This window comes from uncultured Arcticibacterium sp. (genome assembly GCF_964021845.1).
Classification (GTDB): Bacteria; Bacteroidota; Bacteroidia; order Cytophagales; family Spirosomataceae; genus Arcticibacterium.
In genome coordinates, this window is sequence record NZ_CAXHZC010000001.1 from 1,038,087 (window position 1) to 1,153,429 (window position 115,343).

Annotated in this window: 105 protein-coding genes and 2 tRNA genes (2 of these 107 cut by a window edge); 60 read left to right on the top strand and 47 right to left on the bottom strand. The window is 36.7% G+C overall.

Features of this window, described 5'->3' with window-relative positions:
• From AADJ06_RS04345 to ybeY, 5 genes are all read left to right on the top strand, one after another.
• On the top strand, positions 1–126 hold the end of the coding sequence (locus AADJ06_RS04345; protein WP_341225177.1) for a YeeE/YedE thiosulfate transporter family protein. 441 nt of this gene lie to the left of the window's left edge; only the last 126 of its 567 coding nucleotides appear in the window; its start codon lies off the left edge, out of view; the stop codon is at positions 124–126.
• Positions 127–128: 2 nt separating this feature from the next.
• Positions 129–563, top strand: a complete 435-nt coding sequence (locus AADJ06_RS04350; RefSeq protein ID WP_341225178.1) for a DUF6691 family protein — start codon at positions 129–131, stop codon at positions 561–563.
• Positions 563–1,177 carry a phosphatase PAP2 family protein gene (locus tag AADJ06_RS04355; protein WP_341225179.1) on the top strand — a complete coding sequence of 205 codons (615 nt, stop codon included), beginning with the start codon at positions 563–565 and terminating at the stop codon, positions 1,175–1,177. Before AADJ06_RS04350 ends, AADJ06_RS04355 begins: the two co-directional genes overlap by 1 nt.
• A 336-nt stretch (positions 1,178–1,513) precedes the next feature.
• A complete protein-coding gene (locus AADJ06_RS04360) occupies positions 1,514–1,813 on the top strand; it encodes a LytTR family DNA-binding domain-containing protein (protein ID WP_341225180.1) in 300 nt (99 codons plus the stop codon).
• 78 nt (positions 1,814–1,891) lie between these two features.
• Entirely contained in the window at positions 1,892–2,323 is a 432-nt protein-coding gene (ybeY, locus tag AADJ06_RS04365) for an rRNA maturation RNase YbeY (protein WP_341225181.1), read from the top strand.
• 19 nt (positions 2,324–2,342) lie between these two features.
• On the opposite strand, the gene AADJ06_RS04370 is transcribed toward ybeY, so the two are convergent.
• Positions 2,343–2,807, bottom strand: coding sequence for an Lrp/AsnC family transcriptional regulator (locus AADJ06_RS04370; protein WP_341225182.1), 465 nt, complete (start codon positions 2,805–2,807; stop codon positions 2,343–2,345).
• A 230-nt stretch (positions 2,808–3,037) separates the two neighbouring features.
• On the opposite strand from AADJ06_RS04370, the gene metH reads away from it, so the two are divergent.
• The gene (gene metH / locus AADJ06_RS04375; RefSeq protein ID WP_341225183.1) at positions 3,038–6,793 is read left to right on the top strand and encodes a methionine synthase; all 3,756 of its coding nucleotides are present in this window, start codon (positions 3,038–3,040) and stop codon (positions 6,791–6,793) included.
• Here the strand turns inward: metH and AADJ06_RS04380 are convergent.
• The 3 genes from AADJ06_RS04380 to AADJ06_RS04390 form a co-directional block, all read right to left on the bottom strand.
• Entirely contained in the window at positions 6,787–8,598 is a 1,812-nt protein-coding gene (locus AADJ06_RS04380) for a PKD domain-containing protein (protein ID WP_341225184.1), read from the bottom strand. The two genes, metH and AADJ06_RS04380, sit on opposite strands and share 7 nt — an antisense overlap.
• Positions 8,599–9,071: 473 nt before the next feature.
• Entirely contained in the window at positions 9,072–9,515 is a 444-nt protein-coding gene (gene tnpA, locus AADJ06_RS04385; RefSeq protein ID WP_341225185.1) for an IS200/IS605 family transposase, read from the bottom strand.
• Between the two features lies 1 nt (position 9,516).
• Entirely contained in the window at positions 9,517–10,449 is a 933-nt protein-coding gene (locus tag AADJ06_RS04390) for an NAD(P)-dependent oxidoreductase (protein ID WP_341225186.1), read from the bottom strand.
• Positions 10,450–10,564: 115 nt separating this feature from the next.
• Here AADJ06_RS04390 and pdxA point away from each other — a divergent pair, with 115 nt between their 5' ends.
• Positions 10,565–11,647, top strand: a complete 1,083-nt coding sequence (pdxA, locus tag AADJ06_RS04395; RefSeq protein ID WP_341225187.1) for a 4-hydroxythreonine-4-phosphate dehydrogenase PdxA — start codon at positions 10,565–10,567, stop codon at positions 11,645–11,647.
• On the opposite strand, the gene AADJ06_RS04400 is transcribed toward pdxA, so the two are convergent.
• From AADJ06_RS04400 to AADJ06_RS04410, 3 genes are all read right to left on the bottom strand, one after another.
• Complete coding sequence (locus AADJ06_RS04400; protein WP_341225188.1) at positions 11,628–12,485, bottom strand: tyrosine-type recombinase/integrase; 858 nt, start codon at positions 12,483–12,485, stop codon at positions 11,628–11,630. The two genes, pdxA and AADJ06_RS04400, sit on opposite strands and share 20 nt — an antisense overlap.
• A gap of 108 nt (positions 12,486–12,593) precedes the next feature.
• Positions 12,594–13,796 (bottom strand): NAD(P)/FAD-dependent oxidoreductase, encoded by a 1,203-nt coding sequence (locus AADJ06_RS04405; RefSeq protein WP_341225189.1) that lies wholly within the window; start codon positions 13,794–13,796, stop codon positions 12,594–12,596.
• Between the two features lie 11 nt (positions 13,797–13,807).
• Positions 13,808–14,293, bottom strand: a complete 486-nt coding sequence (locus AADJ06_RS04410; RefSeq protein WP_341225190.1) for a hypothetical protein — start codon at positions 14,291–14,293, stop codon at positions 13,808–13,810.
• An 83-nt stretch (positions 14,294–14,376) separates the two neighbouring features.
• Here AADJ06_RS04410 and AADJ06_RS04415 point away from each other — a divergent pair, with 83 nt between their 5' ends.
• Positions 14,377–16,491: a Tex family protein gene (locus AADJ06_RS04415; RefSeq protein ID WP_341225191.1), complete on the top strand. Its 2,115-nt coding sequence runs from the start codon at positions 14,377–14,379 to the stop codon at positions 16,489–16,491.
• A gap of 98 nt (positions 16,492–16,589) precedes the next feature.
• A complete protein-coding gene (locus AADJ06_RS04420) occupies positions 16,590–17,312 on the top strand; it encodes a DUF1080 domain-containing protein (RefSeq protein ID WP_341225192.1) in 723 nt (240 codons plus the stop codon).
• A 58-nt stretch (positions 17,313–17,370) separates the two neighbouring features.
• On the opposite strand, the gene AADJ06_RS04425 is transcribed toward AADJ06_RS04420, so the two are convergent.
• Positions 17,371–19,572 (bottom strand): bifunctional alpha,alpha-trehalose-phosphate synthase (UDP-forming)/trehalose-phosphatase, encoded by a 2,202-nt coding sequence (locus AADJ06_RS04425; protein ID WP_341225193.1) that lies wholly within the window; start codon positions 19,570–19,572, stop codon positions 17,371–17,373.
• Between the two features lie 33 nt (positions 19,573–19,605).
• On the opposite strand from AADJ06_RS04425, the gene AADJ06_RS04430 reads away from it, so the two are divergent.
• Entirely contained in the window at positions 19,606–21,441 is a 1,836-nt protein-coding gene (locus AADJ06_RS04430) for a glycoside hydrolase family 15 protein (protein ID WP_341225194.1), read from the top strand.
• Between the two features lie 74 nt (positions 21,442–21,515).
• Here the strand turns inward: AADJ06_RS04430 and AADJ06_RS04435 are convergent, their stop codons facing one another.
• The 4 genes from AADJ06_RS04435 to AADJ06_RS04450 all read right to left on the bottom strand — a co-directional run bounded on the left by AADJ06_RS04435 (position 21,516) and on the right by AADJ06_RS04450 (position 24,293).
• Entirely contained in the window at positions 21,516–22,256 is a 741-nt protein-coding gene (locus AADJ06_RS04435) for an acyl-CoA desaturase (RefSeq protein WP_341225195.1), read from the bottom strand.
• 142 nt (positions 22,257–22,398) lie between these two features.
• The gene (locus tag AADJ06_RS04440) at positions 22,399–23,058 is read right to left on the bottom strand and encodes a DUF4159 domain-containing protein (RefSeq protein ID WP_341225196.1); all 660 of its coding nucleotides are present in this window, start codon (positions 23,056–23,058) and stop codon (positions 22,399–22,401) included.
• A 5-nt stretch (positions 23,059–23,063) separates the two neighbouring features.
• Positions 23,064–23,753 carry a 16S rRNA (uracil(1498)-N(3))-methyltransferase gene (locus AADJ06_RS04445; protein WP_341225197.1) on the bottom strand — a complete coding sequence of 230 codons (690 nt, stop codon included), beginning with the start codon at positions 23,751–23,753 and terminating at the stop codon, positions 23,064–23,066.
• A complete protein-coding gene (locus AADJ06_RS04450; RefSeq protein ID WP_341225198.1) occupies positions 23,754–24,293 on the bottom strand; it encodes a hypothetical protein in 540 nt (179 codons plus the stop codon).
• Positions 24,294–24,345: 52 nt separating this feature from the next.
• Between AADJ06_RS04450 and AADJ06_RS04455 the strand changes: the two genes are divergently transcribed.
• The 3 genes from AADJ06_RS04455 (at position 24,346) to mtaB (ending at position 28,819) form a co-directional block, all read left to right on the top strand.
• On the top strand, positions 24,346–26,190 hold the full coding sequence (locus tag AADJ06_RS04455) for a sulfatase-like hydrolase/transferase (RefSeq protein WP_341225199.1): 1,845 nt from the start codon (positions 24,346–24,348) through the stop codon (positions 26,188–26,190).
• Positions 26,191–26,347: 157 nt separating this feature from the next.
• The gene (locus AADJ06_RS04460; RefSeq protein ID WP_341225200.1) at positions 26,348–27,370 is read left to right on the top strand and encodes a glutamine synthetase beta-grasp domain-containing protein; all 1,023 of its coding nucleotides are present in this window, start codon (positions 26,348–26,350) and stop codon (positions 27,368–27,370) included.
• 105 nt (positions 27,371–27,475) lie between these two features.
• Positions 27,476–28,819, top strand: a complete 1,344-nt coding sequence (gene mtaB, locus AADJ06_RS04465) for a tRNA (N(6)-L-threonylcarbamoyladenosine(37)-C(2))-methylthiotransferase MtaB (RefSeq protein WP_341225201.1) — start codon at positions 27,476–27,478, stop codon at positions 28,817–28,819.
• A 28-nt stretch (positions 28,820–28,847) separates the two neighbouring features.
• Here the strand turns inward: mtaB and AADJ06_RS04470 are convergent, their stop codons facing one another.
• The gene (locus AADJ06_RS04470) at positions 28,848–30,098 is read right to left on the bottom strand and encodes a hypothetical protein (protein WP_341225202.1); all 1,251 of its coding nucleotides are present in this window, start codon (positions 30,096–30,098) and stop codon (positions 28,848–28,850) included.
• Between the two features lie 614 nt (positions 30,099–30,712).
• Entirely contained in the window at positions 30,713–31,063 is a 351-nt protein-coding gene (locus AADJ06_RS04475) for a 4Fe-4S dicluster domain-containing protein (protein WP_341225203.1), read from the bottom strand.
• Between the two features lie 108 nt (positions 31,064–31,171).
• Between AADJ06_RS04475 and AADJ06_RS04480 the strand changes: the two genes are divergently transcribed.
• Positions 31,172–32,173 carry an acyl-CoA reductase gene (locus AADJ06_RS04480; protein WP_341225204.1) on the top strand — a complete coding sequence of 334 codons (1,002 nt, stop codon included), beginning with the start codon at positions 31,172–31,174 and terminating at the stop codon, positions 32,171–32,173.
• Here AADJ06_RS04480 and AADJ06_RS04485 read toward each other — a convergent pair.
• Positions 32,170–32,787 carry an inorganic pyrophosphatase gene (locus AADJ06_RS04485; RefSeq protein WP_341225205.1) on the bottom strand — a complete coding sequence of 206 codons (618 nt, stop codon included), beginning with the start codon at positions 32,785–32,787 and terminating at the stop codon, positions 32,170–32,172. The genes AADJ06_RS04480 and AADJ06_RS04485 overlap by 4 nt on opposite strands.
• Before the next feature lie 139 nt (positions 32,788–32,926).
• Positions 32,927–33,907 carry an SO2930 family diheme c-type cytochrome gene (locus tag AADJ06_RS04490; protein WP_341225206.1) on the bottom strand — a complete coding sequence of 327 codons (981 nt, stop codon included), beginning with the start codon at positions 33,905–33,907 and terminating at the stop codon, positions 32,927–32,929.
• A 217-nt stretch (positions 33,908–34,124) separates the two neighbouring features.
• Here AADJ06_RS04490 and AADJ06_RS04495 point away from each other — a divergent pair, with 217 nt between their 5' ends.
• The gene (locus AADJ06_RS04495; protein WP_341225207.1) at positions 34,125–34,811 is read left to right on the top strand and encodes a hypothetical protein; all 687 of its coding nucleotides are present in this window, start codon (positions 34,125–34,127) and stop codon (positions 34,809–34,811) included.
• A gap of 1 nt (position 34,812) precedes the next feature.
• On the opposite strand, the gene AADJ06_RS04500 is transcribed toward AADJ06_RS04495, so the two are convergent.
• The 8 genes from AADJ06_RS04500 to AADJ06_RS04535 all read right to left on the bottom strand — a co-directional run bounded on the left by AADJ06_RS04500 (position 34,813) and on the right by AADJ06_RS04535 (position 42,236).
• Positions 34,813–35,355 (bottom strand): pyridoxamine 5'-phosphate oxidase family protein, encoded by a 543-nt coding sequence (locus AADJ06_RS04500; RefSeq protein ID WP_341225208.1) that lies wholly within the window; start codon positions 35,353–35,355, stop codon positions 34,813–34,815.
• 52 nt (positions 35,356–35,407) lie between these two features.
• Complete coding sequence (locus tag AADJ06_RS04505) at positions 35,408–36,040, bottom strand: LysE family translocator (protein ID WP_341225209.1); 633 nt, start codon at positions 36,038–36,040, stop codon at positions 35,408–35,410.
• Between the two features lie 103 nt (positions 36,041–36,143).
• Positions 36,144–36,806 (bottom strand): hypothetical protein, encoded by a 663-nt coding sequence (locus AADJ06_RS04510; protein WP_341225210.1) that lies wholly within the window; start codon positions 36,804–36,806, stop codon positions 36,144–36,146.
• Positions 36,807–36,867: 61 nt separating this feature from the next.
• On the bottom strand, positions 36,868–37,386 hold the full coding sequence (locus tag AADJ06_RS04515; RefSeq protein ID WP_341225211.1) for a hypothetical protein: 519 nt from the start codon (positions 37,384–37,386) through the stop codon (positions 36,868–36,870).
• A gap of 206 nt (positions 37,387–37,592) precedes the next feature.
• A complete protein-coding gene (locus tag AADJ06_RS04520) occupies positions 37,593–39,038 on the bottom strand; it encodes a sodium:solute symporter (RefSeq protein WP_341225212.1) in 1,446 nt (481 codons plus the stop codon).
• Positions 39,035–39,943, bottom strand: a complete 909-nt coding sequence (locus tag AADJ06_RS04525; RefSeq protein WP_341225213.1) for a dihydrodipicolinate synthase family protein — start codon at positions 39,941–39,943, stop codon at positions 39,035–39,037. The genes AADJ06_RS04520 and AADJ06_RS04525 overlap by 4 nt, the downstream gene beginning before the upstream one ends.
• Before the next feature lie 4 nt (positions 39,944–39,947).
• Positions 39,948–40,997, bottom strand: coding sequence for a sialidase family protein (locus AADJ06_RS04530; RefSeq protein ID WP_341225214.1), 1,050 nt, complete (start codon positions 40,995–40,997; stop codon positions 39,948–39,950).
• Positions 40,998–41,081: 84 nt separating this feature from the next.
• The gene (locus AADJ06_RS04535) at positions 41,082–42,236 is read right to left on the bottom strand and encodes a parallel beta-helix domain-containing protein (RefSeq protein WP_341225215.1); all 1,155 of its coding nucleotides are present in this window, start codon (positions 42,234–42,236) and stop codon (positions 41,082–41,084) included.
• A 275-nt stretch (positions 42,237–42,511) separates the two neighbouring features.
• Between AADJ06_RS04535 and AADJ06_RS04540 the strand changes: the two genes are divergently transcribed.
• Both AADJ06_RS04540 and AADJ06_RS04545 read left to right on the top strand, forming a co-directional pair.
• Positions 42,512–42,853: a hypothetical protein gene (locus AADJ06_RS04540; protein ID WP_341225216.1), complete on the top strand. Its 342-nt coding sequence runs from the start codon at positions 42,512–42,514 to the stop codon at positions 42,851–42,853.
• A 114-nt stretch (positions 42,854–42,967) separates the two neighbouring features.
• Entirely contained in the window at positions 42,968–43,414 is a 447-nt protein-coding gene (locus tag AADJ06_RS04545; RefSeq protein ID WP_341225217.1) for a thioredoxin family protein, read from the top strand.
• A 56-nt stretch (positions 43,415–43,470) separates the two neighbouring features.
• On the opposite strand, the gene AADJ06_RS04550 is transcribed toward AADJ06_RS04545, so the two are convergent.
• Positions 43,471–44,250 (bottom strand): alpha/beta hydrolase-fold protein, encoded by a 780-nt coding sequence (locus AADJ06_RS04550; RefSeq protein WP_341225218.1) that lies wholly within the window; start codon positions 44,248–44,250, stop codon positions 43,471–43,473.
• Between the two features lie 107 nt (positions 44,251–44,357).
• Here AADJ06_RS04550 and AADJ06_RS04555 point away from each other — a divergent pair, with 107 nt between their 5' ends.
• The 16 genes from AADJ06_RS04555 (at position 44,358) to AADJ06_RS04630 (ending at position 58,798) form a co-directional block, all read left to right on the top strand.
• Positions 44,358–45,065: an alpha/beta hydrolase-fold protein gene (locus tag AADJ06_RS04555; RefSeq protein ID WP_341225219.1), complete on the top strand. Its 708-nt coding sequence runs from the start codon at positions 44,358–44,360 to the stop codon at positions 45,063–45,065.
• A 71-nt stretch (positions 45,066–45,136) separates the two neighbouring features.
• Positions 45,137–46,117: a hypothetical protein gene (locus AADJ06_RS04560; protein ID WP_341225220.1), complete on the top strand. Its 981-nt coding sequence runs from the start codon at positions 45,137–45,139 to the stop codon at positions 46,115–46,117.
• A gap of 381 nt (positions 46,118–46,498) precedes the next feature.
• Positions 46,499–47,596 carry a carboxylate-amine ligase gene (locus tag AADJ06_RS04565; protein ID WP_341225221.1) on the top strand — a complete coding sequence of 366 codons (1,098 nt, stop codon included), beginning with the start codon at positions 46,499–46,501 and terminating at the stop codon, positions 47,594–47,596.
• A 49-nt stretch (positions 47,597–47,645) separates the two neighbouring features.
• A complete protein-coding gene (locus tag AADJ06_RS04570; RefSeq protein WP_341225222.1) occupies positions 47,646–48,473 on the top strand; it encodes a GMP synthase in 828 nt (275 codons plus the stop codon).
• Positions 48,473–49,669, top strand: coding sequence for a hypothetical protein (locus AADJ06_RS04575; protein WP_341225223.1), 1,197 nt, complete (start codon positions 48,473–48,475; stop codon positions 49,667–49,669). The genes AADJ06_RS04570 and AADJ06_RS04575 overlap by 1 nt, the downstream gene beginning before the upstream one ends.
• 2 nt (positions 49,670–49,671) lie before the next feature.
• Positions 49,672–50,862, top strand: coding sequence for an aminotransferase class III-fold pyridoxal phosphate-dependent enzyme (locus AADJ06_RS04580; RefSeq protein WP_341225224.1), 1,191 nt, complete (start codon positions 49,672–49,674; stop codon positions 50,860–50,862).
• 123 nt (positions 50,863–50,985) lie between these two features.
• Positions 50,986–51,687, top strand: coding sequence for a hypothetical protein (locus AADJ06_RS04585; protein ID WP_341225225.1), 702 nt, complete (start codon positions 50,986–50,988; stop codon positions 51,685–51,687).
• Between the two features lie 259 nt (positions 51,688–51,946).
• Positions 51,947–52,174, top strand: coding sequence for a hypothetical protein (locus AADJ06_RS04590; RefSeq protein ID WP_341225226.1), 228 nt, complete (start codon positions 51,947–51,949; stop codon positions 52,172–52,174).
• A complete protein-coding gene (locus AADJ06_RS04595) occupies positions 52,165–52,416 on the top strand; it encodes a type II toxin-antitoxin system RelE/ParE family toxin (protein WP_341225227.1) in 252 nt (83 codons plus the stop codon). The genes AADJ06_RS04590 and AADJ06_RS04595 overlap by 10 nt, the downstream gene beginning before the upstream one ends.
• 466 nt (positions 52,417–52,882) lie before the next feature.
• Positions 52,883–54,142 (top strand): hypothetical protein, encoded by a 1,260-nt coding sequence (locus AADJ06_RS04600; RefSeq protein ID WP_341225228.1) that lies wholly within the window; start codon positions 52,883–52,885, stop codon positions 54,140–54,142.
• Between the two features lie 170 nt (positions 54,143–54,312).
• Complete coding sequence (locus AADJ06_RS04605; RefSeq protein WP_341225229.1) at positions 54,313–54,498, top strand: hypothetical protein; 186 nt, start codon at positions 54,313–54,315, stop codon at positions 54,496–54,498.
• 258 nt (positions 54,499–54,756) lie between these two features.
• Positions 54,757–55,422 carry a hypothetical protein gene (locus AADJ06_RS04610; RefSeq protein ID WP_341225230.1) on the top strand — a complete coding sequence of 222 codons (666 nt, stop codon included), beginning with the start codon at positions 54,757–54,759 and terminating at the stop codon, positions 55,420–55,422.
• Positions 55,423–56,030: 608 nt separating this feature from the next.
• Positions 56,031–57,092 carry a DUF748 domain-containing protein gene (locus tag AADJ06_RS04615; RefSeq protein WP_341225231.1) on the top strand — a complete coding sequence of 354 codons (1,062 nt, stop codon included), beginning with the start codon at positions 56,031–56,033 and terminating at the stop codon, positions 57,090–57,092.
• A 232-nt stretch (positions 57,093–57,324) separates the two neighbouring features.
• Positions 57,325–57,450 carry a tyrosine-type recombinase/integrase gene (locus AADJ06_RS04620; RefSeq protein WP_341225232.1) on the top strand — a complete coding sequence of 42 codons (126 nt, stop codon included), beginning with the start codon at positions 57,325–57,327 and terminating at the stop codon, positions 57,448–57,450.
• A 126-nt stretch (positions 57,451–57,576) separates the two neighbouring features.
• Positions 57,577–58,152 (top strand): immunity 53 family protein, encoded by a 576-nt coding sequence (locus AADJ06_RS04625; RefSeq protein WP_341225233.1) that lies wholly within the window; start codon positions 57,577–57,579, stop codon positions 58,150–58,152.
• A gap of 94 nt (positions 58,153–58,246) precedes the next feature.
• On the top strand, positions 58,247–58,798 hold the full coding sequence (locus tag AADJ06_RS04630) for a hypothetical protein (protein ID WP_341225234.1): 552 nt from the start codon (positions 58,247–58,249) through the stop codon (positions 58,796–58,798).
• Between the two features lie 86 nt (positions 58,799–58,884).
• Here AADJ06_RS04630 and AADJ06_RS04635 read toward each other — a convergent pair whose 3' ends face one another.
• Entirely contained in the window at positions 58,885–59,052 is a 168-nt protein-coding gene (locus AADJ06_RS04635; protein ID WP_341225235.1) for a hypothetical protein, read from the bottom strand.
• 384 nt (positions 59,053–59,436) lie between these two features.
• Between AADJ06_RS04635 and AADJ06_RS04640 the strand changes: the two genes are divergently transcribed.
• From AADJ06_RS04640 to AADJ06_RS04660, 5 genes are all read left to right on the top strand, one after another.
• The gene (locus AADJ06_RS04640) at positions 59,437–60,012 is read left to right on the top strand and encodes a Crp/Fnr family transcriptional regulator (RefSeq protein ID WP_341225236.1); all 576 of its coding nucleotides are present in this window, start codon (positions 59,437–59,439) and stop codon (positions 60,010–60,012) included.
• A gap of 72 nt (positions 60,013–60,084) precedes the next feature.
• Positions 60,085–60,975 (top strand): alpha/beta hydrolase, encoded by an 891-nt coding sequence (locus tag AADJ06_RS04645; RefSeq protein ID WP_341225237.1) that lies wholly within the window; start codon positions 60,085–60,087, stop codon positions 60,973–60,975.
• A gap of 350 nt (positions 60,976–61,325) precedes the next feature.
• Entirely contained in the window at positions 61,326–61,934 is a 609-nt protein-coding gene (locus AADJ06_RS04650) for a hypothetical protein (protein ID WP_341225238.1), read from the top strand.
• On the top strand, positions 61,922–62,197 hold the full coding sequence (locus AADJ06_RS04655; RefSeq protein ID WP_341225239.1) for an Imm27 family immunity protein: 276 nt from the start codon (positions 61,922–61,924) through the stop codon (positions 62,195–62,197). The genes AADJ06_RS04650 and AADJ06_RS04655 overlap by 13 nt, the downstream gene beginning before the upstream one ends.
• 240 nt (positions 62,198–62,437) lie before the next feature.
• Positions 62,438–63,709 carry a sulfatase-like hydrolase/transferase gene (locus AADJ06_RS04660; RefSeq protein ID WP_341225240.1) on the top strand — a complete coding sequence of 424 codons (1,272 nt, stop codon included), beginning with the start codon at positions 62,438–62,440 and terminating at the stop codon, positions 63,707–63,709.
• Positions 63,710–63,821: 112 nt separating this feature from the next.
• Here AADJ06_RS04660 and AADJ06_RS04665 read toward each other — a convergent pair.
• Together AADJ06_RS04665 and AADJ06_RS04670 are read right to left on the bottom strand one after the other, a co-directional pair.
• A tRNA-Lys gene (locus AADJ06_RS04665) sits at positions 63,822–63,894 on the bottom strand.
• Positions 63,895–64,131: 237 nt separating this feature from the next.
• Positions 64,132–65,691: a DUF5723 family protein gene (locus AADJ06_RS04670; protein ID WP_341225241.1), complete on the bottom strand. Its 1,560-nt coding sequence runs from the start codon at positions 65,689–65,691 to the stop codon at positions 64,132–64,134.
• Between the two features lie 103 nt (positions 65,692–65,794).
• Here AADJ06_RS04670 and AADJ06_RS04675 point away from each other — a divergent pair, with 103 nt between their 5' ends.
• Positions 65,795–66,352, top strand: a complete 558-nt coding sequence (locus AADJ06_RS04675) for a DUF6580 family putative transport protein (protein ID WP_341225242.1) — start codon at positions 65,795–65,797, stop codon at positions 66,350–66,352.
• A 1-nt stretch (position 66,353) separates the two neighbouring features.
• Positions 66,354–66,656, top strand: a complete 303-nt coding sequence (locus tag AADJ06_RS04680) for a DUF4286 family protein (RefSeq protein WP_341225243.1) — start codon at positions 66,354–66,356, stop codon at positions 66,654–66,656.
• Positions 66,657–66,824: 168 nt separating this feature from the next.
• On the opposite strand, the gene AADJ06_RS04685 is transcribed toward AADJ06_RS04680, so the two are convergent.
• Positions 66,825–68,687: a putative porin gene (locus tag AADJ06_RS04685; protein WP_341225244.1), complete on the bottom strand. Its 1,863-nt coding sequence runs from the start codon at positions 68,685–68,687 to the stop codon at positions 66,825–66,827.
• A 27-nt stretch (positions 68,688–68,714) separates the two neighbouring features.
• Positions 68,715–69,770: a tetraacyldisaccharide 4'-kinase gene (gene lpxK, locus AADJ06_RS04690; RefSeq protein ID WP_341225245.1), complete on the bottom strand. Its 1,056-nt coding sequence runs from the start codon at positions 69,768–69,770 to the stop codon at positions 68,715–68,717.
• 27 nt (positions 69,771–69,797) lie between these two features.
• On the opposite strand from lpxK, the gene menC reads away from it, so the two are divergent.
• Positions 69,798–70,883 carry an o-succinylbenzoate synthase gene (menC, locus tag AADJ06_RS04695; protein WP_341225246.1) on the top strand — a complete coding sequence of 362 codons (1,086 nt, stop codon included), beginning with the start codon at positions 69,798–69,800 and terminating at the stop codon, positions 70,881–70,883.
• A gap of 6 nt (positions 70,884–70,889) precedes the next feature.
• On the opposite strand, the gene hemF is transcribed toward menC, so the two are convergent.
• Positions 70,890–71,792 (bottom strand): oxygen-dependent coproporphyrinogen oxidase, encoded by a 903-nt coding sequence (gene hemF, locus AADJ06_RS04700; RefSeq protein WP_341225247.1) that lies wholly within the window; start codon positions 71,790–71,792, stop codon positions 70,890–70,892.
• 101 nt (positions 71,793–71,893) lie between these two features.
• On the opposite strand from hemF, the gene hisC reads away from it, so the two are divergent.
• From hisC to AADJ06_RS04715, 3 genes are all read left to right on the top strand, one after another.
• Entirely contained in the window at positions 71,894–72,946 is a 1,053-nt protein-coding gene (gene hisC, locus AADJ06_RS04705; RefSeq protein WP_341225248.1) for a histidinol-phosphate transaminase, read from the top strand.
• A 167-nt stretch (positions 72,947–73,113) separates the two neighbouring features.
• Entirely contained in the window at positions 73,114–73,311 is a 198-nt protein-coding gene (locus AADJ06_RS04710; RefSeq protein WP_341225249.1) for a hypothetical protein, read from the top strand.
• Positions 73,312–73,522: 211 nt separating this feature from the next.
• Positions 73,523–74,998, top strand: coding sequence for an SLC13 family permease (locus AADJ06_RS04715; RefSeq protein WP_341225250.1), 1,476 nt, complete (start codon positions 73,523–73,525; stop codon positions 74,996–74,998).
• 10 nt (positions 74,999–75,008) lie between these two features.
• On the opposite strand, the gene AADJ06_RS04720 is transcribed toward AADJ06_RS04715, so the two are convergent.
• Both AADJ06_RS04720 and AADJ06_RS04725 read right to left on the bottom strand, forming a co-directional pair.
• Positions 75,009–75,326: a type II toxin-antitoxin system RelE/ParE family toxin gene (locus AADJ06_RS04720; protein ID WP_341225251.1), complete on the bottom strand. Its 318-nt coding sequence runs from the start codon at positions 75,324–75,326 to the stop codon at positions 75,009–75,011.
• The gene (locus tag AADJ06_RS04725; protein WP_341225252.1) at positions 75,326–75,559 is read right to left on the bottom strand and encodes a hypothetical protein; all 234 of its coding nucleotides are present in this window, start codon (positions 75,557–75,559) and stop codon (positions 75,326–75,328) included. The genes AADJ06_RS04720 and AADJ06_RS04725 overlap by 1 nt, the downstream gene beginning before the upstream one ends.
• A 100-nt stretch (positions 75,560–75,659) precedes the next feature.
• Between AADJ06_RS04725 and AADJ06_RS04730 the strand changes: the two genes are divergently transcribed.
• A complete protein-coding gene (locus tag AADJ06_RS04730; RefSeq protein WP_341225253.1) occupies positions 75,660–75,854 on the top strand; it encodes a hypothetical protein in 195 nt (64 codons plus the stop codon).
• A 106-nt stretch (positions 75,855–75,960) separates the two neighbouring features.
• On the opposite strand, the gene AADJ06_RS04735 is transcribed toward AADJ06_RS04730, so the two are convergent.
• From AADJ06_RS04735 to AADJ06_RS04780, 10 genes are all read right to left on the bottom strand, one after another.
• On the bottom strand, positions 75,961–76,698 hold the full coding sequence (locus AADJ06_RS04735) for an SDR family oxidoreductase (RefSeq protein WP_341225254.1): 738 nt from the start codon (positions 76,696–76,698) through the stop codon (positions 75,961–75,963).
• A gap of 79 nt (positions 76,699–76,777) precedes the next feature.
• A complete protein-coding gene (locus AADJ06_RS04740) occupies positions 76,778–77,344 on the bottom strand; it encodes a Crp/Fnr family transcriptional regulator (protein WP_341225255.1) in 567 nt (188 codons plus the stop codon).
• A 234-nt stretch (positions 77,345–77,578) separates the two neighbouring features.
• The gene (locus AADJ06_RS04745; protein ID WP_341225256.1) at positions 77,579–78,907 is read right to left on the bottom strand and encodes a dicarboxylate/amino acid:cation symporter; all 1,329 of its coding nucleotides are present in this window, start codon (positions 78,905–78,907) and stop codon (positions 77,579–77,581) included.
• Between the two features lie 351 nt (positions 78,908–79,258).
• A complete protein-coding gene (locus AADJ06_RS04750; protein ID WP_341225257.1) occupies positions 79,259–81,460 on the bottom strand; it encodes a DUF262 domain-containing HNH endonuclease family protein in 2,202 nt (733 codons plus the stop codon).
• A gap of 352 nt (positions 81,461–81,812) precedes the next feature.
• A tRNA-Ala gene (locus tag AADJ06_RS04755) sits at positions 81,813–81,886 on the bottom strand.
• A 137-nt stretch (positions 81,887–82,023) separates the two neighbouring features.
• Positions 82,024–85,167 (bottom strand): DPP IV N-terminal domain-containing protein, encoded by a 3,144-nt coding sequence (locus tag AADJ06_RS04760; protein ID WP_341225258.1) that lies wholly within the window; start codon positions 85,165–85,167, stop codon positions 82,024–82,026.
• A 311-nt stretch (positions 85,168–85,478) separates the two neighbouring features.
• On the bottom strand, positions 85,479–85,934 hold the full coding sequence (locus tag AADJ06_RS04765) for a C40 family peptidase (protein WP_341225259.1): 456 nt from the start codon (positions 85,932–85,934) through the stop codon (positions 85,479–85,481).
• Positions 85,935–85,955: 21 nt separating this feature from the next.
• A complete protein-coding gene (locus AADJ06_RS04770) occupies positions 85,956–87,338 on the bottom strand; it encodes a TlpA disulfide reductase family protein (RefSeq protein ID WP_341225260.1) in 1,383 nt (460 codons plus the stop codon).
• A complete protein-coding gene (locus AADJ06_RS04775; protein ID WP_341225261.1) occupies positions 87,335–88,429 on the bottom strand; it encodes a hypothetical protein in 1,095 nt (364 codons plus the stop codon). Before AADJ06_RS04775 ends, AADJ06_RS04770 begins: the two co-directional genes overlap by 4 nt.
• A gap of 631 nt (positions 88,430–89,060) precedes the next feature.
• Positions 89,061–89,705, bottom strand: a complete 645-nt coding sequence (locus AADJ06_RS04780; protein ID WP_341225262.1) for an ABC transporter ATP-binding protein — start codon at positions 89,703–89,705, stop codon at positions 89,061–89,063.
• Between the two features lie 288 nt (positions 89,706–89,993).
• Between AADJ06_RS04780 and AADJ06_RS04785 the strand changes: the two genes are divergently transcribed.
• Complete coding sequence (locus AADJ06_RS04785) at positions 89,994–90,842, top strand: phytanoyl-CoA dioxygenase family protein (RefSeq protein ID WP_341225263.1); 849 nt, start codon at positions 89,994–89,996, stop codon at positions 90,840–90,842.
• Between the two features lie 449 nt (positions 90,843–91,291).
• Here AADJ06_RS04785 and AADJ06_RS04790 read toward each other — a convergent pair whose 3' ends face one another.
• Together AADJ06_RS04790 and AADJ06_RS04795 are read right to left on the bottom strand one after the other, a co-directional pair.
• The gene (locus AADJ06_RS04790) at positions 91,292–93,244 is read right to left on the bottom strand and encodes a plastocyanin/azurin family copper-binding protein (protein ID WP_341225651.1); all 1,953 of its coding nucleotides are present in this window, start codon (positions 93,242–93,244) and stop codon (positions 91,292–91,294) included.
• 45 nt (positions 93,245–93,289) lie between these two features.
• A complete protein-coding gene (locus tag AADJ06_RS04795) occupies positions 93,290–94,915 on the bottom strand; it encodes a hypothetical protein (protein WP_341225264.1) in 1,626 nt (541 codons plus the stop codon).
• 81 nt (positions 94,916–94,996) lie between these two features.
• Here AADJ06_RS04795 and AADJ06_RS04800 point away from each other — a divergent pair, with 81 nt between their 5' ends.
• Positions 94,997–95,902: a sugar phosphate nucleotidyltransferase gene (locus tag AADJ06_RS04800; RefSeq protein WP_341225265.1), complete on the top strand. Its 906-nt coding sequence runs from the start codon at positions 94,997–94,999 to the stop codon at positions 95,900–95,902.
• A gap of 625 nt (positions 95,903–96,527) precedes the next feature.
• Here the strand turns inward: AADJ06_RS04800 and AADJ06_RS04805 are convergent.
• A complete protein-coding gene (locus tag AADJ06_RS04805; protein ID WP_341225266.1) occupies positions 96,528–97,538 on the bottom strand; it encodes a Gfo/Idh/MocA family oxidoreductase in 1,011 nt (336 codons plus the stop codon).
• A 162-nt stretch (positions 97,539–97,700) separates the two neighbouring features.
• Positions 97,701–98,942, bottom strand: a complete 1,242-nt coding sequence (lysA, locus tag AADJ06_RS04810; RefSeq protein ID WP_341225267.1) for a diaminopimelate decarboxylase — start codon at positions 98,940–98,942, stop codon at positions 97,701–97,703.
• A 153-nt stretch (positions 98,943–99,095) separates the two neighbouring features.
• Between lysA and AADJ06_RS04815 the strand changes: the two genes are divergently transcribed.
• From AADJ06_RS04815 to AADJ06_RS04875, 13 genes are all read left to right on the top strand, one after another.
• Entirely contained in the window at positions 99,096–100,427 is a 1,332-nt protein-coding gene (locus AADJ06_RS04815; RefSeq protein WP_341225268.1) for an alkaline phosphatase D family protein, read from the top strand.
• 70 nt (positions 100,428–100,497) lie between these two features.
• Positions 100,498–100,986 (top strand): peptide-methionine (R)-S-oxide reductase MsrB, encoded by a 489-nt coding sequence (gene msrB / locus AADJ06_RS04820; protein WP_341225269.1) that lies wholly within the window; start codon positions 100,498–100,500, stop codon positions 100,984–100,986.
• A gap of 130 nt (positions 100,987–101,116) precedes the next feature.
• Positions 101,117–102,187 (top strand): M42 family metallopeptidase, encoded by a 1,071-nt coding sequence (locus AADJ06_RS04825; protein WP_341225270.1) that lies wholly within the window; start codon positions 101,117–101,119, stop codon positions 102,185–102,187.
• A 169-nt stretch (positions 102,188–102,356) separates the two neighbouring features.
• On the top strand, positions 102,357–103,691 hold the full coding sequence (locus AADJ06_RS04830) for an FAD/NAD(P)-binding oxidoreductase (protein ID WP_341225271.1): 1,335 nt from the start codon (positions 102,357–102,359) through the stop codon (positions 103,689–103,691).
• 5 nt (positions 103,692–103,696) lie between these two features.
• Positions 103,697–105,205, top strand: a complete 1,509-nt coding sequence (locus tag AADJ06_RS04835) for a 4Fe-4S binding protein (RefSeq protein ID WP_341225272.1) — start codon at positions 103,697–103,699, stop codon at positions 105,203–105,205.
• A gap of 131 nt (positions 105,206–105,336) precedes the next feature.
• Positions 105,337–107,850, top strand: a complete 2,514-nt coding sequence (locus AADJ06_RS04840; protein WP_341225273.1) for a DUF5686 family protein — start codon at positions 105,337–105,339, stop codon at positions 107,848–107,850.
• Positions 107,851–107,944: 94 nt separating this feature from the next.
• A complete protein-coding gene (locus AADJ06_RS04845; RefSeq protein ID WP_341225274.1) occupies positions 107,945–108,235 on the top strand; it encodes a rhodanese-like domain-containing protein in 291 nt (96 codons plus the stop codon).
• An 85-nt stretch (positions 108,236–108,320) separates the two neighbouring features.
• Complete coding sequence (locus AADJ06_RS04850; protein WP_341225275.1) at positions 108,321–109,166, top strand: MBL fold metallo-hydrolase; 846 nt, start codon at positions 108,321–108,323, stop codon at positions 109,164–109,166.
• Positions 109,166–109,921, top strand: a complete 756-nt coding sequence (locus AADJ06_RS04855) for a patatin-like phospholipase family protein (protein ID WP_341225276.1) — start codon at positions 109,166–109,168, stop codon at positions 109,919–109,921. Before AADJ06_RS04850 ends, AADJ06_RS04855 begins: the two co-directional genes overlap by 1 nt.
• 109 nt (positions 109,922–110,030) lie before the next feature.
• On the top strand, positions 110,031–112,187 hold the full coding sequence (locus AADJ06_RS04860; RefSeq protein ID WP_341225277.1) for a tetratricopeptide repeat protein: 2,157 nt from the start codon (positions 110,031–110,033) through the stop codon (positions 112,185–112,187).
• 114 nt (positions 112,188–112,301) lie between these two features.
• Complete coding sequence (locus tag AADJ06_RS04865) at positions 112,302–113,993, top strand: sodium:solute symporter (RefSeq protein WP_341225278.1); 1,692 nt, start codon at positions 112,302–112,304, stop codon at positions 113,991–113,993.
• Positions 113,990–114,676, top strand: coding sequence for a response regulator transcription factor (locus AADJ06_RS04870; RefSeq protein ID WP_341225279.1), 687 nt, complete (start codon positions 113,990–113,992; stop codon positions 114,674–114,676). Before AADJ06_RS04865 ends, AADJ06_RS04870 begins: the two co-directional genes overlap by 4 nt.
• Before the next feature lie 46 nt (positions 114,677–114,722).
• Positions 114,723–115,343, top strand: the 5' portion of a protein-coding gene (locus AADJ06_RS04875; RefSeq protein WP_341225280.1) for a HAMP domain-containing sensor histidine kinase. 750 nt of this gene lie beyond the right edge of the window; 621 of the gene's 1,371 nt are visible here — the first part of the coding sequence; the start codon lies at positions 114,723–114,725; the stop codon falls past the right edge of the window.

Consider the following 115,343-nt stretch of genomic DNA (forward strand, 5'->3'; position numbering starts at 1 on the left):
TCAGGGCACGCTATCATGGGGATTTCAAACTTACAATGGCCTTCTTTAGTGGCAACCATTTTCTTTATGGTAGGTGGTTTTTTTACCACATGGCTTCTTTTTCCAATCATCTTTAAATTATTCTAATCATGGAAAATCAAACGAATTCGTCAGCAAACAACATTAAGTATATAATAGCCGGTCTTTTATTTGGAATTATCTTGGTCAAAAGTGAAGTCATTTCATGGTTTAGAATCCAAGAAATGTTTCGCTTGCAAAGCTTTCATATGTACGGCGTAATAGGCTCAGCCATTCTTACGGGTATCATTTCTATACAAATACTGAAACGTTTCAATATCAAAACCCTGGGAGGGCAGCCTATATCTATAATGCCTAAAACCTTTTCAAAAGGCCAAATCATTGGTGGTTTTCTTTTTGGTCTTGGATGGGCTTTAACAGGTGCTTGCCCTGGTCCTATTTATGCACAAATCGGTGCCGGATTTCTAAGTACAGCAGTTACACTTTTAGCTGCGTTGGCTGGCGTATGGGTTTATGGAAGGTTTAGGAATAAGCTACCACACTAATGAAACTAAAGGCAGAACAATTTCTTTCCCATCTTATATCAAGCATCGGACACCCTATCCTACTCGGTAGTTTAGCAGCTATCTATGTCAATTTTAGAGAGTTTGATGGCGATAAAGCATGGCGATTAACTTTGACTTTAATTATCGGTTACGTATTGCCAATCGTAGTTTTCCTAATTTATAAAATGAAAAAAGGTGATTACGAGAATTTTGATGTGTCAAATCAAAAGAAACGGAATAGCTTATATATATTTTCTATTTTTCTACTAGCTCTTTTTATGGGCTATTTGTTTTTGATAAACAGCACATGGCTTATCAAATGCGGTATTATTCCAGTTTTCTTATTAACGCTCTCTTCCTACTTTATCAATAAGAAAATCAAAGTATCCCTGCATACTTCATTCTCTTTCCTATTAGCCACCATGATGATACAGGTAGAAACCTCTGCCGCCTTTACAATGTATTTGTTTGCCATACTAATTGGCTATTCTAGGTTGCACCTCAAACGTCACAGTATTCCAGAAGTGGCATTAGGAGCTATATTGGGTGTGGGAATTGGTTTTATTTTTCATTTTGTTTATCGATTTGGTTTAGAAGAGCTGATGATAAAATAGTGTTTTCGTAGGTTCAGGGTTGTTGTTTATTGCAAATAGTACCTTATTTATTTCCGACATTTTACCTTTTTTCTAAACAAAATTAAAATTCAAAGGGCAATTGTATCTAGTATCCAAAAATAAGGGCACCGCAGTTTAATTGAATAGATAATTTTATTCTTCACACAAAATTCTTCATTCCCTCTAGACCGAAATTAAGTACTCCATTGTCTCAGATAGATGTTTGATTATAGAATTACCTCAATTCGTTAATTGCCTATGGCATAACTCACAAATTAAGTTCAGTTTTATGAACTGAATCTTAAAATCTAACCCAAGCCAAACGACTTTAGTTATATGAAAACGATAAAAGTAAGCAAACAACCCGTGAGAATTGCGGAGATTGTTTATATGAAATCCGACATTAATTATACTGAGTTTTTCCTTAGAAACGGTAACAAAATAGTTTCTTGCCATACCTTAAAAAGGTTCGAAGAGCAGCTACCATCACAGCGGTTTAAACGTATAGATAAAGGAACCCTTATAAACTCTGGCTATTTAAAACACATAGGAAGCGATTCCGTAACACTAGTTGACAATACCGTTCTAAAAATTTCAAGAAGAAGAAAGCAAATTCTCTCTCAGTTTAATTACTAGAGAAATTCTATCCATTCAGTCAAAAAAGACTTTGGGATGAATTCATAGATTCAGAAAACATGTAATACTTTTGTTTTCATGATAACGTTCCAGTCGCAAGACATCAAATTTAACCTTAAAGGAAAGCTAAAGGTAAAAGCATGGCTAAAGGAAATTGCTAAGAAAGAAGACTTCAAAATTCAAGATTTGAACTACATTTTTATGTCGGACGAAGGTCTTCATAAAATCAACTTGGAATACCTTAATCACGACACTTATACAGACATCATAACTTTTGATAATTCTGAAGAAGAAGGCATTATAGAAAGCGATATTTTCATCAGCATTGACCGAGTTAAAGAAAACGCTGAAAGTTTCAAAACTACTTTTGACAATGAACTAAGAAGAGTTCTAGCACATGGCTTGCTTCATCTTTGCGGATATAAGGACAAATCTGATGAAGATGCGAAGCTTATGCGAGAGATGGAGGAAGCCTCTCTAAGGTTATGGAACATGGACTTCACAGATTAGACACAGATTTAAAGTTTACTCAATCCGGCAAAAACCTATTATCATTCTTAATCTCGCCCATCACAAAAATGCTTTGCGTGCTTCCGATATTTTCTAGAGATGCCAGTTTATTCATGATAAAACTTTGGTATTCTCTCATGTCGTTTACCACAACTTTGATTAAGAAGTCATAATCACCAGAAATATTAAGACATTCTACTACCTCTGGTAATTCCGTTATTTGTTTGACAAACTTTGCCCCTGCCATTTGTTCATGCTCTTTCAGTCGGATATTGCAAAGCACCATAAGGTCCTTCCCTACTTTTTCTCTATCCACCACGGCTACATACCGCTTTATCACACCATCATTTTCTAAACGCTTTATACGCTCATATACAGGTGTGGGAGATAAATTTAATCTTCCAGCAAGTTCTTTAGTAGTAAGTTTTGCATCTTCTTGAAGATACTTCAGAATATCTCTATCTGTTTGGTCAAATTTCATCATATAGCAATTATTGCTCAATTTTAGATAAATCAACAAGAAAAACCTATCATTTGCAGATAATTTATCTATTCCTAAGAATAATCACCTCGTTTTTTATCTTTTCTTCTATCTTTGCAGGCAGATTTAAAATTAAGTAGGATAAACGAGTTTATTCTGGCTGAAGATTGTTCACGAAAATCGCCATTTACTTCTTTCCTACTTTTTGACAAAACCGATAGAATTTTAATAGTATGCCGAACATAAAAGAAGAAATCACCAAAAGAATTTTAATCTTAGATGGTGCTATGGGTACCATGATTCAGCGTTATAAGCTGTCTGATGAAGATTACCGAGGTGATAGATTCAAGGACTTCCCACAGGATGTAAAAGGAAACAATGACCTACTTTCTTTAACTCGTCCAGATGTTATTTTGGCTATACATAAGGAATATTTAGAGGCTGGTGCCGATATTATAGAAACCAATACTTTCAGTGCTAACTGGGTTTCTATGGAAGATTATAAAATGGAACACCTCGTAAAAGAAATAAACTACGAAAGTGCCGTTTTAGCTCGTAAAGCTTGTGATGAGTATACTGCCAAGAATCCTGATAAACCGAGGTTTGTAGGTGGTTCTATGGGCCCTACCACTAAATTGGCTTCGCTCTCTCCTGATGTGAATAACCCTGGATTTAGAGCCATCACTTTTGACCAGTTAGTTGATTGTTTTAAAGAGCAGGCGGAAGCATTGATTGACGGTGGAGCCGATGTCTTAATAATGGAGACTTCTACAGATACTTTGAACAGTAAAGCCTCTATTTATGCAGCAAAATTGGTAATTGCTGAGAAGCAAAAAACTGACCCAAGTTTTGATATTCCTATCATGATATCGGGAACTATTACTGACCAATCTGGTAGAACTTTAACGGGTCAAACAACAGAAGCTTTTTATAATTCGCTGAAGCATGGCGACTTACTATCTATAGGCTTAAACTGTGCTTTAGGTGCTAGAGCCATGAAACCGTATTTGGCAGAGATGTCACGCGTTGCTTCTTGCTTTGTGAGTGTGTATCCTAATGCAGGTTTACCTAACGAAATGGGTGCTTACGACGAATCCCCAGAGTTTATGGGAGAGCAAGTTCGTGAGTTTTTAGAAGAAGGTTATGTCAATATTTTAGGAGGATGCTGCGGAACCACGCCGGACCATATAGCGGAGTTTGCTAGAATAGCGGCAGAATATGAACCAAGAAAGAAGTCAAACCCAGAGCAATTATTAAGGTTAAGTGGACTAGAGCCAATGACTTTGACGAAAGAATTAGGCTTTGTCAATGTGGGAGAGCGAACAAACGTAACAGGTTCTAAGAAGTTCTTACGCTTGATTAAAACTGAGAAGTTTGAAGAAGCTCTTTCTGTAGCTTTAGACCAAGTAGAAGGCGGTGCCAATGTAATTGACGTCAACATGGATGAAGGTATGCTTGATGGCGTAGAAAGTATGACTACTTTCTTAAACCTAATGGCATCGGAACCAGATATCTCAAGAATTCCGGTCATGGTAGATTCCTCTAAATGGGAAATCATTGAGGCTGGATTGAAATGTATTCAAGGAAAAGGAATTGTCAATTCTATCTCCCTAAAAGGTGGAGAAGAAGAATTTGTGCGTCAAGCTACTATTTGTAAAAACTTTGGAGCAGCGGTTATTGTCATGGCGTTTGACGAAGACGGGCAGGCAGACACCACAGCACGTAGAATAGAAATAGCCAAACGCTCTTATGATGTTTTAGTAGATACTGTAGGTTTCCCACCGGAAGACATCATTTTTGACCTTAACATTTTCCCTGTAGCTACGGGTATTGAAGAACATAGAATAAACGCTATTTCGTTTTTTGAAGGGACTAAATGGGTAACAGAGAACTTACCGCATGCTCATGTGAGTGGTGGCGTAAGTAATGTCTCTTTCTCTTTCAGAGGAAATAATAAAGTAAGAGAGGCGATTCACTCTGCATTTTTATACCATGCCACCAAGGTAGGAATGGACATGGGGATTGTAAATCCTGCCATGTTGGAGGTTTATGATAATATACCAAAAGACCTTCTAGAAGCGGTAGAAGACGTCCTATTGAATAGAAAAGACGATGCCACCGAGCGTTTGCTAGATATGGCGGAGTCGCTAAAAGGCACCAACGTAGAAACAGAAAAAGCTATTCAAGAATGGCGTTCACTACCGGTTGAAAAAAGAATAGAGCACGCCTTAGTACGTGGTGTGGTAGAGTTTATTGAAGCAGATACCGAAGAGGCGAGAGTGTCGTTCCCTTCTCCTCTACAGGTGATTGAAGGTCCTTTAATGGACGGAATGAACGTGGTAGGTGATTTGTTTGGTTCTGGTAAAATGTTTTTGCCTCAGGTGGTAAAATCTGCCAGAGTAATGAAAAAAGCGGTGGCTTACCTCCTACCTTTCTTAGAAGAAGAAAAACGTAAAACAGGAAATACTGCCAAAAACAATGGTAAAATACTCATGGCCACCGTAAAAGGTGATGTGCATGACATTGGTAAAAACATTGTAGGCGTAGTACTTGCTTGTAATAATTTTGAAATCATTGACCTTGGTGTGATGGTAGCTGCCGATAAAATATTGGATGCTGCTGTAGAACATAACGTTGATATTATTGGTCTTAGTGGCTTGATTACGCCTTCGCTTGATGAAATGGTTTATGTGGCTAAGGAGATGGAAAAAAGAGGAATGAAAATTCCTTTATTGATAGGAGGTGCTACTACATCTAGAGTTCATACTGCCGTAAAAATTGACCCATATTATTCTGGCCCAGCCATTCATGTTTTAGATGCTTCTAAATCTGTTCCTGTAGCCAGTAGCTTATTGAGCAAAGGCCAAGAAGAGGAATTTAAAGCCAAATACAAGGCTGATTACGCTGTATTCAGAGAAGAATATCTTAACAGACAAACTGTTAAAACTTACATCACAATAGAGCAAGCAAGAGCCAATAAAATGGCGATTGACTGGTCAAATACAGAAATCAAAAAGCCTACTTTCTTAGGTCAAAAAGTATTTGAAAACTATAATTTAAGTGAAATAGTAGATTATATAGACTGGACCCCATTCTTTCAATCTTGGGATTTACATGGTAGGTATCCAAAGATTTTGGAAGACAAGGTAGTTGGGAATGAAGCCAAAAAACTTTTTGCAGATGCTCAAGCCATGCTGAAAAAGATTGTCTCTGAAAAGTGGCTTACCGCCAAAGGTGTCATAGGTTTTTGGCCTTCTAATACTGATGGAGCTGATGCTCAAATAGTGTACGATTTCACGGTCAATGACGAAGGACATTCTAGTTCTTGTTCTTCTTTAACGCATGACCATAAAGTATATATCCCAAATACAGAAAAGGAAATAGCAACTTTCCATCACTTACGTCAGCAAGGAAAAAAAGGAAAGAATCTCCCTAATTTATCTTTAGCGGATTTCGTGGCTCCAAAAGAAAGTGGTAAGCAAGATTACTTCGGTGGTTTTGCTGTTGGAATTTTCGGAGCTGATGAAAAGGCAAAGGAATTTGATGCCGACCATGACGATTATAACAGCATCATGGTAAAAGCCTTAGCTGATAGATTTGCAGAAGCATTCACAGAACTACTGCACGAGAAAGTAAGGAAACAATACTGGGGTTATGCTGCAGAAGAAACACTAGGAAGCGAAGAGCTTATCAAAGAAAAATACGCCGGTATTAGACCTGCCCCTGGCTACCCAGCTTGCCCTGATCATACCTTAAAAAGGCCGTTATTTCAGCTTTTAGATGTAGAAAACAGCATTGGCCTTACTTTAACGGATAGCTTAGCCATGTGGCCAGCATCTGCCGTAAGTGGTATGTATTACAGTCATCCAGATAGCAAATACTTCGGTCTAGGTAAAATAACAAAAGACCAGATAGAAGACTATGTGGCTAAGAAAGGAGTTACTATTGAAGATGCAGAGAAGTGGTTATCGCCGGCTTTGAATTATTGACATCCTTCAGCTATTTTAGAGCTAAAAACAGCTCCTGGTAAAGTTTGAAACCCTGTATTCATTTGGATTGATTTTTTGGCAAAAAGCTCTTGATTTTGAACATTTTGAGTCGTTTCTATTTTTTCAATACCTGATACTTTAGTCTCAACGGAATTGCCTGAGAGGGAGACAAGCGTTGGGATATTAACATTGAGCACTGTAAAGTTTGAACCAGCGGCATTGCCTAATGTTAAGCTTACGTTTTTACTACCTGAGTTAGCATATTGATGAGTTGGGTCAACATCTGTAGAAATGCTTCCATCTCCAAAATCCCAATAGACTGTTTCGTAATTCTCTATTGAAGTGGTAGTAAAGTTTACTTTTAGTTTACATTCCTCGTCTATTACTGAAGTAAAACTAGGCACCGGTGCTTGCAAGGCCTGAAATGACACTTTATGAATATGGCCAGTTTCCTCTAAAACATACATTTCGGTTCCGACTAAAACGGCATCAACAACTCGGTCAAAATCCTTTACAAGCCTAATTACCTGAACAATATACTTACCTGTGTTTTGGTCAGTCAAAAACTTTATTTGGCACAAATCGGCACCAGGGTCTACACTATTCAAATATCCAGAAGGTCCGTTTCCTTCGGTATATGCCAACACAAAACCAGAAGCATTATACGGATAAGCCAAAACGCTATCCACATCTATATTGAAACCTAAAGGCGACCTATGCGATGTAAAAGTGGTGATTGTATCTTTTTGTTCAAAAACTCCAGATACAGGATTCCTTACCCAATTGGCATCAGGTCCAATACTTGGGATAGGTTCTTCAAATGCAATGTTGGGTGCAACAGGAAAAGTTGAGTCATTATGAAAGACTTCAGGGAAGCCCAAATTACTTGGCAAAAGTTTGTCAGTTGACGGGTCATAAGGCGTGAACTGCTGAGGTGTAATATTTCCACCCATTCGCCATGGAAAGCCATAATGCTTACCTCTTTTAAGTAAATTAAGTTCCTCTGGGTCATCACGGTCTCCCATATTTTCTACGCCAAAGAGTTCACCTTTTGCATTCAGAGCCATATCAAATTCATTCCTAACACCTTCACAGTATATATATCCGGAATTTTGCAACCAGGTTTCGTCATTCAGAAGGTAAATGTTGTTTGCAGTTATCGGAATTGCAAAAATTTTAGTTGTTAAAGGTTCGTCCCTCAAGTTTGGATACATCCCCCCAACATCTTTTACTTCGCCATGGTCAGTTCTAGAACCACTAGCTATATAAAGAGAATCCTTGGCCGCATTTAAAGTAATAGCACTAAAAGCATGGTCAAAAAGCGTGGTAGAAGAAGCATAATACTCTGTACCTAACATGTAGGTGAAGGCCTTATTATTTCCGTTGCTGTCAAAAGAAACCTTTATTACTCTTCCCCTGCCTCTTTTATTGGCATCGTCAGCTTCATTACCAACAATATATAATGCAGAATTATAAAACATGAGTCCTTGCATCCTATTTATCAAGTGCTGACTAGAAGGTATAAATAATTCTCTGTATTGGGGTACACCATTTATAACACGAATTCTATAAATATCACCTCCGAACGTATTCGTATAAAAAACTTGATTGACAGAATCATAAACAATTCTTACAGAATTATTTTCAACATAACTATAGTTTGCCTGAACAGAAACATCTGATTTCAAGGAAACTGGATTACCCGCACTTATTGAATTAGCATGACCATATTTTGAAATAGGAGGAGAAACTGTATCTTTTTCAGCTGACAAGAACCCTAAAAAGACTAAAATATAAGTGAGCATATCAATTGTGTAAATTATGTCTTGTAAACATAAACAATTTTATCCTCTAGTATTTCTTTAATTATTATACGGTAAGAAAAACTGGCTGATGAATTTATTTTGAAGCCCGTCAGGCTTTCAAATTCTTTATTTTTGTTTTATTCCTATTCACTTTCAGGCCCATGCAAGCTTCCATAAAACATCGAAAAAATATCCGAAGTTAACCAACCCGGAAGGGGTTTAATGTGAATAGAAAATATATCGAAGGTACAGAAACCGCAACCCCGAAAGGGTTGAATTTTATCCTTGGTAAATATTATTGAAGCCCTTCAGGCTTCCTAATTCTCTGATTACTTTTCCTTCTATTCAAATTCAAGCCCATGCGGGCTTGCATAAAACATCGAAAAAATATTCGAAGTAAACGAACCCCAAAGGGGTTTAATATGAATAAAAAAAAATAGCTAGATGCACAACCCCTAAGGGGTTGAATAAAACTACTTCAAATACTTCTCATCATATTCTATCTGAAATTCTTCCAAAAGAGAAATTAACTCCTCTTTAAAATCCACTTTCTTATGATGCTCTTCTTGATTCTTGATGTATTCTATCAAATCATTTTTGGCGTCTAAAGAATAGGTGAAAGCTGCATAACCTTCTTGCCAAGCTGTGAAAGGAAACAACTCCTGCTCCTTTATCATTTTTGAAGATGCTAGCTTTATGTCTTTTACTAATGAAGAAAGAGAAACTGAGGGATGTAGTGAGAAAGCAATATGAATATGGTCTTCTACGCCATTAATTCTGTATAGATGGCAATTCTTTTCTTTTAGAATTCCCCAAATGTATTTAAATAGAACTGGTCTGTTTTGCACCAATAGACTTCTTTCTCTATTTCTGGTAGAAAAAACTACTTGATATAATATTTGTGTGAATGTGCTCATATCAAACCTCTAAAAGACGCTTAATCTTATCTCTTAAAACTTCATTAATTTTGACATAAGACTCTGTGCTCCATCCGGCTACGTGAGGCGTCAGAATTACATTATTTTGATTCGCCAGATAATCGAAGCTTGCCTTCTGTTCCTCAGTGAGAGTTTTCAGCTTTTCGTTTTCTAGCACATCTAAACATGCTCCTTTTACTTTTCCGTCCTGCATGGCGGCTACTAGGTCTTTTAAAACAGCTATTTCACCTCTGGCTATATTGCAAAATATGATAGGCTTCTCAAATTTATCAAAGAATCCTTTATCCACCCATTTGTCAGATTCTTTGGTTAATGGAATGTGCAAACTCACAATGTCTGCCTTCTCATATATTTCAGGCATATCGCACTCTGTAATCACATGTGTGCCGAAACCATATTTATAGCGATCGTACGCTAAAATTTTGCAGCCAAAAGCAGCTAACCTTTCAGCGGTAGCTTGCCCATTATTTCCGTAGCCAATAATACCCACCGTTTTTCCAAAAAGCTCTTCCCCCCTATTTGCTTCCCTGTTCCACTGTCCTTCTTTAACCTCTCTACTTCCCGTATTGATTTTGTGCAATAAAGAGAGCAACATTCCTATCAAATGCTCCGCTACAGCTACTTTATTGGCTTCATTGGCTCCAAAAACCGTGACTCCAGCCTTTTTACAAGCGGTTAAATCTATTAAATCTAAACCTGCCCCTGCCCTACCAATAAACTTCAAATTTGATGCATGCGATAAAAACGCCTCATTTATAGCAAACTTACTTCTGATAATTAGGCCATCATAAACCCCTACACGCTCCAATACCTCTTCAAAAGCAATATTCGGGTAATAATCTACGTCTAAACCTAAGGCCTTTGGCATTTCCACTATGGAAGGATGCATCTCATCTACTATTAAAATTCTCATTTCTTTGGAATAGCCCTTTGGCTAATTTGCTGATGTATCCGTCTAGATTTTCTTCCTAAACGTCACTTTTTATCTTAACTTTGGCAATTTAGACATAACCGCAAAATTTTGCCCTATGGAAGGCGACAACATTCCCAGAATTGGAATTAGTATTGGAGATATTAACGGCATTGGCCCAGAAGTTATCATAAAGGCTTTGTCAAGCAGCTCTATAAATAAAATCTGTACGCCAGTTATTTATGGCTCAGGAAAACATTTAAGCAAGTACAAAAGCTTACTTGGCTATAATGATTGGCTTTTCTCTACCGTTCAAAACACCCGACAGCTTAATAAGAAACAAATTAACCTTGTGAACTGTTACAACGGACCTCACTTTGAACTGGCTCTGGGAACGGTTCAAAAGGAAGCGGGCCAATTAGCTTTTCAAGCTTTAGATAGAGCTACTCAAGATTTAAAAAGTGGTTATATAGAGGCTTTAGTTACTGCTCCAATTTCAAAGGATAATACGCAAGGAGAAGGTTTCAAATTTCCAGGACATACGGAGTACTTAGCTAATGAATTTCAGGCAGAAGATGTTTTGATGTTTTTAGTAAGTGAGGAGTTACGCTTAGGTGTTGTTACTGGTCACATTCCTATTGAGCAAGTCAAAAAGAACATCAATAAAAAGCAAATCAAGACTAAACTGGATTTGATGCTCAATAGCTTAAAAGTTGATTTCAAAATTCAAAAACCCAAAATTGCTGTACTAGGACTTAATCCACATGCTGGCGAAAATGGTTTGCTTGGAAAAGAGGAAGTTGAGATAATTGAGCCCTTAATAAATGAGTACCGTAAAAAAGGAACTTTGGTTTTTGGACCGTTCCCTAGTGATGGTTTCTTTGCTACACAACAATGGAAACAATATGATGCCGTATTAGCAATGTATCATGACCAAGGTTTAACACCTTTCAAAATGCTTGCTTTCGACTCTGGAGTTAATTTTACCGCAGGTTTATCTGCTGTTAGAACATCTCCTGACCACGGAACAGCTTTTGACCTAGCAGGAAAAGGAGAAGCAGATTCAGGTTCAATGCTACAAGCTATATTCTCGGCAGTAGAGATATATAAAAATAGAGCAGAGCATAAAGATTTAACGGAGAATGCTATTTCACCGATAAAAATTCAGCGAATTATAAAATCTAATAAAGAGAAAAAGTAAATTCTCCTTCGTTAAGATTAATGTCTTGAATTGGATTTCTAAGCTTACTCACATCTACATTAGCTATTTGATTGTAAACAGATGTAGTTTGAAGAAACCTATGTCCTAAAATGTATTGCAACAAGTGAATATCCATTCCAGCCTCTAAAGCGTGTACAGCATAGCTGTGTCTCAATGTATGCACGGTAGCATTTTTATCTATTCCAGATTTCTTTAAAGCAGCTTGAAAAAACAGTTGCACATTTCTAGAGCTATATGGTTTTCCCTTTTCACCAGGAAAAAGGACGCTCTCGGGTTTACTTTTCACAAAGTACCTTTTAAGATAATCTATAATATTGGGAGCTAAGGACAGCACACGGCTACTATCCTCATTTTTATCTACCACCCTAATGGTGCATTTCTCCATATCTATATCGTCCACCATTAAATTAATGGCTTCACTTATTCTTAGGCCAGAATTGTAAATAAGAAGTAAAAGGGATTTGTGCTTGATATTAGTAACCGTATAAAGTATCTTCTTAACCTCTTTTCTAGTTAAAATTTCTGGTAACTTTTGGTCTTTAGATTCTCCTGTAGACTTTATACCTAGCTTTCTTCCGAAAATGACGTCATAAAAAAGCTTTAATGCTTTTCCTGCTTGGATGGTTTCTGCCTTATCTTTTTTCTCCCCTAAATCTTTTAAATAATCACCTATAAATTCGTCTGTAATTTTGCTTTGCGGCAGGTCTCTCACCTCGTTGTAAAAAACGAAGATGGCTTTTCTATAAGCTGCCACAGTCATACTATTATATTTACCGGATTTCATGTGCTCGGTAAATCGCTCTATCAGGTGGGTCATTTCAGTTTTATCTCGCTATAATTCTAAAACAAAGATAATAGAAGGTTTGACCTTATTAAAATATATGGATTGATAATTTAATGCGAATGTTTACATTTTACCACTCAATCAAGCTTTTGTCTTAGAAATGCCCTTGGCTACGTGCCATCCGCCTGTCCAAGCTGCTTGAAAATTGAACCCGCCCGTAACAGCATCAATATTTAAAACCTCTCCTGCCATAAATAATGTAGGGTGTTTTATTACTTCAAATGTATCTGGATTTATTTCAGAAAGGTCTACTCCACCTGCAGTAACAAACTCCTCTTTAAAAGTACTTTTCCCAGTTACATCAAACACCATTTTCTTTAGATTATCTTGAAACAGACGAAAATGCTTTTTCCCCGTTTCACTCCAATTTTGGTGTTCCGTTACATTACTCTTATTACATAAAAATTCCCAAAAGCGTTTTGACAAATCAAAAAGCGGCGTATTCAATACCTTCTTTTTAGGATTTTCTATTTGGTAGTTTTTCAAGGTTTCTAAAACCATTTTATCAGATAGCTCTGGCAAGAAATCCATCTTCAATTTAAAAACATAATTCTTCTTTTCTAACTCCCTTGCAGCAAAAGCCGATAACTTCAATATAGACGGACCTGACATTCCCCAGTGGGTAATTAAAGCAGGGCCCGTAGTTTCAATATCCGGAATACTCGCTTTGCTATTCAGAAAGCTGTTGCCTGCCAAAGCTCTTAATTCTTCGTCTTCTATTTTAAATGTAAATAAAGAAGGTACTGGAGCTACCACTTCTAAATCTAGTTTCTTTAAACTTTCCCAAATAGTTCTATCGCTACCCGTGGCTAGCATCAAATTTTTAGTTCTTAAGCTTCTTCCTTTTTGAAGGTCTATCTTCCAACCGCTTTCGCCCTTTTCAAAATTAGTAACACGGGCTAGGCAGCGTAATTCTATTCCTAATCGCTTTATTTCGTCATGAAACAAATCTAGAATGGTTTGAGAAGTATTTGATGCTGGAAACATCCTGCCATCTGCTTCTTTCTTTATTCCTACTCCCCTATTATTAAACCAAGCTATGGTTTCGTTCGGTCCAAATCTCTCAAATGGTTTTAAGAGAAACTCTTTGCCTCGAGGATAGTTTTTGACAAGTTCTGAAGCTTGAAAGCAATCATGGGTCACATTACATCTGCCACCGCCAGATACTTTGACCTTTTGTAGTGCTTCTTTGTTTTTTTCAATGATTAAAACGCGAAGGTCAGGATTATTAGAAACCGTATTTATAGCAGCAAAAAAGCCAGCGGCTCCGCCACCAACCACCACTAGGTCATAATCTAAATCGGAGATAGGTACTTCTTTGATAAGGCGTTTCTTTGATTGCGTAGCAAAATTATCAAATTTTCAATGCCTTTTACTTCTTGTCCATATTCAAATGTAACCTTATGTACACCCGAGCTATCAGTTATTTCAATCCATTCCGCACCGCCGTCTGCACAGTCTGGACAGCCATAAACCTCATTAAGGTTTCTAAAAGTCTTTGTATTTAATTCAGAGAGTATTTCTTGCCAACTTGTTTCTTCTAATGTGCCTTTAAATATTTTCTTCTCATGAGCATTATCCACGTAATAAGGCTGCGAAACAAACGAGACGCTATCGTTTTGAGCATTAAGCTCAAAATACTGCGTACACTCGCCTTGACATTCCCCAAAACTTTGCCCGCTAATAATTACCAAATCAGATTCAAGTTTTGGAGAAACTGAGTCACAAGAACTTAAGTAGAATGTGGAAAATAATGTAATAATGAGGGTGACTTTCTTCATGATAATTGACACTTTTGCTGTTACAATATCAAATAACATTTCTTACAAAAAGGTTGTACAACCTCTCAAAGAAATTTAGAACTATGCTTAACAATTCTCAGACTACGTATATAACGCAAACGCTCAGCGTTTCTTCTAATTCGGTTAACCAAACTATTCAGCTCTTGGCTGAAGGTGCTACTGTGCCTTTCATAGCTAGATACCGTAAAGAGAAAACCGGAGGACTAGATGAAGTTCAAATTGCGGATATTAAAAAGCAGTTTGAAAAGTTTCAGGAAGCTGATAAACGTAGGCTAGCCATTATTTCTTCTATTGAAGAGCAAGGCAAAATGACACCTAATTTATTAGCGAAGCTAAACAAAGCACTACACCTTAAAGAGCTGGAAGACCTCTACTTGCCATATAAACAGAAACGTAAAACCAAGGGTGTAATTGCTATTGAAAAAGGTCTTGAGCCTTTAGCAAAACGTATTTTTGCACAAAGAGAGAGTAGCCTTGATCAGCTTACTGCTCAATTCTTAAACAACGATGTCAAATCAAAAGAAGAAGCTCTTCAAGGAGCTAGAGACATCATGGCGGAGTGGATTAATGAAAACTTAGAATCTAGAAATAGGCTTAGAACCATTTTTGAAAGAGAGGCCATTATATCTGCAAAAATCAAAAAAGGAAAAGAGACCGAAGGAATTAAATATAAAGATTATTTCGATTTTTCTCAAAGTTTAAGAAATGTGCCATCTCATAGGTTATTGGCTTTAAGAAGAGGCGAAAAAGAAGGTTTCCTTAAAGTTAGTATAGATATTGACACCGATAAAGCACTCAATATTTTAGACAGACAGTATGTGCAAGGCATGCCTGCCTGCAAAGAACAGGTAGAACTAGCGATAGAAGATGCTTTCAAAAGACTTCTGAACCCATCAATTGAAAATGAGTTTAATGGCTTAAGCAAGGAAAAAGCAGACGAAGCTGCCATTCAGATATTTGCGACTAATCTAAGGCAGTTGCTATTATCGGCTCCTTTGGGTCAAAAACGCGTTTTGGCTTTAGACCCAGGTTTTAGAACTGGCTGTAAAACGGTGGTGCTTAATGAGCTGGGCGATTTGCTTTATGATACCGTGGTGTACCCTACTTTTAAGAAAAACGAGGCGGAAATCACAATCAAAAAACTAGTTGCAGATTATAAAATTGATGCCATAGCGATAGGAAACGGAACTGCTAGTAGAGAAACCGAAGACTTTGTAAAATCAATAAATACGGGCGTAAAAGGTATTTATGTAGTCTCTGAACAGGGAGCATCTATATATTCGGCCTCTGCTGTAGCTAGAGAAGAGTTTCCTAATAAAGATGTAACGGTGAGAGGTGCGGTTTCTATTGGCCGAAGGCTGAAAGACCCCTTAGCAGAGCTTGTAAAAATTGACCCAAAATCTATTGGCGTTGGTCAGTATCAACATGATGTCAATCCGAAATTCTTGAAGGAGAGTTTGGATAGCACAGTAGAGAGCTGTGTAAACTCAGTAGGTGTTGAACTAAATACGGCTTCAAAGCATTTATTGGCCTATGTTTCTGGCCTAGGACCTAGTTTAGCACAAAATGTGGTTGATTATAGAATGAAGAACGGGAAATTCACTTCTCGAAAGCAACTTTTAAAAGTGCCTCGATTAGGTGGAAAAGCTTATGAACAAGCCGCAGGTTTTTTAAGAATTCATGGAGCAAAAGACCCTTTGGATAATTCTGCCGTGCATCCAGAAAGATATGACCTAGTCAAAAAGATATCAAAAGATAAAGGTGTTACCATCAATACTTTGATAGAAGACGAGGCTATTAGGAAATCAATTAACCTAAAGGAATATGTTTCTGCTGAGGTAGGGCTTCCTACTTTGACCGATATTATGGCAGAATTAGCTAAACCAGGAAGAGACCCAAGAGAGCAATTAGAAGCTTTTGAGTTTGGCAATGTTCATACCATTGATGATTTAAAAGAAGGCATGGTGTTACCTGGTATTGTGACTAATATAACTGCATTTGGCTGCTTTGTGGATGTCGGTGTTCATCAAGATGGATTGGTTCATGTATCACAACTCGCCAATAAATTTGTCAAAGACCCCAACGAAGTTGTTAGCGTTCACCAGAAGGTTCAGGTTAAAGTTATGGAGGTAGATGCGTCCCGTAAACGTATAGCCTTGAGCATTAAGGAGGTTTAGTTGTACTTCAAATCCTCCGAATAGGCTGCTTCATCGATTAATTATATCTTAAGTAATATTTATTCCTACTTTCGTCCCACTATTCAACCCTGTTTTTAATGAATCTGAATCATAAATGCCTCTTGGTATTACTTGCTGGCCTATTTACGGCATGTAATTCCACAGAAACGACTGAAGAAAAGCTGGAAATTGCCGAAAAAGAATGGACTGTTCTTTTTGATGGTAGCAATACCAATGCTCTTAGAGGTTATGATTTAGATATTTTTCCCGAAGGCGTTTGGACCATTGAAAACGGAGCATTGATAGCAAACCCAGACACTGCCAATAGAGATTTAGTTTCCAAAAGCCGTTATGAGAATTTTGAATTAGAATACCAATGGGCGGTAGATACTGCTGCCAACAGTGGCGTATTCTTCCATGTGCAAGAAATAGCAGCCATGGAAGCTGGAAATGGAAACAGCCCAAACTGGCTTAATAACTTTGAAATTCAGATTCTAGACGATTTACATTTTAATGATACCGCGGCTATTCGTTCTGCGGGTTCTTTATATGATGTCATAAAACCTGTTAAAAAAACTTTAAAGCCGATTGGCGAGTACAATCAAGCAAAACTAACCCATAAAAATGGTCATGTGGAGCATTGGTTAAACGGAGAAAAAGTGCTCGATTTTCAAATAGGAAGTCCAGAACTTAATGCTGAATTAGCAAAAGGCAAATTCAAAGAAAACCCTGATTATCATTCCGACAAAGAAGGGCATTTGATGTTTCAACATCATGGACAAAGGGTTTACTTTAAGAATATTAGGGTTAGGGAGATTTAAGTTCTTAATCTGGCCTATAAGCATGAATGCACCTGCTAAAATAGCAGGTGCATTTCTTTTATATAAACTTTCTCAGAAGCTCATAAACTGATTTAGTGTTATTAATTCTGAATCTGGCTACGGTCTTTTTATTACCTACTTTAATGGTGGTGCTGGTATCTGGTAAGTCTTGGAACATAAATTCATCGGTCCAGTCGTCACCCATAGATATTATGTAGTCAGGCTCAATATTGGCCAAAAACTTGGTCGCTGCTTTTCCTTTATTTACTCCACTTACTTTCACCTCCATCACTTTATCTCCTTCCATTATTTCAAGGCTGTGGTTTCCTATTAATGGCTGAATAGTATTCTTCAATTCATTGGCTCTGGCTTCGCCTAAAACGGGGTCTACCCTTCTGTAATGCCACGCTATGGAGTAATTTTTTATCTCAATCTGCGAACCTGGCGTTCTATCTGTAAAACGTTCAAGAATAGGAAAAATAACGGAGAACCATCTGTTATTCACCTGCTCTAATTGAATCCATTCTGAACCTACCCCATTCTTTTGCCAAAGGCCATGTTCTGTAATAAGCGTGTAAGGCTTACTGCCAAACCAGCCATCAAAAGTTTCTCTATCTCTTCCTGTTATGAGGACCAAATTATTTTTTGGATTAGCTTGAAGCTGGTCTAATATTTCATAAAGCTCCTTAGTTGGGTAAGCGTCCTCTGGTCTGTTTTTAAATGCAGCTAGCGTACCATCATAATCAAGAAATAACAGCCTAGACTCGGCATTTCGGAACTCATTAACTATACTTTCTTCTACATTGCCTTTCACAGGCATTGCTGCAGTTTCAGGTTTGACAGAAAGAACGTCTTCTAGGCTTACCAAGAACTCATTAGCCCAACGTTCCACATTGTATCGCTGTACACGATCTTTCATGATAATATTGCCCTTTATCTGGTCCTTTTCTGGCATTTCCAAGGCCGTTTTGATAGCATCTGCAATTTGGTCAAGATTATTTGGATTAATAATCAGAGCTTCGTTAAGCTCTTTGGCAGCTCCTGCCATTTCACTTAAAATAAGCACACCAGTATTATCTACTCTGCTGGCTATGTATTCTTTAGCCACCAAGTTCATTCCATCTCTTACCGGCGTAAGCAACGCAATTTTGCAACTACAGTACAAATCAATAAGGTTTTCAAAAGGCATAGACCTATAAAAATACCAAATCGGAGTCCAATTCACCTCTGAAAATTTACCATTCACCCGGCCCACCAATTGGTCAATCTCGTTTTTCAAATCCTGATATTGCGGTACGTTTGACCTGCTAGGTACCGCTAGCATAACCAATCTCACTTTGCCCAGATACTCAGGAAATTTCTCTAAAAAATGCTCAAAAGCCAATATTCTTTGAGCTATCCCCTTGGTATAATCAAGCCTATCAATACTCAGAATAAACTGCGTATCTCCCTTAATTAATTTATGTTTATCAATGCTTTCCTGAACTTCTGATTTAGTTTTTGACTTTGAATGCTCAATGGCCGCATTATGAAACTTAGTAAAGTCAATCCCCATAGGGAATGAGTCTACTTTTACATTTCTCGTATCATATAATATATTATTAAAATCAAGGTCACAAATAAGCAGTCGCTGTACTGAACTCAGAAAATGCCTCTCATAATCATAAGTATGGAATCCGATTAAATCAGATCCCATCATTCCTTGTAGTATTTCTTCACGCCATGGTAAAGTTCTAAACACCTCGTATGAAGGAAAAGGTATGTGCAAAAAGAAGCCAATTTTGACATTTGGTTTCTTCTCTTTTATCATTTGAGGTACCAAAAGTAATTGGTAGTCATGCACCCAAACGCGGTCTTCGTCCTCAATATTTTCAATAACTAAATCAGCGAATTTCTGATTAACTCTTTTGTAGGTTTCCCAATCCTCATTATTAAATTCGGAATATTCCGTGAAATAATGGAACAATGGCCATAGAGTACGGTTGCTAAAACCGTAATAGAAACCATCTACCTCTTTTTCTGACAAAGAAACCGATCTGCACTTTTGATTATGCAGGGCTTTTTCTACTTTAGGAGCTAAAGAAGGGTTAGTCTCTTCTACTGTGAGTCCGCTCCATCCAATCCAGATTCCGTTTCCTTCGGCATGAACAGATTTCAGACCAGTGGCAAGCCCCCCAACACTTGGAGTTGCTTCTACCTCGTTTTGATTAATGTTTAAAGAAAGTGGGAGTCTGTTTGAGACAATGATGGTTTTACTCATGGGAACATTTAAAGTATTTATAAAAAAGCATTAATGAGAAATTTAGACTACGGAATGATTGGTAATTGTCAAAGTGCCGCTTTGATAAGTAAAAGTGGAAGCATTGACTGGTGTTGTTTACCAAAATTTGACTCCCCTTCCATGTTTGCCAAATTATTAGACAAAAACAAAGGAGGGGCTTTTGAAGTAATAGTAGATTCCTCATACGTTACATCTCAAAAATACATATATAAAACGAATATTTTAGTCACAGAATTTAATAATGGCGAAGATGCATTTGAATTCATAGACTTCATGCCGAGGTACAAAACCGATAAAGACATTTTACAATATCCGGCAGAAATAGTAAGGTATATTAAACTTTTAAAAGGAAAACCTAAGTTTTCGGTCAACTATAACCCAAAACTAGGCTACGCAAAAGAAGACCAAAGCACGCAGGATAAAGGCGAATATATCAAAACAAAAACCACTACTGGAAACTATGATTCCGTTTACCTTTATTCTTCGTTTTCACACAGTGACATATTAGAGGGCAATGAACTTACCTTGGAGGATAATCAATATTTCCTTTTTAGTTATTTCGAAAAACTTCTTCATCAAAATGTTGAACGTCAATACCTTAAAATGCAGCGAACAAGGGTGTATTGGTTAAATTGGGCTGAAAATACTACCACTTATGACCTCTATAACGACGAAATTCTGCGATCAGCATTGACATTAAAAATGCTAACGTATGAGCGTAGTGGTGCCGTTTTGGCTGCTGCCACCACTTCTTTACCCGAAACTATTGGTGAAGTTAGAAACTGGGATTATAGATTCTGCTGGATAAGAGATGCCAGTATGGTTATAAAAGTAGTTTCAGGTCTTGGACATGAGCGAATTGCCAAAAATTTCTTAGAATTTATTGTCAAAATTGTTCCTAAGAAAGACGAGAAAATGCAAATCATGTATGGCATAGATGGCCAGAAAAAATTAACCGAAGAAATTCTGGAGCATCTAGACGGCTATGAAGGTAGTAAACCCGTAAGAATAGGGAACGCCGCATATCATCAAACCCAACATGATATTTATGGTATTTTAATGGATGTTTTATATCAACAGTACCTCAGGTTTCAAAACACCCTTTTTTATAGTGAAGAGCTTTGGACTATTACTAAATCTACCATTGACATTGTTAAAAAGAACTGGAAAAATGCAGATAAAGGCATTTGGGAATTTAGAACTGAAGAAAGGCATTTTACATTCTCAAAATTACTTTGTTGGGTAGCCATAGATAGAGGTGTGAAAATAGCGGAGCTACTTCATAGAACAGACAAGCTAAAGAAATGGAAGGAGTTAAGAGCGGAGATAGAACAAGATATTAAAAAGAATGCTTGGAATGAAGAGAAACAAGCCTATGCCCAATCTTACCATTCTTCAGATTTGGATGCATCTACCCTATTGATGGAAAGTTATGGTTTTATAGATGCTAAAGACCCTCGTTATGTCAGTACGGTATTGGCCACAGAAAAAGAACTTTGCCAAGATGGATTAATGTACCGCTACATAAATAAAGATGATTTTGGTACACCATCTTCTTCTTTTACCATCTGTTCTTTTTGGTTTATAAATAGCCTTTTTAAAATAGGTAAGAAGAAAGAAGCTAAAAGGCTTTTTGATCAAATCCTTACCTATAGCAATCATTTAGGGTTATTTAGCGAAGATATTGACTTTAAAACCAAAAGGCTTTTGGGCAATTTTCCGCAGGCATATTCTCATTTAGCATTAATAGAAACGGCGGTCAATTTCTCAGGCCAAAGTGAAGAAGACCAAGTTATGTCTGCATTAAATCAAGAAACGGAAACGGATGATTCTTTAAACACCATATAGAAATCCCTATTCTATTAAACTAAAAAATCCGCCCTAAGCGGATTTTTTAGTTTAATAGATTTCAAAGCCAAAACTTACTTCTTTGGCTTAATGATTTTCATCCAAGTCAACATCTTTATTACAGGATATGTAGGGTCTAGTTCAAACCACTTCTTTGCAAAATTGATAGACATAGGGTGTTTGTGATGATTATTTTGAAACAACTCTCCCATCATTAAAAAGTCAAAAAGAAGACTATTTTTTGACTCGTCTTTATTATCAAAGTTTTGATAACCGTATTTATGACCACTCCAGTTTACGATAGCACCATGAATAGGCCCCATCAAAAAGTGAATTGGCAAAAGGAAAAAGAAACCCCAATGAACATCAAAATACAGGAAACCAATTACATAAAAAGCAATATATCCGATTCCCCAAAGAGCTCTTGAAAACCAAGACTCTCCAAATTTATCTAAGCTTTTCCACTGCGGAAAATTTCTATCAAAACGGTCTTCAATTTTAATTTTATAGTCAACCAAGCCCGTGTAAAGGTCTTTGGTTTTCCACATCATGGTAAATAGATTTTTGGTGTGATGTGGAGAGTGTGGGTCCTTATCTGTATCCGAAAACGCGTGGTGCATTCTGTGCATTACGGCATATGCACGTGGATTCAAATAAGAAGAACCCTGCGTTATATAAGTGAAAATATAGAAGAATTTCTCCCAAAATTTGTTCATGGTGAACATTTTATGAGCGGAATATCTGTGTAAAAAGAAAGTCTGACTAAAAAGGGACAAATACCAATGTCCAATAAAGAATGAAAGGGCTGCAACCATTAAACGATTTTTAAATAATAATACTATTTCTACTGCAAGAACGCCCGTTTACCTCAAAAGTTCAATGGAAACATTCATAATTAAAGTAAATGGCTAAATATCTTAAAATAATACCAAGAAGGGCATTAAGAAAATACAAAACTTAATAAGTGGTAAAAGCGAAAGAAACGATGTTTGCACCCATTTGAAGGGCAGAAACTCTTACTGATTCAGGATCACCATAAACAGATTGGTCTTCCCAGCCATTTCCTAAATCTGACTCATAAGTAAAGAAACATACCAGCCTACCTTCATGGAACAATCCAAAACCTTGTGGGGCTTTATTATCATGTTCATGTACTTTAGGCAGACCATTAGGAAACTTATATTTCTGGTGATATATAGGATGGCTAAAAGGTATCTCAACAAACTCAGACCCAGGAAAAACTTTCAACATTTCTCTTCTTATGTATTTGCTTAAGCCGTAATTATCATCAACATGAAGAAAACCTCCAGAAATTAGGTATTTACGTAAATTATCCGCCTCTGCATCTGAAAATATCACATTTCCATGCCCAGTCATGTGTACAAAAGGATATTGAAAAATCTCAGAATTGCTGGCATCTACAATATCCTCTTCACTGAAAATATTCATCTTCAAATTGGTATTGCAATAAGAAATAAGATTAGGAAGCGAGGTTTTATTAGAATACCAATCACCGCCGCCACCATACTTCAGTCTTGCTATTTTTAAAGTAGGCGACTGAGCCGAAACTTCAGCAAAGCCTAACATGCAAAACATTACAAATACTATCTTCTTCATTCTTTTCAAATCATATTTAATAAAGTAACAGCCACGAGTCCTGCCGTCTCTGTCCTCAGCCTCGAATGCCCCATGCTTACCATTTTAAAACCAGCGGCCTCTGCCATTTCTATTTCCGGGGGGGCAAAATCTCCCTCAGGTCCTACCATTATACAAACGCTCTCTCCAATAGTTTTAGTAGTAAGGTCCGTTGAATTTTCATTCAAATGAGCCACAAATTTCTGCTCTTTTGTCTCTACTTTCCCTAAATATTCCTTTAAAGTGACTAAATCAGTTAAATGAGGAAGGTATGCTTTCAATGACTGTTTCATGGCAGAAACGGCAATTCGATTTAGTCTATCTAATTTCAAATGCTTGCGTTCGGAGTTTTTGGTCAGAATAAAAGATATTTCAGAGATGCCTATTTCCACAGCTTTCTCTACAAAATACTCCATCCGGTCAATGTTCTTAGTAGGAGCTATCACCACTTTGATACGCCTTTTCGGTCTTTCAAAATCTCTTTGAGTAGCTAAAATATGGAGTTTGGTTTTCTTTTGATTAGCCTCAGTTACTTGACAAGTGAACATGTTTCCTATCCCATCTGTCACCATTATCTCATCACCTACCTTCTTTCTTAAAACCCGTATACAGTGCTTTGAATCTATTTCATCCAAAACAGTATCGTCTTCAAAATTAGCTTTGTAAAAAAGTTGCATTTACTCCCCTGCTATATCCTGCTTAAAACTATAGCGGTCTTTGTCAAGTTCAAAAGTACCTGCATTAAATTCTTTTATAAAGTCTTCTATAACCTCAGGGAAAATTTCTTCCACATTGATAGCCACCTCTAGTCCAATTCCAAATTCGAAGTCTTTGTCAATATTCAAAAACTCACTTACCTTCATTTCTTCATCATCTTCCATTTCCATGATGAATTCCTCAATAAGCTCATCAGCCTTAGGATTAATTACGTAATCATCTCCACGCTGCTCTATTGGTACAAAATCTTTATGAATGGCTCCTACTCTTTTTTCAGCCTCGTCTAGAATCATGCTGTTATAATGAAGCTCTAAAGTAAAAATGGCGGCGTCATAAATCACCTCTTTTCCATCTTCGGTTTTACCAATAAACTGAAACTGAAAGTATTCGCCGCTATCAGAAAGTTCTTGCTCATCTAAAACCAAAACATAGTTTTGGCCTTCTTCTTCACACTCTTTTTTTAATTGGGCTATTTCGCCTGCATCATATCCTGGATTCATCAACCTATAAGTTTATTTCTATATTTGCTCAAAGATCACAATTTACTCTTGAATGAAAGAAAGAATACAGTTTTTGTTTATATATTTTGGATTTTGGGTAGCGTTTTTTCTTACAGCCAGACTCATTTTCCTAGGTTATCATATTAATGAAACCAAACTATTAACTTTAGAAACGCTCTTTGGAATCTTCTGGAATGGTATCCGAATGGATATGTCCATGGCGGGCTATTTTAGTATTTTCCCGTTCTTTTGGGTTGCATTCTCTAATTGGATTAAGAAAAGCATCTTCGAAAGAGGACTTTATGGATATACTCTAATTTTGGTTTTTGTAGTAACACTGATCATCGTTATTGACCTAGAAGTATATAATGTATGGGATTATAGGCTAGATGCTACGCCTTTACAGTATTTAAGCACGCCTAATGAGGCCTGGGCTTCGGTAAAATCATCTCCCGTAGTAAGGTTATTCTTAAGCTACATATTATTAATAATAGTAGCTAGCTTCTTTGTCTACAGAATCATTGGTAAGAAAATTAACACCTGGAAAAGTATTAAAAAATGGCCTTTTATGCCCATTGCTATTTTTATGGCATTCGCCCTGATTATTCCTATCAGAGGTGGTTTTGGCATAGCTCCGATGAATCAGAGTACCGTTTATTTTTCTGAAAATAATTTTGCAAATATATCGGCTGTAAACGCCTCTTGGAACTTTCTCAGTTCCATTGTCAATAAACGAAACTTGAAAGTAAACCCATACACTTATCTACCTAAAGAAGAGATATCGCAAGCCATGGAGCAGCTATATCCAGCGAATGGGCCTTTTGAGCAACTCATTAATCCAAAATTAAAGAAGCCAAATGTACTATTAATCATTTGGGAAAGTTTTACCGAAAAAGTGGTGGATGAAGCAAGGGAAGGCCAAGAAATAACACCTAATTTCAATAGACTAAAAAAAGAAGGTGTCTATTTTTCAAATGTATACGCTTCTGGAGATAGAACAGACAAAGGCATAGTAGCGGTGTTAAGTGGCTATCCGGCACAGCCAACCAAATCCATTATCAAGGAGCCCAAGAAAACCGCAAGACTACCTATTCTTACAAAAGATTTCCAGAAAGAAGGCTATAGAACCGCCTTCTATTATGGTGGAGAAACGGAGTTTGCTAACATGAAAAGCTACCTGTATACCGGTGATTTTGAGAAAATTGTAGATTTAAATGATTTTCCAGAAGACCTATATGTCACGAAATGGGGTGTACATGATAATGTGATATTTGATAAATACCTTAAAGACCACAGTTACCCTAAAAAGGACCCGTTTTTTGAAACGCTGCTTACACTAAGCAGTCATGAGCCATTTGATGTTCCTTTAGATTCTGCATTATTTGTAGGTGATGATGAAGAAAGTTTATACCTAAACTCTCTCTATTATACTGATCAGGAATTTGGACGATTCATAGATTCTGCCAAAACACAATCATGGTGGAATGAAACTGTAGTTATAGTCATAGGCGACCATGGACATCGATTGCCAATGACAGCTAAAAAATCTGACAATTTTAGAACACCAATGCTCTGGACGGGTGGTGCCATTTTAAAACCAAAAAATATTGATGAAATCACATCCCAAATAGACCTACCTAAACTTCTGTTGGACAATTTAAATCTACCATCAAATTATTATGTCTGGAGTAAAAATGTGCTTTTAAAGCAGAATAAACCTCAATGGGCCTACTTTAGTTTTTCCGACGGATTTGGATTTATGCAAAAAGAAAAAGAAATCCTATTTGATAATATAGGACGGAAAATCATCTCTAAAGAGGGTGATATTAATGATAACGATAGGAGAAACGCCAAAGCTATGCAACAAAAAACCTTTCAAGACTATATAGACAAATAGGTCATTTAGAACATACCTATACTTTATTGTATTATTTTAATTTTTTAGAATATTAAACTACAAAAAAACAGTTTTGGATATATAATCTATCGACTATTCATATATATTTGTTCTAATATTTTATGATTCATATCATTTACAACAATTAATCACAATCATGGCAAAAATTAAATTAGAGTACATTTGGCTAGACGGTTACTTCCCTACTCAAAACTTAAGAAGTAAAACTAAAGTAGAAGAACACGAAAATTTTAAAGGCACCTTAGAAGAAATAGGAAACTGGTCTTTTGATGGTTCTTCAACGCGTCAAGCTGAAGGTGGCTCATCTGACTGTTTATTGGTTCCTGTTGCAATTTATCCAGATCCAGACCGCATTAACGGATATTTGGTAATGACAGAGGTTATGAATGCTGATGGAACACCTCACGTGTCTAACGGTAGATCAACAATTGATGATGATGATAATGATTTCTGGTTCGGATTTGAGCAAGAGTATTTCATCATGGATACTGCTACTCAGCTTCCTTTAGGTTTCCCTATTGGAGGATATCCTGCTCCTCAAGGAATGTACTACTGTTCTGTAGGTGGTAAAAACACGCACGGAAGAGATTTAGTAGAAAGACATGCTGATCTTTGTATTGAAGCTGGTCTTAACTTTGAAGGTATTAACCAAGAAGTGGCTAGTGGACAATGGGAATTTCAATTGTTTGCAAAAGGTGCTAAACTAGCAGGTGACGAACTTTGGATAGCGAGATATCTCCTAGACAGATTAACTGAGCAATATGGCTACTATATTGAGTATCACCCAAAACCATTAGGAAAAGATATGGACTGGAATGGTTCAGGTATGCATGCTAACTTCTCTAACACTATCCTAAGAACTTGTGGTGATAAAGATGTTTATGCAGCTATCTGTGAAGCTTTCAGACCAGTTGTAAAAGAGCATATTGCAGTTTACGGTGAGTTTAACGACCAACGTTTAACTGGACTTCACGAAACTGCAGCCATCACAGATTTCTCTTGGGGAATTTCTGATAGAGGAGCATCTATTCGTATCCCTCTAATTGCAGTTGAAAAAGGATGGAAAGGTTGGTTAGAAGATAGAAGACCTGCTTCTAACGGAGATCCTTACAAGATTGCTGGTAGAATTATCAAAACGGTAAAAAGTGCTAAGGTTTAATTAGCTCAAACAGATATACAAAACCTCTCAGACTAGTTCTGAGAGGTTTTTTTGTTTGTAGGAAACCAAAAGCGTAAAAATTAACTTCTTACCTTTGTGAAAGAAATGAAGAAAGTAGCATTTTATACATTAGGCTGTAAGTTAAATTACTCTGAGACCTCTACTATCGGTAGAATGTTTGAGGATAAAGGCTACGCCAAAGTTGACTTCTCAGAGAAGCCAGATATATTTATTATCAATACTTGTTCTGTTACAGACAATGCCGATAAGAAATGTAGGAAAATAGTGCGTGAGGCTAACGCCATTAACCCTGATGGTTATGTCGCGATAATTGGATGCTATGCACAACTGAAACCAATAGAGATTTCTGAAATACCTGGTGTAGATGCTGTTTTGGGTGCTGCCGAGAAATTTAGGCTGCTAGATCTTCTTGGAGATTTTGTAAAGGAACCTTCCGATTCAAATGCAATAGCCGCTGGCAAAGTTTTCGCCTCCGAAATTGATGAGCACGACCTAGATTACCATACCTCCTATTCTTTAAATGACCGTACCCGTACTTTTTTAAAAGTGCAAGACGGTTGTGACTACCCTTGCACCTACTGTACCATACCACTAGCACGAGGAAAGAGCCGTTCTGACACCGTAGCTAACATAGTAAAGGCAGCTGAGGAGATTGCCGCTAATGAAGTCAAGGAGATTGTTTTAACCGGCGTGAATATTGGTGACTTTGGTCTAAGAAATGGCCTTAGAGAAGAGACCTTTTTAGATTTAATAAAAGCCTTGGATAATGTAGAAGGCATTGAACGTTTCCGTATATCTAGTATTGAGCCAAACCTACTTAGTAACGAGGCCATAGAATTTGTAGCCAAATCTAAACGATTTGTCCCTCATTTTCACATTCCGCTTCAATCTGGTAGCCCTGAAGTTTTAAGGCTCATGAAACGACGCTATAAGAAAGAGCTATACATAGACCGAGTTAAAGAAATAAAGTCTCTAATGCCAGACTGCTGTATTGGTGTGGATGTGATAGTAGGTCATCCTGGTGAAACAGAAGAAAAGTTCTTAGAAACATATAATTATTTAAACGAGTTAGACGTGAGTTACTTGCACGTTTTCTCTTACTCGGAAAGGGCAAATACGGAGGCCGTTGATATTCACCCTAAGGTAAGCAAGAAGGATAAGTCAAAACGCTCTAAAATGCTCCATATACTTTCAGAGAAGAAGAAAAGAGCTTTTTATGAAAGTCAAATAGGCAAGCCTAAGTCTGTTCTATTTGAAGATGACGTTGAAGAAGGTCAAATGCACGGCTGGACAGAGAACTATGTAAGAGTTACGGCCAAATATGACCCAATGCTAATTAATGAAACCAAAGAAGTTACCTTAACTGGTTTTAGTGATAAAGGCTATGTAGAAGTATCTGAGAATGAATTGGTTTTTGAGAAGCATTAATTGCCTCACATAATCCTTATCTATTCTTTTAATCTATTCTATCTGAATAAGTTACAAAAACTAAAGACTTGCCGTCAGTACTCCAAGCATATTTTTCAAAACTTCCTTTCCCGCCAAAAATATATGCTACTGTTTTAGGGGCACCTCCATCTGTGGGCATTACTTTAATAGATGCTTTTTGATAAGACCCTAATTTACTTGGATTTGACATGTTTGACATGGCTAAGTAAGCTAAGTATTTACCATCCGGAGACAAATACGGATTCCAAGCATGCTCTAAGTCGTGGGTCATTTGCATTTCTTCATCTCCTTTTTTCCGCCAAATTTGATTGGTGCTGTTTGTCCCCCTACTATAATATGTATAAACGCCATCTGATTGTTTCATATCAGCTGGTGTAGCTGTTCTTATTTCATTAATCTTTCCTCCATCCACAGGAATATTGAATGATTTACCACCTTTCTGGAAAATCACATGGTTATTTCCAGCAAATGCTGCGGATGTAACATATTCATTCGTTTCAAGAAGAACCTTACGCTCACCCGTAGTCACATTCAGCCTCTCCACCCTACTACCATAGCTTACGCCATCATGAGAAATTGTTTTAATCAGTCTGTTTGGATGCCAGTCTGGCTCTATTGGTGTTGAGATTCTTACATTCCAAACTTTAACTTCTTGAATATCATCTGGGTCATGAGCTAAAGAATAGAGCCCCAAAAGGAGTTCTTTGTTTAATTCTGGAAAATAAGCCGAGCCTACTTCTTCTAAAGGTTCACCAGGATGTGCCATACGCATGGTCAAATAATCGCCCTTTCTCTCAAACTGAATAATGCTCTCTCCAAAATACTGCTTCGGAAAAAAGACTTCTTCTTCTGGGTCTCTCATATAGGCTCCACGCATAAGTCGCCATTGCATCACTACTAATCCATCACCATGAATACAAGTATTTACACTTTTAGCATCATGGTCTGTATTTTCTCTCAGCATCCAACCCGTTTTTCGGTGATCATTTCCATCTTCATTTCCTACCAATTCAAAATTGGCGGTAGCTATAAAATCTCCTTCTACCTCTTTAAAAAGAAAATGAAATTCGTCATGGTTAAACCAGATATTACTTCCGCCTCCTTTTAAAGTATATACTTGTGAAGCTGCATCATAGGAAGAAGAGCCTTTCATTTTCGGCTGTCCTACATCCGTTGCTGTTTCAAACTGACCAGTTTGAGCAATTGAAACTATTGGAAAAAGAAGCGTTAAAGCTATTTGATAGATTTTTATATTCATTCTAGGGTTTATTTATGAATATCAAGCTAAGCCTTTTAAATGAGACTACAATTTATAGATAGACCAAGCCTTAAAAAGAGCCTCTTAAGTCTAAAGAATATATTCTTTAAAAGAATAAAATTGGAAAGTAAGCCAATGAAACAAAAAAGTACTTAGGAAACGAGCAAATTCTCAATAGCCATTTAATAAGAAACTACTCACCAAGGGCGAGTAGTTTGCTTTCGGAGTACAACAAAACCACAATAAATTGTGTTTTTGACACACTATCCTCATTTACCTAATTTTATTTTATACAATTTACATTAACCAGTATTTTATATCGTGTGACTCTTTTGTTAAATAATATTACAAATATAAGTACAGCATGGGCTTACTTAAAAAAAACGACTTACTTATGCTACTAAAGAGTAAATTATCATCATTTATTAATACTTTACTACCTAATAATTAAATTAATTCAAAATCACATAAAAAGATTTATATTTGGTTTTTAGGCAAAAATACAGAATTTAGGTAAACATGAACAGGTTATTTTCCAAACGATACCGCTTAAAAAAGAACAAAAAAAAACCTCACCAAAATGGTGAGGTTTCAAATCTTATTAAATCTAATGCTTAAACTTCTGCATGTAACCACGCTTTCTTAGCATATAGTGTTTCTTCATCTTCTACTCTATCTGGATCTGGCACACAGCAATCCACTGGGCATACCGCAGCACACTGAGGTTCCTCATGGAATCCCATACACTCAGTACACTTATCTGAAACTATATAGTAAAATTCGTCTGAAACTGGCTCTTGATCATCTTTGGCATCTATTACGGTGCCATCACCAAAATCTACTTCTTCCAAAGCAGTTCCACCAGCCCAAGTCCATTCTATTCCTCCTTCATAAATTGCAGTATTAGGGCATTCAGGCTCGCAAGCTCCACAGTTTATGCATTCGTCTGTTATAATAATTGCCATAGCAGTTCTGTTGTTATTTCAAATAAAGAACAAATATAAGACTACAAAGTTTCAAGAGCTTAGTAATTTTACAGCGATTATAAAAAAAGGCATTACTGCATATAAAAAATGACATTAGAGAATAGAATAGTACTATTTTCCAAATTGGGTGAATTCCTAAACGCGGAGAGTTCTAAAGAAGATTTAAAATATTGGGCGTCTCTCTGCAAGGGCGAGAACGGATGGTTTACGGAAGACAACGTCCTGCTTGCATTGAAAAACATTGGTCAGGAATTTTTACAAAAGGAAGCTTTAGTAGCCTTTTGTAAACCCATTAAAAATGAAAAACAAAATCCTAAAAAAATTGGAGTCATAGCCGCAGGAAATATCCCATTGGTAGGCTTTCATGATTTGCTCTGCATTCTACTTACTGGGAACATTGCTTTGGTAAAGTTAAGTAGTTCTGATAGTGTTCTAATGCAGAAAATCATTTCAAAACTAATTGAGATTGACCCTGAAATTAGTTCACAAATAGAAATAGCCGACAGGCTGAATGCTGCGGATGCATTTATTGCTACCGGAAGTGATAATTCATCACGATATTTTGAATACTATTTTGGCAAGAAACCAAACATAATCAGAAAAAACAGGAGCTCTGTAGCTGTTTTGACTGGAACAGAAACCCGCGAAGAACTTCGTAATTTAGGTTATGACATTTTTCAGTTTTTTGGCTTAGGCTGCAGAAACGTCTCTAAATTATTTGTGCCGAAAGGCTATAAATTCGACACTTTTTTTGAATCTATTGAATATTGGAACACCATACATATTCATCATAAATACAGTAATAATTATGATTATAATAAATCTATTTACTTAGTAAACAGAAATCATCATTACGATAATGGTTTTCTTTTGGTAACCCAAAGCGAGAATATGGTTAGTCCAATAAGTGTGGTTTTTTACGAGGAATATGAGGATGAGAATGCTTTAGAAGCAAAGTTACACGCTCATCAAGAGAAAATTCAGTGCATTGTCGGCAAAAACTATACTCCATTTGGGAAAAGTCAATCTCCGGTTTTGGATGAATTTGCCGACAATGTTAACACCATCGATTTTTTAAATAATCTTTAAATCGGATTGAAAATTATATCTCTATAGTCTTTCATAGCTAATTTAATAACCTCTTTGGCCTCGTCTACACCATAATCGTGAGCTATTTCACAGTGTTTAGGCTCGTCAGGGAGGTTTTTATATGTTAAAAAGTAATGCTTAAGACGCTCTACTACATCTTTTGGCATATCTTGTAAATCTTGATATTCTCCATAAATATGGTCCCCTACTAATACAGCAATAATCTTATCATCAGCCTCTCCTTTATCTACTAAACAAAGGCCACCAATAGGTCTTGCCTGAAGTAAAATATCGCCATGAGGAATATGGTGAGAAGAAAGTACACAAATGTCAAGCGGGTCGCCGTCTCCTTCTTTAACATTCTCAGCTCCATTCTTTCTTGCAAAATCAGCCACTCTATCGCCACAATAAGTTCTAGGTATAAAACCATACAAAGAAGGTACAATGTTAGAGTACTTTTGCGGTCTGTCAATAGACAAGTAACCGGTTTCTTTGTCTATCTCATACTTGATAGTATCAGACGGTACAATCTCAATAAATGTGGTAACAATATTAGGAGCATCTTCGCCTATGGAAATTCCATGCCAAGGATGGGCTTTATATACAGGTTTCATTTTTTTCATGATGTTATGGCTGCAAAGATAATTAAATACCTTAGTCAAATCTCAAAATTTGGGAATTAGCAATTGAGATTCTCCTTCATGAAAACTATAACACCCTAGCATTCAAATGGCTAAGCAAAGGCTTTTTTTATTAGTCCATTTGATTAATCCAGTCTTTAATTAACTGTAAAGACTCTTGGTGAACTGTTTTTCTGCCTAACTCAGGCATCATTACACCTGGGTCGGTAGCCGCCAAACGACGAACCAATATAGACTCATCGGCCTTTCCTGGGGTAATGTCAGCCACTAAATCGCCGGAGGCTCTTCCAGTAGCCACAGGAGCTTTTAAAATACCAAGACTAGTAGCATCTGTATTATGAATGCTAAGGTTAAGACCCGAGGTATTTGCAGGACCGTCTGGTCTATGACAGTGAGCACAGTTTATGTCTAACCAAGCTCGTGCTCTAGCATCTAAAGGGGCATCATTGTCTTGCCAATTTGCTATCTCAGGGAAAGCGTGATTTTCAGGAACATGGTCTAAAATACCCTTATCAATAAGCATATCTAGTTGGTTTTCTTTTTGATAAGTTTTCAATGCATTTGAACTTAAGTAGGCAGGAATATCTAATTCCGAATTTAACTGTCTAGCACTAGGGCCAATAGGCATTAAAACTTCATCTCTATTATGGCAGCCCTTGCATTGATTTAGATTAGGCACACCGTAAAGATGCTTTTTCTTTTTGCCATTAATGTCTACATATTTTACTTCAAAGGTTTCTCCTGCTACCTCTAAATAGGCTTCTGTTTGGTCTTCATTCCATACATACGGCAGTGCACGCCATCCTTTTTCATTTCTTATCAAAAGCCTAGTTTCTAAAAGTCTTCGCCCCTTTTTAGGTTTGGTAAAATCTTTAGGGTAATAAAATGTTTTGATGAGTGTGGTTCCTTCCGGAAAGTCTAAAACCTCCGTAGCGTTATAGTTGATTTTTGCCCCTTTTGGTAATACTACAAAACGCAATTTCTCCGCATAGTCTGTAAATAATGCTGTTTTTAAAGAATACGGGTGAACTTCATCTGTAGGACTTAAATCGCTTAATTCACCCTCAAAAAAGCCATAATCTGAAAGTTTCATTTTCTCTTTAATAGGCACCTTTTGGCTGCCAGAGAAAACAAATACCAGTATAAATAAAAAACTAAAAGGGTGAATATTCATCTGTTTTGATTCAATTTATAACACAGCACACAAGATTAAAACTATCTAGGAAAGGTGCAAAATAAAATCATTTTAAAAGTGAACATCTTTAAATAAAATAGCGTATTTGCCCTAAACTACGATAAAAGACTTACCCATGAAAACTTTGCTTCAAACCCCAACGGGGAACAAATTACTGAGTCACGAATTTTACAGTAAATTAGATTTTAAGACAATTCCCGATAAGAGTTTAGACTTGCTCTCTGATGGCAAAATAATCATTGAAATAAACCCTGATAATTTCGCTAGAGCCGGTCTCAAAATCTTTAAACCTAGCTGGTCTAAAGAGGTTAAGCTTTTACGAAACGAATTTAAAGTGCACGAGATTGAAAATGGTTACATGCTTGGGAGCCCTTCCGGAATGTGGATTTATTTAATAGAAAAACGCTCAGAACAGCCAGAAATGGGTCATATATCACCTTCTCTACTTGGAAAAAATGCCGGCATAAGCTTAGAAAGTCCAGACTTACTTAGGTCAGAAGAGCTATTTAGAATTATTGGTTTTAAGAAAACGTATGAAGGTGAAAACAATAGTTGGATAAGTCTTTCAAATGATAATGATTTCAAAATCAGTATCATGAAGCCATTCAGCTGCCCACATTTATTTTTTAACCCTTCAGTGACTTTTTTTAATGGAAAGCAAAACACCGAGATAATTAATAAAATAAGACGTCTTCATATTCCAATTACCGAAGAAATAACCGTTTTCAATGATTCAGGAAAAGTAGATAATATAATTATTAAAGATCCTGGAGGTTTAGGTTTCTTTATTTTTAACGACTGACCTATTTTAAAATTCCGGTTTCGGCTCCATCAAAACTTTTGGTATTTTTTTCTTGCCAATAATCCTTAATTCCATCTCGCCCTTTATTTTCTGCCCATTTATCCAGCACATTTCTATCTTCCTTAAAGTCCATAAAAGGTACCGAAAACCCACAAGAAGTTTGGACGGTTTCTATATCTATTTCATAAACTTGTCTAGCTCCATTATTAGGCGGAAATAAACCATTTAGTTCTTCCCATTCAGCATCTCTTTCGTGATAGGCTTTAGCTGTGCCGTAACAGCGAAGTATCATTGGTTTCCCTTCAAAAGCACACCACATTAGCGTAATTCTATTTACTTTCTTAATGTGTGCCGCAGTTTCATTTCCGCTACCAGTTAGGTTTCTCCACACTATTTTATTGGGGCCTATCACCCTCAATGCATCACCTCCTTTGGGTGATACATTTACTTTTCCATCCTGCATGGCAGTACCCACAAAAAAGATGTGCTGAGCTTCTATAAATTTCTTAAGGTCTTCAGATATTTCTGGATGAATCTTTGCCATGATTATTTTTATGTGAGGAAACAAATTTAGCTGATGCAAGCCGACAAACCAATTAGCTTTTGCTAAAAGCTAACTTAGCACCAAGTCCAATAAATAAACCTCCGGTTACCTTATCTAACCAAAATTTAATTTTTGGATTTTGTCTGAATTTCTCTGAAAGTTTAGCTGCAAAAATGGCCACGCCTATGCACCAAATGGAGCCCGTAAAAAGAAAAGTAAAGCCGAGAATGAGAAAAGGAATGGCATTTTCGGCATAAGCTGGATTTATAAATTGGGGCAGAAAAGCAAGAAAAAACAAAGCAACCTTAGGGTTCAATAAATCAGTAAGTACACCAGACCAAAACACCTTACGCAGGCTTTCTGATTTTGGATTTGAACTTAGACTGTCCAACTTTGACTTTTTTGAAAACAATAGTTTTAAACCCAAAAATAAAAGATACGCTGCTCCTATGTATTTCACTATGGAAAATGCAAGGGCCGATTTTGCCAATAATATGGACAAGCCAAATGCCGCCATTATACAGTGAATTAAAGCTCCACCGAGTATTCCTAAAGCTGAAAAAATACCAGACTTCTTCCCTTGAGAGATACTTCTGCCTAGTATAAACATAGTGTCTGCTCCTGGGGCAACATTAACCAATATTCCACTTAAGACAAATGCTCCAAAGTTTATTATTCCAAACATACTTTCTACTTTTTAAACCGTTGAAATAAGTCAATGAAAATTGGAGCAGCAAATCAACTTTGCCATTCCTTGAAAATGTTCAAACAATGCTTTATATACTCTATTAAGTTCGTTTAGAGCCCACCCAAAACGCGATACCAGCCAAAACAAAATAAGCCAACAAAGCTGAGATGGCAACAGAAACGAGATTGTCATCTTGTGGCAAAACATAGAAGTTGAGAAAATTAACAAGTAAAAGAAAACCAACAAAACCTATGGCCAAGTACTTCCCTATCTTAGCTTTTTCTGAAGTTTTTTTGAGATAGTAAATTAAACTCGCAATTAGGAGTAGAGCTTCTAAAGCAAAGGTCAATCCTTTGTTTTGCCATAAGCCAAATCCAAATTTTGGTTCACCATTAATAAGTGGCAAATCTGGTGTATGTACCAAAAGGTCTGCAAACCAATGCGACAAAACCCCAAGGGCCATCACCATAGCAATACTTCTTTTGTTGGTCTTGTTTTTAGCAAAAAAGAAAAAGTAAAGGGCGTAAAACAAGACTGACCAAAATAAAGAACCCAACAAACCATGCGTATAAGGCATATAAGCTAGGTCAAAGTTATTGACAGCGGTAAAGTTCTCTACTAAATTTAAACGTTCTATCCCAAGAAGAGTTAGCGGAAAAAACAAGATATCTACAAACTGAGTAGCTATAAAAAGCATCCCTAACGAAGCCTCGTTCACTTTTCCTTTCAAAGCAAAGGCAGCGGCATAATGACCTACAAACATGGTAATTCTTTTCGTTATATTTTAATGACTATAATAATTACAATATAGGCCTAAATGTTTATTAAGCCACTAATCGCTTCTCATTAAAAAGCCTTAGTTCAAAATCGGCTAAACTCACTTCTCCTTTTAGCTTTTTACCTAAGTCTATTATGCCCATGTAAGCTTCTTTATCATCAATTTCGGTCCAAGCCATTACTTTTTCTGCTGGTATTCCCATGGTTTTTTGAATTGACCTATCAATAGGGAAATGTGGCGGTTCTTTAATTTCCCCTAAACACCATACGTATTTCAGGTATAGATTTAGAAATTTTTGAGCAATACCAAAAGGCGGTACGTTTTCATTCAAAACACTCGACTCCTTGAAGAATGAAGCCAATTGTTCGATATTCTCTAGATGTTTTTCGGAAGAGACCTCTTTCCTATAATGTTCATGTTCCAAAGCCAAGACATAACTTTTCAACTGACTTTCAAAAAAGTCAATATCTGCGGTGAGCAGTGCATCGTTATAAATTTTCACTCGCTGGTAAACACCAGCAATGGTCAAAGACCAAATTTCGCTTTTAATGAATGTGTTTTCCATGATTAAAATGACATTTTCGTAATATCCAACGATTAAAAATATCGAAGAAAATGCATTGCAACAACTATTCTATCAAATAATTAATATCTGTAAAATATAATATCACTTAAACACAGGGCAGCAGAATTATTCCTTCTACTAAATAAAAAAAGGGTTTCAAATCTTTTACAAAAAGATAGAAACCCTCCTAAAAATAATATTACTTCCTAGCTTTTTAATTTACTTAGTCCCCATCCGACACCAAAAATTAACAGCGTTCCAAAAACTACCACCCAATTTGAATGAATTAATGGTGCTATTCCAAAAAACGGTGTAAGACTAGTAAAGAGTATAAACACAATACCTACGCTAACCGCAATCAATGCAGATTTTGGCGTGATATTCTTTATTAAAAGTCCTAATAAGAACAAACCTAAAATGCCACCACTAAAAATAGATGCCAATGCCCACCAAGTATCTAAAGCACTGGTTACGCCATTAAAGGCCAAAGCCACCACTATACTTAGTAAACCCATCACCAAAGATGAAAGCCTTAAAAAACCTATAGATGCTTTTTCGGAAACCTCGGTTTTGCTAAACTTTCTATAATAATCAGAAAGTAAAACTGTGGCAGAACTATTAATACTGGTACTTACCGTACTCATCCCTGCTGAAAATATAGCAGCTATTAATAAACCTGTCAAACCTGCAGGAAGTTGGTTTACTATAAAATGTGGAAACACTTTATCTGCCGCCATTCCTGTAGGTAAAAGTTCAGGAAAGGATTGATAATACACCCAAAGAGCCGTTCCTATCATAAAAAACATGATAGAAACTGGTACATACAGTAGGCTGCCCATCCATACAGACTTTGCAGCCTCCTTATCATTTTTAGCTCCTAAATATCGTTGTATATAACTCTGGTCTGCTCCAAAATTCTGTAGGTTAATGAAGAAACCATATATCAATATTAGCCAGAAAGATGATTCTGTTAAACTTATACCCAAGTCCCCGAGACTAAACTTTTTCTGTTCGGAAGCAAGCTCCACAAATCCACCAAAACCACCAGGAATATCGATTATCAAAGTAACCAAACAAATAATAGCACCTGCTATAAGCACTATTCCCTGAATTGCATCTGTCCACACTACCGCTTCTATTCCTCCTAAAGTGGCATAAATCATCACCAGAATTCCTGTAAATATGATAATTGTCGGAATACTCCAGCCCATTAACGTATGCATTGGCAACGCTAAAAGGTATAAAATAGCACCCATTCTGGCCAACTGTGTCAATAAATAACAAGCTGACGCATAAATTCTAGCCCATGCTCCAAATCGCTCTTCCATGAAGAAATAAGCAGATTCACTGTCTAATTTTCTATAAAGCGGCACAAATAGCTTGACAGCTATAAAAGCCGCTAAAGGAATACTCAAACTGAATACTAATCCATTCCAATCTTTCAAAAAAGCATTGCCTGGTAAGGCTAAAAAACTAATACTACTTACATAGGTGGCAAAAACCGACATGCCCAAAGTCCAAGTAGGTAACCTACCCTCTCCTGTGGTAAATCCTTTTGAACTTCTTTTTTTCCTATAAAAAGAAAGACCAAAAGCCAGCACCATGAGTAAGTAAACACCAAAAATTATAAGGTCAATCGAGTTTGTTTTCATGTCCAATCATTTAAAACTATTCTCAATCGTTCCATATCGGCACTTCCTAAAGCCTTCAAAGGAGGAGCAAGTGTAGGTTCACAAAATCCTTTAATGGACATTGCCGCCTTCAAACCTTGTAAATAGTTGTTAGGGTTATCTGTCAAATTATACACGGCTGCACTAAAAGCTCTAACCTTAGTTTGCAATTCATCCACTTGGGCTAAATCACCTTTTTCAAAAGCATTAAAAAGCTCCACATAAAACTTTGGGAAGAGGTTTGAACCACCGTTTACTCCGCCTTTAGCTCCTAACTTTAAAGCTTCTGCAAGTTCCTCTTCGGGTCCTACATATAAACTAAAACCTGGTTCTTCCACTAATTTGCTAACTGTTCCAAAATAACCCATATCGCCAGAGCTATCTTTAAGACCAATTATATTTGGGTGCTTTGCCAAAACATTGACCGTTTCAGGTGCAATATTAATCTTTGTTTTCCCTGGCATATTGTACAGGTAAAGAGGCAAATTAACGTTATCAGCTATTTGTGTAAAATAACTACTAATCTCATCTTGACTTAATGAAAAGTAAAAAGGTAAAGTAGCCACCACCGCATCTGCATTACACTTTTCTGCCATTTCGGCCAGCTTTAAAGTGTCTTCTACACATGAAGCTGTAATACTTATTAAAACAGCTACTCTGCCATTAACCTGCTCACAAACCTTCTTTATGACGTCCAATTGGAAGTTTAAACTGAAACTGGCAAACTCCCCAGTGGTTCCTAAAGGAAATATAGAGCTAACGCCACCAGCTATGGCATGATTTATAATCTTAGCTAAAGCTCCATCATCTAACGTAAAATCAGGTCTTAAAGGCGTAATAAGAGGCGTAATAATGCCTGAGAGTTCTAAATTCGTTTTTTCTGGCATTATATTAATCTAATAATTTAGGGTCAACTACAGCGTATCTTACTTTCTCACGATTATAGGTATACGTAAGATGTACCATTCCGTCCGCCGACTGAATAATAGCAGGATAAGAAAACTCTCCTTTCTGTGTTTCTAAAGTCAAAACCGGTTTCCAGTTTTTTCCATCTGTAGATGTGGCCAGCTGCAAAGGTGAACGGGGCCCTCCCCATTTTCCTGGGTCGTTTACTGTTGGGTTATAAATCAAAAGTTGACGTCCATCTTTCAATGTAACGGCATCTGTTCCAGAATTTGGATTTGGAACGTTTGTAATTTCTATGTCAGACCATGTTTTTCCATTGTCGGTAGACCATAAGTTCATTAATCTGCTTTCTTTACTTCTGCATATCATTTGCAGGCGTCCATCAGGATACGTTAAAATACTTGGCTGAATAGCATTGGTTTTCACACCATCATTTAATGGGCCAGAAATAGTCCAAGTTTTACCCCAGTCGCTGGTCTCCTCTAAATATACTTGCCAATGGTCTACATCGTCAATTTCAACTTCTTTACTGGTAGGACACAATAAACGACCATCAGAAAGAAGTATTGGTTTGTTTTTAATAGGTCCAAAAATATCTTCTGGTAACCTTCTGGCGTCAGACCATGTCAGGCCGCCATCATTGCTCTCAATCATTTCGCCCCACCAAGTTCTAGGTGTAGGACCCACTTTGAAAAACAACAATAATGGACCATTAGGCACTTGATAAAGCACAGGATTCCAGGTAGGATACCTTTTAGAACTATGCTGAATTCCGTTTGCTACAGAAACTGGAGCTGTCCATTTATTATTTACTAAACGACTAAAGTATATTTCTACATCTTTATGTCTTTCGTGAGTTCCTCCAAACCACGCTGCCACCATGCCGTAGGGTGTCTCTTCTAATGTAGATGCATGGCAACTAGGAAATGGTGCTTCCTGATAAATAAACTCTGATTTTTGGAGTGCCGACTTTTGGGCCTGGCCACTTACTGAGGCACAAAAAAGTAGTACTAAAGCAATTAATTTAGTCTTCATCTTATTTTTTTTGGATTGAATAGAATCGCAAAGTATGGTTAAGGATTAAATAGACTGTCCTATACTTACCAATGTCTTTTATTTTTACTTACAAGTATGCACGGCGGCATCTCTTGTGATATTTTTGAAATCATTTTCGGCATCTAGGTTTGCAAAGCTCTGATTCTTATTGTCTTTAATACACAAAACCATGGCGTTATTATCTATGTCTTTTATGCCATCCCACTGAATATGCGGCACATCTTTCCCGAATTTAATTACCAACCTAAACATTTTACCAAACCTGCCCTTTGAGGTAGTTTTGGTAGCTTTTCTTTCATAAATATTATTGTGAATATAAATATTGGTGGGGTAAGGATAGTATTCTTTATCATTGATAGGGTTTTCTGTCAAGTAATAACTAATCACCCCTGTTCCCATAGTTTGGTTGTTTATAATTCTATTGTCATAAACTTCTACATCAGATGTAGCCAGTATTAGCACACCCGTGCCGGGAGGAACCTTCCCTACTATATTTCCCTTCGGGGCAAAATTCTTATAGTTATTGTCGTGAATATAATTGTTATAAACTTTGACTTGCCCTCCTTTCTTTTGAACCAAGTCTGGTAAATCAAATACTAATACGCCACCAGTATTACCGTAGGCTTCATTATCAAAAACTTCAGAATTAATAGAATTTTCAATTTCAATTCCCGCCACGTTGTTTATTGCTTTTGAATTCTTAACAATAATATTTTTAGATTGACCTACATAAATACCGGCATCAGATGCTCCAATAGCCACACAGCCGTCAATCATTACGCCGTCGCACATGACTGGATACAGGCCATAAGCTCCATTGCTAGATTTAGGTTTTCCATCCCAGCTAGTCTCTACGTTTTTAAAAGTAATGTTTTTGACATTCATGGCTTTGATGTCATCGCCTTTGGCATTTTTGACCGTTAGGTTTTCAATTCGCACATTTTCCATGTTTGAAATGCGTAAACCTTCAGCTCCGTCAGTTTGATTAGCAAAATCAAGAATGGTTTTGTCCATTCCCTTTCCTACAATTTTAATATCCTTTTTGCCTTCAATAGACAAAGTAGAAGTTATCATAAAATGCCCAGCTTCCACCTCTATCACATCACCATCTTCTGCCATGATTAGCTCCGTTTGTAATGCTTTTTGAAAGTTTTTTTGCCCATAAACACTAAGGCAAAATAAAGAAACGAGAAAGGTCAAATACTTTTTAACTATCATGAGGGTTAAGGTTAGTTTGTTAATTTAAAAGTATCAAATTTCTAGACCTAAAACTAGAAGTAGCTTTAAGCTTTTTAAAGAAAAACATTGATTACTAAAATCATATTTTGAAACTTTGAAGCTGCTGAAAATAATTTGTAAATTTATTTTATCAGTACTTCGCACGTTTTCAGCATGGTTTGTGCAATCATTAAAAATATTTACGTTTAACGTTTGCATATATCATCCATTTAAAATTTACTTAGCAGAAATTTTCAATACAAAGGCTGTCTATTATGACTCAAAATACTAGCAAACCAAGAGTAATCAAAGATTTTGATAAACTCGAGGAAAACATTCAGGAACAAATTAAGCTTTCATATCCATTCGGATTTGCTGAACATTTGATTCGTTTTACTAATAAAGACGGAGCCTACGTTTCGGCATTACCGTTTGAAACAGATGAGCGTTATTATCTGGTGAGAATGACCGTAGAAAAGGCGGAAGCTATCATTGAAGATGATGATGATTTTGATGATGACGGAAACCTAAAAGACGACGTAAAAGAAGAGTATTCTGACAAGTTTGGAGACTTAGATTATATCAACACGGAAGAAGACGAAGACGACGAAGATTAATTGGTTATAAACTGGCTTAATCTTTGTAAAGTAACTGATAGATGAAAATATCGTCTTAATGCCAAACCATAACAGGTATAAACTCCGTTAGTGTTAAAAATACAAAGACTTCGAATGAAAAAAATTGCTATACTTTCTCTCTTTTTGGCTTTTTCAAGCCTTGTTAGTTTCGCCCAAAGCGGAATCAAGTTTGAAGAAGATGCCTGGGCATTGGTAGTAGCTAAAGCCAAAGCAGAAAACAAACTTATATTTTTGGATGCATATACCTCATGGTGTGGTCCATGTAAATTGTTGCAAACAAGAGTTTTTCCAGATGCAGAATTAGGAAAGTATTTTAATTCTAATTTTTTGAGTACTAAAATTGATATGGAAAAAGGCGAAGGCCCAACCATTGCAAGAAAGTATAACGTAAGAGCGTACCCTACCCTCCTTTTTATTGACCCAGAAACTCAAAAAGTGGTTCATAAAGTTTTGGGCTACAGGTCTCCAGAGCAATTAAAGCAAGTGGCTACTACGGCCATAGTGCATGCGGATGGTATTAAATCAAAAGCTTCGAAATAAGAACTAATTGTAAATAGATTTAAACTCCATGAGCTACTCATGGAGTTTTTTTGTGCTTAAGCAAACGCCCAATGTAAAAAATGAGGCATAGCTTTGCTCCATGTAGCTTGATTATGCTTCCCGCCTTCTATTTCTAAATAGGTTATGTCTTTATTAGGCTCATAGCCTTTTGCCATGAGTTCCTTTATTAAGTCTCTGGTGTCATCTATAGAGTCTATGACACCATTTTTATCCCTATCAGACTTCTCGTCTTCCGTTCCGCATTCAAACCAAAACTTCAGGTTAGCTTTATACGTTCCTGCCTTTACTTTTTCATGAATGATGCGGTGTTTATTATTGTTATAGGTTTTCCCGTAATCCACGCTTCGCCACCATAAAGCTCCGCTAAAAACGCCTACTTTGTCAAAAACTCTGGGTGTCTCCCAAACTATATCAAAAGCAGAAAGTCCCCCCAAAGAAAAACCGCAGAAAGCATGACCACCTTCTTTCAAGTTATAGCGAGCAGCTACATGAGGTATTAACTCTTCTAATAAAAAGCTTTTATAGCGAGCTGCTTTGGCTCCACGGCCTTTAAAATCAGAAACGCCTGCTGTACCGTATTCTGCTAGCCTATCTTGATTACAGTGTACGCCTAAAAAGATGAAACCTTTACCCGTTTCTTTCCAAAAGCTTTCAAGAACCGACTTCATTTTAAGTTTCTCAAAGTCTTGCCCATCATTCATTACCATAAGCGAATAATCCTGCTTTTTAGAATAGTTTGGAGGGAATACTAAATCATAGACAAACGTCCTATTTATATTTTCAGAAAAGACTTCTAGTCCTTGGTATATTTTCATTCGTATTGGACAAACCAAAAAATCTTTGGTCAGATGGTTCTTTTTAGCTGATTTCAGCTAATTTGTTCCAAAATTAACTCATCACTCCTAAAATAATATAATAAGACGTGCAAGAAAAACATACCTCCTTCTACTCCCACGCATTAGGGAGAGACTTAGATTTAATGACATACGGCCATTGGGGCGTTCCTATTTTGCTTTTCCCTACTTCTATGGGTGACGCTTACCAAAACAAGAATTTCGGGTTGATTGACAGCGTAGCCGATAAAATAAACCGAGGCGATATCAAGATTTACACCATAGAAAGCATTGATAATGAAAGTTTTTATGGCAAACACCTTCCACCAAAATCAAGAATATCTAATTACGAAAGGTACACCAAGTTTCTAAAAGATGAACTTATCCCTTTCATTCAGCGAGATTCCAACACCCACAGAATAGGCATAGGCGGCTGTAGTTTTGGAGCATATCATGCTGCCAATTTTGCCTTTAAAAATCCTGACTTGGTAGATTTTTTAATAGCTATGAGTGCCTCTTTTAATATCCGAAACTTCTTAGATGGCTATTTTGACGACGATGTTTACTTCAATAACCCTATTGACTTTATGCCAAATGCAGAAAGCTGGATTTACAATCACATGAAAATAGTATTGGGTACTTCTGATTGGGATATTTGTAGAGATGATAATATTGCTATGTCGAGGCTCTTGGGCGATAAACAGATAAACCACTGGTATGACGAGAAAAAATGGATAGCCCACGACTGGCCACTATGGAACAGCATGTTTCCAGAATATTTAAACGCCTTTTTATAAATACGTTTGCAATCCAAATTACATATTTAGAACTTTAGAGCATTAATAGAATTTTACGTTCGTCACCCATTATGAAGAAAATAGGTATCCTTTTTGGCATGGAAAACACATTTCCGCATGCTTTTATAGATAGGGTAAATGAGATAACTAAGAAAAAGGACATTGTAGCCGAAATGGTACAAATAGGCCGTGTGGAGCAAGCTGTTGACACTGAATATGATGTCATTATAGACAGAATTTCTCAGGACGTACCTTTTTATAGAGCGTACCTCAAAAATGCAGCACTCTGCGGCACAGCTGTTATCAATAATCCTTTTTGGTGGAGTGCAGATGAGAAGTTCTTCAATAATTGCCTAGCGGTCAAATTGGGTATTCCGGTACCAAAAACCATGCTTTTACCTTCAAAGGAAAGACCAACAGACACTTCGGAGACTAGTTTCAGAAATCTAAAATTTCCGATGGAATGGAACGAGATGTTTTCTACCATTGGCTTCCCTGCCTACATGAAACCGCATGATGGCGGCGGCTGGAAAAGCGTTTATAAAGTTACAGGCGAGTCTGACTTATGGGAAAAGCATGAAGAAACGGGGCAATTAGTCATGATGCTGCAAGAAGAAATAATCTTTACAGACTATTACAGATGCTACTGTCTTAATGGCAAAGATGTGCTCATAATGCCTTATGACCCACTAAAGCCTATGCATCTGAGATACGCCACTGAGCCAAAAACAAGCGGGCCAGCACATAAGAAGCTAATGGCTTTGATAAAGAAATATGTTTTGGATTTGAACCAAGCTTTAGGTTATGATTTCAATACCGTAGAATTTGCTATAAGAGACGGCATTCCTTACGCCATAGATTTCTGTAACCCTGCCCCTGATGCAGATGTGTATTCGGTAGGACAAGAGAATTTTGAATGGGTAGTAGAGAAAGCAGCAAGAATGGCCATAGCCAAAGCGAAAAGCAATAAACCAGGCGTAAATAACTGTACTTGGGGTACTTTTATGCAGTCTTCTATCACAAAGGAGGACATTTTGAAGCTTCAGCAATGATAAAATGGTTCAATGCTCCGAGGAGTTAATGATTCAGTTTTTAATGTTAAAATGCTCGATTTCTAAAATGATTAAATACAGGTTCGCTAAGGAATTTATCGCAGTAAAATAAAAAATGAATGAATTCATTATAAAGCCCTGTACTGTCTGAGCACGGTCAAAATTCAAGGACTAGTATTATTAAGAAGGAGAACTTTAAAGGAATTTTGATTGTGTGAGTTTACAGGCGGTCGGCCGCTGCCGGGATGTTTTTTTTCGCTTCGCTTTTTTTTCGCAAAAAAAATGAAGTCCCCAGCGGAAGCTGAGCCATGATGATGTTTTTCCATTTTTTATCATTTTAAATACAGACTTAGAACAAAATATTTCCAAGAAAGAAACATAATGTCACTATTCACCTTAGGCATAGAAGAAGAATTTCAGATAATAGACCCGGTAAGCCGTGAGCTTAAATCTCATATGTCTCAGATAGTGGACAGAGGGCAGGTTATTCTTCAAGAACGTATTAAGCAAGAAATGCATCAGGCGGTGGTGGAAACCGGTACCAACATCTGTCAGAATATTGGCGAAGCTAGAGATGAAGTACAGTTTTTAAGAAACAATGTCATCAGTCTGGCCGAAGAAAAAAACCTTAAAGTAGCCGCTGCTGGCACACACCCTTTCTCTGACTGGGTAGACCAGCTCATTACAGTAGACGAACGTTACGACGAAATCATAAACGAGATGCGTGACGTGGCTCGTGGTAATCTTATTTTCGGACTTCATGTGCATGTGGGTATAGAAGACCGCCAGGAAGCCATAAAAATCATGAACGAGGTTCGATATTTTCTTCCTCACATTCATGCATTGAGCACAAATTCGCCATTTTGGTGTGGTCGAGATACAGGTTTTATGTCTTATCGTTCTAAGGTTTTTGACAAGTTTCCGCGTACGGGTATTCCAGATTATTTCAGTTCCGCAGCCGAATACGACGACTATGTGAATCTTTTGATAAAAACGAACTGCATAGATAACGGCAAGAAAATTTGGTGGGACATTAGAGTGCATCCCTTCTACCCTACTATTGAATACCGCATTTGTGACGTGCCCATGCGAACCGACGAAACCATCTGTTTGGCAGCTATCATGCAGGCACTCATTGCGAAGCTGCATAAAATTAGGCAAGAAAACCTTAGCTTTAGAACGTACAGAAGAATCTTAATAGCGGAGAACAAATGGCGTGCGGCCAGAGACGGCATCAATGCAAATTTGATTGACTTTGGAAAAGAAAAAGAAGTGCCTTTTAGAGAGCTAATTTTGGAACTCCTAGAATTTATAGATGACGTTTTAGACGATTTAGGTTCTAGAAAAGAAGTGGAATACGTTCATCAAATATTAAATAACGGAACAGGTGCCGACAGACAACTGGCAGTTTATAAAGACACAGGCGACTTAAAATCTGTGGTAGACTACATAATAGAAGAAACCAAATTCGGTCTTTGAACCAAAATTTGCGACCTTTGTTCTTAAAACAGAATCAAGACAAACTATAATGTTCGCAGATATAAAAATAGCCATTCTAGACCTTTATGACGGGTACCCCAATGAGGGAATGCGGTGCATAAAAATGCTAGTAGGCGACTTCATGACTCAGCAAAATCTGAAAGGAAACTATGACATTTTTGATGTCAGAGGTGACCATGCTTTGCCTAAAATAGAAGACTACGATATTTTCATTTCAACAGGTGGTCCTGGCAGCCCAGTGGTGCAGGGTTCTCCTTGGGAAAACAGATTCTTCGATTTCTTTGATAGCTTATTGGCTCACAACAGAAACCATGAAGATAAAAAGCACATGCTGCTTATCTGTCACTCTTTTCAACTGATGGTGCAGCACTTTAATTTTGGATTGGTTACAAAAAGAATGTCTACCTCCTTTGGTGTGATGTCTGTTCATCAAACAGAGGAGGCTAAAGACGAAATACTCTTTGAAGGCTTAGAAGACCCATTTTGGGCAGTAGACTCTAGAGACTATCAGGTTATTCAGCCAAATGAAGAAAATCTAAAAAAGCAGGGAGCTCATATTTTGGCTTTGGAAAAAATTAGACCACATATTCCTTTAGAAAGGGCTATTATGGGGATTAGACTTACTGATGAGGTAGTAGGTTTCCAGTTTCATCCTGAGGCTGATGCCGAGGGCATGCAGCGTTATTTTTTACAAGCCGACAAGAAAATGGCGGTGGTAAACGAACATGGCGAAGACAAATACGAAGCCATGATAAACCAACTGAATGACCCAGACAAAATCAAATTGACGGAGTCCATCATCATCCCGAAATTCTTAAAAAACGCTTTCCAAAACATTAGTTTACCTACAGCATAATGCACAAAACCGCACGCGATAAATTTAACGAGTCTTTCAGTACAGAAAAGTACCAGCAGCTCGTAGCAGAAGTAGAATCAGAGTTTCCGGGGAATCTTGATTTTAGAATAGCAGAAAGCCCAGTTTTTATAGACCGAGAGCTAAAGTCAAAGTTTTTGATGGCAGCAAATGATGTTATCAGTGGCATTAAGAAAAAAGATTTCAAAGATAAAACCGAAGCGGCTATTCCAGAAGAATATCGTTTCAAAAACGAATCGGAAAACCCGCATTTCTTGGCAATAGATTTTGCGATAGCCAAAGCAGAAGACGGCAGTTTAGAACCTCAGTTAATAGAGCTTCAGGGTTTTGCATCACTTTTTGGCTACCAAAATTATTTGGCCGGCAAGTATAAGAAGTTCTTTGATGTGGCGGCCTCACACTCGCCATACTTTAATAAGCTTAATGCTTTTAGTTATATAAATAAGATGGAGAAAGTGCTAAAAAGCAATTCTTCTGAAAATACTATTTTGCTAGAAGTTTACCCAGAGAAACAAAAGACCAGAATCGACTTTGAATTGACCAAGACTTATTGGGGCATTGAAACCGTTTGTTTCAGTAAGGTTTTTGTGAAAGCTGGTGTGCTTTATTATAAAAAAGGCGAAGAAGAAATTAAGATTGATGCCATTTATAATCGCGTTATTTTTGACGAAATAGAGCAAAGCTACCCTGAACTGAAAGTTAACATTGATATCTTAAAAAATGCAGATGTTAAATGGATTACGCATCCTCATTGGTTTTATAGAGCTAGCAAGTTTTGTATGCCGCTGCTAAAAAGCAAGTACATACCAGAGAGCAAATATTTGGATAAACTAAAGGCTTACCCTGAAGATTTAGAAAACCACGTTTTAAAGCCTCTGTTCTCTTTTGCTGGTACAGGAGTAAACCTGCACCCAAAAGCAGAAGAACTAGACAAAATAGAAGATAAGCAAAACTACATACTTCAAAGAAAAGTACAATATGAACCAGTGGTAAAACACCCAGATGGTACAATGATAAAAGCTGAAATACGCTTACTTTTCGCTTGGCCAGTGGGAAAAAAACACCCTGAATTATTAACGAATTTGGCTCGCCTAAGTCAGGGAGAAATGATAGGCGTGGCGTACAATAAAGATTTTGACTGGGTAGGTAGTAGCTCAGTATTTTTTGAAACAGCTTAAGCATGCATTTAAGACAAGTATTTCTGGAAAACATGGCTCAAACGAGCGACTTCCCACTGGCATTGGAATTTACCAAAGCCGAGGGCGTTTATTTGATAGACAAAACGGGGAAAAAGCATATTGACCTCATTTCTGGAATAGCTGTTAGTAATGTGGGCCACAGGCACCCAAAAGTGGTGCAAGCCATAAAAGACCAGGCCGACCAATACCTGCACCAGATGGTGTACGGCGAATATGTGCAAAGCCCGCAAGTGATGTTGGCAAAAGCATTGGCAGACACCCTAGCTCCTTACAAAACCAGCAGTGGACTCGCCATAGACAATGCCTACTTTACCAACTCCGGCACAGAGGCCGTAGAAGGTGCCATGAAACTGGCCAAAAGATACACCGGCCGCCCAGAAATCATAGCTTTTCATAATGCCTACCACGGCAGTACACAGGGAGCACTGTCTTTGGGGGACGAGGAATTCAAAAGAAATTTTAGGCCTACCCTACCTGATATACGCAAAATAGCCCGTGAAAATTTTGAAGATTTAGAGCTTATTACACAACGAACCGCTGCTGTTTTTTACGAACCCGTAGGAGGCGAAAGTGGTGTAAGACCTGCCACACAAGCTTATATAGAAGCCTTAGGAAAACGCTGTAAGGAAACAGGAACCTTGCTGGTTTTTGATGAAATACAGAATGGTTTTGGGCGTACAGGCTCGTTTTGGGCTTTTGAACAATATGGCGTAGTGCCGGACATCTTACTAGCCGCCAAAGGCATGGGAGGTGGCATGCCGATAGGTGCTTTTATGGCTCCTAGGGCCATCATGAGCGTATTTACCGACAATCCTATTTTGGGGCATATCACCACTTTTGGTGGGCACCCTGTAAGCTGTGCGGCTTCACTGGCCACGGTAAATATTATTCACGAAGAAATAGACCACAGCGAAACCCTAAGAAAAGGTGAGCTTTTTAAGAGCCTGTTGATACACCCAAAAATTAAGGAAGTACGCGGTAAAGGACTCATGCTGGCAGCAGAAATGGCCGACTTTGAATACATGAAAGCCGTGATAGACCGCACCATAGCCAATGGCGTCATCACCGACTGGTTTCTATACTGCGACAATGCCATGCGAATAGCTCCTCCCCTAACCATTACAGACGAGCAGATTCATGAGGCTTGTGAGGTGATTTTGGGGGCTTTGTAATTTAGTCGATAATTTTATTTTGAAGTCTTCCCCAATCTTAAAAAATCACTTAAAACAGTAATGCTCAATCAGGTTTCTAGTGACTTTCCTTTGTTACTTGAGTTTAGAACTATTAAAGTTGATATGAAAAAAAACCAAAAAATGGATACAGAATTAATTTTTATAATTGTTTCGGTTTTAATAACTGGTGGACTTGCCATTAATGCACATATTTCCAACACTAAAAAAGATGCTGATTTAAAAAATAAAACCGAGGAAATAATTCGACTCCAAAACAAATTAAATAAGAATTCGGAAGATTTGATATACGCCCAAAATGAATTACTAAATTATACCACTGGAAAAGACGCCTACGGACTTGTTGAAATTCTGAAAATATCCAATAATGAAAACGGTTTCTACTATCAGTTTTATTTTTCTAATGAAACTAATTATCCACTTTATGATGTAAAAATCACCTTACTTAATAGAAACCTGATAGATCAAGAAAGCCTTAAAAAGAGAAATGGTCTTGCTACACTAGAAGACTTAAAGAACTATAAAAACTTCAATATTGGAACTATTGGTGGCGAAGGTGGGGGTACTTCATTTGGAGAAATGTTTTCGTTAAAACCCGACAACCTTCAAGATTTTTTATTTTCTATTACCTCAAGGAACTTAAGTTTTAGTCAGCAATTGAAATTTATTGAAAAAGAAAGCGTGCTACTTCAAGCCACTAAGTTGAATTCAATAGTTTCCAAAAGTAACTCAAAAGTTAAAATTTTAGTCGATAAAGCAGATGACGAATTTCCAGGCTCAATCAAGGGTAAGGTTGAATGGAAGTAAAGAACTTTCGTAGGAGTACTCTTCGATCTTTTGACCGATACCGGCTGTTCAAAGTCTTCTGACTTTGTACGAGCGTTCTTCGGTCTTCAGGCCGATATCAGTAAAATGACCTCAACATCATTTGAATACTTTAAAAAGGTCTTGCTTCTTAATTTTTCATGTCTTAAGACAGAGGTATTTTCCTTGAAATCTTTACTCAATTAATTGAAAACAAGACTTAGCATAAAAAAACTATATTTGTTATACCAAATTTAAGAAAATGAACATAGAAGCTACAAAACTAGAATTAATGCACCTTTTGCTCCAAACCCAAAAAGAAAGCCTTCTTGAAAAGCTTAAATCAGTTTTTGAAGAAGAACAAACGGACTGGTGGTCTGAAATGTCTAAAGAGGAACAAGATGAGATTAAGATAGGCTTGAATCAAGCAGATAATGGAGAATTAGCCTCTAACGAAACAGTAATGAACCGTTTTCAAAAATGGCATTAAACATTGTTTGGACTCCACAAGCAGAGGCTGGTTTAGAAAAGGTTATTGATTATTTAGAAAAAGAATGGACGATTGCTGAAATTCTGAATTTAGAGCAGAACCTACAGAACTTTTTAAATAGAATAAGCAAATACCCCAAAATATGTCCTGCTACTGGGGAGTTTAAGAATGTTCATAAAGGTCTTGTAGATAAAAACAACTACATAATTTATCGAATTCAGTCTGCTCTCCTAAGCTTGTAGCTTAGGTTAGGCGTTATATAGCCTCTGGCTTGACACTATAAAATTATATTTGTGAGTTTTTTAGATAAACGCTTGCACTAAAATATTTACTCATTCCATCGAGGGAAGTCTTCATAACTTCATATGAGTGTTCTTCCGTCTTCTAACCCATATTTGTAAATTATTCTTCTGGGTTTAAAATTAACAATGAGCGGTTTGAAGACGCACATACATTACATCTATCCGCAGATTTTTACACCCATATTTCCCCATATATTAAGACATTGATTTGCAACAAATTTGCCCGTAAATGGCAAAAGTAAATGCAGTTTTGGATAATTATAAGGTACAGTATTCATATATACAGCCGTGGTCACAAAACATTTGAGAGTTACTAAAAACCAACTAGATTAGTCTGGATTTAAAATTTGATTCTGCACTTTTTGATTGAGTAAGGGGTGTACGCCATAAAACTAAATTTTCACATATGAGTAAGGTTGAAAGATTAAAAAAAATGGGATTATTGACAATTGGAATTTTAGCTTTTCAATTAGCATATTCTCAGAATAATTATATCTCTGGCTATGTGGTTAAAAATAAAACTGACACATTATACGGGTTTGTGAACTATAGAAATTGGAAAAATAACCCTGACAATATTAAGTTTAAAGCCAATATGGATGATAAGCCAATTTCCTTTAAACCCACTGATATAACTGAATTTCAAGTGGAAGGAGAAATTTACGTGAGTGGAATCATTCACATTGAAGTTTCTCCTTTACAAACGAACGATTTAAAAGAAGAGTCGGAAATAAATATAAGAGTGGATACAGCATTCCTTCAAACGCTATATCAAGGTGAAAAAAGTTTATATTTTTATAAAAACTCCAAGAGTAAAGAGAATTTTTATATCAAGCAGGATTCAGCATTTAGCCTATTAGAATATAAAAGGTATCTAAGACAGCAAGATGGTAAACGAGTAATATCGGAAAATAAAAATTATTTAGGCCAATTGGCATTCTACCTGAATGATTGTAAAACTATAAATCGCAAAATTGAAAAAACTTCTTACAATCAAAAGGACTTGTTAGAACTTTTCCAGTATTATTATAAATGTTCATCATCAGCTATTTCTTTTCAAAAAGAATTTGAAAAGTCTCATATGGAAATTGGTGTTTTAGCAGGTTTATCATCCACTTCCTTATCATTTAGTAGTTATAATTTCGACTATCTTGTTAAAACAAAATTTAATTCATCTGTTAATTTTTCATCTGGCGTATTTTTCGATTTAGTATTACCAAGAAATCAGGGTAAATGGTCAATAAATAACGAAATTTTATTCTCAACATATAAGGTTAAAACTAATTATGAAAAGAGTGGCTACTATTCAGTAATAAACTCACAAATTGGTTATTCATACCTGAAAATCAACAATTTGCTTCGATTTAAATATCCGATTGGTCATTTATTTATATTTTTAAATGGTGGAATATCAAATGGATTGTCTATTAGTGAAACCAACAATAGAATTGAAGAATCAAGTCTTGAGCCAACTAAAATCCTCCTTGAGGATAGAGTGCTATATGAAACGCGAAAGCTTGAACAAGGTTTAATAGTGGGAACTGGTATCAAGTATAATCGACTTTCTTTTGAGGTAAGATATGAAAACGGAAATGGGATGTCGAAATATCGTTCTTTAAAATCTTCAACAAAAAGATACTTTCTTTTGCTAGGTTATAGATTTTAAAATTTGCTCTTCTGCTCTCCTAAGCTTGTAGCTTAGGTTAGGCGTTATAAAGCCTCTGGCTTGACATTAGAGGAATTAATATTTGTGAGTTTTTGATGAACCTCGCTGGGCAAAGTCTTCCTTGCTTTATAAGAGTCTATATCAGTCTAAAAATTACATCACAAATACCTATGAATTCTAAAAGAACAAAACCTGATTTAGTTAATTCAGTTCACCAAAAGAAACACCAAGACTGGTGGACTAATTTATCCATTGATGAGAAAGAAGAAATCAAAATTGGTTTAACCCAGGCAGACAAAGGAAATGTCCTTTCAAACAAAACCGTAATGAAGCGTTTCCATAAATGGCATTCTTAAGAACCAAGGATAGGTCATAATTTCCCCTTTCATCCCGCAAAATCCGAAATCCCCATCCCTACTTTCGAGCGATTCTATTTTGAAGTTTCGTCCACCTTTTCAGTCATATTTAGCCTAAGCTTTTCACTGTTGGCTAAACATTTAGTGAGATACTAGCTTGCTTATCTTATGGCATTTACCATAAAATAAAACTCGATAATATAATTTCCTTACGCCTTTTTCTCTACGTAGTTTAGCAGCTCACAAAATTAAAATACCATGAAAAAAATCAAATTTTTCAACTATTCCGTCATAGCATTAATATTCAGTGCAGCAATTTTTGCCTGTACAGGAGAAGAGGGACCTATTGGCCCTGCAGGACCCGCTGGCCCCGCAGGTAGTAACGGTGTTGATGGCACTGATGGAACAAACGGGACGAATGGTGTAGACGGTACCAACGGCATAGATGGTACCGACGGGAATGCAAATGTCCAAACTTTCAAATTTGTTAATCCAAGCTGGACGGGATCCTATTGGATGGACTTAAACACCGAATTTACTGATCAAGAAATAGAAGAGAATGTTATCTTAGGATATATACAGCTAGCAGAAAAATCACAGTATACTATTTCCATTCCTGGAAGTAATCCGGATTTTAAGTTTATAAATTATTTATTCAACAGTAACGTGGCAACCACAAGACTTAGTGGTACTTACAGAATTCTTTGCTATGAAGAAGATGGTGGAATACTAGCCAATGCAGATTTACCTGAAATAAGCATGGCGAAATTAGTTGTAATAGAAGGTACAGGTGTAACCACCAAAGATGGCAATGGCAGGTTTGCAAGCCGAAAAGAGGCAGTTCTTCAGGAGTTAAGAGCAGCCAATGTTGACATTAGTAATTACAATGAAGTCTGTAACTATTATGGCATCGCAGCCTATTAAGAAGTCTTAATATAGTGTTATAAAAAAGAGGCTGTCTCAAAAGTACGAGGCAGCCTCTTTTTCTTTGAACCTCACATCTGAGAATGTCTTAGATTGCTCAATTCTTAGAGCCTAATTTTACCGCTGTGTAAATGCTTACAAGTTTGTGGGCGAGCTCTTTAGGATATTTGACCACAGAACTTTTCAATTTAGTCCTTCTTGAAAGCCCAAAATCCGAAATAATCCCCTCTACTTTCATCCAATGAATTTTGAAGTTTAGCTTCTTTAAAGTCGCAAAGAATCTGCTTAATGAAGCTGCCTTTATAATCTTAGGTCTTTCTGTCAATATTTAGCTTCTGGAGCTTTCTTTTAATTTGCCTAAAGGTGTTTACCCCACAAGCACCATGAGGCGACCACCTGAGCCAAGTAATCTATTTTTCAATTTTACGCTGCCAAGAATAGCTCAAAAACCCCAATAAGGATAGTCCATTTGATTCTCTAAACCATAGGACGGCATCTTGCGTACTTTGAAAGTATTCTGAGAATTAAAGATTCTCTTTGGTTATTATTTGACTGATGGGGTCCAGACTAATTTAATTTAAGCATTCCATATAATATTTATAAGCGTCATGAAGAAACATCGTAAAAGGAAAGCCTTACTGGTAGTAGCTGCTCTATTAATCATTTTCCGATTATTCCTACCTACCCTAGTTAAAAACTACCTAAATAATGTGCTGGTAGAGCTTCCAGGTTATACTGGAGCGGTTAAAGAGGTTGACATTGCCCTTATAAGAGGTGCCTATGTTATTAAAGGTTTGCACCTTTCGGTGGTAGATGCGGGTACAGAAATTCCTTTCATTAATTTGCCAGAGGCAGACATTTCCGTGGAATGGAAGTCTTTATTTAAAGGCCGTATTGTAAGTGAAATAATATTGAATAAGCCTGAGATAATCTATGTCATGGAAGACCAAGAGGAAACTGCAGAGACAGAAGAAGAAGATTGGACAAAGGCTCTGACAGACATTGTTCCTTTAGACATTAATCATTTTGAAATACATGATGGCCGTTTAAGTCTACTTATGGTATCTTCAAAACCTAAGGTTGACTTAGCAATGGAAAATTTAGAGCTTTCAGCAGACAATCTAAGCAACGTAATCTCCTCCGAACGAACTTTACCCAGCCCCTTTAATATGACCGCCAAAACGTTTGGTAATGGTACTTTTGCTATTAATGGCGGAATTAATCTTCTTAAAGAAATTCCGGATATGGATATCAGTTTCGAACTGGAAAACGCTAATGTTACCGCACTCAATGATTTAACCACTTACTACGGTAAAGTTGATTTTGAGTCTGGTGTCTTTAACCTTTACGGAGAAATGGCCATTGCAGATAGTTACCTCAAAGGCTATCTAAAACCATTCTTAAAAGACTCAAAACTAATAGGTTCAGAAGATAATTTTTTAGAGACCGTGTGGGAAGGTTTCATTGGTTTCTTCAAGTTTACTTTTAAGAATCAAAAAACAGACACAGTGGCCATGAAAGTACCCTTTGAGGGAGACTTGTCTGACGTGGAAACGGCTATTTGGCCTACCGTGGGAAGTATAATCAAAAACGCCTGGATAGAAGCTTTTAATAACAATGTGGACAATACTATAGAATTTAAAGACGCATTTCAAGACAAGGAAAACTAAGGCTAATTAATTAACTTCAAAGTGAGAGGGTTTTCTGAGTTCTTAAGAATGTTCTTCGGTACTTTCCTAGATGCTTTAATGAGAGAGCTTTCCCCTTAGCATATTTAAATGCCATTTTTAACAAAACAGAACGTAAGATATTATTCTTCAGAATTTCAATTTTATTCAATCTTGGATTCGTAGAACTGGTTAAATAGGATACCCACTGAGACATAGCTTCGCTACCCACCTTTTGCAAGAAGGCGTAAACCTTAGAATTATTCAAAGTATGCTAGGGCATAGTAGTAGTAAAACAACGGAAGTTTATACCCATGTTTTGGCGGTAAACAGTGAAGAGCCCTTTAGACTTTATGGATAATTTCGATATTTTTGATAAAATGTAGTACTAATTAGAACTTGAAGAAGTCCAGACAATAACGATATAGACGCACCTCAAGGCAAAAAGTAGATCTACACTAATGTTGGCACCCATTAAAAACAGACAGTGAAAGATACAATTGAACGCATTCAAGATTGGTACAAGCTCAATTGTAATGGAGATTGGGAACACAGTTATGGATATTCAATTGCAACTCTGGACAATCCAGGTTGGACAATTAGAATTGACTTAGCGGAAACGTGCCTTGACAAACTTGTCTTTAAGAGCGAATTTCAAAATCCAGCGTACGAACACGATTGGTTTATTATTAAAACCGACAAAGAAACTTTAGACATTTCTTGCGGACCTGAAAACTTAAATCAAGTTTTTGAAATCTTTCTTGATGAAATAATTCCAAACCATTCTGATAAGGATTTCCACTATGACATTTATCTTCCATTAAAAGGACATAGCACTGAAATATGGACGCCAGCTAAGGCGACAATTGTAAATGAAGAAACCCTCAGACTGATTGAAATTCCAAAAGTTGAGTATAAGAACATTAAAGTCAAAGACTTTATCAAAATTGATTTCAACCAATCTGATTTAGAGAAATTTGATTTGAATTATAAAATCGGAGACGAATTGAAGGTTAGACTTCAAGACCTTGAAAACGACTTGATTTTAACAACCAAAAAATAAAAAACCGGTGCCAACAATCGCTATAAAAACATGCTCTTCGGGACACCTTTCATAGCGGAAACGTTGTGTGGCATTAAAAGAACCGAAACCTCGAATGATAATCGAAGCTGAAATAATTAGTCAACCATATTCAGGTGAATACAGCGAAAGAATTTATGACAACAAGAGTGCGTGGAATTCTCAAAGTTGGACTTTCATAAAATTCACGACAGGCGACTATTCAGAGTGGTGCGGACAATTTCGTGGATTTCCTAGAAAAGTGGCCATTTCGACACTTAAAAGTATAGTGTTGGTTTTAACATCAGACTACTTGTATCAACTTGATATAGAATCAGGAGATGTGATAAATCTAGAAGACCAGCCTCAGTATCATGATTTGACAGTTGCACCAAATGGCGAATTTATTATAGCTGATTATTACAACCTTGAGAAAATAATAAAAGACTTAAAACAAAAGACGCCCATTGATAGCCCGATTCAAATGGATATGATTGAATTCAAGAAATGGGACGACTCAAAACTTGAGTTTACCTGCGATGAGTTTATGAATTGGGACAGACATTTGACGATGACTTATGATAGTAAAACCAATAAAATTGAAATAAAAAACACCACACAACAATTAGGCTCGAATGCAGCGAAGTAAGGCTTCGGTTCATTTGAGCCTATGTTGAGCTCAAGCCCCCTCTTAGGGCTATGGGGTTTCAATAAAACTTCTTTGCGATTTGTGGTTTAGGAAGAGCTTGATGTAGCTATAATTTCAATTATGTTTCTTTGACTTTCGCAGCTATTGATGCTTTTTAGATGACTCCTTTTGGTAAAAATGTAAGCATCAGACAGACCTCTCCCATCTCCTGATTTTGGAGTTATTTTTCTACTTGTTATTTTGTCTCTTCCCATCGCTTTAAATTTGGTTTTAGGCGAACTGGCGGCCCTCTTTCTGGCTCTAATGTCCTTATAATCTTCAATGTCTGGCTATGGCATGATGGGCATTCGGCTATCTCAATTAATGATTTTTGGGCTTCAGCTAACAAGCCTCATTCTCCCATTATATTTTACCATCCGAAAAAATCGCAGTATTCCTCCATACGTCAGATACTAAGTAACCCAATCCACACACTTTAGCTTGGGATAAGGACGCCCTGTCTTTCACCCTTTGGATTGTTCCAAATTGGAACTATATTCGTTATCAAAGACACGCAAATTGTAATATATGTAGATACCCTTTTAAAAGGCTACTACATCTTAGACGGAACGTTACCCGCGAGCAAACAAAACAATGGTGTGAATAAGAAAGTAAAAAATATAGTTGACGGAATTTTTCCAATATCTAACGAGTCATTTCAAAAAATTGATGGTTTACTAATATTTGAAACTTTCGAAAAAGGGGACGTTTTTATCAAAAGAAACAAGCGAAATGAAAAGGAATACTTTATTCTGAGTGGAGTCTGTAAAAGCTATTTAATAAGTCCAGATGGTGAAGAAATTACTATATCATTATTCACTGAAAACAACATTCTATCACCTCAATCTATAAGAACTTCAAAAAACATTTCTAATCTAAATTTCAAAGCTTTGACTAAGCTTGAAATGGCATCATTGAATGCCAAAGAATTTGAGCGTTTAATGATTGAAAACATAGAAATCCGACATTTTGGAAACACTGTTCTTCAAAATGAACTTATGGCAAAAGTTGAAAAAGAAATTGGACTTGCTTCCTTAACAGCAAAAGAAAGGTTAGTAGAATTCAGAAAGAAATACCGCCTTTTAGAAAACCTTATTCCACACACCGACATTGCCTCTTATTTAGGAATTACAAACATCTCTTTAAGTAGACTTCGTAAAGATTTCTCTAGCTGATTGATTTTATCATTTGTTAATGGAAAGCCTTAGACTCCATTCTAATTTTGCTTAATAATTAATAATTAAGATTTGAAAGCAATAACAATAATATTAACAATCCTTGGGTCTATGAGTCTAAAAGCACAAAACGCAGCGTTTATAAAAAACGGAGAAACCACTTTACACCTGAAAGTCTATTCTGATGAAAACCCTGAAACAGTTATTTTACTTCATGGAGGACCAGGAGTGCCAGATGACATGCTGGAAGTAGTGGAACAACTTAAAAACAAGTATCAGGTGATAACTTTTGAGCAAAGGGGTGTTGGCTTATCAGAATGTAATGGCTGTGGATACAAAATAGAAGATTACGTTTCCGATATTGATGCCATAAGTGAATATTTAAAAATAGATAGTTTTCACCTATTTGGGCATTCATGGGGCGGATTATACGCTCAAATCTATGCGGAAGCCAGACCAGAGAAAGTTAAAAGTTTATTTCTATGTAGCCCGAGTTCTGGCACAAATGAAACATGGAAGAAAACAGAAAAAGAAGTAATGCAATTTAATAAGGAAAACGCTTCTAAAAAGGATTGGGTTACTATGGGCTGGAATTCATTACTTGGAATGTTTGGAAGCGATAAAGCATATCAAAAAATGTTTAAACTAGTTATTAAAAACTATCATAAACACTATTTTGAACCGGAATTTGAAGATGCCTTTTTTAAAAAAATACATGCTGAGCCAGTTAATAAAACAAGGAAAGAGCTTGTTAAATATAAATTTCTATCAGAATTTAATGAACCGGCTTACCCAATAATGATAAGCTACGGAGAAAATGATATTTATGGCGAAAGTAAAATTGAACTTCTAAAAAGATTTCCAACAGCGAGAGTTGAAACAATAGAGAAATGCGGGCATATCGCTTGGAAACACAATCCAAGTGAATTTAATAAATTATTGAAAGAGTTTTATAAAGAATGAAATAGCCCGACTGAACGGCCGTAAGCCATAAACGCCTACGCATATTACTAGCGCTGCCCGTCAATACTGGGCGAATTTGGCGTCCCTGCTCCTTTAATCTCTGGTTAAAGCGGTGAATACAATACAACATACTTCGCACTCTCTTTACGTCAAATCCAGAGTCTTTAAGCCCATGGTAGCAAAAAACTACGCCGGTACCTGAGAGACCTGTCCGCCGACAGCCGGATATATACACATGTATCTACAAAAAATATTAAATCAATAAAAAACCTCTTAGATTAGTGTATCATACAAGATGGATATAGTTAATATGTATTATATCTAATCGTTGTGTGGCATAAAAACGAACGATGAAGCAGATAGTTAAGTTAATATGGATTTTGATTCTCGTTATTGGATTTTCAAGTAATCTGAAAGCATCTGATAAGTTAAATATGGACTCTGTTAAAATCAAACAGGTTGTAAACGGATTTTATGACTGGTACTTGACATCGATAAAGGAAAAGAAATATTCTGAATTTAAGCCCAAATTTGTTGAATCTAAAAATGGAATGACTACACTTGATTACACAAAATATCTTGACAACTTAAAAACACATGGATTTTCAGACTCTTTGATTAATATAGAAAGGCAAAGCTATTCTGATTGTATTGAAAATTTAGCAAAAGTAAAGTACTCGGATTTTCAAAAAACAACTTTTACGGACTTAGATGAATATGAGCAGACAAACTGTGATTTTGGAAACTATTATCGATGGACTGGTGGACAAGAGCGAATTAACGGGATTAGAATAATTGATATCAAATATATTTCGACTGATAAAACTTATGTTACAATTGATTATTTTGAGTTTAATTCAGAAGAGAATAAAAAATATTATTGGGGTAAAAACGGCTTGATTCTTAAATTAGTAAATAAAAAATGGGAAATTGACCAAATCGACTCATGGAAATATTAAAATATAAAAACCTTTCTATTTTCAGCCTTGATAAAGAGCTTATAGGTTCATTTCGATTGGAAAAAATTTATAACGATTCTGTAAATTGGAGAGAATATTTTAAAAATTCTGATTCAAATTGGATTTCGTTTTACCCTTTTAGCGAATATCACGGAGGAGGTCAACCTTATATTATTAATATTGGATTGATTGATTTTGAAAAATGGATTTCAGAAAACGTTGACTTTGAAAAACAGATTAGAACATTAATTGAAAATGAATAAATTACGCTACACAGCAACGGGTATAGTTCATTGGCGGTACAGTGGTTTGCGAGCATTTTGAGATGGTAAATTGATAGGTTTGAAACCCGCAATCCCTTATGAAATCATACACAAGCACGTTAGGAGTCGGTGCCATACCAGAACCCCATCTAAGAATCTCAATTAGAACTTTGCGAGCACGATTTAAATGAAAATCAAATCGGAAAGCATAGAATAATTATAAGTAAATGTTTAAGTAAAATGAAAAAGAGAAGTCTCGGAATTTTTAGTATTACCATTATTTCACTTTTGTGCTTTTATGATGCATTCGCTCAAGAACAACCCAACATTCTGTTAATTGTAGCAGATGACCTCGGTTACGAAAAAGTAGGCAGTTATAATGATTTAATTTCATTTACTCCCAATATTGATAAACTAGCTAAGCAGGGAGTAATGTTTACAAGGGCTTATGCAAGTCCGGTATGTACCCCGAGCAGAATGAGTATTTATACAGGCAACTATGCTACCAGCCATAAATATACGGGCGTTCTTCCGGTGCACCTTGGTACTAAAGAATATGTTGATTTTGATACCAAATGGACTACTTCTGCACAGTTACTAAGGCAAAATGGCTATCAAACATCAGTTACAGGAAAATGGCAGATGGCAGCTATGGAATACCACCCAGAGCATTGTAAATCCGCTGGTTTTGACTCTTGGTGCGTTTGGCAAATATGGCACAATGAAAAAAAAACAACACGATACTGGAATGCCACAATTAACGAAGACGGTAAAATATCGACCGAAAAAGATAGCCTTTTTGGCCCAGAAATACTTACTGATTATGTAATACGCCAGATGGAACAGTCCAAACAATTAGGTAAACCATTTTTCATTCAGCACAATATGATGCTACCTCATGTCCCTATTGTTTTAACTCCAGATGATAAAAGAGAAGCAAGCCTAGACAATATGATTAAGTATATGGATAAGCAAATAGGTATTTTGTTGGATGCAGTCGATAAGCTAGAAATAGCCAAAAATACGATTGTAATATTTGTTGGTGATAATGGTACGCAATCAGAAGAACCAAGAATAACAAAAAGTGGATTAATTAATGGCGGAAAATGGACGTTAACGGATGGCGGAATGCACGTGCCCCTAATAATACGCTATCCTGACATTTTGCCTGAAAACATGAAATATCAGAATCTTATAGACATGGCAGATTTGTTTCCTACTATTTGCGATTTGAGCAGTACAAAGATTAACGACGCTACTAATATTGACGGAATTTCATTCAATAACCTGCTAATGGGAAAAGAACAAAAAGAAAGAAAATGGGTTACAGCTGGATATGAGGATGATTTTGTCATATTTGATGGTAGTTGGCGTTTACATCAAAAGGGGAATGTATTAGTTGATTGTAGAAATCTTCCTGAAGAAACAATTTCAGATGTTCAATCAACTGAAGCAAAAGATGCCTTGGCCAGACTTACTCCATTATTAAATGAATTATTAATAAATAAATAAACGAGCAACAACAATTAGGCTCGAACGCAGCTAAATAGGGCTTCGATTTGAATTGAGTCTTAAAAGCCAAACCATCATATAACAAAAAAAGCCACCAATTCGGTGGCTTTTGTGATCCCGCTGGGGCTCGAACCCAGGACCCATACATTAAAAGTGTATTGCTCTACCAACTGAGCTACGGAATCAGATTTCTCTGTTATTTCATCAGAACTTTCAAACCTTCGTTCCGATTGGGAGTGCAAAAGTAGAGTAAACTTTTTGAAATAAAAAGACTGGGGAATAAATATCTAAAATTTGCATTTCGCCGCACTACTTTATTCGTCATCATTAATTCCCTCAAAGTATTGATTCCTATAGAATTACACCTTCCATAATTAATTTAAAAAATGGTTTGAAAAAAAATGATTAACCTTTATGGCCTCCTATTTTCTTTTGTTAAATAAACCCTTTAAACTAAAGCTTCTTTTGGTTCTTTGAGGTTCAGGACAATCCAGCATTGCGTTTTCGGCTAACTTATGAGCAAAACCCCATGATAAGCCTGCATGAATAGATAAACCTCTTGGCTTGCCTAAATTTATTAAACCTGTGATATTATCAAAACCAAGAAATAATGGTCCTGCACGCATGGTAGCCCCTAGATTTAAATTTGAATAATCTTGATCTAGCGAAACAGGAAAGCTAAATTCAATATGCTTACGCTCAAAACGAGGAATAACCGAGATCCCCGAAAAACCAACAGGGCCTATTTTCTTTTTGCCCAAAACATACTGCCTAAGTACACCACTTACGTAAAAACCTTCTCTTACTAAATAATCGCCATGAATAACTAATGTGGCAGGCATAAAGACCCTAAAAGACCTCAAATAGGTAGATTGATCAATGTCATAAACCTCTTCAATATCGGAAATTAATTCATCAGTGGAGCTCAACTGATAAAATGTGGCAGGCGGAATAAAATCATCTGTACTTTCTACCGTACCTACTTTTACATTTTGTGGGTCAGCAAATTTTACGAAACCAATATCCTGCAAAGAAACGCCAAACTTGTAGGCATACTTATTAATTCTAGGGTCTGGAACGTAGCTTCCTTTATATTTGAAACGCTCTCTGGAGTAGTTCGGTCGTTTTTCATACACAAAGCCTATGTCAGCACCAAAACCATTCCCTACTCCACTTAGTGAAGTCATATGGTCTAACATCCATGAAAAAGAAGGTGGTGTATTTCCTGAAGCATGAAAAAAAGTACCTGAAGTTTTAGCCACTTCTATGTTCTGATATTCGTTTGATGGCGGAATAGGGTCTATCAAATAATCTACTTCATCACCTCGCAGGTTAAGATTTAAGTTGCTAGTTATTCTTTTAACCGTAAAGCCCACCTTTAGAAAGTCTTCGTTTTCTTCTCTAATCACTTTGGCTAGTGATAAATATATCTCATTATAAGCTCCCACATTAAGCATGAAAGTTTCATCTTCAAAATTGGTGGAGTGTAAAATTGGGTTTTTAGTACCAGTGAGAATTGCGGTACCCATATTTGGTGAAGTATTTCCAAAAGAATTTAAGAGCCTAAAACGAACTCCGGCAGCTACACCAATTCCGAACCTAGGCGAACTAAACTGAATGGCGGGCCCTCTAACTTCTGAGTTTATGTAAGCTTTTACTTTTTTAACACCTGTACGTTTATAATATTCCGCTTTCCAAAGTGGCAGACCCGTTGTAGGCGAGCGGTATTTTTGAGCTACAGTACCTGCTGTAAGGCTTAAAAGTGAGAATGGGGCATTCCAGCGTGCATAATTGTTTTGAATCTCTACACCTGCCGCTGCCAAATTTATATGCAGTTTATATCGAGAATCTACCGCATTAGCAGGATTTAAGAGCACGCCATGTATTCCTCCATAGTTGCTAGAGCTTATGCCCAAAAAGTTTTGAGCGAAGCTTTTTCCTGAAAATAAGAGCAATAAAAGGAAGACGTAATAAGGTTTCAACAAGCTTTTTTGTGATGCTTTGTCACAAATATAATTAAATGCCCTTTCCCGAAAGCTTGATTCCTTGATTGACAAATACTATTTTTGTAGCAAAGTGATAAAAATGAAAAACAAACAAATACTAATTCCTGTAATTCTCCTAGTTGCCTTTGCTGCATTATCTAGGTTGGTGTCTCATCCAATGAACTTTACGCCTATAACGGCACTTATCCTTTTTTGCGTATTCGTGTTTGATGGAAAATGGAAAATAATAGTTCCAGCTATTGCCATAGTGTTGAGCGACCTGGTTCTTGAATTAAATTCAGGTACTGGATTTCATTCGGGTACTTTATTAGTATACGCTGCGTATGCTTTAATAGGTGTTATTGGATATTTCTTATTAAAGAAGGCTTCTTTTGTAAATATTTTAACAAGCTCCGTAGCGGGTTCTGTTTCTTTTTTCTTGTTGACCAACTTCGCCTTATTTTACCCAAAAGCTGCCGCAGGTAGCGAGTACGGTTATACGCATGATTTAGCTGGAATTATGGCTTCTTATACTGCCGGAATTCCTTTCTTTAGAAATATGCTAATGGGTGATGTGTTTTATACTGCTCTTCTTTTTGGTGCGTATTTCACTATCAGACATTTTGTTTTAAAGCCTACTACAGCTAAATCTAAATAATTTGATTTTATCAAGCTTTACTTTCAGTATAGAGTATTCTCATGCTTTACTTTTTGAGAACACTTTAAATACAGAGGTTTTGCCTTTTCTTAATGCCTTAGAAGAGGTGAACGCCTCAAAACTCTATAAGCTCATTACTGATATAGAAACAGGCGGACAGAACATTTCTCTGCAACTTTTCTTAGACAATCTGGATAGCCATAAAACATTAGAGGCTAATCACAAAGCCAAAATTTTAAGTATTTTGGATGCTAAGTATGCCGGGAAATATGTATACTTTCAATCGCTCTTAGAAGAAATTTAGTTTGGATTATGTGTTGGAGTATAGTATTAAGTTACTCTAATGGTATAATCCACCATTTAAATTAGCAGGAGCATCATTCAGGTGACTGGGGTTGAAGATCCCATCTATACCGAAGCCCGCCTATTTCAAGCAATTTGGCTTTTAAATTAAATTTCTGGCTGACCGCCTTTAATCAAAAAGTGGCCAGTTCACCTTTATAAAGAAGGTTCTTGACATGGCTACATAATCAGGCGTAGTGTAAAATCCGCTGTAAGGCAGCCCCTGATTTAGGAAGTTAAAACTAAAAGCTAGCTTAACTCGCTTCACCACAAAATTGGTGTAAACATCTGCAACGGGTAAGCCCCATACTGGTTGGCTATCTTGTAGGTGAAAACCTCTCAACAGTGGTGAATATCCATCTGCTTTATAAGCCGACCTAAAGTAAACATCTGTTCCTATGTATAAATGTAGCACCTTGGCGTAAAAAATGTGAAACTCTAGGTTTGTGTTATTTAATATCGTTGGAATTCTAAACACATCAGCATTATCTGCATGTGTTAGCACAAAACGGTTAGAGAACTTAAAATTCTTCAACTGAATGCCTGTAAAGAGGTTAAGGTCATATAAAAATGCCTCGCTAGAAAGTTGCTGCGGAAGCAGTTCCTGGTCAAAATACAAATGATTACTCACCAGATTAATTCTGGCACTAGGTTCAAACCAGAATTTACCCAAATCGAAGCGATACCTTCCTGAGGCTTCTGTATAGGTTACATTGCCGAAGTCATTTGCCCAATTGGCAACAGGACTAATGAAGTTTTGATTAAATAAATACGGTGGTTTGGTGACAAATTTAAAACCCAAGTCAAAGCCTTTGTACTTCAAATTCGCATTCAAATACACATTTGGTTTGGCTCCAAAGCCAATATAAAAGTCAGTGTTTAAATAACTGGTACTATCAGGAAGCCAATACCCTACGTTTCCTCCTGCCAAAATCTCCACTAAATTCTTTGGCTTTTGTAGGCCACTTTTAGCAGTGAAAGAGTAAATCCTATTCGTTAGGCCTACATTATACTTAAAACCTTTATAAAAGCCCTTAAAACCAAATCTATTCTGAATATTATTGAAAAGGTAGAAGTTCTTCATTTTCTCCGCATAATTAGAATAGGTAGTATCCGGATAAATGTTGTAAACATTATTAGCAGCAATAAGCGTATCAGAATGGAAGTATTTCTGACGCTGCAAATCAAACGTATGGAAAACCTGAATCTCTTTAGAAAGCTGATATTGATGATATATATGGTAGTTATTCCATTTTTCTCTAGATTCTATTCCATTTAAAAGCTGCTGATAGTTGGTATTATAATTTCCTGCCAAGTCAGACTTACTAATAAAGTCTACACCCTCTCGAGGTTCTATTCCGCCTTGCTCTATCTGTTTATGATTAAAATGTATCAGAGCTCCTAAGAAGGTGTATTTCCTGTCTTTTGAGGTAAAATTACTACTGAAGGTAACATCCCAATGGTCTACCAATCTATCTTCGCTGGTACTGGCAGAGTACTGTTTTGAAGACGCTATTCTGCCCATATCCAAAGTCAAATTCCAGTTTGGTTTTATATTTTGTGAATGCGTAAAGCCTACATTCATCAAACCATTTGAACTTTGCCTATATGCCATGTTTGTAAACGGCGACTTAGTATTGAAATACTTAATTTCTGAAGTCTTTGGCCCATAAAAAGCACCAAATGAATTTAAACCAGTTTCTGTAAAAGCATTATCAGGGGTTTGAAAAAGAATGTTTTTAGCCGCTGTTCCTTCGTTTCCTAAATCTTGCCAAAACCAACCGTTCGCTTTGTTAATAGTCATCAATCTGAAACCTTGAATAAGCGTATCAGGATGAATAAGAATGGTGTCGTCTTCCAGAAAATTCTTTTCATATAAAAAACCAGTACTTGTAGGGCCGTAAACCTGTTTAGTGCTATCGTCCAATATTTGGGCTTTGCCAAAGAAAGGAAAAAGAAAACCTATAAATAGTAGAAAGCGAATTTGCTTCATCAAATGCAGTTAATTTCAGGGGCAAATTTAGCCATTATTTAAAGAACCCTTTTGCTCTTCAAAGCTTTTAAAAACCGTCTTAAGATTTCTTAAAAATTCAGCTTCTTTTGAAATAAAGGCCGAATCTAGTTTAAGAACGTAGACCTGCTTCTTTTCGTTTTCTGTTAGCAGATATTTTAGTTTGACATAATCCTTTTCTGTTGTCACTAGCGGTAGTTTTGGCATTTGCCTAAAAGCCTCTTCTATATTTTTGCGAGTGTAGGCGTGGTGGTCTGGATAAAAGTGCGTTTCTAGGCTTTTCCAGTTTTTATTTACTTCCTTTTCGAAAGATGCGTTATTAGCTATCCCGCTTGTCAGCTTCACATTTTCGCCGTTTCTTAATTCTTCTCCGAAGTTGTTTAACGGCAAAGCGAATTCCTGTTTACTAAAAAATAGTGTTTCCTCTGATTGTCCGTACTTATTTATTTCAGCAATAAAATGGGCTGCTATTTTAGCATTTGGCAAAGATTGTGCCTTAGTAATAATGACTGCGTCTGCTCTTTTGGCTCCACTTCTAGCTTCTCTTAATCTACCCATGGGTAATAGATAATCTTTAAAAAATGGTTTTTCAAAAGTGCTTAGTAAAACTAAAAAAGATGGTTTCACTTTTCGGTGCTGATAGATATCGTCAAAAAGAATAAGCTCTGTTTCTGGATATTTAAGAAGTATATTTTCAATACCAAGTTTTCTATTTTCTGAAACAAAGAACTTAGCCGTGCTTTCATGCCTTTGATAAAGCATTAAAATTTCATCACCCACTGTCTCAGTTGTGGCTTCGCTATTTACTTCTAAATAGCCTTTTGATTTTCTGCCATATCCCCTACTTAGTACAGCTATTTTTTTATCAGGAAAAGCTTTGATGAGATAACTAATGAATGGCGTTTTACCAGTACCACCTACCGACAAGTTTCCAACGCCTACACTGAAAACGGGTGGCTCGTAAACTTTAAAGATACCTTTATCAAAAAGAAAGTTTCTGATTTTGGTGACAGCGTCATAAAGAATAGCAAATGGAAACAATAAAGTCTGTAAAAAACTTTTCAATTACGTAATTTCGTTTTTTTATAAAATATGCCTCTAAAAGCCTCTTATTGCAAACATACGTTAAATTTTAAATTTGACGCTGGTACTTCCCGTGGTATTCTAAAAACCAAGGATTCTTATTATATAAAGCTACATGATAGCCAAACGCCTGAGACTTTTGGAGTTGGTGAAGCCGCTCCTTTAAAAGGGCTGTCTATTGATTATAAGCCTGAATTCGAGCCTTTTATTAAAGTTTTCTTAGAGAAGTTTAATACCGAAGGTTTAGAAAGTGCCGATATTCAGGCTGCACTTTCTTCAGAAATGTTTTTGTCTTGGCCCAGTATTCGTTTTGCTTTTGAAATGGCTTTACTGGATTTGCAAAATGGAGGGAAAAGAACCTACTTTCAAAATGCTTTTAGTGAGAAAAAGGACGCTATTGAGATAAATGGCCTGATATGGATGGGCGATGAGGCTTTTATGAGTCGTCAAATTATTGACAAGTTAAAGGCTGGTTTCAGAACTTTGAAAATGAAGATAGGAGCTATAGATTTTGATACAGAATATAAACTTCTCAAAAGCATCCGTTCCAATTTCCCTGCTGATGAACTTACGCTACGTGTGGATGCGAACGGGGCTTTTACCCTTGATGAAGCACAAGAAGTTTTAAAGGAATTGAAAAAGCTAGATATTCATTCTATAGAACAGCCTATTAAAGCAAATCAGTGGGAAAGTATGGCAAAGCTCTGCCAAGAAACACCTGTACCTATCGCTTTAGATGAGGAATTGATAGGTATAAATGGGGCTGAGCAAAAAAAACTATTGGACGCTATAAAACCTCAGTTTTTGATTTTTAAACCTACCCTTTTAGGAGGTTTTGCAGCCACAGATAATTGGATTGATTTGGCTGCCAAGCAAAATATAGACTGGTGGATTACTTCTGCCTTGGAGGCCAATATTGGCTTAAATGCTATTTGTCAATACACTTATTCTAAAAACAACCTTTTGCCGCAAGGACTAGGTACGGGTTCTCTCTTTGAAAACAATACGCCTAGCCCTTTAGATGTTTTTCAGGGTGCTATTAGCCTTGGAGGGAAAGACAAATGGGATTTGTCAGGTTTGGCGTTTGATAATTGATTGGCATTAAGCCAACCAATCAATCCCTTTTTTTAGGGCATCTAATGTTTTTTGTTCTTCTGAACCAGCTTCTGGTTCAAAGCAATATTCCCAGTTGGCTTGTGGTGGTAAACTCATCAAAATGGATTCAGTTCTCCCGCCAGTTACTAAGCCAAATTTGGTACCTCTATCCCAAACTAAATTGAACTCTACGTATCTACCTCTTCTCAAATACTGCCACCCTTTATTTTTCTGCGTATAAGCTTTGTCTTTATTGATAGTCATCAAATGACAATAGGTGGGAGCGAAAACTTGCCCAACTTCTTTTACGAATTCAAAAATTTGGGCTTTGCTTAAGTTCAAGCTCTTCTCATTAAGGTGGTCGAAGAAAATTCCGCCTACTCCCCTAGTCTCGTCTCTATGTGGTAAATAGAAATAGTCGTCGGCTCTTACTTTGAATGTTTGATAAAAATCAACACTATGTTTGTCACAAACAGTTTTTAGCTGTTCATGAAACCATTTGGCTTGTTCTTGATTAATATAATGCGGTGTCAGGTCTATACCGCCGCCAAACCAATAGGTGCCATTTGAAAGCTCAAAATAACGCACATTCATGTGAATAATAGGCACCATAGGGTTTCTAGGATGCTGCACTATAGAAACGCCTGTGGCAAAGAAATCGGCATCTTCATTAATTTTCAAGGCCTTTTTCATGTCTACGCCTAGTGCACCTTCTACCCCAGAGAAATTGACACCGCCTTTTTCTAAAATAGCACCATGCTGAATTAATCTTGTGCGACCACCACCACCAGTTTTATGTTCCCATAAATCTTCTTGGAATGTGGCTTGACCATCGGTTTGCTCTAGTTGAGCACAAATATCGTCTTGTAAGGATTTAAAAAACTCCTCTATTTCGTTTCTATTTATCATAGTTCATTAATTGCTTTGCAAAATTAGGAAAAGAATTGGCAGGGCTTTGTATGTTTGTACCTGATGTTAATGTCCTTTGTGATTAGATAAATCAAAAAACGATGTCAATAATTAACTCTTTAGTAAGAGAACACCTGTTAGCCCTAAAACCATACAGCTCCGCCAGAGACGAATACACCGGAAAAAAAGGTGTTTTTTTGGATGCCAATGAAAATCCATATGGCTCCGTGGCCGGTAAAGATCTTAATAGATATCCTGACCCGCATCAAAGGCAAATCAAGGATAAATTAGCTCTTTTAAAAGGCTGTTATCCCGAGCAAATATTCTTAGGAAACGGCTCAGATGAGGCCATAGATTTAATTATAAAGGCTGTTTGCGAACCTAAAGTAGACAATATACTCCTGCTACCACCTACTTACGGCATGTATGAAGTATGTGCTAATATTCAGCAAGTAGAAACCAGAAAGAGTGTTTTGACTGAAACATATCAGCCAGACTTGGTTGACATTAGTAAAAAGGTAGATGCTCATACTAAAGCCATTTGGGTCTGTTCGCCTAATAACCCAACGGGTAATTTGATAGATGGTGCCATTATTGAAATTTTGCTGAAAGCTTATCCTAACATTTTAATTGTGGTGGATGAGGCTTATATAGATTTTGCTGATGTACCTTCTTTTATAGGTAGAATGGGCGAATATGATAACCTAGTGGTGCTCCAAACTTTCTCTAAAGCTTGGGGAATGGCAGGTTTAAGAGTCGGAATGGCTTTTGCTCATGTGGATTTGATAAAAATCTTGAATAAGATTAAATATCCTTATAACCTTAATTTGGAGTCGCAGCGACTGATATTGGAGGCTCTTGATAATGTAGAAAAGAAAGATAAATACGTAGAAAAGATATTGACAGAGCGTTTCAGGCTCTTCAAAAAACTGATGGAGCTTTCTATAGTGCGTCAGATTTATCCTTCAGATTCTAACCAACTTTTAGTGAAATTTCATGATGCCAAGGCTGTTTTTAACTACCTGATTAAGAAAAAGGTAATAGTGAGAGACCGAACCAATGTTACACTCTGTGACGACTGCCTAAGAATAAGTATAGGAAGAGGCAAAGAAAACAGGGCTTTAATGGCTGAGCTGGAGGCTTTTCAGGCTTAGAATCTTCTTCTATAATATTAGTTTTAAGCAGTTGTTTCTTTATTGGAGCAGCTGCTTTTTTGTTTGAGCCTATTTCTGGCAAAATAAACGCAAAACCACCTCCAATAATTTTAGCATTTTTTGCTAAATATCCTCCAATGGTTCATCTTTGAGGCATGGTAAAAGAAGTGACATTAAGAGAAGCAAATGAGCTCCTAAAAGCGGGTAAAATTCTTAGGATGTTGGGTCCCGATGTGATAACTATCAGGAAATTAGGAGCGGAATGTTATGTATTTCATAATGATAATCAACGAGTGGCATTCATAATGGATGGGGCTAAAACTGTCAATATCTTAAATCAAAATACTTTTTATTTTGAAGGTTGAAGGTTTCTCAAAATTATAGTTTGTTTTGATAATCGTAAATAAGCCTTTCTCCGAATTTTGAAGACTGCTTGGTATTGTGATTTCTAAAGACTCCATAAAAAAGAATAATCCGCGACAGATAAGTACGATAAAAAGATATTTCTTCCCTATCTTTTGGTCGAAACCCCAGTATTCTAAAGAACTAACCATTATATCTTAATAAAGTCTAATAATGAAGCCTAATCAAAAAAGCATATTCCTAATACTAGGGCCCTTACTGTTTATATTTTTACAGTTTTTTGAGCCACCCAAAGGAATGTCGGCCAGTGCATACAGTTTGCTTTCTATTACGCTTTGGATGGCTATTTGGTGGGTTACAGAATCTGTGCCGATAGCCGTCACAGCTTTACTCCCTATTGTACTATTTCCACTAACAGGGGCTATTGACATAGCAACTACCACAGCTTCTTATGGGCATAAATATGTCTTTCTTTACATGGGAGGCTTTATTCTTGCCATTGCTATTGAAAAATGGAACTTACATAAACGCATTGCTCTGCATATCATTAAAATCATAGGTACCGACGTTTCCAAAATCATTTTGGGCTTTATGGTGGCCACGGCACTGCTATCTATGTGGATTTCTAATACAGCCACGGCCGTTATGATGCTGCCCATCGGCATGTCTATAGTGGCACAGTTGCAAGACAATCCTAATACGGAAGAAAACGAAAACTTGATTTTTGGGAAAGCTCTGATGCTAAGCATAGCTTATAGTGCCTCCATAGGCGGTATGGCTACACTTATTGGAACGCCGCCTAACTTGGTTTTTGCGGGTTATGTAGAGGAAGTCTATCAAATTGAAATCACTTTTTTCCAGTGGCTAAAGTTTGGTTTACCTATTGCTCTTCCGCTTATGGTAATTGCCTGGATATACTTAACCAAATTTGCCTTTACCTTTAAGCAGAAGGAGTTTCCGGGTGGCAAACAAGAGATAAATAGGCTCTTAACGGCTCTTGGCCCTATGAAACGAGAAGAAAAACTAGTGTCTATTGTCTTTCTATTAACTGCTTTGAGCTGGATAACACGTTCTTTTATTTTAGAGAAATTCTTCCCCGGTATTGACGACACCATCATAGCCATGATATCTGGCGTGGTATTATTTATGATACCGGCTTCTGGCGGAAAAGAGCGTTTAATTGACTGGGAAGATGCCGTTAAATTGCCTTGGGGCATTATTTTGCTCTTTGGAGGGGGCATGGCACTGGCAGCAGGATTTCAAATCACGGGATTAGCAGCCTGGTTAGGTTCTCAAATGTCTATGCTTCAGGGCTTGTCATTGATTTTACTGGTATTGGTAGTCATAACATTGGTTAATTTTTTCACAGAGTTTACTTCTAATTTGGCTACCACCGCCATGTTACTGCCAATACTGGCACCTATAGCTATTTCATTAAATGTGAATCCTTATATCTTGATGGTATCTTGTACCATAGCGGCTTCTTGTGCATTTATGATGCCTGTGGCCACACCGCCAAACGCCGTTGTGTTTGGCTCTGGTTATTTAAGAATACCAGACATGATTAAAAGTGGCATCTGGATGAACATTCTATCCATTTTATTCCTGACCATCATGGTTTATTATATGCTACCGCTAGTTTGGGGATTTGATGTTGGGGATTTTACGGAATTTGTTAGGGGGAAGTGAGAAGAAGCTTTTACTTCGTTCGTTTAATTTTTGTTGGGTTTTGTCGGGTATCAAAAACGTCAGCAATTTTTATAAATCCGTTTTCAGTATCCACATAATAAATCAACTTATAGCTTTTGAATATTAAATAACGATAATGAATATCTCTTTCTTTAAGAAGCTCTTCTTCTTGTCCAATTAATGGTGATTTTCTTAATTTTTCGGGTTCGTTAACAATTCCTTGCAGAAGTTTTTTAGCAATTTGAGGACTTGCTTTCTTTTCGTAATACGCGTAAATTTTATCAAGTTGATTTTCAGCAAATTCAGACCAAATAACTTTTAAAGCCATTATTGATACTTAGCTAAAAGTTCAGAACTGCTTTTAAATCTGTTGTTTTGGAAATCAGATTCCGATTGGTCAATTCTCTTATTCAGGTCATCTTGAGTCATAGGTTCAAATATTGATTCGTCAGGAGCAATATTTTCTTTTCTCAAAATTTTTTCTAGGCGAGAAACAACTTCTTCACTTTGAATTTTTAAAAATTCTTGTACAAATTCTATTTTTCGAGCTTCTAAATTCATTTTGTTCAGCTTTTTATCAAATATAAAGAATTCTAAATTTAATCTTCCTTTTTCTTGAATTGACAAACGTTAGAATATTTGCTACTGTCTGCAACATTTTATGATACTCTCTACCACACCGCCAAATGCCGTGGTGTTTGGCTCTGGTTATTTAAGAATTCCCGATATGATTAAAAGTGGTATCTGGATGAACATTCTGTCCATTTTGTTCCTCACCATGATGGTTTATTATATGCTACCGCTAGTTTGGGGCTTTGATGTTGGGGATTTTACGGAGTTTGTTAGAGCGAAGTGAGACTGATAAACCACCACGGACATAAAGTCTGTGGTGGTTTATATCTTAAAACTATAGGTGTCTTGGCCTAGTTGGTTTAACTCTGTCCTTTTTCGAAGAGCTATTATTACCAGGGAATTTCACCTGTTTCAGGATTCGTTTCTTCACTAAAAAACTTACCTGTTGGACCATCTTTGTCTATCAAAGCATATTTCACAATTCGACTTCCTGCAACTTCTACATCTCCGCCATTTTGGAAAGTAAAATCAGTGCTTGTATACCCCGGACAAACTGCATTTACTTTAAAATTTGTCTCGCGTAATTCATAGGCCAACTGAATGGTATACATATTTAAAGCGGCTTTTGAAGCACCATAAACTGCATATTTTGCAAAGTCATAAGCGGGCCAACTTGGGTTACTTTGCAGCGAAAGAGACCCTACACTAGTACTTACGTTTACAATCCTTGGTTCAGGCGATTTTTGCAATAAATCAATAAACGCCTTTGTAACTCTTGCCACACCAAATACATTGGTATTAAATGCTGCCATAAACTGGTCTGAACTGGATTCAAGTGCCGTGTAAGGACTACCACCGTTAATACCAGCATTATTGATAAGTATATCCAAAGAGTCCGTTTTTTTGTCTATCTCTTCGCGAGCAGCCCTCACAGAGTTTTCATCCGTGACATCCAATTGAATTACTTCTACATTGATTAACCCTTCCTGCTTTAATTTTTCTATTGCTTCTTTGCCTTTATTTAAATCTCTACTTCCCAGATAGACGTAAAACTCCTTTTGTAATAGTTGCTTAGCTGTTTCTAAACCAATGCCTTTATTGGCTCCTGTAATTAATACTTTTTTCATTTTTCTTTGTTTTAAAAATTAATGAAACAAAGTTCTCCTGATTAAAAATGAAATGATTTACCATATGGTAAAAAAGCAATTATCTGATATTTTTCCTGATTCTGCTTAATGATTGCTGTGTAACGCCTAAATAAGAAGCAATGTATGCCAGAGGAACGCGATTAAGAAGCGTTGGATAGTTTTCCATAAATTCTAAATAACGTGTAGTGGCGTCTTGCGAAATGACAGGTCCTTTTCTCGATTTTTGATGCATACATATTTGCACCATCTTGTTTTTTATCTTGTCCCAACCAACAATGATTTTGGAAAGTTCTTCCCAGTTTTGTTTAGAAAACACAATGAGTTTACAATCGGTACAAGCCTGTAGATAATCAGAAGAAACGGTATCTGCCTCAAAGTTGACATAGTCGACCATCAAACTATTTTCCCTAATAAAGCAACGCGTAATTTCCTCTCCTTTATTGTTATAATAACAACCACGAACTACACCTTTTACCACAAAGCCAACTTGTTTAGGCACTTTTCCTGCTTCCGAAAAGTACGCATCTTTTTTAAGGTCAAATTCCTTTGATTTGCTTATGACAAGGTCAATCTGCTGTTTATTTAAGCTTCCAAATTGTAAGATATATGCTATCAATTCTTTCATAGCCGCAAGTTCAAAACTATAAAATACTATTGATTTATCATTTGGTAAAAAGTACTTGTTCCACTAAATGAAGTTTAAGTTCTAATCTATCAAATCTTCCCTACTCCTCATAATACTCCTTTAAAACAATGTTCTTATTCGCTGTCAGCCTGTTTAGTTCACTTAAAATGTAATATCTGTGCATAAAACCACTATTCTTTTGCCTTGCTGTTCAGCTACTTTCATAATATTGTTTTATTCATTCTTACTTAGGGGTTTATTACTTAACGCTCCATAAAACTTATTAAAAATTACACTTGCGGTTAGGTCACCCGTTACGTTTACGGCTGTTCTAAACATTCCTAAAATTCTATCAATACCAATAATCACAATAAGTCCATCTATTGGAATACCGACGCTTTGCAGCACTGATGCCAAAATGATAACGCCTCCCCCAGGAATGGCTGGCGTTCCTATAGATGCCGCCACCACGGTAAAGGTAATTAATACTAAATTTATAAGCGATAGTTCCACACCATAAGCTTGTGCCATAAACAAGGTGGTGACGCACTGAAATAAGGCCGTGCCATCCATATTTATAGTGGCTCCTACTGGAATCACAAAATCACTGATATTAGAAGATACGCCAAGCTTTTGGTCGGCGGTTTTCATGGAAAGAGGCATTACCGCTGCAGAACTAGCCGTAGAAAAAGCCAAGAGTTGCGGCTCACGTATCAAACTTAAAAATGTGAAAGGGTTTCTTCTGGTAACTAAAAACACCATGAGTACATAGAAAATGACTAAGAATGTTAAACCCAAAATTACCACAAGCATGTAGTAGCCCAAGCCAAGAAATATTTCAATACCAATTTTAGACAATAATGCCGCCATTAAGCCAAATACAGCATAAGGCACCAGCATCATAGCCCATGACACCACTATCATGCATATTTTTTGAATGGCTTCCACAAAACGAATAATAGGACTGGCAGTATCGGATTTTAACTGTGTGATGGCTACGCCAATTATGATGGTAAATATCACTACACCCAGCATTTCTCCCATTAAAATGGATTCTAAGGGATTGTTTGGAATAAGTTTAGAGATAGCTTCAGGAATATTATCAATGATGTTGGGCTGCTGTTCTGCTGTTTCTAATGCTTTTTCTCCACTGTTGGGAAAGCCCCCAAGCTTGAAAATATATTGCCCTGGTTTCATGATAAGCGTAACCACCAGCCCAATACTGATAGCAATAATGGTAGTAAATATGAAATACAGTAAAAGCCTTATACCAAAAGTTTTAAGGTTGTCTGAGGTGTTTCCTATAATTCCTGAAATGATGGAGGCAAATATCAAGGGAATCATAATCATCTGAACCAGTCGCATAAATATTTGACCTGGAAGGTCAAGCCAATTAGCGAGTGACAAGCTAAGGCTCTCAGAAACGAAGCCAGAAGAAGGATTTATTAAAATACCAAGCCCAGCACCCAAAAACAGTCCTATGATTACTTTAAGCCATAAACGGCCTTTAATAAGCCTATCTAAATGAACCGATAAATTATTAAGAGGTCTTAGTTCTATCATTATAAATTTCTAGGAATATATGCCAAAGGATTAAAGATGCTAGATAGAGAATAACATCTATTTTTTTTATGTCTTACATCATAAAAGGGGAATTTGTCTTAGAAGTGGTATCTGGATGAACATTCTGTCCATTTTGTTCCTGACCATCATGGTTTATTATATGCTACCGCTAGTTTGGGGCTTTGATTCTGGGGATTTTAGGGAGTTTGTTAGGGTGAAGTGAGATGGATAGGCCGCTTTCCCTTTTAATCCTTGGTGTTCAATAATTTAAGATAACTTGGAGTAAAGTAATACTTCGTATAATAATAGTAGCGGACTCGAATAAATTAACTTTTCATATAAACAAAGACTTTATTTCAATTTTATTTCAACAGAGTTTTCGGTCATGTTAAATTTTTGCATAACATTACCGATTCTTGTCATACAGTTGGAAGCTGAAATATTTATGTGAATAAAAAGTAGGTCGTCGTGAAGTTCTTTTTCTTTATCCCAAACTTTTCCACTAAATGTTTTATACCGACTTGATAATTCAACTTTAGCATCAATTAATTCTTTTAAAGAACTCCATTTTATAATTGTTTCATCTCTTCTAAATAATTCTGTTTGATTGTCAAGTATAAATTCAAAATCATAAGCTGGATTATCCTTTTGATATTTAAGAAACTTAATAAAGACATCCTGCCAAGTTTTAACTTTAATGATATCTTCATTGATATGAAGTTCTACAGGCTTGTTGCCCTCAGCCATTTCGCCTGCGTCTGAATCCAAAGGTGAAAAAGAAGTATTTTCAATTTTTTGAGTGTTCCAATTTGCTTTCTCCTTAAATTCTTCTGGTAATGGAAATGTTGATAAAAACCACTTTACCATATTTAATTGATGCTCCTTTATACTATCTTCATTCCAGGTATTTCTATTAATAACATCTAGTCTATAATTTAGAGAAGATGTTACTAATTTTCTTTTCTTTTCTTCAAAAGATTTATTTCCAATTTCACTGTTGAATTCAGTAAGTATTAAATTTCCAATGTTATGTAAATAAGTTTTATGAATTTCACTAAAATGTTCGCCTAACTCTACTTTCCAACTATCCTCTAATGTTTGAGGCATAATATGTTCAATTGTAACTTTTTTATTACGAAAATCTACTGCTACTTTTGTATTATATTCTTCTATCTTACCTAATATTAGTTTTGAATATTGTTTTAAACCTTCATAAAAATTCATTGAGGTTAAAGTGTTTTTCATTTCGTTGTCATTAGGCAATCTAAGTCTGTAAAACATAGTTGTCAATAACTCAAGCATTGAAGCATTTCCATTTGATAAAGATTCTATTTTCTTACTCAAGGTTACGATATTTTTATTCTCTCCTTGAGTTAGTCCTAAAATTCTTCTTCTAATTAGATAAGTTCGTATTGTTTGTAAAGTGGATATTAGAGTTTCGTCACTTAGCTTTATATTATTTAACGCATATTGATGATATTCCAATAACCCTAAAACAAATGGTTTAAATGCTTCAGCTTTAATATCGTGGAATATATTTCTAAGCAATTCCTTAATTATTCCATCATTTGAATTATTTGATGAAATAGGTTCATTTACAACCTCTGTTATTATCCATTTGTAGCATTTAACAAAGCGTACAATATCTTTTATGAAATCAGAATGACTATCAAATTCGTTATCAACAAAATCTTTAAACTGTTGATATAATTCTTTTGTGTTGTTATCACTAACAACCTTTAATGAGCTTGCTGTTTTGTATTGTAAATAATCTCTGAAAAATTTTGATGTGTTTTCATAGAGAATCTCTTCAATTTTTGGATGCCAAGTTTTTTCGTATACGTCTGATTGCTTGTCGCTTTCCATATTAAGCAAAACAAAATTACGTACGAGGTCGGATAGTGTAAGTGGCTTACCCAATGAATTAAGTGTTTCAAATATTATTTGAGGGTCTTCGCCTTTGAAAGGTCTTTCATCCAAAAATATTACTGCCACATTCATTCTTTGAATTGCAATTATATATTGCTCAAACCCTACTTGTGAGTTTAGCCTTTTCTTTTCATTAATGAGTTTTTTCAATAAGTCGTAAGCAATGCCAATAACTCCTGGATTTGGTTCTGTTTTATTTACTAAAGCCCTATAAGAATCCCAATCTTTTGTTACTTGTTTAAGTTTAATCTTATCTTGAAAAGATGAAGCGTTATTGGTTAAGTAGTTTTGATTAATAAAGTCTTTTTTTAATTTCTCTGTTTCAGAATCACGAAGTGCAATTAAAAATATGAGCGTAGTTGTTAGTCTTTGTTGACCATCTACCACAACTGATTTATTAGCAAAACCTGCTTTTTCTTCCTTAATTACAACTGTTCCAAAAAAGTGTTCTAATTTATCATGTTGTTTATCGTCTAATTCAGATTCTATTATCCTTGAAATGTCACTAAAATATCTTTCGATTTCAGGTCTTCCCCAAGCATATGCTCTTTGAAAGGGCGGAATAAAAAATGAAGTTGCATTTTTAGCTAAAACATCATTTATTGAGTGACTTTCTGTTTTCATTTCTTTTTCTTTTAATTCTTTGTCAAATTTATACCCAAGAATTCATCCACCACCTTTTGTGCATGCTCTTAACTAGATTGCTTTTGAGCTCTAAAGATTGTGAAGATGTAAAAACTATCGCAATAAGGCTAGAAGTATTTATTATTCGGTAATGGCTAGAACTGCTAAGGACAGTATTTAGAGACAATTGTTTATCTGTAGTTTTTGACCTTACGGCATAAAAAAGGCTCAATTCATAAGAATTGAGCCTAAAGTAGAAGATACAGGAATAGAACGGGCACGCCGAGTGCTGCGAACTTTTGACTGCGTTCTAGTGCATAAAAAAAGAGCAAGTGAAATACTTACTCTAATGTGGAGGATACAGGAATCGAACCTGCGACCTTTTGACTGCCAGTCAAACGCTCTAGCCAACTGAGCTAATCCCCCTAAAAAATGTCAAACGCTCTGCCTCCCGATAGCTATCGGGAGAGCTAATCCCAAAAAAATGTCAAAAATCTACTCCTCTTTGGCTAGCGGAAGAACTAATTCCTAACACAGCGGCAAATATAAGAGAAGTTTTAAAATTACCAGCCTGGTATCATAAAGTTTACTCCCGTAACCACAGGTTTTTTGCCGCCATTATAAAAAGGCAGGGCAAAGTATGGTTCTAAGATTAAATAACCCAGTACGTTTATTCTTAAACTAAGGCCTGTAGTGATGATTGGGTCTCTTTTGAACTCAATGGAGGAGTCACCAAAACTTGGGTACTCTTCTACCCCACCAATCTTCTTATCTGCCGACCAAACCATACCTGCATCCACAAAGAAATTCAGGTCAGAAGGAAGGAAATTAAAGGGTATTAAGGCTATTTGCTCTGGGCCTGTAAAAGGTAGTCTCACCTCAAAATTAGCTACGGCCAGTTGTTCCCCAGAAAGTGCTTCCTGGGTTATATAGCCAGAGGCTTGTTGTTTTTGGAAAGCACCGGAGTAAAAACCATGCATATACCAAGGGTAACCCAAGTAAAGAGGGTTAATTTGGTTTAAAAGCTCAAGGTTGGTAGGATTTAAACGTGCATTATACTGGAATTTGGCTGCTAGCGTAAATGGTTTTAAAAAGAGATATTTTCTGGCATCTACCAGCACTTCTGTAAAATTAGTAGAACCAAAGTATTGACCTACTTCTAATCTATATCTGTGTCCATTTAGTGGTGCTACGGTACCAAAAGTAGTATTATCACTCACAAAAGCACCATAAACCTTATTCAGGTTAAATCGCTCAAACTGGAAGTTTTCTGGGTATTCGGAGCGTTCTAGCTTTCTTGGTCTGTCTTGGCCGTAAGAAATGTAATCAAATAAATAGCCCGATGGGTCTAAGCCAATTCTTGCATAGCTAGGGTACTCGCGTACGCTGGCAGAATAGAAACTGGTAGACGCCCCTATTTCTATTCTCTTGGTTTTGCTTAATGGCCTAAAGGCAAATAAAGATAAATCGTCAATAAAGATTCTGGCTATTTGCTGGCTTTGAATAGCATTGAAATAATCAATTTGCCCAACCGAACCGAGTGTATCAATAATCTCCGTATCATAACCCACTAAAAACTGATAAGGAATATGAGAAACAGAAGCACCAAACTGTAAAGGGTTCTTTTGATTTAGATAGAATATTTGTCCACCAAAATCCTGTATTTCGCCGTTTAAGGCTACAGTGCCTGATAATTGGTTATTGTTTAGCATATCACTGAACAATGCCGTAATACCACCACCTAAGCCAGTTCCAAAACGCGATGCAGACACTCCTAAGCCTGAATTAGCCAAATAGTCTAGTTTGAACCTTGGGTTATATTTTTTCACTAAAAGCGAGCTGGTTCTAGTTCTAGAAACTAGGCCTTGCTTGTTCAAATTGTTTTGTACCAAATCTCTTCCGTCTTTCCAGTCGAAGGGTGCTAAACGGCCCGCTATTTTGTCAACGGTATTGTCAATCGGTTCTGAAAGTAAATCTGTTGATTTGGCTTTTACTATGCTGTAAGCACCGTTTAAAAAGTAGCTATAAGCTATGTCACCCGTTTCTGAAGCCATGCTTAATGCTGGCGAAAACATGGTGATTCCGCTTACGCCTGTGTAGTAGTTGGTCAGTTTTATTAGTTCTTGACTATCCAAATTATACTTGTAAAGGTTTCTGTAGCCATCTCTGTCAGACAAGAAAACGATGTTTTCTCCTGTTGGGTCGGCGGCAGGATTAAAATTATCTGCTCCGCGTAAGATGTTCAGGTTTTCTACTTCCTTGCTGGCTACATCATAACGGCTAATAGAAAGATTGGCTTTTTCAAGTCTGGCATAGCCACCTTCTCTGTCTGTTACAAAGTAGATGTACTTTCCATCCGCAGACCAACTCGGTTGAATGTCTGAAAACACGTCGTTTGTCAGGTTTTCTACTTCTTTTGACTTTAGATTGAACTGATACAAATCCGAAACACCTTCTACCAAACCAGATACTACCACAGAATTGCCGTCAGGCGACCAAGTGGGGTTTGTAAATGCATCTACGCCTTTTATTGGGTAGGTCTTTTTGCTGCCGTTGGCGGTATTGATAATACTGAGTTTGTTCTTTCCTTTTGACTGCACTACAATGGCCAAGTGCTTGCTGTCTGGCGACCATGTTCCCGCGGTTTCTATAAAACTATAGGAGTCCACATGCCCAGCAAAAGAGTTAGACGAAATCTTTTTAACGATTTTACCCGTTTCTGCGTCTGCTATGTAAATGTCTAAAGACAGCACATTTTTAGAAGAAATATAGGCAATGTACTTGCCGTCAGGGCTGATAGTGGGCGAAACATTCATTTCACTTCCTGTTTCTTCAGAGGCCAATACTAATCCTCTTGCTCCTGTTTCTGTACCTTCCTTTAAAGGTGTGTAAGAGTCAATGAGTGATTGCTTAAACTTGGCAGAGAATCTGTCCAAATCCATGCTAAAAGACCTTTTAAATGCTGCCTGTATACCATAAAGAGCAGTTTCTTTAAATAACGGGCGAATAATATCATCGCCATAAGTGGCAGTCACATAAGCCCAAAAAGCCTGTCCCCAGCGGTACGGGAAATATTTATATTGTTTTGTTACTAAATCTTCAATGGTTGGAATGTCGTCACTTTCAACGGCATCACGCATCCACATAGCTGTGTGAGAGTCTTCACGCCCTATTGACATATATTCAGCCAAACCTTCTACCATAAAGAGCGGTAAGTTGCCAATATTAGCCAATGAGGTGGAATCTGACCCATAGGTCATAGTTTTATACTGAAAAGCGTGTACCAACTCATGTCCTAGAACATGGTCTGTTTGCCTGTGCGTGTACATCATGGGCATCACTACCCTATTTCGAAGGCCTTCTGTAACTCCGCCAGTTCCCTCTCCTATTTGACCGCCAATAGCAGTAGTTTCTTGAAAATCAGGATGATTTTTGTAAATAATAAGAGGATTGGGCGTAATAAACGCCAATTTGAAAACCTCTTGATGCAGTTTATACCAGTGTTCCGAATCAATCATCAGTTTGTCTGCCTGCTCCTTATCTTCAAAGTAATGATAGAGTTCGTAATGCGGACTTTCCAATACTCGGAAATCTATTTTCTTATAACGCGGTTTATTTTGACCAAAATACTGCGATTGAGCAAATACCGTAGGCATGCTTAAAACACATAGAAAAGTGGTTATTAATATTTTTAATCTTTTATTCATTCCTTTTTAATAGGTTCTTAAATAAGATATAAAATGTCGAATTCTACCAATTTCTCCGACCTTTTTATTTGGCTGACCTTCCGGTCGGGACTTCATTTTTTTTGCGAAAAAAAAGCGAAGCGAAAAAAAACATCACCCTGTAAACTCACACACTCAAAATTCTAATTACTTATCAGTTAATTAGAAATTGAATTTTGACCGTGCTCAAACAGTACAGGGCTTTATTACGAATTCATTATTTTTATACTTTTCCTCGAATCCTTGGATTACAGTACTATAAATGAAATTTAACCTTAATTGGTTGCTTAAATTCATCTAGAATATTCTATAGGTCGGGTTATTTTCACAAATCTTGCATTCCAGTAGTCAGATTTTAGGTTATCAATTCGTACTCCACCAGAACTAGAAGCATGTAGAAACATTAACTTCCTGCTACCTCTTTTCTTAATCACCACACCAGTATGATTAATTCTGCTTCCGGCTGTTTTAAAGTAGAGTAAATCACCCTTTCTGGCTTTTCTTAGTTTAATGGTTCTAAAAACTTCCGCCTGCTGATAAGAAACTCTAGGAAAAGAAACGTCCAAACTGCTGAAAGCATTGTGAATCACCCCAGAACAATCAATTCCACGTTTGTCATTTCCGCCAAACTTGTAAGGCGTTCCTTTGTATTTCTTACATTCTTTTACGAAAATTCTCGGTGAATAGTTTGTTTGGCCATAACTTATGGTGGCACTTAATAATGCGAATAGTAAAAATGTTTTTTTCAAGACAGCACGTTTTATGTAATTCTAATTCTCAGAGAAAATGGTCTCCATTTGCTTTATTAAACCTCTTCCTTCGTCAAAGGAAGGTTCAATAAGCTGGTCTTCTAGCCAATTTCCATTTTCGTCTATCAGCAAATAGCTTGGCACGGTATGAATACCGTAAGCTTTCAAAAACTCGCTATTTGGGTTTGCCCTACCTGACTTACTGGCGTTTTCTCCTTTAGAAACCACGCTTGCAAAGTCTTCTGGCGTATCAATAGCGATATTCAAGATGTTTAAATTCTTAGCGTTTTTAAAGTAGTTGCTGATAATGGGCAAATATGTGAGGTCTTTAAGGCATGGCTCACACCAAGACGCCCAAAAGACTATCAATAGCTTTTTCCCTCTGAAATCTTTTAACGAAAAAGCTTGCCCTTCCGTATCAAGCAGGGTAAAATTAGGTGCGGCTTCGCCCAAAGCTTTACCTTTTATCATGGCTAGCTTGGTGTTTAGAAAACTTAAGTACTGCTCATTTTTAGCAAATTCTGAGAAATTACGAATGGCCGTTTCGCTATCGTTCGTATAGCCATTAATATCTAAATCGCCACTTAGTTTATGAGCTATCAACCTTTCGGCAATAGGTTTTCCTATCAAATCACGCGTGAAAGCATACTTTAAAAAGGTATAATCATCCAGTACTCCTTCTTCGTCTATGGTACCCACACTCGCTTTATAAGCTTCTAGCAGACTTTCTACGAAAAACCCGTATTCAAAGGACTTGTCTTGTAGTTTCGGGTTGATGGTTTTGGTCTCAAAATTATTCATAACCATGTTTAGCATGTCATTAGAAATGAGATAATCTAAATAGTATTGGTCTATCCTACCCGTGATATCGGCTCGGCGTAGCCTAAAGAAATCTTCGGATACATTTCTCCTAAATTCATCTAAAAGGGCTAGCTGTTGTTTTCTAAGAGCTTTTAATTTTCCGCCATAAACCTCTGGGCCGTCTTTTATGTATTTGAATAAATCTCTTTCAGCGTCGGTAACTAGTTCAAATCTTTTGCGGTGGCTCAAATAATACAGCCATTTTTCACTTCCCTTGCCCGCTGGTAAAAAAGACTCGTAAAAGTCTACGGCATCTACATCCAAGAAAATATCATCGCCCGGTTCAATTATCTGAAAAAGGACGCCATTTAGGCCATAATTAATGTCTAGGTAGGCCATGTCATCCAAAGAAGCCTCAAAAGAGAATTGATTGGTACTGTCTAAAAACAGGTTATAATCCTCCGGTTCTTCTACCCAATTGCGGTAGAGTGTTATTACAAGCTTGTCTTCGGTAGGATTTTGAATTTTCCCTTTTAGCTTGAAAAGCTCTTGTGCATTTGCAGCAAAGGATGATAAAAGTAGTAGAATGGATAAAAATCTCATTTGGTATCTATGGGCGTAAACTCAAAAGTAAAGTAATTACGTTTTAATATCCTCCAAGATAGTGCAGAAATGACAATACCGAAAACTAAGATAGGCACCTTACACATGATTAAGATGAAAACGGCGATGGCCGTAAAGTAGATTCTCTTCAAGTGAGCATCTTCAAAAGCCCGTGGAGCATAATTATAGGTAAGCCAAAAGAGCATACTGCTCCAAACAAAAATCAAAGAGGAAATGATATGAATCACGGCAATTTTATCAAACCAATAATAGACAAGAAATACGGAGTCAATCAGTATCAATGTTAATGCTGTTAAGGTTCTTTGTTTTAGGAGATTGGGAATATTAAAAGGCATATTTCTTTCAAAAAGCGTATTATTCGCCGAAAAAACACCAAATTCCTTCCCTAAGGGGAATTGACCAGCCACCATCAACAGGATACAGATAAAGAGTAGGCGTTCGTCATATTCGTCGGTAAAATAGAGTTTAGCTCCGCCAATGATGAAGAAAAGTCCGTAAACCTTAGTACTGAAAAATAAGATAGCTTGCTTATTAAGTAAATGCCTCAAATAGTATAAAAATGACCAATTCGGAAATAGACTTCTACTGCGTGCTAAAGCATCAACCTTAAAATCGAAACTAAAATGATGAAGTCGGTAGAATTTTAAAGCGACAGGCAGAACCAGTAAATAAAGGTTTATGGTTACTGTAAAGGCAATTCCCATCACCTTTTCTTCTTGAATAGCCACCGAAATCATAAAAGCTGAATAAGCTATAAATGGAGCGTTCAGGTTTAGTTGTAAAACCAATAATTCAAAGACTTGTTTGGCCTTCGGAAATAGTGTAAAATCTTGCAAAAAAGCGTATTCGGGGAGTTTTAAGGTTCTATGGAAGAATAGGCTTGTTTTCAGCACATGCATTAACCAGAAAAGACTTGCCCAAAGTAACAAAATCGCATTTCCCATAAAGAGTTTGGCAAAAGCTACATGCTCTGTTCCTCTCAAGAAACCAAAGGCCACCAACAAAATGAATAGGTAGAAGCCTATGTTTTGTTTGTAGTATTGTTTTAATATGGTTTTAATTAGTATCAAATGTTTTTTGTTTCGATTTCTTGCGTTTCTAGTTTACCTTTTATAGCTCTTTGGAAGGTCATTTTCTTCCGCAGTCCTGCCGGACAGGCATTACTTTTTTGTAGCAAAAAGTAACCAAAAGCTTTTACCAAAATAAACTTGCACAATGAAAATTCCAATTATCGGGATATGTTGTCTTTCTTTAGAAATAATGGAATTTTAATCATGCTTTAAACAGTATTTTGGCGATTAGGAATTATCTTCTTTTTTATTTTAAAATTTAAAAGGTTTTAGTTCCATAGGAGCGATATGTTAATAGCAAGGGATGAAACCCCTTGTTAAACCATTGAAATATATTTTTGTTTGGCGGGATTTTGGATTTTGCCAAAATCATGACAAACGTTTCTTTATGTATATTTTTCTTATTTCTACAAATAGTTTTTACTTCGCTGCCTTTGCCAGGCTGCACTAGGCGTGCCCGCATACTTTTTCTTTTGGCAAAAACCCGAGGCGTCGGACCGAACCAAAAACCTTGTACCAAAATAAACTCACACAATTAAAATCCCATTGCACTTAAAAGAGAATTAAAATTTTTGAAATTGTTGGGATTTTCATCGTGCTTTAAACAGTATTTTGGTAATAAGGAATTGTCTCATTTTTTATACTCTATTTGACTTTTAATTGTTTGATTTTCTACCATGAATCGGTATTCTACCATTAAGTCGCTTTCTGGTAGGTTGTGGTGAGAGGCTATTAGAATATTTATTCCTTGGCCAACCTTTTTTGCTAGAATGGCTAGTAATTTCTCTTGTGATTCTTTATCGATGGTGGTTAATGGCTCATCTAGGGCTAGGATTTTTGCTTGGCCTATCAATGCCGCTATCAAACTAACTTTCTTTAGCATTCCGCTCGAATACGTCGAAATGGGTGTTTTGTAAAAGCTTGCTACACCGAAAACTTCTATCAGCTCTTCTATTTCGCCTTTATCTGTCTTATATATGCTCTTATAGTAATCTATAATCTCTTTCCCTGACAAATAATCAGGAAAACGAGGTTCTGCGAAGCTGTAATTAATGATTTTTCGGAACGCTATGGGGTCCTTTTGTAAATCTAGTTTTTCGTCAAAAACGACTTCGCCATCAAAGGGTATGATGCCTGAAATGGCCTTAAAGAAGGTCGATTTTCCTGAGCCATTTACACCCTGAAACCAAGTAACACCTGCAGGAATATGTAAAAAAGGAATATCAAGAATCAAGTGACCTTGATATTCCTTTCTGAAGTTTTTTATTTGGAGCATGTGTAAAAATATGAAATACCAGATAACAATGCTTTAAGGCTCGTAGTATTCCATAAACTCCTTGTGGTTTTGATAATAATGCCAACAAAACTCTTCAATTACAGAGCATAGCTTCGGTCTGAAAATTTCTATATATAGAATTCAGAAAAACAGGTTCTAGTCTGTTGAACAGCATCATGCCATGGATTTTACTAGCATAGAAAAATTGACGTCATATTAAATATCATTTCTGACACTTCCTTTTATATTTTAAGTGAGTACATTTATATTAAAATAAAAATGAAATAAATGGCGAAAGATATAGAATATCAAATTAATGGAAATAATTATACGGTCTCAATTGAAGGTTCCCCTATTCTTCAATTTGGTGAAGACGAAGTGCTTTCAAAAGTAGATTCAGATATCACTTTTGGACAGCCATGGTATGATGAAGGTTTTACGGAAGTGGACTTATTAAATGAAAATGAGTTTTCTGACCTTAAAACCGGATTAATTACAAGCATAGAAGACATTATAAAAAAAGAGCTTTCTATAGTTCCAGAGAATTTTAATCTTGAAAACTACCATTACTTTGTAAAAGATGATGCTAGCCATTTTAAAATTGTTTCTAAGACACGAGATTTATTTGAAGAAGATTTCAAATTTCCAATTACACAATTAATTAGCCGTTTAGGGGATAAACTAGGCTTTAACCTAACAGATGTGGATCCTTCTAACAAAAAGAAGCTTCATATAATAGTACGAATTAACAGACCTCAGTCCAACGATTATAATCCACCTCATAAGGATATTTACGAAGGGGTTGATAGTGATTCAAATATCCCGCAGTTCGTGAATTTCTGGATTCCTATTGCTGGTGTTACCAATAAATCATCTCTTCCATTGGCTCCTAAAAGTCATAAAATAAATGAAAAGCTCATCAACAGAACATTTGATGGAGGTATGATGGAAGGAAATAAATATAGAGTAAGAATGATTAAATCTTGGGGAGGCGACAATAGCTTCATAAGATCCAATGTACAAAGTGGGCAAGTTTTAATTTTTTCGAGTCACCTTATTCACGGTCTTGCAATTAACAATGAGGAAGATAAAACAAGAGTAGCTTTAGAGTTTAGGCTTTTTAAAGACAATGCTTAAGAAAAGGCTTTGGCAAAATTTAAATACTGAAACTAATCCTATTTTATTTGGCCGCTGAAAATAGCAAGAAATCATACGACAGAAGGGAAGCCAAATGGCTGGGGTGAAATAGACGAAAGAAAGGTAGTAGAGTTATTAACAAGGGCTATTTTGTCTGGAATAGACTTCTCTATTCTAAGAATTGAATTACTCGAGAACAAACGCAAAAAATGGTATTGAACAGGTCCAAAACAATTATAACCTACTCATAAGCCAGCCTTACTGGAGTTCTTTTAAGTAAAATTTCCTTACGGCCAAGCTGTGCTGCTATAAAACGATATAATCAATGAGCACAAATATTTGGAAGATGGTTTTTTAGATAAAATATCCAAATGATATCCGAGATGGCAATAGGCAAAGGCCGTCTCCTATTTTTGAGACAGCCTTTTTTAGTATTCAATATTAAAATATCATCTCACCCTCAAAATTCCCTGCATCACCGTATAATGCCCAGGGAAGGTGCATACAAAAATGTAATCCCCTTTTTCTTTTGGGGCGGTGAAATAGATGCTTTCGGTGCTTTCTGGCTGCGTGATTCCTGTATGGAAAAGCACATTGTCAGACTCTGGTACATAGCCCATTTCTGGTCCTTTTAAACCTAGTGTTAGTGCTGCCTGCCCTACTTCATTGACGGTATTTGGTTTTACTATAACCAAATTGTGAAGCATGTCGTCATTGTTATTGAAAACCATTTTCACTTTGCTTCCTGCTTTTACTTGAAATTTGGTTTTATCAAACTTCAGTCCTGGGACAGTGCCAATCGTAATGGTTACATCGGCTTTTCCGTTCCAGCTTTCTGGCATTTCTACTACTCGCTTAGCTGAAATCACTTCTGGCGTATCGCTCATGTCCATTTTATGTTGGTCATGATTCATTTCTTCTTGAACTGCATAAAGGTCTAGGTCTAAAGCCTCAACCTCTTTATTAATAGAATTCAAGGTAAAATAGCCAATGTTATGGAGAAGTTCTTCTCCAGCGGTGGTTCTTATACCGTCTGTAGTAATACCAAAAATGTAGCCTAACCTCATAGAATCTACTGCTATATGAACAGACTTTCCATCTTCAGAAAGTGATAGTCCGCTTATCTTAACCTCTCTTTGATTTATAATAGGGCTACCGTAATTGTGGTGATACTTATAGTTAAAACTTTGAATATCATAGGAGGAGACTTTTAATGCTTCTTCTTCGCTAATTTCTTCCGTAAATTCTAAAATAAATCCGTCGGAGGCAGACTTGATAGACTTAATTTCGAATGGAATTGCTCCCGTCCACTCCATTCTTTGTACGCCAAATTTGTCTCTACCAGTTGCAGACCATCCTCTGCTGGTTTGACCCACAAACATAGAATTATCTAAACCCCATTGCATTCTTAAAATACCCGATTGAAAACCTTCTCTAAAAGGAAAACATGCACCTTGATACACACCATTTACTTTTTCCATGGCCACTCTCATTATTTTAGAATGTCCTTGGTCGCCTACAAAGTATTGTCCTTCAAAAGGCCCAAACTTGCCGTTTGAAGTATCTTGGACTATGTCTGACGTGGAAATACCCATCAATGTATGCGGAAACCAAACTGCAGGAGGCTTTATTCCAGGTACGCCCTGAGCTACATCAAATAGTGGCTCACCAGTATCAGGAATATCTTCTGGTGTTAGTTTAACAGGAGAATTTGGCTCACCAGACCAAATCAAGCTTTCTGGATTTCCTGCAAAATCTCCTTTCTCTAAATGTGTCATTCTTCCAGAACCCACCCAGTCTCCTTGGTTTTCTGCATAAAATACATCGCCCTCGTTGTTGACCATATAACCCGCCGGAGAGCGTAAACCAGAAGCAAAAGGCTCCATGTTACCATCGTCATCAAGAGAAATCATCCAACCTCTCCATTTTGACTGAGAAGAACCATGCCCTATCCAGTCTAGATTTAAGGTAAAAAGCTTCTTACCGTCTTTCATCAAAACGGGGCCATACGAATATTGATGATAGTTGCCCGAAAGTGGCCATTGATAAAATGACCTAAAAACATCCGCTTCTTGGTCGCCGTCTACATCTTCTAAATGCGTTACCTCGCCACGCTGTGTTACCCAAAACTTATCATCCAAATATTGTATTCCCAAAGGCTCATGTAGCCCTTCGGCAAATTTCTTATAAGTAGGCCTAGAATTACCATACATATAAGGGTTGCTTATCAGCCAAACTTCCCCTCTCCTAGTAGAAACACCCAAGCGGCCATCATTTAAGACAGTCATTCCTCCCACTTCTAGCTCTACTCCTTCAGGAATTGGCAGTGTAATTATTCTGTAATAATCGTCTTCCGTTTTTACATCTCCTTGAGCATGAATAGATTTAGCTCCCAAGAACATCAAAGCACTAAAAACGGCTATATTTCTAAATTTTAATTTCATTTTTTACCAGATTAAAGTGTATGATTCTATTTCTTGTGCACTCCCTATGAGCCGTTGTACCTCGCCTTTCTGCTCTATTTTTACTGCAGTAGCGGACGACAATTCAATATAATATTCGTCTGTCCTAAATAAGGTATCACTTAATTTCTCAATAGTTCTGGCTTCTGCCAGTAAATACTTGATATCCTTTTTATCGGCAGATAGAGAAACTTCCATTCCGTTTTTGACAGGCTCCAATTTCTGACTTACGGCGGACCCGTTTAAAGAAAAAAGATAAGTTGGAATGCCTTTATTGTCTAAAAAATACTCTTCCAGTTTAAAGTCGTCGTTCTCCTTTTGAAAGAAACTAGGTTTACCAGATAGTTTAACACTTTGACCCAATGCTTGCAGTATTTGTGGCTCTCCTCTTTGATACCACATTTCGGTTACATCCGCAAAATCACCTTTCCAAACATAGAGGAGCGAACCGTTTTCCAAATCAAGGGAATAATGTCTTTTTTGAGGGGTACCCACCGAAATAGCTTTCGTTCTCTTTTTACCGTCAAAATTCACAAAAGAACGCACTGTTTTAGCCTTAGCGGCATCCGTATGAAGATAAATGCCACCAACTGGTTTATTTACAGGTAAGTTTTTAGCATCATGAAGTGGATATGGCTTAAAATCCACGCCAGAGACAAAAAGCCCGAAACCTGGAGACCACCAAACTCTTTCATATTCATATTCAAAACTGTGATTTCCAGCTTCTAACTCTATTACTTTCGTTTCTGGAATTCTAAAAACAATGTTATCCGAGCCGGCTACTTCTTCGCCATCAATCTTAAATTTTCCTTTACCTTGGTAATCTACAGTAAAGGCATAAAGGTCTTTTTCTGACACTTTCAAGGTGCCTGTATAGGTTATAACAAACCTTTTGAAATCATGTGGAACATTGAATGTCATAGTTTCTGATGTACCGCTAAGGGCAGAACTATTATTAGAATTTTGCGAGTCTTCTATTTTATACTTCAGGTTAGACACACTTATCGGTGACTTAGATTTCAATGTAGTATAAGCCATATTTCTTATGGCCATAGTACCTTTTACTAAGTTAATACTTAATGGTGATTCCATTGCCTTTGCATCATTTAGAAAATAGTTTTCGGAAACAGTAACTCCGTTAATCACTAGCCTTTCTAAAAGGCCTGAATTTGTATCGTGAGAATTGTAAACCAATTCTACTTTTTGCCAAAGGCCAGTTTCTTTAGAGACATTTTGAGAAGGCTTTAAATCTCCCAGTCCACTTTTAATAGTGCCCATTTGCTCTCCTGACCCATTCCCTAAGCTAATAACTAAAGCATTTTGAATAATAAGCGTCGCGTCTGTGCTTTGCGATTGCAAAAACTCAAATTCTAATTTAAAGGAGCTAAATTTCTTTTTGGAGGTCATGCTGCCACTTCCCAAAGAATAAAGAACGCCCTTGCCATTAGTGATGTCAATTTTGTCTTCAAAAGGGTGGATACTTAGATTTTGGGCTTCCTTCCATGGTTTTACCCAATCTGAGCTTTGAAAGGGGGTTAATGGGAAGTCTTGAGCTTGTAAGCTCAGTACAGGAAGCAAGAAGAAGAGTAGCTTCCAAAAGGATAGTTTCATATAAAATAGGATTAATTCGTTCAAATTTATAGAAGTCTATTCGAGATTTCTATTTTTGCGTCACAATTTACGAAAGCAAAAATGAGCAAACCAACTTTATTGATTTTAGCTGCCGGAATGGGTAGCAGATATGGCGGAATTAAGCAATTGGACCAATTTGGGCCTAACGGCGAAACTATCATTGATTATTCACTTTATGACGCCATCAGAGCAGGTTTTGGTAAAGTAGTCTTTATAATCAGAGAGGAATTAAGAGAGGATTTTGAGAAGACCTTCGGTCCAAAATTGACTGGAAAAATAGAATACGATTACGCTATTCAGGGCTTTCAAAGCTACGTTCCTGAGTCTTTAGGAAATATAGAAAGAGCTAAACCTTGGGGCACAGGCCATGCCATGCTATGTGCTTGGGAACAAACTGAAACCCCTTTTGCTGTTATAAATGCAGATGATTTTTATGGTGCAGAAGCCTACAAGACAATGGCTGATTTCTTGTCAAATAATTCTGATGAGAGCGTTCATGCTATGGTAGGTTATCAAGTAAAAAACACCCTTTCAGAAAACGGAACGGTATCACGCGGTGTTTGTGAGAAAGATGATGAAGGTTATTTAACTTCCGTGATTGAGCGTACCAAAATTTTAAGAAATGAAGCGGGTCAAATAGAATTTTTAGACAATGGTGAACCAGAACCTTTAGGTGAAAACACTCCTGTTTCTATGAATTTCTGGGGTTTTATGCCAAGTGCTTTTACCAAAACAAAAGAATACTTTGAGGCTTACGCCAAAGAAAACTATGATGCTCCTAAAGCTGAGTTTTATATACCAACTATCATGAGTAAAATGATGGGCGAAGGTGTTGGGAAATGTAAGGTTTTTGATACTTCTTCAGATTGGTTCGGAGTAACATATCCAGATGATAAGCCAGATGTTCAGGCTTCCATTCAAAAGCTAGTGAATGATGGAGCATATCCATTGAAGCTTTGGGAGTAGATTTTACTTCTTAGGCATTTTTTGAAGCAAACCTGTCTGCCGTTGGTAGAGATTAGGCACGGATAGTTATTATTCGTGCTTTTTTTATTGTTGAGTCTATATTTTTCAACCCTTCCAGGGTTGCGGTAAACTCTTCGTTTTGTCTTTCTATTCACATTTAACCCCTTCGGGCTTGTACAAGCATCGATTGTTTGGGAAGGCAGGCAAGCCCGAATGGGCTTGAAAACGAATAGAAGAGTATTAAGATTCAGAGGAAAGAAGCCTGAAGGGCTTCAATATCAATCAGGCTACTTATAAATAGTCAGTACCTTTTTTTATCCATCGGTTGTTGTTACACATATTTCAACCCTTTCAGGGTTTTGGTAAATTCTACGTTTTATTTTCTATTCATATTTAACCCATTCAGGGTTATTGATTACGCTAAACAATTCGAAAGAGAGTTTTCAAGCCCGAATGGGCTTGAATATGAATAGAAGAGTATTAAAATCCGCGGTTAGAAGCCTGAAGGGCTTCAATATTATTCTGCCTTACTCATTTGAACAAAAAAAGACACGGATGCTATTTGTATCCGTGTCAAATCTGTGTTAATCCCTGTCTGTCGACAGACTGCCGTGCTATAAGAACGCTACCCTTTCTTCACTTCCTCTATAACTCTAATCTGCTCTGCCACTTCTTCAGGCTTGATGATAGGCTCTGCTCCGTTAAGGATTACATCGGCCAGGTTATTATAAAGCTGCATCCAGTCGCCAGGGAAGGTATCTATCTCCCCTTTCATTTCCATACCGGCAAGGTTGGCTGTTAATTGACCATTGTTTTCAACAGCCTCAAAACCGAAATCAGCATGAACACCAGGAAGCATTCCTGCTTTCAAATGGTCTTCTTGAGGGTCTAAACCATGTTTTATGAATGAACCATTGGTTCCATGAATCGAGTACCTCGGTTCAAATTCCTTCACCATTAAGCTGGCACTTAATTTCACTTTTACTTTGCCATAATTCATATTCATGTTAAAAGCATCATCTATAGTGCTGTTTTCTCTTTGAGTGAAAACCTCGCCATTCACACTCTCAGGATTACCAAAAAGATATATGGCTTGGTCAATAAGGTGAGCTCCTAAATCATAAATTATTCCGTTGGCAGGCGTTACCGCTTCTTTCCAAGGCTTTTTATTTAAAATTGGATTATATCGGTGCCATCTGGCTTCATAAGAAAGTATTTCACCTAAAACACCTGACTCTATCACTCTTTTGACAGTCATAAAGTCACCATCAAAACGTCTGTTTTGATAAATCATCAGTGTTTTATTCACCTTTTTGCAAAGCTCCACTAATTCCTGAGCTTCTTCATAGGTAGCCGTCATTGGTTTTTCTACCAAAACATGCTTACCAGCGTTCAGAGCCTTCTTACAATAGTCGAAATGCGTACTACTAGGCGAACAAATAGAAATTAGGTCAATCTCAGGGTCAGCCAAAAGCTGGTCTAAATCTACGGCCTTTTGCGTGCCTTTGAACAAATCTTGTCCAATGTCTTGCGATGTGACTATATATTTTAAATCAAAATTTGGGTGTAACACAAAATATGGTGCTTGTAACCATCTACCTGAGAGTCCGAAACCTACTAATCCTACTTTTATCATGTTTTTAATTGCTATTGGCTTTGAGCCTTTAGCTTTTTATTGGTTGAATACTTTTTTAGTTCTCTGTCGCTTGATAACATTTGACTGTTTGTCAGATGATAGATGTCGGCAAAATATAAAACATCATGCATCCAACACCAGACATCTGACAAAATGCCCTTACTACAACTCCACCTCTACCTGATGTCTCAAAATATCCTCAAAAGTTTCTCTTTCTCTAATAAGATGCGTCCGCTTATTGTAAATTAATACTTCCGCCGGTCGAACTCGTGAGTTATAATTTGAAGCCATGCTAAAACAGTAGGCTCCTGCATTTTTCATCGCAATAATATCACCTGGACTTACCACCGGCATTTTTCTATCTTTTCCTAGCGTGTCTGTTTCACAAATATAACCAACTACGTCATACGTTTCCAGTTTAGATGTGTCAGTATTACTCACGTTTAATATTTCTTGGAAGGCGTCATACATCATTGGTCTTATCAAATGATTCAATCCTGAATCTACATGTACAAAATTTCTAGCAGGGTTATGCTTAACCACATTACAAGTCATTAAGAATGTACCACTTTCACTTACAAGGTACTTACCAGGCTCAAACCACAGCTGAACGCTTCTGCCATATCTTTTCTCAAAAGCCGCAAACTCTTGAACCACTTCTTTTCCTATTTCAGCAATATCAGTAATGACATCTTCATCATGATAGGCCACTTTAAAACCAGAACCCATGTCAATAAACTCCAGATTTGGAAAGTGCTGTTCTGCCAATTCAAAGGACTTTTTCATGGCTTTTACTATCACAGAACCATCCTTAAAGTCAGAGCCATTGTGCTGATGTAAACCAACAATTCTTAAATCATAGGTTTTAACTAGTTCCAAAACCTTATCAATATGCTGAATAGGAATTCCAAATTTAGAATCAGCATGACCCGTAGAAATTTTAATATTTCCACCCGCCATTATTGCAGGATTAATGCGAATGGCTATTGGGTGAGCATTGCCATACTTTTGTCCAAACTCCTCCAAAAGGTTTAAACTATCTACATTTAAGCGAATTCCTAATGACAAAGCTTCTTCAATTTCAGAGAAAGCCACACCGCTGGGTGTATACTGAATCTGGTTTGGCTCATAGCCTGCCTTAAGAGCTAATTGAATTTCCTCTATAGATACTACATCAATGTCAACGCCATTTTTAAGCATCAATTTCAATATATTAATATTGGTAAGAGCTTTACACGCATATTTCAATTTGACGGTCACGCCATCAAAACCTTTTCTCATTTTTGAGACCTGCTCCTCTATTTTATTTCCATCATAAACGTATAATGGAGACCCAAATTCTTTTACCAACGCTTCTGGTTGGCGATTCTGAATGCTATAAATGCCGTTTTCTAAACTAATCAATGTAACTATGAATTAAATTTTGGCAAAGATATGGAAAGCATTGAAAACTGTTAGGCTATATGTTTTAACTTTGAAACACATTTATTTTATCATTCTTTATTCCCTTTAAAGGTTTTAAAGATTCTCAAACATCTCAAATAAACTAAAATCAAAATGTTAAAAAGACTTCTACCAATTCTTCTTCTCTTTTCTGTACTGAATAGTTTTGGTCAAATTGTGGCTGGACCTATGCTTGGTTACTCAGAAATGCGAGAAGTAATGCTATGGGTACAAACAGAAAAAACAGCTGTGGTGAAATATAATTATTGGGTTAAAGATGGTGATGGCACCAAGTTCTCAACCGACCCAATTATTACTAAAAAAGGGAATTACTACATAGCTAAAGCAATAGCTGAAGACGTTTTGCCTGGTAATAAATACGAATATGAATTAGTCATTGACGGTAAAAAACAAGCTTTTGACTATCCACTTGAATTTCAAACACAAACCCTATGGCAATACAGAACAGACCCTCCTGCTTTTAAATTTGCAGTAGGAAGCTGTGTTTATACTAACGAACCTGAGTTTGACCGCCCAGGACGTGGCTATGGTTATACTTTTGACGTTTTTAATAAAATTTATGACGAAAATCCAGACTTTATGGTTTGGGGAGGAGATAATATTTATCTCAGAGAGGTTGATTGGAATACAAGAAGTGGGATTTATAAAAGATATATTGATTTTAAGCGTCAGCCGGAACTTCAAAAATTATTTGCTAACACACACCATTACGCTACCTTAGACGACCATGACTATGGCCCAAATGATGCTGATAGGTCTTACTGGGGCAAATCATGGTCATTAGACGCTTTTGAACAAAACTGGGGTAATCCTAACTATATATTTCCTGGAGAATCTGTCACAGGTACTTTTATGTGGGAAGATGTTCAGTTTTTTATGATGGATAATCGCTCTTTCAGAGCTCCAAATTATTTGAATGATGAGTCTAAAGACTACTTTGGAGAGAAACAATTGAATTGGTTAATTGATGCTCTCACAAATAGCCGTGCTCCGTTTAAGTTTGTGGTTACTGGTGGCCAAGTGATAAACCAAGAGGCACTTTTTGAAAACATGTCTACTTTTCCTGGTGAGCGTAAAAGACTGTTAGATGCTATTGAGCACAATAACATTAGCGGCGTAGTTTTTATCACAGGAGATAGGCACCATACTTCTTTCAGAAAAATGGAAAGAGAAGGCACCTACCCATTATATGATTTAACCATCTCATCGCTGACTTCCGGAATGGCAAAACCTATGGACAAAGAAAGAACGGATTCTGATTTAATTCCAAACACCATTGTTGACGACCTTCAGAATTTCGGCGTTTTAGAGGTTTCTGGCGGAAGAACTGACCGAGTTTTAAAAATCAACATAGTTGACAACACAGGTGCTTACAGGTGGAATTATGAGATTAAGGCTCGTGATTTAAGAAAACCTAGAGATTAAGCAGTAATAAAATTTGCTATTCTAAACCTCTTTCTTCGCAAACTCGTATGTCTAGTAAAATTATGAAAATATGAAAAACTTAATTCTGGTTTTATTAGCCTTAGGTACTTTTAGCTGTTCATCTTCCGCCCAAAAGGGCTTATCTGATGACAAAGACTGCAACATTGAAAAAGTAACAAAGAAGGATAAAGAGTGGAAAGCTCAATTGACAGACATGCAGTACAAGGTTGCTCGGCAATCTGGAACAGAACGAGCCTTTACAGGAGTTTATTGGGATAATAAGAAAGATGGTATTTATAAATGTATAGGGTGCGACTTACCTCTCTATTCTTCAAAAACTAAATTCAAATCAGGTACAGGCTGGCCTTCTTTTTATGAAGCTATAGACCCATGTAATGTAAAAGAAGTTAGGGATATTTCTTTAGGGATGGTTAGAACAGAAGTAATATGTGCAAGGTGTGAGTCTCATTTAGGTCATGTTTTTAATGATGGGCCTAAGCCAACGGGAATGAGACATTGCTTAAATTCAGCAAGTTTAAGCTTTGAAGAAAAAATGTAATTCTGCGTCTAGAATAATATTTGAATAACTTTGCTAACTATTAAATTTAGGCTTCTTTTTCAATACCGAAAATGAAGCCTATTTTTGTTTCAATACTTTTTAAACAAGGCTTTGCCTAAAAATACATTTCATGGAGAAAAACATAGAATTTCTATACAAATACTTGAACAATGCTTCACCTACTGGTTTTGAATATCCTGGCCAGCAAATATGGTTAGATTATGTAAGACCGTTCATTGATGAAACTATCATTGACAATTACGGAACAGCGGTAGGAGTTATAAATCCTGGTCAAGATTATAGTGTGGCTATTGAAGCTCATGCCGATGAAATTTCTTGGTTTGTAAACTACATTACGCCAGAAGGGTACATTTATGTTATTAGAAATGGTGGCTCTGACCATCAAATAGCCCCTTCTATGCGTGTTAATCTTCACACACGCAAAAACGGGATAATCAAAGGTGTTTTTGGATGGCCGGCTATTCACGTTAGGAATGCTCAAAATGAAGAAGCACCGTCATTAAAGAATATTTTTGTTGATGTAGGAGCGTCTACTGCTGAAGAAGTAGCTGAAATGGGCATTACAGTTGGAACTGTCATTACTTTTGAAGATGGTCTAACTGAGCTTAACAATAAATATTATACTGGAAGAGCTCTTGACAACAGAATGGGCGGTTACATGATTGCAGAAGTAGCTCGTAAACTTCATGAGAACAAGATTAAACTTCCTTTTACCTTATATGTAGTCAACGCCGTTCAAGAGGAAATTGGGCTTCGTGGTGCAGAAATGATTAGCCGTAAACTAAAGCCAGATGTGGCTATTGTTACGGACGTAACGCATGACACGCAGTCGCCTATGTATGACAAAAAGAAATCGGGAGATGTAGCCTGCGGCAAAGGACCAACAGTTTGTTACGGACCTGCGGTTCAAAACAACCTTTTGAACTTTATAATCGATACTGCCGAGGAAAAGAACATTCCAATACAGCGTCAGGCTACTAGTCGTTCTACAGGAACAGATACTGATGCTTTTGCTTATTCTGGCGAAGGCGTTCCTTCTGCTTTAATGTCGCTTCCTTTAAAATATATGCATACTACGGTCGAGACAGTTTCAAAAGGTGATGTACAGTCTTGTATTGATTTGTTTTATGAATTATTGCTAAAATTAGAATCTGGACAAGATTTTAAATATATCAAATAAGAGAAATAGCACTATTTCATTTAGATAATATTAACCCCAAGAGCTAGCGTTCTTGGGGTTTCTTTTTGTATTCAGGCCTCATTCTTAATAGATTCTTTCTTAATAAGACCTAGTCAAAACCTAAACGAAAAATTCCTCGTAAATTAAGCATCTCTAACAAATCGTCTCAATGCATATTGCCATTATAGGAAATGGAATTAGCGGTATTACAGCCGCCAGACATATCAGAAAGCTTTCTGACCATAAGATTTCCGTCATTTCTTCAGAAACCGAGCATTTCTATTCCAGAACTGCCCTCATGTATATTTACATGGGACACATGAAATACGAACACACCAAAGGTTATGAAGACTGGTTTTGGGAGAAAAACAGAATAGACTTGGTGTTTAGGCATGTAGATACTGTTGATTTTGAATCTAAAACCTTGTCGTTTTCAAGTGGTTCGGAAACATTAAACTACGATAAACTCATTATAGCAACAGGTTCGGCTCCTAATAAATTTGGCTGGCCAGGACAAGATTTAGAGGGTGTTCAGGGCTTATATTCCATGCAAGACTTAGAAAAGTTGGAGGAAAAATCGCCTGAAATAGAAACAGCAGTGATAGTAGGTGGTGGCTTAATTGGGCTTGAACTGGCAGAAATGCTAAAAACAAGAGACAAGAAAGTCATCATGTTGGTAAGAGAGAAGTCTTTTTGGAATGGTGTACTACCCGCAGCCGAATCTGAAATGCTGAATGAACATATCAAAGAGCATCACATAGATTTAAGGTTAGAAACGGAACTTGATGAAATAATTGACAATGGAAACGGCTCTGTAAAGGGTCTAAAAACTAAATCTGGAGAAAGTATAGATTGTCAATTTGTAGGACTAACTGTAGGTGTTCACGCTAATCTTGGCTTTCTAAAAGAGACGGAATTAGAGATTGATAAGGGAATATTGGTCAATAAATACTTAGAAACTAATATTAAAGATGTTTATGCCATAGGCGATTGCTGCCAACATAAAAATCCTCCGGCAGGAAGACGACCAACGGAGCAAATCTGGTATACGGGTAAAATCATGGGTGAAACACTGGCCAAAACTATCTGTAAAGAGCCTACTAAATACGAGCCAGGCGTTTTTTATAACTCTGCCAAATTCTTAGATATTGAGTATCAAACCTACGGAACTGTACTGGCAAAGCCAGAGGATAATGTAGAGAGTTTCTTCTGGAAACATCCTGAAAAAAACATTTTGGTACGCTTAAACTTCGAAAAAGAAAGTAAGGCCATTATTGGTGTGAATACCTTTGGAATAAGGATGCGTCATGAAACTTGGGATAAATGGCTCACCGATAAAACCAGTGTGGAAGATATTTTGATTGACTTGCCCAAGGCGAATTTTGACCCTGAGTTTTTTGCTACTTATGAGCAAGACATTGTTTCCCATTATAATCAGACTTACAACACTCATTTAGAACTAAAAAAGCCTAAGAAGAGCTTTTTCTCAAAACTTTTCAATTAAGAAAGATGAATATCAATCAGATAAAAAATATAGGAGCTGCCATAGTTCTAAGTGCCTTGGCCATTTGGATAGGCCTTTTGTTTGGCAATAGCTTTCAGCTTAATGAAGCCAGCTTTGATAAAACAGTAGCTAGTGAACACCGCTTTCTTCTAAAAGAGAAGCTTGCTCCCGCTTTTGAATCAGCATCTTCAAATGTATTCTCATTTACAAATAAGATAGTTGCGGCCGAGTCAGAAGTAAATAAAGCTTTAGAAGCTGAAGGCAAAGGTGATTTAAAAATATCAGACTCTTATCAAATTGCCCTTACGAAGGCTTCTGGGGTGGGTTTTGTATCAAAAAACAATGTCCTACTTTTCTTTTTAGTCTTTGGATTGTTGATTTTCGGGACCATGCTTTTTATTCTTCCAGACTTAAAAAAACTACCAGGTATCAAAAACGATGGTATTTTTAAACACCCTGTCAATAGAGGAAAAGTGCTGGGAATAATTTTGGGAAGTTTACTTATCTCTTTTTATATCCTACTTTATTTCTTTCCTCAATACATCATTAACTGGCTCATAGTATTAGACCCGCTCAGCAAATTCATGAACGGAGGAATGGCAAGTCAATGGTTTTTATATGGCTTTCTTTATACGGTAGCAGTATTAACTATGGGTATTAGAATGCTCATTAAATACCGACATAATAAGTATCAAATGGTTAGAACAGGTTCTGTGATGTTCTTTCAGCTCATTTTTGCCTTTATGATTCCGGAAATATTGACAAAGCTTAATATGCCATCAGCCGATTTGAAGAATATGTGGCCACTGGATTACTCGTTCTTCTTTGATTATAGAATTGATGAGAAAATAGAAGCAGGCACTTTAGGAACATTTATGTTTGTTTGGGGCATTGTCTTGTTTGCAGTAGGTGTACCTGTTTTAACCTATTTCTTTGGTAAAAGATGGTATTGTAGCTGGGTCTGTGGATGTGGCGGTTTGGCAGAAACATTAGGAGACCCTTTTCGTCAACTATCTGATAAATCTATGAAGGCATGGAAAATAGAACGATACCTTATTCATACCGTTTTAGTGCTTGCCGTGGTTATGACTGCTGGTGTTTTGTTTACTTACTTTACTGGCAAACCTAAGCTTTTGGGAGTTTTAGATACTGGAACCTTAAGATACTATTATGGTTTTGGTGTAGGCTCTATTTTCTCTGGAGTGGTAGGAACGGGCTTCTACCCTATTATGGGAAACAGAGTTTGGTGTAGGTTTGGCTGTCCTTTAGCGGCATATTTAGGTTTAGTACAACGTTTCAAAAGTAGATTCAGAATTACAACCAATGGTGGCCAATGTATCTCTTGCGGAAACTGCTCTACCTATTGCGAACAAGGTATTGATGTGAAAGCCTATGCACAGCGTGGTCAAGATATTGTAAGGTCTTCATGCGTTGGCTGTGGAATCTGTTCTGCTGTATGCCCAAGAGGTGTTTTGAACTTAGAAAACTTAGCTGAAGACACTAAAAAAATCTAATTCTTTAACCGTTTATTTCTACTTTCTTTCCGTTTATACAATAATTCATTTTTGAACCTACAAAAAGCAAACTAATGGATGAATTAATACGTTTGCTCAGTGTTCTCTAAATAACACAAATCCAAGCGTAATTGAAAAGGCTATATATTCTTGTCTTAGTTCTCTACCTTCCATTCTTTCATGTCTTGGGGCAAAATATAACAATTACAGGAAAGGTATTTGATAGCGTAACTGAAGACCCCGTTCCATTTGCTACAGTAAGTTTAAAGGGATTTAATGTTGGTACAAATACCGATTTTGAAGGTAATTTCATTTTAAATTTTGAGGACCTTTTACCTGACTCCATAATGGTCAGCAGTATGGGTTTTGACAAAAAAGTTAGCCCCTTAGAAAAAGATTCTCTAGGTCAAGTTGTCAATAATCAGGTTTTGACGATTAGAATAAAACCAGGGTCCATTCAATTGGCAGAAGTGGTGGTAAGAGGTGGAGAAAACCCAGCCTGGCGAATCTTAAGAAAGGTGGTGGACAATAGAGACGCTACTAACTTTAAAAAGCTTGATGGCTATGAGCATCAAAGTTACAATAAGGTGGAGATTGATGTAAATAAGGTTAATTCCAAACTAGAAAAACGTAAAATCACCCAGAAAATTAATGAGGCCATAGAGTCCGTTGGAACCCTTACAGATGATGAAGGCGGAAAACTATTGCCCATGTTCATTTCGGAGTCTGTCTCTAATTATTATTACCTTAACAAACCTAGACTTTCCAAAGAGATTATTCGTAAAACAAATGTTAAAGGAATAGCGGTTACAGATGGTAGTCTGACTTCTCAGCTTATAGGCTCCACTTTTCAGCAGTATAATTTCTATGATAATCAATTAAATGTTTTACAGAAGAACTTCACCTCTCCTATTGGCAACGATTGGAAATCGGCTTATGAGTATTATTTAGTCGATAGTTTTGAAGTAGACCATGGTGATTATTTCTACGAAATCCAGTTTGAGCCTAAAAGAAAACAGGATTTAGTATTTACAGGATGGATGTGGATTAGCAAAGATAAAAGTGCTTTGGCTATGATAGATGCGACTATTACAAAAGATGCCAATCTGAATTTTATAGAGCGAATCAAAATTCAGCAAGAGTTAGAAGCGGTTGATGATGTTTACTTTCCCATTAAGAATAGGGTATTGGTTGATGTTTCTGAAATCACAAACAAATCCCCTGGTTTACTATTAAAGTTTACCAACTATAACGACAGTATAAAAATAGATGCTCCTAGAGACCTCAGTTTCTTTAAATCAGGACCTATTCAGCTTTCGGATGACTATCTAGAAACAGACATGGAATACTGGCAGTCTGTAAGAGCAGAGCCATTCAGTCAAGACGAAAAAAAGGCTTACATGATGATAGACAGCATTAAGGCTGTTCCAGTGGTTAAGCGGATATCTTCTTTGATAGATATTGCCACTTCTGGTCATATTAGACTTACCAAGGGGCTTGATTTTGGCCCAATAGTTAAAACTTTTGGACTAAATGATTTAGAAGGATTAAGACTTAGATTAGGATTTAGGACAGATATAGACTTTAGTAATAAATGGGTGCTTAAGGGATTCACAGCCTATGGGTTTAAGGATAAAGGCTGGAAAGGCGGTGCAGATGTAACCCATATTTTCTCTAAAAGCCCTTGGACAACCTTAAATGTAGGCTATCAGCGTGATTTAGAACAGGTAGGCTTTAGTCCTGAAGAAATTGGTTCTAGCACCTTATATGGTGCCGCGGTTTGGTTTGGAACCCTATTCCGACCTTATTATCAAAACAAGGCTAATTTTACTTTTCAAAGGGATATATCAAAAGGCGTTACTGCGAAAATAGGTTTTGAGAATAAAACCTTTGAGCCACTGTATAATTTCTCTTTTTACCCAAATACTTCTGATTTAAGTAGTGCTCAGAATAGTTTTTCCACGTCAAACATAAATGCCGAACTTACTTTTGCGAGAGACCAGCTTTCGGTGGTTAGCGATAATGATAAATTGGATTTTGGTACGGTAAAATCTCCTACCGTAACGCTTGCCTATAAATTAGGTCTTAAAGATGTATTAGGAAGTGATTTTAGCTATCATTCCTTGGCTTTACGATATAAGCATAAGTTGAATTTTGGCTACTTTGGTAAAACATATTATCGCTTAGAAGCCGGTAAGATATTTGGAGATTTACCCTATCCGCTATTAAAAAATCACTTAGGAAACGAAACCATTATTTCCGTTTCAAACTCCTTTAACCTAATGGATAACTCTGAATTCTTGAGTGACCAATATGCCTATGCTCGCTTTTATCATGATTTTGAGGGTTTATTTCTCAATAGATTCCCCTTAATCAAAAAGCTAAAGCTGAGAACCTTCGCAAGCGGTAAATTCTTAGTTGGTTCCTTAACTGACACCAATTTTATAGGAGCAAATCAAAATTCAGAAGAAGGATTTCTGCCTTTTAAAAGACTTGAATTATCTGTCCCCTATACAGAGTTAAGCTATGGTATTAGTAATATTTTCAGATTTCTGAAAGTAGAAGCGGTGCATAGATTGACATATCTTGAAGGTGATAACACGCGTAAGTTTGGTGTCAAAGTGGCTGCTGAATTAAGCTTATAGGCTATAAAGTGTTTGTAAAAGAGTCTAAGTAACATCTCTCACATTTTATTGAAGCTGTCTTAACTAGTTTTGTATTGAACAAAAAGATAAAATCATGACAGTTAAAGAACAAATACAAAACAATATAGGAACTATAGTAGATGTAAGAACCATTGGGGAATTTCAAGGTGCACATGCCGCTGGTTCAAAAAATATCCCATTAAGTGAGGTTCCTGCTAGATTAGAAGAAATCAAGCAATTACCTATGCCACTTATTTTATGCTGTGCTTCAGGAAATAGAAGTGGACAGGCTACTGGCTATTTAAGTGCAAATGGCGTAGACTGCCAAAACGGAGGTTCATGGATGGATGTTAATTATCTGCAATCAGAATGTTTGAGTAATTAAATTCTGTAGAGAATCTTATCTATATCTAAGATTGAATTATAAGGATAAGCTGCCTTTGGGCGGCTTTATTTTTTAAATTTGACTTATGAATTTACATGTAATAGATGCCGGAAACTTTAAACTTGACGGCGGTGCTATGTTTGGCGTGGTACCTAAAACGCTTTGGTCAAAGAAAATACCTTCCGATGATATAAATTTGTGCAGTTGGAAAATGCGTTGTCTGTTAATTGAAGATGGCGAAAGACTCACGCTTATAGATACTGGAATGGGAGACAAACAACCCGAAAAGTGGCTTTCTTATTATTACAGACATGGCGAAGGTGACTTAATTCGCTCTATCAGAGCAAAAGGTTTTCATGAAGATCAAATAACTGATGTTATTCTAAGTCATTTACATTTTGACCACGCAGGTGGTGCCGTCAAATGGAACAGCACAAGAGATAAATTAGAACTAACTTTTCCAAATGCTAAATATTGGACGCACTCTTCTCACTGGGACTGGGCTATGAACCCAAATGCTAGAGAAGCTGCTACCTTTTTAGAAGAAAACCTAAAGCCTATTCAGGAATTAGGTCATTTGAACTTTATTGATAAGTCTCCCGATGCTTTCAGCTCAAATTACAAGTTTCTTTATGCCAACGGCCATACAGAAAAGATGATAATGCCAGTGCTTGATATCAAAGGCCAAAAGGTAGTCTTTATAGCAGATACCATTCCGTCACATGCTCATATTCATATTCCGTGGGTGATGGGTTATGACGTTAGGCCGCTTGAAACCATGAATGAAAAGGCTAGTTTACTTAAAACCATAGCAGACGAAAAGTGGCTAGTTTACTTTGACCATGACCCTTTCTATGAACTTGCAAGCATTAAAGAAACTGAAAAAGGTTTTAAACCAGACTATTTAGGAAACCTAAGCGAGTATTTCTAATGGGTCAAAAAAAAATAGGATTATGCCTTTCTGGTGGCGGAGCCCGTGGTTTTGCCCATTTAGGAGTGTTGCAAGCCTTTGATGAGTTAAATATTCCTATTTCGATGATTTCTGGCTCTAGTGCGGGGGGGCTTGCTGCGGCACTATATGCCGAAGGCCACAAACCTTATTACATTCAGGAATTTATTCTTAGAAAAAGTCTGTGGCGTTATTTAAGACTCTCGCCAAGCAGAATGGGACTTATGAATCTTAGGAACACAGAAAAGGTACTCAGAGAACTTCTGCCACATGATTCCTTTGAGGGTTTGAAAATTCCAATTTCCGTTTGTGCCACAAATATGAGCAAAGGTGAGCCAAATTACTTTTCAGAAGGAGAACTCATTCATCCATTGCTTGCATCCGTAGCCATTCCTGTGGCATTTAAACCTGTTATTATCAACGGTGACCAATACTTTGACGGTGGATTGAGTAATAATTTGCCTTTAGAACCACTAGAAAGTACTGATTTTAAAATTGCTATTAACGTTACGCCTTTCATAAAAAGATTGCCTGTAAGGTCTTTTAAAGATGTGGTGCTTAAGTCTGTTTACATCTCTGTAGATAATCAAACACGTCAAAAAAGTCTAGCTGCCGACCTCACCATAGAGCCTGAAGGTATCATGAAGTTTGACGGTTTTAAGTTAAAAAACGCCGAGAAGATGTTTGAAACTGGTTATAATTCGGCTTTAAAGGCTCTAAAAACATTGCCTTTTTGATAGCCTCAGCTGGCTCAAATACATTTTAATCCAACATTCTATCTTAATTGGCATTAAAATGGATAATTTTGATTTGAAATAAGCGTTTTTACTAAAAATTGACTGTAGCTTGAGAAAACTAATTCTCGTATTTTGTGTAGCACTAACTGCTCTTTCATGTTCGCAGTTTAGTAATTCCCCCACCAGCAAAGCTTGGCATAATATGAATGCCAAATTTAATGCTTCCATTGATGCTAATGATTACTTTGACTGGGCCATGCATAAAATTGATTCGTCTAGAATAGAAGATTTTACGGCTCCCCTACCTATTCTTTATCGTATTGACTCTAATGAAACTATGGTTTCAAAACCAGAGTTGGATGAAGTTATTAGATTAACATCTTTGGTAGCAGAAAGGCACTCGAATTCTAAATACTTAGATGGTTCTTATCTTTTGCTTGGTAAAGCGAGGCTTTTCAAAGGCGATTTTATAAACGCTTCGGAGGTTTTTAAATACGTAAACTCAAATCATAAATCTGAGGAATATCGAAACAAGGCTTTGATATGGTTAATGCGGACTTATTTAGAGACTGGCGACCTAAACAAAGCAGATGAAGTATCAAAGGCAATAGTAGGTTTAGACCTTTCCAAAAAGGATAAAGCAGATTTCTTTCAAATTAAAGCAGCTTTCCATCAGCAAAAAGGAGAAATGGCTTTAGCAGCAGTCTTTTTAGAGGAAGCTCTAAAGACCATGAAAAAATCTACACGAAAGGCTAGAGCACATTTTATAGTTGGACAACTTTATGCTGATTTACAGCGAGGTTCTTTAGCTAGAAAAAACTGGAGAGCCGTAGTTAAAAACAAACCTACTTATGACCTCGAATTTAATGCTGGTATTGAGCTTCTTATGCTTGGTAGTAGTTTAGGGGCTAATGCCAACGCTAATTTTCTTAAAATGCTGGAAGACAGAAAGAACGTAGATTTAAAAGACAAAATCTACTTCAAAATGGCAGAGTCAAAGGCTGAGAATGGTAATTATCAAAGTGCTATTAAAGATTATTCAAAGTCAATTCAACTAGCTACAAACAAAACTCAGAAGGCTGGAGCATATCTTCAAATAGCAGAAATATACTATAGCAAGCTTCAACAATATGAAATGGCAAGCAAGTATTATGACAGTACACTGTTTAATATGAACGAGCGTTCTCTCAATTTTAAGGAGATTTCAGAAAAGGCTAATTCACTTTCCGACTTTGTCAAATATCAAAATGTGCTTCATATGGAGGATAGTCTTCAGGCTCTTGCAGCAATGAATCCACTAGCTTTAGAAAACAAGGTGGAGAAGATGCTGAAAGATGAAGAAGAGGAGAAACAGAGACTTTCAAAAGAAGCAGAGAGGCTTGCCCAAGAGGAAAGCAATAAAGCCATTTCTGGAAACTCAGGTTCATCTAATCCAAACAAATGGTTTTTCTATGACCAAGTGTCGCTTACAAGGTCAAGAGCAACATTTATTAGAACTTGGGGTGATAGACCTTTGGAAGATGACTGGAGAAGAAGAGACAAAGAAATAGGTAGCATAAGCTTTAAAATAGAAAAAGGAGTAGTAGGGAAAGATGACGTAGAAGTAGACCAGGAAGCGGCTTTAAAAGAGAAAGAGGAGGCTAGAAAAATGGCTGAATTAGAAAGTCAAAAACAGGCTATGTTATCCAAAATACCTGATACACCTCAGAAGTTAGCTCAGTCAAAAAGACGACAAGAAGAAGCCTATTACCAATTGGGAAAGATTTACAGGCTACAATTTAATGAAATAGACAACGCTCAAAAAACCTTTACCACCCTACTTCAAAAATTCCCAAATACAGATTACGAGCAAGAGGTACTTTACTTTCTAGCTTTAATGGCGGATAATAAAATTACGAATCCTTACAAAACAGCTTTAATCTCCAAATTTCCGCTTTCTACCTACGCAAGACAGCTAAAGAGGGGTTCTGTAGAAATAAATGCCGACACAGAAAGCAACGCCGAGCGTGATTATGCAGTCTTATATGCAGAATTTAAAAATGGTAACGTGGCAACGGCTTTAGAAAAAGCAGAAAAAGGATTATACGATTACACTGGAACAAGTTTGGAAGACAAATTTGCCATGCTTCGAATAATGCTTCTAGCAAAAACTGACAAAACCACTAATTACCGAATAGCTTTAATGGATTTCATGAGAAGTTACCCTTCCAGTAATTTGCTTCCTCAAGTTTCCGGTATGCTATCAACCCTATCGAAAAATAAATAAAATGCCAGACAAAAAACCTCCTATTCTAGGTTCTTGGAAAAACCTCTACATGCTTGTAATAGGTGTTCTTTTTTTTCTAATTGTGCTTTTTTATTTTCTGACTAAAACCTTCTCATGAGTACTTTAGACTGGATTTTCCTTTCTGCTACACTAGCATTTATTATCCTATATGGTATTTTTAAAAACAGGAAAAACACTAACCTCGATGGCTTTTTCTTAGGAAACAAATCGCTTCCCTGGTATAATGTGGGGCTTTCTGTAATGGCTACCCAGGCAAGTGCTATTACCTTTTTATCAGCCCCCGGTCAAGCATTTACAGATGGCATGGGCTTTATCCAGTTCTATTTTGGTTTGCCTTTAGCCATGGTGGTTTTGAGTATTACTTTTATTCCTATTTTCAATAGGTTAAAGGTTTTTACTGCATATGAATACTTAGAAGGTAGATTTGATGGCAGAGTTAGAGTATTTACCGCTATGCTATTTCTAGTGCAGCGAGGACTTTCTACTGGTATTTCCATCTATGCTCCTTCCATTATTCTTTCTACCATTTTTGGTTGGGATATTTTCTGGACCAATGCATTTATGGGAGGTACAGTCTTGACCTATACCTTAATAGGCGGAACTAAGGCCATTTCGCATACACACATTCAGCAAATGATAATAGTGACCGCCGCTATGGTTTTTGCCGGTATAATGGTGGTACAGCTTTTACCAGCTGATATTGGAGTTATTGACGCTGTCAAAGTTGCAGGAAAGGCAGGAAAAGTAAATATTATCAATCTAGAGTTTAATCCTAAAGAAAAATATAACGTTTGGTCAGGTATTTTAGCTGGATTCTTTTTACAGCTCTCCTATTTCGGTACGGACCAATCTCAAGTAGGACGCTATTTAACAGCAAAAGATACTACGCAAAGTAGGCTCGGCTTACTTTTCAATGGTTTATTGAAAATACCAATGCAGTTTGGTATTCTATTTATTGGTGTTTTGGTTTTTGTCTTTTATCAATTCAACACTTCTCCCCTTTTCTTTAATCAAGTAGAAACAGACAAATTATTAGATAGTCAGTATGCCAATGAATACAGAGCTTTAGAATTAGAGCATAAGGCCAACGCGGAAATCAAGAAGGTTGAGATTTACAAACTTCACGAAGCCATTCAGTCGCAAGATGAAGTTAAAATTTCAGCAGCCCAAGAGGCCATTCAAATAGGAGAAGACAAATTCAAAGCCTTAAAAGCAAAAGTGAGTGATTTGATAAAAAAGAATAACCCAGAGGGTGATTCTGGTGATATAAACTACATTTTCATTCGATTTATTTTAGACCATTTACCCCATGGTTTTATTGGCTTGTTAATCGCCGTTATATTTTCAGCATCCATGGGTTCCGTTGCTTCTGCCTATAATTCTTTGGCGGCTTGTACAGTAATAGATGTGCTTAAGAAAAGAAAATCTTGGAATCACTCCGAGTCTAAAGAATTGATGATATCTAAGCTTATCACCATTTTCTGGGCCATATTCTGTATTATAGTTGCTTTCTTTGCCAATAAACTCGGCAGCAGTATGATTGAACTAGTCAATGTGCTAGGCTCCTGGTTTTACGGAATTATCCTTGGTATTTTCTTAGTAGCATTTTATTACAAAAAAATTGGAGGACAAGCCATTTTTTATAGTGCTGTCATTTCGCAGGTTCTAATTATTCTCATTTGGAAATTCGAATTAGTAGCCTACCTTTGGTTAAACCCTATAGGTTGTATCTTGGTATTTTCATTCGCTTGGATTTTCCAGCAAATATTGAATATTAGAAAGTGAAAAAAAGTATTTTAATAGTAGAAGACGACGAACGAATAGCCCGTACTATTAGTAAAGGGCTAGAGGAATTAGGCTTTGAAACTTCAATTGCTTTTGATGGTAAAATAGCCCTTAAACTGGCATTAGGAAATACCTTTGATCTATTTTTACTTGACCTTAATCTTCCTGAATTAAACGGATATCAAGTAACTGAAGGGATAAGAAGAGCTGGTATAGAAACCCCTATTTTAATGCTTACGGCATTAGGTGAAACTGATGATAAAATTGAAGGGTTTGATAAAGGTGCAGACGATTATTTGGTAAAACCATTTGATTTTAGAGAGCTGGTAGCCAGAATTAATGCCTTACTTAAAAGAAGCTCTCCTCTTTCTGATGTCATCTCAAATGAGCTTATTGTAGCAGATTTAAAAGTAGATTTAGACGAAAAACTTGTTTACCGCGGAGACCAAGCCATTCAGTTAACGCCAAAGGAATTTGGCCTCTTAGAATACCTCATCTTAAATAAAGGGAAGGTTGTTTCTAAAGAAGAGATTGCCGAAGCTATTTGGGACCAAAACCCAGGAAAAAGCCTAAATGTAATAGAGGTTTACATCAATTTCTTAAGGAAGAAAATTGATAAAGATTTTGAGCCTAAGCTAATCAAAACCAAGTCTGGAATGGGTTATGTACTTCGAGAAGAATAAGTAGTTTTGTTTTTGGTACATCTTCAAGTATAAAAAGTTCTAAAAATTGACAATACGAACCAAAATAGCCTTACAGTTTTCCGTTATTGTGGCGGGTTTGCTTGCTGTTTTTTCTATTGGAATTTATTATTTATCCGAAAATTATAGAAAACAAGAATTTTATAATAGTCTAAGAGATAGAGCGGTTACTACTGCAAGATTACTTATCAAAGAACCTCAGATTGATAAACAACTGCTAAAGGTTATTGATAAAAACACATTGTCAACCCTCTACCCTGCTCAGGTTCTGGTTTTTAATGATTCTAACGAAGTGGCCTATTATAATTATGAGGCCGACACCATCTATTATAGCCCTGAGCTACTAAACAGAATCAGGAGTAAAAGATATATTGAAACCACTTTCGGAAGTAATCAGGTGGTGGGAACCATGTACTCTGACACGCTGAATAAGAGTTATGCTGTACTAGCTCAAGCAGAAGATGTTTATGGCAAAGAAAAACTCATGAACATTAGGGAGGCCATGTATACGGGCTATTTCTCTGCCATAATTCTAACCATTATATTAGGTTTTGTTTTTGCGGGGCAAAGTCTAAAACCCATTTCAAAAATCAATGAAGAAATTTCTCACATCACAGCAAGTAGTCTTAGAAAAAAGCTTGATACAGGT

Coding starts and splice junctions, on each gene's coding strand:
- AADJ06_RS04350 (WP_341225178.1), top strand. CDS start 129: ATGGAAAATCAAACGAATTCGTCAGCAAACAACATTAAGTATATAATA.
- AADJ06_RS04355 (WP_341225179.1), top strand. CDS start 563: ATGAAACTAAAGGCAGAACAATTTCTTTCCCATCTTATATCAAGCATC.
- AADJ06_RS04360 (WP_341225180.1), top strand. CDS start 1,514: ATGAAAACGATAAAAGTAAGCAAACAACCCGTGAGAATTGCGGAGATT.
- ybeY (WP_341225181.1), top strand. CDS start 1,892: ATGATAACGTTCCAGTCGCAAGACATCAAATTTAACCTTAAAGGAAAG.
- AADJ06_RS04370 (WP_341225182.1), bottom strand. CDS start 2,807: ATGATGAAATTTGACCAAACAGATAGAGATATTCTGAAGTATCTTCAA.
- metH (WP_341225183.1), top strand. CDS start 3,038: ATGCCGAACATAAAAGAAGAAATCACCAAAAGAATTTTAATCTTAGAT.
- AADJ06_RS04380 (WP_341225184.1), bottom strand. CDS start 8,598: ATGCTCACTTATATTTTAGTCTTTTTAGGGTTCTTGTCAGCTGAAAAA.
- tnpA (WP_341225185.1), bottom strand. CDS start 9,515: ATGAGCACATTCACACAAATATTATATCAAGTAGTTTTTTCTACCAGA.
- AADJ06_RS04390 (WP_341225186.1), bottom strand. CDS start 10,449: ATGAGAATTTTAATAGTAGATGAGATGCATCCTTCCATAGTGGAAATG.
- pdxA (WP_341225187.1), top strand. CDS start 10,565: ATGGAAGGCGACAACATTCCCAGAATTGGAATTAGTATTGGAGATATT.
- AADJ06_RS04400 (WP_341225188.1), bottom strand. CDS start 12,485: ATGACCCACCTGATAGAGCGATTTACCGAGCACATGAAATCCGGTAAA.
- AADJ06_RS04410 (WP_341225190.1), bottom strand. CDS start 14,293: ATGAAGAAAGTCACCCTCATTATTACATTATTTTCCACATTCTACTTA.
- AADJ06_RS04415 (WP_341225191.1), top strand. CDS start 14,377: ATGCTTAACAATTCTCAGACTACGTATATAACGCAAACGCTCAGCGTT.
- AADJ06_RS04420 (WP_341225192.1), top strand. CDS start 16,590: ATGAATCTGAATCATAAATGCCTCTTGGTATTACTTGCTGGCCTATTT.
- AADJ06_RS04425 (WP_341225193.1), bottom strand. CDS start 19,572: ATGAGTAAAACCATCATTGTCTCAAACAGACTCCCACTTTCTTTAAAC.
- AADJ06_RS04430 (WP_341225194.1), top strand. CDS start 19,606: ATGAGAAATTTAGACTACGGAATGATTGGTAATTGTCAAAGTGCCGCT.
- AADJ06_RS04435 (WP_341225195.1), bottom strand. CDS start 22,256: ATGGTTGCAGCCCTTTCATTCTTTATTGGACATTGGTATTTGTCCCTT.
- AADJ06_RS04440 (WP_341225196.1), bottom strand. CDS start 23,058: ATGAAGAAGATAGTATTTGTAATGTTTTGCATGTTAGGCTTTGCTGAA.
- AADJ06_RS04445 (WP_341225197.1), bottom strand. CDS start 23,753: ATGCAACTTTTTTACAAAGCTAATTTTGAAGACGATACTGTTTTGGAT.
- AADJ06_RS04450 (WP_341225198.1), bottom strand. CDS start 24,293: ATGAATCCAGGATATGATGCAGGCGAAATAGCCCAATTAAAAAAAGAG.
- AADJ06_RS04455 (WP_341225199.1), top strand. CDS start 24,346: ATGAAAGAAAGAATACAGTTTTTGTTTATATATTTTGGATTTTGGGTA.
- AADJ06_RS04460 (WP_341225200.1), top strand. CDS start 26,348: ATGGCAAAAATTAAATTAGAGTACATTTGGCTAGACGGTTACTTCCCT.
- mtaB (WP_341225201.1), top strand. CDS start 27,476: ATGAAGAAAGTAGCATTTTATACATTAGGCTGTAAGTTAAATTACTCT.
- AADJ06_RS04470 (WP_341225202.1), bottom strand. CDS start 30,098: ATGAATATAAAAATCTATCAAATAGCTTTAACGCTTCTTTTTCCAATA.
- AADJ06_RS04475 (WP_341225203.1), bottom strand. CDS start 31,063: ATGGCAATTATTATAACAGACGAATGCATAAACTGTGGAGCTTGCGAG.
- AADJ06_RS04480 (WP_341225204.1), top strand. CDS start 31,172: ATGACATTAGAGAATAGAATAGTACTATTTTCCAAATTGGGTGAATTC.
- AADJ06_RS04485 (WP_341225205.1), bottom strand. CDS start 32,787: ATGAAACCTGTATATAAAGCCCATCCTTGGCATGGAATTTCCATAGGC.
- AADJ06_RS04490 (WP_341225206.1), bottom strand. CDS start 33,907: ATGAAACTTTCAGATTATGGCTTTTTTGAGGGTGAATTAAGCGATTTA.
- AADJ06_RS04495 (WP_341225207.1), top strand. CDS start 34,125: ATGAAAACTTTGCTTCAAACCCCAACGGGGAACAAATTACTGAGTCAC.
- AADJ06_RS04500 (WP_341225208.1), bottom strand. CDS start 35,355: ATGGCAAAGATTCATCCAGAAATATCTGAAGACCTTAAGAAATTTATA.
- AADJ06_RS04505 (WP_341225209.1), bottom strand. CDS start 36,040: ATGTTTGGAATAATAAACTTTGGAGCATTTGTCTTAAGTGGAATATTG.
- AADJ06_RS04510 (WP_341225210.1), bottom strand. CDS start 36,806: ATGTTTGTAGGTCATTATGCCGCTGCCTTTGCTTTGAAAGGAAAAGTG.
- AADJ06_RS04515 (WP_341225211.1), bottom strand. CDS start 37,386: ATGGAAAACACATTCATTAAAAGCGAAATTTGGTCTTTGACCATTGCT.
- AADJ06_RS04520 (WP_341225212.1), bottom strand. CDS start 39,038: ATGAAAACAAACTCGATTGACCTTATAATTTTTGGTGTTTACTTACTC.
- AADJ06_RS04525 (WP_341225213.1), bottom strand. CDS start 39,943: ATGCCAGAAAAAACGAATTTAGAACTCTCAGGCATTATTACGCCTCTT.
- AADJ06_RS04530 (WP_341225214.1), bottom strand. CDS start 40,997: ATGAAGACTAAATTAATTGCTTTAGTACTACTTTTTTGTGCCTCAGTA.
- AADJ06_RS04535 (WP_341225215.1), bottom strand. CDS start 42,236: ATGATAGTTAAAAAGTATTTGACCTTTCTCGTTTCTTTATTTTGCCTT.
- AADJ06_RS04540 (WP_341225216.1), top strand. CDS start 42,512: ATGACTCAAAATACTAGCAAACCAAGAGTAATCAAAGATTTTGATAAA.
- AADJ06_RS04545 (WP_341225217.1), top strand. CDS start 42,968: ATGAAAAAAATTGCTATACTTTCTCTCTTTTTGGCTTTTTCAAGCCTT.
- AADJ06_RS04550 (WP_341225218.1), bottom strand. CDS start 44,250: ATGAAAATATACCAAGGACTAGAAGTCTTTTCTGAAAATATAAATAGG.
- AADJ06_RS04560 (WP_341225220.1), top strand. CDS start 45,137: ATGAAGAAAATAGGTATCCTTTTTGGCATGGAAAACACATTTCCGCAT.
- AADJ06_RS04565 (WP_341225221.1), top strand. CDS start 46,499: ATGTCACTATTCACCTTAGGCATAGAAGAAGAATTTCAGATAATAGAC.
- AADJ06_RS04570 (WP_341225222.1), top strand. CDS start 47,646: ATGTTCGCAGATATAAAAATAGCCATTCTAGACCTTTATGACGGGTAC.
- AADJ06_RS04575 (WP_341225223.1), top strand. CDS start 48,473: ATGCACAAAACCGCACGCGATAAATTTAACGAGTCTTTCAGTACAGAA.
- AADJ06_RS04580 (WP_341225224.1), top strand. CDS start 49,672: ATGCATTTAAGACAAGTATTTCTGGAAAACATGGCTCAAACGAGCGAC.
- AADJ06_RS04585 (WP_341225225.1), top strand. CDS start 50,986: ATGAAAAAAAACCAAAAAATGGATACAGAATTAATTTTTATAATTGTT.
- AADJ06_RS04590 (WP_341225226.1), top strand. CDS start 51,947: ATGAACATAGAAGCTACAAAACTAGAATTAATGCACCTTTTGCTCCAA.
- AADJ06_RS04595 (WP_341225227.1), top strand. CDS start 52,165: ATGGCATTAAACATTGTTTGGACTCCACAAGCAGAGGCTGGTTTAGAA.
- AADJ06_RS04600 (WP_341225228.1), top strand. CDS start 52,883: ATGAGTAAGGTTGAAAGATTAAAAAAAATGGGATTATTGACAATTGGA.
- AADJ06_RS04605 (WP_341225229.1), top strand. CDS start 54,313: ATGAATTCTAAAAGAACAAAACCTGATTTAGTTAATTCAGTTCACCAA.
- AADJ06_RS04610 (WP_341225230.1), top strand. CDS start 54,757: ATGAAAAAAATCAAATTTTTCAACTATTCCGTCATAGCATTAATATTC.
- AADJ06_RS04615 (WP_341225231.1), top strand. CDS start 56,031: ATGAAGAAACATCGTAAAAGGAAAGCCTTACTGGTAGTAGCTGCTCTA.
- AADJ06_RS04630 (WP_341225234.1), top strand. CDS start 58,247: ATGATAATCGAAGCTGAAATAATTAGTCAACCATATTCAGGTGAATAC.
- AADJ06_RS04635 (WP_341225235.1), bottom strand. CDS start 59,052: ATGGGAAGAGACAAAATAACAAGTAGAAAAATAACTCCAAAATCAGGA.
- AADJ06_RS04650 (WP_341225238.1), top strand. CDS start 61,326: ATGAAGCAGATAGTTAAGTTAATATGGATTTTGATTCTCGTTATTGGA.
- AADJ06_RS04655 (WP_341225239.1), top strand. CDS start 61,922: ATGGAAATATTAAAATATAAAAACCTTTCTATTTTCAGCCTTGATAAA.
- AADJ06_RS04660 (WP_341225240.1), top strand. CDS start 62,438: ATGAAAAAGAGAAGTCTCGGAATTTTTAGTATTACCATTATTTCACTT.
- AADJ06_RS04675 (WP_341225242.1), top strand. CDS start 65,795: ATGAAAAACAAACAAATACTAATTCCTGTAATTCTCCTAGTTGCCTTT.
- AADJ06_RS04685 (WP_341225244.1), bottom strand. CDS start 68,687: ATGAAGCAAATTCGCTTTCTACTATTTATAGGTTTTCTTTTTCCTTTC.
- menC (WP_341225246.1), top strand. CDS start 69,798: ATGCCTCTAAAAGCCTCTTATTGCAAACATACGTTAAATTTTAAATTT.
- hemF (WP_341225247.1), bottom strand. CDS start 71,792: ATGATAAATAGAAACGAAATAGAGGAGTTTTTTAAATCCTTACAAGAC.
- hisC (WP_341225248.1), top strand. CDS start 71,894: ATGTCAATAATTAACTCTTTAGTAAGAGAACACCTGTTAGCCCTAAAA.
- AADJ06_RS04715 (WP_341225250.1), top strand. CDS start 73,523: ATGAAGCCTAATCAAAAAAGCATATTCCTAATACTAGGGCCCTTACTG.
- AADJ06_RS04720 (WP_341225251.1), bottom strand. CDS start 75,326: ATGGCTTTAAAAGTTATTTGGTCTGAATTTGCTGAAAATCAACTTGAT.
- AADJ06_RS04725 (WP_341225252.1), bottom strand. CDS start 75,559: ATGAATTTAGAAGCTCGAAAAATAGAATTTGTACAAGAATTTTTAAAA.
- AADJ06_RS04730 (WP_341225253.1), top strand. CDS start 75,660: ATGATACTCTCTACCACACCGCCAAATGCCGTGGTGTTTGGCTCTGGT.
- AADJ06_RS04735 (WP_341225254.1), bottom strand. CDS start 76,698: ATGAAAAAAGTATTAATTACAGGAGCCAATAAAGGCATTGGTTTAGAA.
- AADJ06_RS04740 (WP_341225255.1), bottom strand. CDS start 77,344: ATGAAAGAATTGATAGCATATATCTTACAATTTGGAAGCTTAAATAAA.
- AADJ06_RS04745 (WP_341225256.1), bottom strand. CDS start 78,907: ATGATAGAACTAAGACCTCTTAATAATTTATCGGTTCATTTAGATAGG.
- AADJ06_RS04750 (WP_341225257.1), bottom strand. CDS start 81,460: ATGAAAACAGAAAGTCACTCAATAAATGATGTTTTAGCTAAAAATGCA.
- AADJ06_RS04760 (WP_341225258.1), bottom strand. CDS start 85,167: ATGAATAAAAGATTAAAAATATTAATAACCACTTTTCTATGTGTTTTA.
- AADJ06_RS04770 (WP_341225260.1), bottom strand. CDS start 87,338: ATGAGATTTTTATCCATTCTACTACTTTTATCATCCTTTGCTGCAAAT.
- AADJ06_RS04780 (WP_341225262.1), bottom strand. CDS start 89,705: ATGCTCCAAATAAAAAACTTCAGAAAGGAATATCAAGGTCACTTGATT.
- AADJ06_RS04785 (WP_341225263.1), top strand. CDS start 89,994: ATGGCGAAAGATATAGAATATCAAATTAATGGAAATAATTATACGGTC.
- AADJ06_RS04790 (WP_341225651.1), bottom strand. CDS start 93,244: ATGTTCTTGGGAGCTAAATCTATTCATGCTCAAGGAGATGTAAAAACG.
- AADJ06_RS04795 (WP_341225264.1), bottom strand. CDS start 94,915: ATGAAACTATCCTTTTGGAAGCTACTCTTCTTCTTGCTTCCTGTACTG.
- AADJ06_RS04800 (WP_341225265.1), top strand. CDS start 94,997: ATGAGCAAACCAACTTTATTGATTTTAGCTGCCGGAATGGGTAGCAGA.
- AADJ06_RS04805 (WP_341225266.1), bottom strand. CDS start 97,538: ATGATAAAAGTAGGATTAGTAGGTTTCGGACTCTCAGGTAGATGGTTA.
- AADJ06_RS04815 (WP_341225268.1), top strand. CDS start 99,096: ATGTTAAAAAGACTTCTACCAATTCTTCTTCTCTTTTCTGTACTGAAT.
- msrB (WP_341225269.1), top strand. CDS start 100,498: ATGAAAAACTTAATTCTGGTTTTATTAGCCTTAGGTACTTTTAGCTGT.
- AADJ06_RS04825 (WP_341225270.1), top strand. CDS start 101,117: ATGGAGAAAAACATAGAATTTCTATACAAATACTTGAACAATGCTTCA.
- AADJ06_RS04830 (WP_341225271.1), top strand. CDS start 102,357: ATGCATATTGCCATTATAGGAAATGGAATTAGCGGTATTACAGCCGCC.
- AADJ06_RS04835 (WP_341225272.1), top strand. CDS start 103,697: ATGAATATCAATCAGATAAAAAATATAGGAGCTGCCATAGTTCTAAGT.
- AADJ06_RS04845 (WP_341225274.1), top strand. CDS start 107,945: ATGACAGTTAAAGAACAAATACAAAACAATATAGGAACTATAGTAGAT.
- AADJ06_RS04850 (WP_341225275.1), top strand. CDS start 108,321: ATGAATTTACATGTAATAGATGCCGGAAACTTTAAACTTGACGGCGGT.
- AADJ06_RS04855 (WP_341225276.1), top strand. CDS start 109,166: ATGGGTCAAAAAAAAATAGGATTATGCCTTTCTGGTGGCGGAGCCCGT.
- AADJ06_RS04865 (WP_341225278.1), top strand. CDS start 112,302: ATGAGTACTTTAGACTGGATTTTCCTTTCTGCTACACTAGCATTTATT.